The sequence below is a fragment of the Bradyrhizobium sp. 613_E4_N2_2 genome, from assembly GCF_052075995.1.
GTDB lineage: Bacteria > Pseudomonadota > Alphaproteobacteria > Rhizobiales > Xanthobacteraceae > Bradyrhizobium > Bradyrhizobium barranii.
This window is the reverse complement of record NZ_CP197234.1, coordinates 7,430,001-7,542,342: the sequence shown is the minus strand read 5'-3', so window position 1 is coordinate 7,542,342 and position 112,342 is coordinate 7,430,001. Positions and strand designations below refer to the sequence as shown.

The 112,342-nt window shown below is 62.1% G+C and carries 110 protein-coding genes, 3 tRNA genes, 2 rRNA genes and 1 pseudogene (2 of these 116 only partly in view); 79 read left to right on the top strand and 37 right to left on the bottom strand.

The window, feature by feature from the left end:
• A protein-coding gene (locus AB7290_RS35675; RefSeq protein WP_085403250.1) for a lipopolysaccharide biosynthesis protein crosses the window boundary here: on the top strand, positions 1-737 show its 3' portion. It extends 700 nt beyond the left edge of the window; only the last 737 of its 1,437 coding nucleotides appear in the window; the start codon falls outside the window, past its left edge; its stop codon occupies positions 735-737.
• Positions 738-746: 9 nt separating this feature from the next.
• Here AB7290_RS35675 and AB7290_RS35670 read toward each other — a convergent pair whose 3' ends face one another.
• A complete protein-coding gene (locus AB7290_RS35670; RefSeq protein ID WP_085403251.1) occupies positions 747-1,481 on the bottom strand; it encodes an SDR family NAD(P)-dependent oxidoreductase in 735 nt (244 codons plus the stop codon).
• 10 nt (positions 1,482-1,491) lie between these two features.
• Positions 1,492-2,532, bottom strand: coding sequence for a LacI family DNA-binding transcriptional regulator (locus AB7290_RS35665; protein ID WP_063985365.1), 1,041 nt, complete (start codon positions 2,530-2,532; stop codon positions 1,492-1,494).
• A gap of 192 nt (positions 2,533-2,724) precedes the next feature.
• Here AB7290_RS35665 and AB7290_RS35660 point away from each other — a divergent pair, with 192 nt between their 5' ends.
• The 17 genes from AB7290_RS35660 to AB7290_RS35580 all read left to right on the top strand — a co-directional run bounded on the left by AB7290_RS35660 (position 2,725) and on the right by AB7290_RS35580 (position 21,204).
• Positions 2,725-4,026 (top strand): ABC transporter substrate-binding protein, encoded by a 1,302-nt coding sequence (locus AB7290_RS35660; RefSeq protein WP_085403323.1) that lies wholly within the window; start codon positions 2,725-2,727, stop codon positions 4,024-4,026.
• A 61-nt stretch (positions 4,027-4,087) separates the two neighbouring features.
• Positions 4,088-4,975: a carbohydrate ABC transporter permease gene (locus tag AB7290_RS35655; RefSeq protein ID WP_063986668.1), complete on the top strand. Its 888-nt coding sequence runs from the start codon at positions 4,088-4,090 to the stop codon at positions 4,973-4,975.
• Positions 4,976-4,979: 4 nt separating this feature from the next.
• Complete coding sequence (locus AB7290_RS35650; protein ID WP_085403252.1) at positions 4,980-5,807, top strand: carbohydrate ABC transporter permease; 828 nt, start codon at positions 4,980-4,982, stop codon at positions 5,805-5,807.
• Between the two features lie 8 nt (positions 5,808-5,815).
• Positions 5,816-6,820: a zinc-dependent alcohol dehydrogenase family protein gene (locus AB7290_RS35645; RefSeq protein WP_085403253.1), complete on the top strand. Its 1,005-nt coding sequence runs from the start codon at positions 5,816-5,818 to the stop codon at positions 6,818-6,820.
• Positions 6,821-6,826: 6 nt separating this feature from the next.
• Complete coding sequence (locus AB7290_RS35640; RefSeq protein ID WP_085403254.1) at positions 6,827-7,900, top strand: ABC transporter ATP-binding protein; 1,074 nt, start codon at positions 6,827-6,829, stop codon at positions 7,898-7,900.
• The gene (locus AB7290_RS35635; RefSeq protein ID WP_085403255.1) at positions 7,897-8,856 is read left to right on the top strand and encodes a sugar kinase; all 960 of its coding nucleotides are present in this window, start codon (positions 7,897-7,899) and stop codon (positions 8,854-8,856) included. Before AB7290_RS35640 ends, AB7290_RS35635 begins: the two co-directional genes overlap by 4 nt.
• Complete coding sequence (locus AB7290_RS35630; protein WP_085403256.1) at positions 8,853-9,890, top strand: tagatose 1,6-diphosphate aldolase; 1,038 nt, start codon at positions 8,853-8,855, stop codon at positions 9,888-9,890. Before AB7290_RS35635 ends, AB7290_RS35630 begins: the two co-directional genes overlap by 4 nt.
• Before the next feature lie 48 nt (positions 9,891-9,938).
• The gene (locus AB7290_RS35625; RefSeq protein WP_085403257.1) at positions 9,939-11,063 is read left to right on the top strand and encodes a mandelate racemase/muconate lactonizing enzyme family protein; all 1,125 of its coding nucleotides are present in this window, start codon (positions 9,939-9,941) and stop codon (positions 11,061-11,063) included.
• Positions 11,064-11,308: 245 nt separating this feature from the next.
• Positions 11,309-12,541 (top strand): branched-chain amino acid ABC transporter substrate-binding protein, encoded by a 1,233-nt coding sequence (locus AB7290_RS35620; protein ID WP_085403258.1) that lies wholly within the window; start codon positions 11,309-11,311, stop codon positions 12,539-12,541.
• 119 nt (positions 12,542-12,660) lie between these two features.
• The gene (locus AB7290_RS35615) at positions 12,661-13,608 is read left to right on the top strand and encodes a branched-chain amino acid ABC transporter permease (protein ID WP_038936438.1); all 948 of its coding nucleotides are present in this window, start codon (positions 12,661-12,663) and stop codon (positions 13,606-13,608) included.
• Entirely contained in the window at positions 13,605-14,885 is a 1,281-nt protein-coding gene (locus tag AB7290_RS35610) for a branched-chain amino acid ABC transporter permease (RefSeq protein WP_135215553.1), read from the top strand. Before AB7290_RS35615 ends, AB7290_RS35610 begins: the two co-directional genes overlap by 4 nt.
• A complete protein-coding gene (locus AB7290_RS35605; RefSeq protein ID WP_085403260.1) occupies positions 14,882-15,673 on the top strand; it encodes an ABC transporter ATP-binding protein in 792 nt (263 codons plus the stop codon). Before AB7290_RS35610 ends, AB7290_RS35605 begins: the two co-directional genes overlap by 4 nt.
• Positions 15,673-16,368, top strand: coding sequence for an ABC transporter ATP-binding protein (locus tag AB7290_RS35600; protein WP_063985355.1), 696 nt, complete (start codon positions 15,673-15,675; stop codon positions 16,366-16,368). Before AB7290_RS35605 ends, AB7290_RS35600 begins: the two co-directional genes overlap by 1 nt.
• 235 nt (positions 16,369-16,603) lie before the next feature.
• Positions 16,604-17,818, top strand: a complete 1,215-nt coding sequence (locus AB7290_RS35595; protein ID WP_167768139.1) for an ABC transporter substrate-binding protein — start codon at positions 16,604-16,606, stop codon at positions 17,816-17,818.
• A gap of 88 nt (positions 17,819-17,906) precedes the next feature.
• On the top strand, positions 17,907-19,100 hold the full coding sequence (locus tag AB7290_RS35590) for a CaiB/BaiF CoA transferase family protein (protein WP_085403261.1): 1,194 nt from the start codon (positions 17,907-17,909) through the stop codon (positions 19,098-19,100).
• A gap of 102 nt (positions 19,101-19,202) precedes the next feature.
• Positions 19,203-19,421, top strand: a complete 219-nt coding sequence (locus AB7290_RS35585) for a hypothetical protein (RefSeq protein ID WP_085403262.1) — start codon at positions 19,203-19,205, stop codon at positions 19,419-19,421.
• A 220-nt stretch (positions 19,422-19,641) separates the two neighbouring features.
• Positions 19,642-21,204 carry a L,D-transpeptidase gene (locus AB7290_RS35580; protein ID WP_085403263.1) on the top strand — a complete coding sequence of 521 codons (1,563 nt, stop codon included), beginning with the start codon at positions 19,642-19,644 and terminating at the stop codon, positions 21,202-21,204.
• 93 nt (positions 21,205-21,297) lie between these two features.
• Here the strand turns inward: AB7290_RS35580 and AB7290_RS35575 are convergent, their stop codons facing one another.
• A complete protein-coding gene (locus AB7290_RS35575) occupies positions 21,298-21,702 on the bottom strand; it encodes a hypothetical protein (protein WP_063985350.1) in 405 nt (134 codons plus the stop codon).
• A 151-nt stretch (positions 21,703-21,853) separates the two neighbouring features.
• Positions 21,854-22,147 (bottom strand): hypothetical protein, encoded by a 294-nt coding sequence (locus AB7290_RS35570; RefSeq protein ID WP_085403325.1) that lies wholly within the window; start codon positions 22,145-22,147, stop codon positions 21,854-21,856.
• A 265-nt stretch (positions 22,148-22,412) separates the two neighbouring features.
• On the opposite strand from AB7290_RS35570, the gene AB7290_RS35565 reads away from it, so the two are divergent.
• Entirely contained in the window at positions 22,413-23,378 is a 966-nt protein-coding gene (locus AB7290_RS35565; protein WP_085403264.1) for a GlxA family transcriptional regulator, read from the top strand.
• A gap of 10 nt (positions 23,379-23,388) precedes the next feature.
• Here AB7290_RS35565 and AB7290_RS35560 read toward each other — a convergent pair whose 3' ends face one another.
• The 5 genes from AB7290_RS35560 to AB7290_RS35540 all read right to left on the bottom strand — a co-directional run bounded on the left by AB7290_RS35560 (position 23,389) and on the right by AB7290_RS35540 (position 27,962).
• Complete coding sequence (locus AB7290_RS35560; RefSeq protein WP_085403265.1) at positions 23,389-24,201, bottom strand: class I SAM-dependent methyltransferase; 813 nt, start codon at positions 24,199-24,201, stop codon at positions 23,389-23,391.
• Between the two features lie 100 nt (positions 24,202-24,301).
• Entirely contained in the window at positions 24,302-24,841 is a 540-nt protein-coding gene (locus tag AB7290_RS35555; protein ID WP_135215556.1) for a VOC family protein, read from the bottom strand.
• A gap of 31 nt (positions 24,842-24,872) precedes the next feature.
• Complete coding sequence (locus AB7290_RS35550; RefSeq protein WP_085403267.1) at positions 24,873-25,841, bottom strand: Bug family tripartite tricarboxylate transporter substrate binding protein; 969 nt, start codon at positions 25,839-25,841, stop codon at positions 24,873-24,875.
• An 11-nt stretch (positions 25,842-25,852) separates the two neighbouring features.
• Positions 25,853-26,746: an MBL fold metallo-hydrolase gene (locus tag AB7290_RS35545; RefSeq protein ID WP_085403268.1), complete on the bottom strand. Its 894-nt coding sequence runs from the start codon at positions 26,744-26,746 to the stop codon at positions 25,853-25,855.
• 4 nt (positions 26,747-26,750) lie between these two features.
• Entirely contained in the window at positions 26,751-27,962 is a 1,212-nt protein-coding gene (locus AB7290_RS35540) for an ABC transporter substrate-binding protein (protein WP_085403269.1), read from the bottom strand.
• A gap of 168 nt (positions 27,963-28,130) precedes the next feature.
• On the opposite strand from AB7290_RS35540, the gene AB7290_RS35535 reads away from it, so the two are divergent.
• Genes AB7290_RS35535 through AB7290_RS35525 form a run of 3 tightly spaced genes read left to right on the top strand, consistent with a single transcriptional unit; the run spans position 28,131 to position 30,214 of the window.
• Entirely contained in the window at positions 28,131-28,829 is a 699-nt protein-coding gene (locus AB7290_RS35535; protein WP_085403270.1) for a TetR/AcrR family transcriptional regulator, read from the top strand.
• Positions 28,807-29,358: a carboxymuconolactone decarboxylase family protein gene (locus tag AB7290_RS35530; protein WP_085403271.1), complete on the top strand. Its 552-nt coding sequence runs from the start codon at positions 28,807-28,809 to the stop codon at positions 29,356-29,358. Before AB7290_RS35535 ends, AB7290_RS35530 begins: the two co-directional genes overlap by 23 nt.
• 10 nt (positions 29,359-29,368) lie before the next feature.
• Entirely contained in the window at positions 29,369-30,214 is an 846-nt protein-coding gene (locus AB7290_RS35525; protein WP_085403272.1) for an SDR family NAD(P)-dependent oxidoreductase, read from the top strand.
• Positions 30,215-30,271: 57 nt separating this feature from the next.
• Here the strand turns inward: AB7290_RS35525 and AB7290_RS35520 are convergent, their stop codons facing one another.
• Positions 30,272-30,571, bottom strand: coding sequence for a hypothetical protein (locus AB7290_RS35520; protein WP_085403273.1), 300 nt, complete (start codon positions 30,569-30,571; stop codon positions 30,272-30,274).
• A gap of 800 nt (positions 30,572-31,371) precedes the next feature.
• Between AB7290_RS35520 and AB7290_RS35515 the strand changes: the two genes are divergently transcribed.
• The 7 genes from AB7290_RS35515 to AB7290_RS35485 all read left to right on the top strand — a co-directional run bounded on the left by AB7290_RS35515 (position 31,372) and on the right by AB7290_RS35485 (position 36,179).
• On the top strand, positions 31,372-31,893 hold the full coding sequence (locus AB7290_RS35515) for a hypothetical protein (protein ID WP_135215557.1): 522 nt from the start codon (positions 31,372-31,374) through the stop codon (positions 31,891-31,893).
• Between the two features lie 101 nt (positions 31,894-31,994).
• Positions 31,995-32,579 (top strand): HutD/Ves family protein, encoded by a 585-nt coding sequence (locus tag AB7290_RS35510; RefSeq protein WP_085403276.1) that lies wholly within the window; start codon positions 31,995-31,997, stop codon positions 32,577-32,579.
• 126 nt (positions 32,580-32,705) lie between these two features.
• Positions 32,706-33,899, top strand: a complete 1,194-nt coding sequence (locus AB7290_RS35505) for an adenylate/guanylate cyclase domain-containing protein (protein ID WP_085403326.1) — start codon at positions 32,706-32,708, stop codon at positions 33,897-33,899.
• Between the two features lie 704 nt (positions 33,900-34,603).
• Complete coding sequence (locus AB7290_RS35500) at positions 34,604-34,816, top strand: hypothetical protein (RefSeq protein ID WP_063985337.1); 213 nt, start codon at positions 34,604-34,606, stop codon at positions 34,814-34,816.
• Positions 34,817-34,895: 79 nt separating this feature from the next.
• Positions 34,896-35,081, top strand: a complete 186-nt coding sequence (locus AB7290_RS35495) for a hypothetical protein (RefSeq protein ID WP_085403277.1) — start codon at positions 34,896-34,898, stop codon at positions 35,079-35,081.
• 1 nt (position 35,082) lies between these two features.
• Positions 35,083-35,295, top strand: coding sequence for a hypothetical protein (locus tag AB7290_RS35490; RefSeq protein WP_014497603.1), 213 nt, complete (start codon positions 35,083-35,085; stop codon positions 35,293-35,295).
• Between the two features lie 86 nt (positions 35,296-35,381).
• Positions 35,382-36,179 carry an adenylate/guanylate cyclase domain-containing protein gene (locus tag AB7290_RS35485; protein ID WP_085403327.1) on the top strand — a complete coding sequence of 266 codons (798 nt, stop codon included), beginning with the start codon at positions 35,382-35,384 and terminating at the stop codon, positions 36,177-36,179.
• A gap of 53 nt (positions 36,180-36,232) precedes the next feature.
• On the opposite strand, the gene AB7290_RS35480 is transcribed toward AB7290_RS35485, so the two are convergent.
• The 6 genes from AB7290_RS35480 to AB7290_RS35455 all read right to left on the bottom strand — a co-directional run bounded on the left by AB7290_RS35480 (position 36,233) and on the right by AB7290_RS35455 (position 41,250).
• The gene (locus tag AB7290_RS35480) at positions 36,233-36,991 is read right to left on the bottom strand and encodes an amino acid ABC transporter ATP-binding protein (RefSeq protein ID WP_085403328.1); all 759 of its coding nucleotides are present in this window, start codon (positions 36,989-36,991) and stop codon (positions 36,233-36,235) included.
• Between the two features lie 41 nt (positions 36,992-37,032).
• Positions 37,033-37,875 carry a transporter substrate-binding domain-containing protein gene (locus tag AB7290_RS35475; RefSeq protein ID WP_167768141.1) on the bottom strand — a complete coding sequence of 281 codons (843 nt, stop codon included), beginning with the start codon at positions 37,873-37,875 and terminating at the stop codon, positions 37,033-37,035.
• 22 nt (positions 37,876-37,897) lie between these two features.
• Positions 37,898-38,539, bottom strand: a complete 642-nt coding sequence (locus AB7290_RS35470) for an amino acid ABC transporter permease (RefSeq protein WP_063985335.1) — start codon at positions 38,537-38,539, stop codon at positions 37,898-37,900.
• Between the two features lie 9 nt (positions 38,540-38,548).
• Positions 38,549-39,217, bottom strand: coding sequence for an amino acid ABC transporter permease (locus AB7290_RS35465; protein WP_085403278.1), 669 nt, complete (start codon positions 39,215-39,217; stop codon positions 38,549-38,551).
• Positions 39,218-39,317: 100 nt separating this feature from the next.
• Positions 39,318-40,397: a Gfo/Idh/MocA family protein gene (locus AB7290_RS35460; RefSeq protein WP_094184291.1), complete on the bottom strand. Its 1,080-nt coding sequence runs from the start codon at positions 40,395-40,397 to the stop codon at positions 39,318-39,320.
• A 19-nt stretch (positions 40,398-40,416) separates the two neighbouring features.
• On the bottom strand, positions 40,417-41,250 hold the full coding sequence (locus AB7290_RS35455; protein ID WP_085403280.1) for a sugar phosphate isomerase/epimerase family protein: 834 nt from the start codon (positions 41,248-41,250) through the stop codon (positions 40,417-40,419).
• Positions 41,251-41,454: 204 nt separating this feature from the next.
• Between AB7290_RS35455 and AB7290_RS35450 the strand changes: the two genes are divergently transcribed.
• A complete protein-coding gene (locus AB7290_RS35450; RefSeq protein ID WP_085403281.1) occupies positions 41,455-42,138 on the top strand; it encodes a TetR/AcrR family transcriptional regulator in 684 nt (227 codons plus the stop codon).
• Between the two features lie 43 nt (positions 42,139-42,181).
• Here AB7290_RS35450 and AB7290_RS35445 read toward each other — a convergent pair whose 3' ends face one another.
• The 3 genes from AB7290_RS35445 to AB7290_RS35435 all read right to left on the bottom strand — a co-directional run bounded on the left by AB7290_RS35445 (position 42,182) and on the right by AB7290_RS35435 (position 45,047).
• The gene (locus AB7290_RS35445) at positions 42,182-42,679 is read right to left on the bottom strand and encodes a DoxX family protein (RefSeq protein WP_167768142.1); all 498 of its coding nucleotides are present in this window, start codon (positions 42,677-42,679) and stop codon (positions 42,182-42,184) included.
• A 26-nt stretch (positions 42,680-42,705) separates the two neighbouring features.
• Positions 42,706-43,443, bottom strand: coding sequence for an SDR family oxidoreductase (locus AB7290_RS35440; RefSeq protein WP_028158991.1), 738 nt, complete (start codon positions 43,441-43,443; stop codon positions 42,706-42,708).
• A 197-nt stretch (positions 43,444-43,640) separates the two neighbouring features.
• Complete coding sequence (locus AB7290_RS35435; protein ID WP_085403282.1) at positions 43,641-45,047, bottom strand: DHA2 family efflux MFS transporter permease subunit; 1,407 nt, start codon at positions 45,045-45,047, stop codon at positions 43,641-43,643.
• A 263-nt stretch (positions 45,048-45,310) separates the two neighbouring features.
• Between AB7290_RS35435 and AB7290_RS35430 the strand changes: the two genes are divergently transcribed.
• From AB7290_RS35430 to AB7290_RS35405, 6 genes are all read left to right on the top strand, one after another.
• Positions 45,311-45,619: a hypothetical protein gene (locus AB7290_RS35430; protein WP_071917696.1), complete on the top strand. Its 309-nt coding sequence runs from the start codon at positions 45,311-45,313 to the stop codon at positions 45,617-45,619.
• Between the two features lie 20 nt (positions 45,620-45,639).
• On the top strand, positions 45,640-46,530 hold the full coding sequence (locus tag AB7290_RS35425) for a sigma-70 family RNA polymerase sigma factor (RefSeq protein ID WP_085403283.1): 891 nt from the start codon (positions 45,640-45,642) through the stop codon (positions 46,528-46,530).
• 162 nt (positions 46,531-46,692) lie between these two features.
• Entirely contained in the window at positions 46,693-47,202 is a 510-nt protein-coding gene (locus AB7290_RS35420; RefSeq protein ID WP_063985328.1) for a DUF2867 domain-containing protein, read from the top strand.
• 154 nt (positions 47,203-47,356) lie between these two features.
• On the top strand, positions 47,357-47,623 hold the full coding sequence (locus AB7290_RS35415) for a DUF3551 domain-containing protein (protein ID WP_085403284.1): 267 nt from the start codon (positions 47,357-47,359) through the stop codon (positions 47,621-47,623).
• Positions 47,624-47,859: 236 nt separating this feature from the next.
• The gene (locus tag AB7290_RS35410) at positions 47,860-48,132 is read left to right on the top strand and encodes a hypothetical protein (RefSeq protein ID WP_085403331.1); all 273 of its coding nucleotides are present in this window, start codon (positions 47,860-47,862) and stop codon (positions 48,130-48,132) included.
• Between the two features lie 170 nt (positions 48,133-48,302).
• Complete coding sequence (locus tag AB7290_RS35405; protein ID WP_085403285.1) at positions 48,303-48,869, top strand: DUF1697 domain-containing protein; 567 nt, start codon at positions 48,303-48,305, stop codon at positions 48,867-48,869.
• Between the two features lie 66 nt (positions 48,870-48,935).
• Here the strand turns inward: AB7290_RS35405 and AB7290_RS35400 are convergent, their stop codons facing one another.
• From AB7290_RS35400 to AB7290_RS35390, 3 genes are all read right to left on the bottom strand, one after another.
• A complete protein-coding gene (locus tag AB7290_RS35400) occupies positions 48,936-49,064 on the bottom strand; it encodes a hypothetical protein (RefSeq protein ID WP_256376431.1) in 129 nt (42 codons plus the stop codon).
• A 95-nt stretch (positions 49,065-49,159) separates the two neighbouring features.
• Positions 49,160-49,621: a universal stress protein gene (locus AB7290_RS35395; protein ID WP_085403286.1), complete on the bottom strand. Its 462-nt coding sequence runs from the start codon at positions 49,619-49,621 to the stop codon at positions 49,160-49,162.
• Between the two features lie 758 nt (positions 49,622-50,379).
• The gene (locus AB7290_RS35390) at positions 50,380-53,484 is read right to left on the bottom strand and encodes an ATP-binding protein (RefSeq protein ID WP_144030810.1); all 3,105 of its coding nucleotides are present in this window, start codon (positions 53,482-53,484) and stop codon (positions 50,380-50,382) included.
• 700 nt (positions 53,485-54,184) lie between these two features.
• Here AB7290_RS35390 and AB7290_RS35385 point away from each other — a divergent pair.
• From AB7290_RS35385 to AB7290_RS35365, 5 genes are all read left to right on the top strand, one after another.
• Complete coding sequence (locus AB7290_RS35385) at positions 54,185-54,913, top strand: sulfite exporter TauE/SafE family protein (protein WP_085403289.1); 729 nt, start codon at positions 54,185-54,187, stop codon at positions 54,911-54,913.
• Between the two features lie 388 nt (positions 54,914-55,301).
• Positions 55,302-56,417: a DUF2336 domain-containing protein gene (locus tag AB7290_RS35380; protein ID WP_085403290.1), complete on the top strand. Its 1,116-nt coding sequence runs from the start codon at positions 55,302-55,304 to the stop codon at positions 56,415-56,417.
• 569 nt (positions 56,418-56,986) lie between these two features.
• Positions 56,987-57,829 (top strand): enoyl-CoA hydratase-related protein, encoded by an 843-nt coding sequence (locus AB7290_RS35375; RefSeq protein ID WP_244623263.1) that lies wholly within the window; start codon positions 56,987-56,989, stop codon positions 57,827-57,829.
• Positions 57,819-58,082: a hypothetical protein gene (locus tag AB7290_RS35370; RefSeq protein WP_085403292.1), complete on the top strand. Its 264-nt coding sequence runs from the start codon at positions 57,819-57,821 to the stop codon at positions 58,080-58,082. The genes AB7290_RS35375 and AB7290_RS35370 overlap by 11 nt, the downstream gene beginning before the upstream one ends.
• 233 nt (positions 58,083-58,315) lie before the next feature.
• A complete protein-coding gene (locus AB7290_RS35365; protein ID WP_085403293.1) occupies positions 58,316-59,263 on the top strand; it encodes an ABC transporter substrate-binding protein in 948 nt (315 codons plus the stop codon).
• Between the two features lie 154 nt (positions 59,264-59,417).
• Here the strand turns inward: AB7290_RS35365 and AB7290_RS35360 are convergent, their stop codons facing one another.
• Positions 59,418-61,187, bottom strand: a complete 1,770-nt coding sequence (locus tag AB7290_RS35360) for an amidohydrolase (protein ID WP_245344195.1) — start codon at positions 61,185-61,187, stop codon at positions 59,418-59,420.
• Between the two features lie 483 nt (positions 61,188-61,670).
• Between AB7290_RS35360 and AB7290_RS35355 the strand changes: the two genes are divergently transcribed.
• From AB7290_RS35355 to AB7290_RS35345, 3 genes are all read left to right on the top strand, one after another.
• Positions 61,671-61,755, top strand: a tRNA-Glu gene (locus tag AB7290_RS35355).
• Positions 61,756-61,967: 212 nt separating this feature from the next.
• Positions 61,968-62,438, top strand: coding sequence for a hypothetical protein (locus AB7290_RS35350; RefSeq protein WP_167768314.1), 471 nt, complete (start codon positions 61,968-61,970; stop codon positions 62,436-62,438).
• A gap of 160 nt (positions 62,439-62,598) precedes the next feature.
• Complete coding sequence (locus AB7290_RS35345; protein ID WP_085403294.1) at positions 62,599-62,967, top strand: ABC transporter substrate binding protein; 369 nt, start codon at positions 62,599-62,601, stop codon at positions 62,965-62,967.
• 795 nt (positions 62,968-63,762) lie between these two features.
• On the opposite strand, the gene AB7290_RS35340 is transcribed toward AB7290_RS35345, so the two are convergent.
• Positions 63,763-65,040: a complex I NDUFA9 subunit family protein gene (locus AB7290_RS35340; RefSeq protein WP_244623454.1), complete on the bottom strand. Its 1,278-nt coding sequence runs from the start codon at positions 65,038-65,040 to the stop codon at positions 63,763-63,765.
• Between the two features lie 801 nt (positions 65,041-65,841).
• On the opposite strand from AB7290_RS35340, the gene AB7290_RS35335 reads away from it, so the two are divergent.
• The 3 genes from AB7290_RS35335 to AB7290_RS35325 all read left to right on the top strand — a co-directional run bounded on the left by AB7290_RS35335 (position 65,842) and on the right by AB7290_RS35325 (position 68,670).
• Positions 65,842-67,035 carry an aspartate kinase gene (locus tag AB7290_RS35335; RefSeq protein ID WP_135216935.1) on the top strand — a complete coding sequence of 398 codons (1,194 nt, stop codon included), beginning with the start codon at positions 65,842-65,844 and terminating at the stop codon, positions 67,033-67,035.
• Positions 67,036-67,197: 162 nt separating this feature from the next.
• On the top strand, positions 67,198-68,034 hold the full coding sequence (locus AB7290_RS35330; protein WP_085403335.1) for a glycosyltransferase family 2 protein: 837 nt from the start codon (positions 67,198-67,200) through the stop codon (positions 68,032-68,034).
• Positions 68,035-68,454: 420 nt separating this feature from the next.
• On the top strand, positions 68,455-68,670 hold the full coding sequence (locus AB7290_RS35325; RefSeq protein ID WP_085403297.1) for a hypothetical protein: 216 nt from the start codon (positions 68,455-68,457) through the stop codon (positions 68,668-68,670).
• A 195-nt stretch (positions 68,671-68,865) separates the two neighbouring features.
• On the opposite strand, the gene AB7290_RS35320 is transcribed toward AB7290_RS35325, so the two are convergent.
• Positions 68,866-69,105 (bottom strand): hypothetical protein, encoded by a 240-nt coding sequence (locus AB7290_RS35320; protein ID WP_085403298.1) that lies wholly within the window; start codon positions 69,103-69,105, stop codon positions 68,866-68,868.
• Between the two features lie 213 nt (positions 69,106-69,318).
• Here AB7290_RS35320 and AB7290_RS35315 point away from each other — a divergent pair, with 213 nt between their 5' ends.
• Entirely contained in the window at positions 69,319-70,617 is a 1,299-nt protein-coding gene (locus tag AB7290_RS35315; RefSeq protein WP_085403299.1) for a c-type cytochrome, read from the top strand.
• On the opposite strand, the gene AB7290_RS35310 is transcribed toward AB7290_RS35315, so the two are convergent.
• On the bottom strand, positions 70,618-72,588 hold the full coding sequence (locus tag AB7290_RS35310) for a 4Fe-4S binding protein (RefSeq protein ID WP_085403336.1): 1,971 nt from the start codon (positions 72,586-72,588) through the stop codon (positions 70,618-70,620).
• 211 nt (positions 72,589-72,799) lie between these two features.
• Between AB7290_RS35310 and AB7290_RS35305 the strand changes: the two genes are divergently transcribed.
• The 10 genes from AB7290_RS35305 (at position 72,800) to AB7290_RS35260 (ending at position 81,963) form a co-directional block, all read left to right on the top strand.
• A complete protein-coding gene (locus tag AB7290_RS35305) occupies positions 72,800-73,507 on the top strand; it encodes a biotin/lipoate--protein ligase family protein (RefSeq protein ID WP_085403337.1) in 708 nt (235 codons plus the stop codon).
• The gene (locus AB7290_RS35300; protein WP_063985312.1) at positions 73,504-74,043 is read left to right on the top strand and encodes a DUF6505 family protein; all 540 of its coding nucleotides are present in this window, start codon (positions 73,504-73,506) and stop codon (positions 74,041-74,043) included. The genes AB7290_RS35305 and AB7290_RS35300 overlap by 4 nt, the downstream gene beginning before the upstream one ends.
• Positions 74,040-75,047: a DUF6352 family protein gene (locus AB7290_RS35295; protein ID WP_085403300.1), complete on the top strand. Its 1,008-nt coding sequence runs from the start codon at positions 74,040-74,042 to the stop codon at positions 75,045-75,047. Before AB7290_RS35300 ends, AB7290_RS35295 begins: the two co-directional genes overlap by 4 nt.
• Positions 75,044-75,559, top strand: coding sequence for a DUF3305 domain-containing protein (locus AB7290_RS35290; RefSeq protein WP_071916335.1), 516 nt, complete (start codon positions 75,044-75,046; stop codon positions 75,557-75,559). Before AB7290_RS35295 ends, AB7290_RS35290 begins: the two co-directional genes overlap by 4 nt.
• Entirely contained in the window at positions 75,556-76,209 is a 654-nt protein-coding gene (locus AB7290_RS35285) for a DUF3306 domain-containing protein (protein WP_085403301.1), read from the top strand. Before AB7290_RS35290 ends, AB7290_RS35285 begins: the two co-directional genes overlap by 4 nt.
• Before the next feature lie 119 nt (positions 76,210-76,328).
• Positions 76,329-77,108, top strand: a complete 780-nt coding sequence (locus AB7290_RS35280) for a molecular chaperone TorD family protein (protein ID WP_085403302.1) — start codon at positions 76,329-76,331, stop codon at positions 77,106-77,108.
• Between the two features lie 28 nt (positions 77,109-77,136).
• A complete protein-coding gene (locus tag AB7290_RS35275; RefSeq protein WP_063985307.1) occupies positions 77,137-77,346 on the top strand; it encodes a twin-arginine translocation signal domain-containing protein in 210 nt (69 codons plus the stop codon).
• Positions 77,347-77,358: 12 nt separating this feature from the next.
• On the top strand, positions 77,359-80,307 hold the full coding sequence (locus AB7290_RS35270; protein WP_063985306.1) for a formate dehydrogenase subunit alpha: 2,949 nt from the start codon (positions 77,359-77,361) through the stop codon (positions 80,305-80,307).
• A gap of 12 nt (positions 80,308-80,319) precedes the next feature.
• Positions 80,320-80,916: a formate dehydrogenase FDH3 subunit beta gene (fdh3B, locus tag AB7290_RS35265; RefSeq protein WP_063985305.1), complete on the top strand. Its 597-nt coding sequence runs from the start codon at positions 80,320-80,322 to the stop codon at positions 80,914-80,916.
• Between the two features lie 42 nt (positions 80,917-80,958).
• A complete protein-coding gene (locus AB7290_RS35260) occupies positions 80,959-81,963 on the top strand; it encodes a formate dehydrogenase subunit gamma (protein ID WP_063985304.1) in 1,005 nt (334 codons plus the stop codon).
• Between the two features lie 35 nt (positions 81,964-81,998).
• Here AB7290_RS35260 and AB7290_RS35255 read toward each other — a convergent pair whose 3' ends face one another.
• Complete coding sequence (locus AB7290_RS35255; RefSeq protein ID WP_256376430.1) at positions 81,999-82,121, bottom strand: hypothetical protein; 123 nt, start codon at positions 82,119-82,121, stop codon at positions 81,999-82,001.
• A 306-nt stretch (positions 82,122-82,427) separates the two neighbouring features.
• Here AB7290_RS35255 and AB7290_RS35250 point away from each other — a divergent pair.
• Together AB7290_RS35250 and AB7290_RS35245 are read left to right on the top strand one after the other, a co-directional pair.
• Positions 82,428-82,571: pseudogene (locus tag AB7290_RS35250) on the top strand (SUMF1/EgtB/PvdO family nonheme iron enzyme); the annotation flags it as partial.
• Between the two features lie 130 nt (positions 82,572-82,701).
• Positions 82,702-85,485, top strand: coding sequence for a UPF0182 family membrane protein (locus tag AB7290_RS35245; RefSeq protein WP_085403303.1), 2,784 nt, complete (start codon positions 82,702-82,704; stop codon positions 85,483-85,485).
• Positions 85,486-85,688: 203 nt separating this feature from the next.
• On the opposite strand, the gene AB7290_RS35240 is transcribed toward AB7290_RS35245, so the two are convergent.
• Complete coding sequence (locus AB7290_RS35240; RefSeq protein ID WP_085403304.1) at positions 85,689-85,901, bottom strand: hypothetical protein; 213 nt, start codon at positions 85,899-85,901, stop codon at positions 85,689-85,691.
• Between the two features lie 311 nt (positions 85,902-86,212).
• On the opposite strand from AB7290_RS35240, the gene AB7290_RS35235 reads away from it, so the two are divergent.
• On the top strand, positions 86,213-86,422 hold the full coding sequence (locus AB7290_RS35235; protein WP_038945713.1) for a cold-shock protein: 210 nt from the start codon (positions 86,213-86,215) through the stop codon (positions 86,420-86,422).
• An 837-nt stretch (positions 86,423-87,259) separates the two neighbouring features.
• Here the strand turns inward: AB7290_RS35235 and AB7290_RS35230 are convergent.
• From AB7290_RS35230 to AB7290_RS35220, 3 genes are all read right to left on the bottom strand, one after another.
• Positions 87,260-87,991: a protein-L-isoaspartate(D-aspartate) O-methyltransferase gene (locus AB7290_RS35230; RefSeq protein WP_084795290.1), complete on the bottom strand. Its 732-nt coding sequence runs from the start codon at positions 87,989-87,991 to the stop codon at positions 87,260-87,262.
• Between the two features lie 96 nt (positions 87,992-88,087).
• Positions 88,088-89,275 carry a 6-phosphofructokinase gene (locus tag AB7290_RS35225; RefSeq protein ID WP_085403306.1) on the bottom strand — a complete coding sequence of 396 codons (1,188 nt, stop codon included), beginning with the start codon at positions 89,273-89,275 and terminating at the stop codon, positions 88,088-88,090.
• 50 nt (positions 89,276-89,325) lie between these two features.
• Positions 89,326-90,471, bottom strand: a complete 1,146-nt coding sequence (locus tag AB7290_RS35220) for a fructose-1,6-bisphosphatase (RefSeq protein ID WP_085403307.1) — start codon at positions 90,469-90,471, stop codon at positions 89,326-89,328.
• Between AB7290_RS35220 and AB7290_RS35215 the strand changes: the two genes are divergently transcribed.
• Together AB7290_RS35215 and AB7290_RS35210 are read left to right on the top strand one after the other, a co-directional pair.
• On the top strand, positions 90,470-90,667 hold the full coding sequence (locus tag AB7290_RS35215) for a hypothetical protein (RefSeq protein WP_135217087.1): 198 nt from the start codon (positions 90,470-90,472) through the stop codon (positions 90,665-90,667). The genes AB7290_RS35220 and AB7290_RS35215 overlap by 2 nt on opposite strands.
• A gap of 526 nt (positions 90,668-91,193) precedes the next feature.
• A complete protein-coding gene (locus AB7290_RS35210; protein ID WP_343287581.1) occupies positions 91,194-91,667 on the top strand; it encodes an Arm DNA-binding domain-containing protein in 474 nt (157 codons plus the stop codon).
• Between the two features lie 241 nt (positions 91,668-91,908).
• On the opposite strand, the gene AB7290_RS35205 is transcribed toward AB7290_RS35210, so the two are convergent.
• Positions 91,909-92,412, bottom strand: coding sequence for a MarR family transcriptional regulator (locus tag AB7290_RS35205; RefSeq protein WP_085403308.1), 504 nt, complete (start codon positions 92,410-92,412; stop codon positions 91,909-91,911).
• Positions 92,413-92,556: 144 nt separating this feature from the next.
• Between AB7290_RS35205 and AB7290_RS35200 the strand changes: the two genes are divergently transcribed.
• The 6 genes from AB7290_RS35200 to AB7290_RS35175 are packed head-to-tail and all read left to right on the top strand — an operon-like array spanning position 92,557 to position 99,172.
• Positions 92,557-93,687, top strand: a complete 1,131-nt coding sequence (locus AB7290_RS35200; RefSeq protein ID WP_085403309.1) for an amidohydrolase family protein — start codon at positions 92,557-92,559, stop codon at positions 93,685-93,687.
• Positions 93,684-94,787: an amidohydrolase family protein gene (locus AB7290_RS35195; protein ID WP_085403310.1), complete on the top strand. Its 1,104-nt coding sequence runs from the start codon at positions 93,684-93,686 to the stop codon at positions 94,785-94,787. The genes AB7290_RS35200 and AB7290_RS35195 overlap by 4 nt, the downstream gene beginning before the upstream one ends.
• Positions 94,787-95,200 (top strand): Rieske (2Fe-2S) protein, encoded by a 414-nt coding sequence (locus tag AB7290_RS35190; RefSeq protein ID WP_063985295.1) that lies wholly within the window; start codon positions 94,787-94,789, stop codon positions 95,198-95,200. The genes AB7290_RS35195 and AB7290_RS35190 overlap by 1 nt, the downstream gene beginning before the upstream one ends.
• Before the next feature lie 47 nt (positions 95,201-95,247).
• Positions 95,248-96,264 (top strand): ABC transporter substrate-binding protein, encoded by a 1,017-nt coding sequence (locus AB7290_RS35185; RefSeq protein ID WP_245344197.1) that lies wholly within the window; start codon positions 95,248-95,250, stop codon positions 96,262-96,264.
• Between the two features lie 7 nt (positions 96,265-96,271).
• A complete protein-coding gene (locus AB7290_RS35180) occupies positions 96,272-98,035 on the top strand; it encodes an ABC transporter permease (RefSeq protein ID WP_085403312.1) in 1,764 nt (587 codons plus the stop codon).
• A gap of 18 nt (positions 98,036-98,053) precedes the next feature.
• Complete coding sequence (locus tag AB7290_RS35175; RefSeq protein ID WP_085403313.1) at positions 98,054-99,172, top strand: ABC transporter ATP-binding protein; 1,119 nt, start codon at positions 98,054-98,056, stop codon at positions 99,170-99,172.
• Between the two features lie 14 nt (positions 99,173-99,186).
• On the opposite strand, the gene AB7290_RS35170 is transcribed toward AB7290_RS35175, so the two are convergent.
• Both AB7290_RS35170 and AB7290_RS35165 read right to left on the bottom strand, forming a co-directional pair.
• Positions 99,187-100,239: an ABC transporter substrate-binding protein gene (locus tag AB7290_RS35170; RefSeq protein WP_085403314.1), complete on the bottom strand. Its 1,053-nt coding sequence runs from the start codon at positions 100,237-100,239 to the stop codon at positions 99,187-99,189.
• A 5-nt stretch (positions 100,240-100,244) separates the two neighbouring features.
• A complete protein-coding gene (locus tag AB7290_RS35165; protein WP_063985290.1) occupies positions 100,245-101,573 on the bottom strand; it encodes a Rieske 2Fe-2S domain-containing protein in 1,329 nt (442 codons plus the stop codon).
• Between the two features lie 156 nt (positions 101,574-101,729).
• Here AB7290_RS35165 and AB7290_RS35160 point away from each other — a divergent pair, with 156 nt between their 5' ends.
• Positions 101,730-102,209, top strand: a complete 480-nt coding sequence (locus tag AB7290_RS35160; protein WP_085403315.1) for a MarR family winged helix-turn-helix transcriptional regulator — start codon at positions 101,730-101,732, stop codon at positions 102,207-102,209.
• Positions 102,210-102,244: 35 nt separating this feature from the next.
• Here the strand turns inward: AB7290_RS35160 and AB7290_RS35155 are convergent, their stop codons facing one another.
• Positions 102,245-102,718, bottom strand: coding sequence for an aminotransferase class III-fold pyridoxal phosphate-dependent enzyme (locus AB7290_RS35155; RefSeq protein WP_283808584.1), 474 nt, complete (start codon positions 102,716-102,718; stop codon positions 102,245-102,247).
• The gene (locus AB7290_RS35150; RefSeq protein ID WP_283808585.1) at positions 102,711-103,274 is read right to left on the bottom strand and encodes an aminotransferase class III-fold pyridoxal phosphate-dependent enzyme; all 564 of its coding nucleotides are present in this window, start codon (positions 103,272-103,274) and stop codon (positions 102,711-102,713) included. The genes AB7290_RS35155 and AB7290_RS35150 overlap by 8 nt, the downstream gene beginning before the upstream one ends.
• Before the next feature lie 444 nt (positions 103,275-103,718).
• On the opposite strand from AB7290_RS35150, the gene AB7290_RS35145 reads away from it, so the two are divergent.
• Positions 103,719-104,156, top strand: a complete 438-nt coding sequence (locus tag AB7290_RS35145) for a YybH family protein (protein WP_071916327.1) — start codon at positions 103,719-103,721, stop codon at positions 104,154-104,156.
• Between the two features lie 292 nt (positions 104,157-104,448).
• On the opposite strand, the gene AB7290_RS35140 is transcribed toward AB7290_RS35145, so the two are convergent.
• Positions 104,449-104,790: a hypothetical protein gene (locus AB7290_RS35140; RefSeq protein WP_085398205.1), complete on the bottom strand. Its 342-nt coding sequence runs from the start codon at positions 104,788-104,790 to the stop codon at positions 104,449-104,451.
• 440 nt (positions 104,791-105,230) lie between these two features.
• Between AB7290_RS35140 and AB7290_RS35135 the strand changes: the two genes are divergently transcribed.
• From AB7290_RS35135 to AB7290_RS35100, 8 genes are all read left to right on the top strand, one after another.
• Positions 105,231-106,361, top strand: a complete 1,131-nt coding sequence (locus AB7290_RS35135; RefSeq protein WP_085398206.1) for an ABC transporter substrate-binding protein — start codon at positions 105,231-105,233, stop codon at positions 106,359-106,361.
• Positions 106,362-106,381: 20 nt separating this feature from the next.
• Positions 106,382-107,401, top strand: coding sequence for an ABC transporter permease (locus AB7290_RS35130; RefSeq protein ID WP_245343889.1), 1,020 nt, complete (start codon positions 106,382-106,384; stop codon positions 107,399-107,401).
• Positions 107,395-108,183 carry an ABC transporter ATP-binding protein gene (locus tag AB7290_RS35125; protein ID WP_085398208.1) on the top strand — a complete coding sequence of 263 codons (789 nt, stop codon included), beginning with the start codon at positions 107,395-107,397 and terminating at the stop codon, positions 108,181-108,183. The genes AB7290_RS35130 and AB7290_RS35125 overlap by 7 nt, the downstream gene beginning before the upstream one ends.
• Before the next feature lie 153 nt (positions 108,184-108,336).
• Positions 108,337-109,137, top strand: coding sequence for a class I SAM-dependent methyltransferase (locus tag AB7290_RS35120; RefSeq protein ID WP_085398209.1), 801 nt, complete (start codon positions 108,337-108,339; stop codon positions 109,135-109,137).
• 616 nt (positions 109,138-109,753) lie between these two features.
• Positions 109,754-111,242, top strand: a 16S ribosomal RNA gene (locus AB7290_RS35115).
• A 188-nt stretch (positions 111,243-111,430) separates the two neighbouring features.
• A tRNA-Ile gene (locus tag AB7290_RS35110) sits at positions 111,431-111,507 on the top strand.
• Positions 111,508-111,540: 33 nt separating this feature from the next.
• Positions 111,541-111,616 (top strand) — tRNA-Ala (locus tag AB7290_RS35105).
• A 414-nt stretch (positions 111,617-112,030) separates the two neighbouring features.
• Positions 112,031-112,342, top strand: a 23S ribosomal RNA gene (locus AB7290_RS35100); it runs 2,561 nt beyond the window's last position.
• The 16S and 23S rRNA genes sit together here with 2 tRNA genes alongside, the layout of an rRNA operon.

Genomic DNA, 112,342 nt, shown 5'->3' with positions numbered 1-112,342 from the left:
TTTTCGGCGTCGCCGCCGATCTGCCGCGCCAGTTCATGGTCATGATCGCCTCCAGCGTCGCCGCTGCGACCGTGCCGCTGGTGTTCCGGTCGCTGTCGGAGAAAAACAGCGAGACGACGCGGGAGCGGCTGAGCGAGAGCCTTGAGTTGCTGCTCGTCGTCGTCGCACCCGTCGCCGTCTGGCTCGCGCTCGCGGCCGACCAGGTCGCGGGCACGCTCGTCGGCGTCGATTTTCGCGCCGGCGTATCGGCGCTGTTGCCGACGCTGGTGCTCGCGCGCTTCTTCGGCATCGCCAATCAATTCTATGTGCAGATCAGCTTCCAGCTCGCCGAGCGGCCGTTCATGCTGGCGGCGCAGTCGTTCCTCACGCTCGTTTTGAGCGTGGCACTGATGTTCGCGCTGGTCGCGGGCTACGGCCTTTACGGCGCGGCGCTCGCCACGCTCGCCACCGAAGCGCTCGGCTTCGTCGTCGCCGTCGCCCTGATGCGCCGCGCCCATCCCGTGCCGTTCGACGTCAACCGCCTCGCCGGCGTTGCGGCTTCGGCTGCGGCGATGGCGGGCGCTATCCTCGTTGCGCGGACGCAGGTCGGCGGTACCGGTATCGTGGCGTTGATGGTCGTCAGCTCCGCGGGTGGGGTTGCTTACGCCGCTGCGGCCTGGCTGCTCAACGTCGCGAATGTGCGGACGTTGTCGCTGCGCTTCCTGCGGACGTTCAACCGCAAGGCGCTGGGCGTATAGACCCGCGCGCTACCCCGCCAGAAAGCCGCCATCCACGGCAACGACGGTGCCGGTCGCATATTGCGAAGCCGGCATGCAGAGGAAGGCAACGGCGCCGGCAATGTCCTCCGGCTGTCCCCAGCGCTTGAAGGCGGTGCGATCGGCGATGCGCTGATAATGCGCAAGGTCGCTGCGGCCGGCGGCGTTGATCGCGGTTTCGATATAGCCGGGCGCGACCGCGTTGACGCGGATGCCTTCTTCGGCCCACTTCAAAGCCAGCGCCTTGGTCAGCATCACGACACCACCCTTGCTGGCGCAATAGGCGGGAATCCGCGGCAGCGCCAGCGTCGCGTTCATCGAAGCGATGTTGACGATCGATCCCGTCTGCTCCGCGAGCAGGGAGTGAAAGGCCATGCAGGTGCGGAACGTGCCGGTGAGATTGACGTCGAGCACCTTCATGAAGGTCTCGATCTCAAATTCCTTGTCGCGCGCGAGAATGCCGGCGCAATTGATCAGCGCGTCGACGCGCTTGTGCTTCCGGGCGAAGGACGTGACGGCTTCGTCATCGGTGACATCGAGCGTTGCGAGCGTGAGGCCCGCGCGCGGTTTGAGGAGGGTGCGGGCAAGATCGGCCTCGTTCGCGCCCGTTGCAGACACCGTCGCACCCAGATCGCAGAATTGATTGCTGATGGCGGCACCAATGTCGCCGGCGCCGCCGATCACGACGGCATGGAAGCCGGGGGCGAGGGAAAAGTTCGGATTCATCGGGAGTGTCTCACTTCAGGGATTTCGGAGGCGCAGCCGTCGACTCGCGGACGACTAGCGAGAAGTCGATCTCGCGATGCATGATGGTCTGCTCGCCGGCGAGGCTGCGCACCAGATATTCACCGGCGCGCTGCCAGGTTTCTCCGGTCGGTACGTGGATCGTGGTCAGGCTCGGCCGCAAATGCCGGCTCCAGTCGAGGTCGTCGAAGCCGACCACCGAGAGGTCACGCGGCACCGAAAAACCGCTGCGCTCGGCTTCGAGCAGCACGCCATAGGCGATGACGTCGTTGCCGCACACCACGGCTGTCGGGCGGTCCTCGAGGCCTAGGAGATAGCGCGCCGCCTCGCGCGCGTCGTCCAGCGTATAGGGCACCTCGACATGCCATTGCGAAGGCAATTCGAGCCCGTTCTCCGTCAGCGCGCGGCGAAAGCCGGCGACGCGGGCGCTGGCGCGGTCGTTGTTGCGCTGGAGCGCCGAGACGATCCCGATGCGGCGGTGGCCGAGCTCGATGACATGCGCGGCGGCGCGATGGGCGGCGGCTTCGTTGTCGGTGCCGACGCAAGGATAGGGCCGGTCGGGCTGGTAGATGCCGACATTGATGAACGGTACGGCATTGTCCGCCAGCAGCTTGCGTAATCCGTCGTGATGGCAATCGCCGCGCAGCACCAGGCCGTCGACACCGCGGCTGATCAGATTGCGCGCCTGCTGCAATTCGACGTCGAGATCGTAGCCGCTCGTTGTGAGAAACAGCATGTATCCGACCGACGACAGATATTGCTGCAGCGAGGCGATGCCGCGTGCGAACATCGTGTTGTCGATCGTCGGTACGATTGCGCCAAGCGTGCGCGAGCGTCGTGACGACAGGATGCGCGCCGGCGCGTGCGGGATGTAGCCGAGCGCGTCGATGGCCTGCTCGATGCGCGCCCGTAAGGAAGGGCTCACCGCGTCGGGGTTGTTGAGGGCGCGCGAGACCGATGCCGTCGAGACGCCGGCGCGGGCCGCCACGGCGCGGATGCCCTGTTTCACAGACTTGGCGTTGGTCAGTCTCATGAATGTAACGTTACATCGGGCATAGCGAACCGCATGGTAGCGGCAATGTCGCAAATCTGCCGCAGATTGTGCGGCTTGTCCATCGCTTGACACGGCGAATGCGAGGTCTATTTTGTAACCGTTTTCAAGCGCTGCTCAAACGTGTTCAAAATGGTCCGCCAGCTTAAGGCGGCCAGCCGGGAGGAGAGTTCGATGAAGGCCAGGATGCTCGCGACCCACGTCGCGTTGCCCGTTCTCGCGATTGCTGCGGCGACCGCGCAGGCGCACGCCGCCGATTTCGACTGGATGAAGTTCAAGGGCAAGACCGTCACCTTTCTCGCCAACAACAATCCGGTGTCGCAGGCGCTGCTGACTTACAAGGCCGATTTCGAGAAGCTGACCGGCATGACCCTCAAGGTCGACGGCTATCAGGAACAGCAGATGCGCCAGCGTCTGGTGACCGTCATGAATGCGAACAGCGACGAGGTGGACGTGTTCATGACGCTGCCCTCGCGCGAGGGCGAGCAGTTCGCCGCCGCCGGCTGGTACGGCGATCTCACCGCGATGGCCAAGAACGAGGTGGCCAGGGAATACGACTCCAACGGGTTGAGCCAGGCCCTGCTGAAGGCCGCGACCTTCGGCGGCAAGCTGACCAGCATGCCCATGAACATCGAAGGCCCGATCTTCTATTACCGCACCGACATCTTCAAAAAGTGCGGTCTCGAGGCGCCGAAGACGATCAAGGACGTCGAGGCCGCTGCCGAGAAGATCAAGAGCTGCGACAGCACCGTGACGCCGTTCGTCTCGCGCGGCCTCAAGCCCGCGATTGCCTATACCTTCAGCAACATGCTGCACAATATCGGCGGCAGCTATGTCGCAAACGGCAAGTCGAACCTCTGCTCGGCCAAGGGCAAGGAAGCGCTCGACACCTATAGCCGGCTGCTGCGCGATTTCGGACCGCCTGGCGTCGTCAACTACAGCTTCCAGCAGATTTCGGCGCTCTACCGCAGCGGCCGCGCCGCGATGGCGTTTGAGTCGTCGAATGAGTTGCGCACGGTGATGGAAGGCGGCGCGCGCCTGAAGGACACCGGCCTGCTGCCGTTCCCGGCGGGCGATGCCGGCCAGGTGCCGACCACGATCGGCTGGGGCATGGCAGTGTCCTCGCACAGCAAGCAGCCGGATGCGGCTTGGTACTTCGTGCAATGGGCGACCAGCCCAGAGGTGCAGAAGAAGATGGCGCTTCAGGGCATTGCCCCGCCGCGTCCGTCGGTCGCCAAGGATCCCGAATATCGCAAGTGGATCGACGAGGAGCCGGTCCGCAAGGAATGGCAGGCCGCGCTCGACGTGCTCGCAACGAAGGGCTCCTCCGAGGTCGGCTATCCCATCGTCGCCAATCCGCAATCGCGCGAGTTCATCGGGCAGGCGGTACAGGATCTGATCCTGAAGCAGAAGACCGTCGATCAGGCCTGCGCGGATGCCGACAAGGCGCTGGATGCGCTGATCGCGCTGAACTAACGGCCTCATTCCGGCAGGCTTGCTGCCTGCCGGCACCCAACTCGATCGAGGACACGAACGCATGTCTGATACGGCTGCGACACTCACGCAGGACCGGCAGAAGCTGGAGATGGCGGCGCTCTCGGCGCCGGCCGTGGTCTTCACGGTCGCGATGATCGCGTTTCCGGTCGTCTATACGATCTGGCTCGGCTTCCAGACCTTCTCCTCGACCGGCAAGCAGTCTTTCGCGGGCCTCGCCAATTATTCGAAGCTGATCTCCGATTACGAATTCTGGCACGGGCTGTGGATCACCATTGCGCTGTTCGTGCTGTCCTTGGTGCTGCAGCTCGTCTTCGGCGTCTGGCTGGCGCTGGTGCTGTTCCACGCCAAGCGGCTGCCAGGCATCGTGCGCTCGCTGTTCATCTCGCCCTTCATGATGCCGCCGGTGGTGGCGGGTATGATGTGGCTGGTGATCCTCGATCCGTCGCTCGGTGCTGCCAACTATATCCTTCAGTCGTTCGGCCTGCCGCCGTCGGACTGGCTGGCCTCGCCGACCTGGGTCATTCCGACCGTGGCTCTGATCGACAGCTGGCAGTGGACGCCTTATGTCGCCCTGATCGTGCTGGGCGGCCTGCAATCCCTGCCGCCGAGCGTCTACGAGGCGGCGCAGATCGACGGCGCGTCTCCATTCAGGACTTTCCAGCGCATCACGCTGCCGCTGCTGCTACCGACCATCGTCACCGCGGCGATCCTGCGGAGCGTCGATCTGCTGCGCTTCTTCGACATCATTTACATCACGACCCAGGGCGGCCCGGGCAACGCCTCGAACACGCTCAACATCTACGGCTTCAGGGTCGGCTTCGAATTCTTCAACATCGGCTATGCCAGCGCCCTGATGCTGACGCTGACGGCGATCGTGTTCGGCGCCGTGCTCGCCTTCAACCGCTTGCGCGGCGCAGTGGCCTGGTGATGTCATGAACGATGCCGCCAACACCGACCGCTGGATCCGCTGGCTCAACACGGTGCAGCTCCTGCTCGCCGGCGTGCTCATCATGGCGCCGACGGTCTGGATGGTGCTGTCCTCGTTCAAGCCGTCGTTCGAGGTCACCGCCTATCCGCCGACGCTGAGCTTCTCGCCGACGCTGGAAAACTATGTCGAGCTGACCAGGACCACACCGTTCCTCAGCTACGCGCTCAACAGTCTCATCGTCACCGTTGGCTCGACCGCACTCGGTCTGCTGTTTGGAATTCCTGCTGCCTTCGCCGTCTCCTGGACGCGGATTTCGTGGCCGGCCATCCTGACCCTCGCCGCGCGCATGGCGCCCGGCACGTTGTTCCTGCTGCCGTGGTACGTGATGTTCCGGCAGGTCGGCATGATCGGCTCCTACACCGCGCTGATCCTCAGCCATGCCGTCATCACGCTGCCGATCGTGATCTGGGTTTTGCTGCCGTCCTTCGACGGCATTCCGCGCAGCGTGTTCGAGGCGGCGCAGGTGGATGGGTGCAGCGTCACGCGCATCCTCTGGCGCATCGCGCTGCCGCTGGTGGCATCAGGCGTCGCCGTCTCGGCGATCCTCGCCTTCGTGTTTTCGTGGAACTACTTCCTGTTTGCGCTGGTGCTCTCCAACGGCGACACCAAGACGCTGATCGCGGCGGCCTTCAACTTCATCGGTGAGGGCTCAACGCAATGGGGCGCTCTCATGGCTGCGGCGACGCTGATCGCGTTGCCGCCGCTGGTGCTGGCGGCCCTGGTTCAGCGCTGGCTGGTGTCCGGACTGACGCTCGGTGCGGTGAAAGGCTAGGTATCGAAATGAACGTGTCGCCCCGTCCGAACTCGATCATGCAGGCCGCGGTCTTCCACGGCAATGACCGCATCACCATCGAGCGCGTCGCGATGCCCGATGTCGGCCCAAGTGAAGTGCTCGTCCGCGTCTCGCGCACCGCGCTGTGCGGCTCCGACTTCAAGCTCTGGCACAAGGGCGCCGAGTTCACCGCCGGCCATGAGATCTTTGGTGTCGTCGAACAGCCCGGTCATCGCCTGCATGGCCGCCGCTGCGCCGTCTATATCCCCTTGCACTGCGGCCACTGCCCCGCTTGCAAGCGCGGCGATACCCAGATGTGCCTGGAAGTCTCCAGCCTGATCGGTTGGAACAGGCCCGGCGGCTATGCCGAATATGTGCCGGTGCCGGAAAACTGCCTGCTGCCGGTGCCTGATGATATCGAGGACAGCCTTGCGCCGCTGCTGCTCGACACCATCGGCACCTCAGGCCACGCCGTCCGCTTTGTCAGCCGCGTGGTGCCGCCGAGCGAGGCCGGTCCAGTTCTCGTCATGGGCGCGGGGCCTGTCGGCCTTGGCGTCGTGCTGGCGCTCCGCGCGCTCGGCTACGACGACATCCACGTTGCCGATCCCAACGCGGCACGGCTGAAGATCGCACAGTCTTTTGGCGCAAAGGCGCACCCGGTCGGAGATACCTCGAAGCGCTTCGCCCTCATCATGGAATGCTCCGGCGCCCATGCGGCGCGCAACCTCGGCATCGAGCTGGTCCTGCCGCGCGGTGCGCTGGTGCTGGTCGGCGAGAACGCCGCGCCCTGGACCATCGAGGAAGGCAAGGTCTTCCGCCGCAAGGACTTTTACATGATCCGGACCTTCTATTTCCCGGTCTCGGATTTCGAGCCGAATGTCGAGCTGCTGCGCAAATACAAGGACGAGTACCGCGTCCTGGTCGATGGCGAGTTCGGCCTGTCGGCTCTGCCAGAGAATTTCGCCCGCTTCGCCAAGGGCGAGCTGATCAAGCCCGTGCTGGCACTGGACTGAGCGATCATGGCTTCGATCTCGATCCGCAACCTCACCAAGCGCTACGGCAATTTCACCGTGATCCCCGATCTCAATCTGGAGATCGCGGACCACGAATTCGTCGTGTTCGTCGGCCCGTCCGGCTGCGGCAAGTCGACCTTGCTGCGGATCATCGCGGGCCTCGAGCCGATTTCGTCGGGCGATCTCTACATCGGCGACAGGCGCGTCAACGGCGTCCAGGCTGCGCAACGCGATATCGCGATGGTGTTCCAGGATTACGCGCTCTACCCGCACATGCGGGTCTACGACAACATGTCGTTTGCGCTGGAGCTGAGAGGCACACCGAAGGCCGAGATCGACGCCCGCGTGAGGCGTGCGGCCGCACTGCTGCACATCGAGCCCTATCTCGACCGCAAGCCGAAGGAGTTGTCCGGCGGCCAGCGCCAACGCGTCGCCATGGGCCGCGCCATCGTGCGCAATCCCAAGGCCTTTTTGTTCGACGAGCCGCTCTCCAATCTCGATGCGAAGCTGCGCGGGCAGGTGCGGGCGGAGATCAAGGCGCTGTCGCAGGAGCTGAAGACCACCATGGTCTTCGTGACACATGACCAGATCGAGGCCATGACCATGGCCGACCGGATCGTCGTGCTCCAGAGCGGCACGATCCAGCAATACGATACACCGGAGACGGTTTACGAGCGGCCCGCCAACCAGTTCGTCGCCGGCTTCATCGGCTCGCCCGCGATGAATTTCTTCCCGGTCGAATGGCGTCAGGAGCGCGCGATCCTGTCGCAAGGCGGAACGGTGGTGCCGCTGGACGGCGAGACCGCTGGCTGCCTGAGCAAGGCCGGCAACGCCGTGCTGGGCATTCGCCCCGAACATTTTGCTGTGGCTGCGGATGCCGCTGATGGCATCGCGATCAACGTCAGGCTGGTCGAGCCGCTCGGCTCGGACACGCTGATCCATTTCGATCTCGCCGGCGGCTCCGCCATCGCGCGGGTCGATCCGGCGCTGCGGCCGAAGGTTGGTGATCGCATCAATCTGCGCCCACAGTCGGGCAAGACGCATTTGTTCGCTGCATCCAACGGACAGGTCTTGCGGTGAGTGCGTCGGCAAACATCGGCGATCTCTCGGCGCTGGCGGACCTCGCGTCCGGCACGAAGCCCGTGCACGTGATCTGCCTCGGCCTGTCCGCGCTCGACCAGGTCTGGCGCGTCGATCGGCCGTTCGCGGGTGGAAGCGAGAAGATCAAGGCGGTCGAGTACGGCACGCTCGGCGGCGGCATGGCCGCCAACGCTTCTGTTGCGGTGGCAAAGCTCGGCGCATCCGTCGCGTTCTGGGGGCGGGCAGGGAATGATGCCGCGGGCCATGAGATGAAATCGGCCTTCACCGCTGAAGGCGTCGATGTCGAGAATTTCCGGCTGTTCCCCGATGGCCGCTCGTCGGTCTCCGGGATCATCGTCGATAGCAGCGGCGAGCGGCAGATCGTGAATTTCCGTGGCCTTTACCCAGAGACCGCAGACTGGCTTCCGCTCGAAGCCGTAGCGCGCGCGTCCTCCGTGCTGGCTGATCCGCGCTGGGTCGAAGGCGCCGCGACGTTGTTTCGGGAAGCGCGATCGCGCGGCATTCCGACGGTGCTCGACGGCGACATGGCCGATGCTGAGGTATTCGAGCGGCTGCTGCCCTTAGCCGATCACGCCATCTTCTCCGAGCCCGCGCTCGCCGCCTTTGCCGGCTCGGCCGAAGATAGATCTCTCGCAGCCCTTGCGCGCTTCGGCTGCCGCGTCATCGCCGTTACGCGCGGCGAGGGCGGCGTGAGCTGGTACGAGAACGGCCAGCTGCACCGGCAGGCCGCCTACGCCGTCGACGTCGTCGACACCACGGGCGCGGGCGACGTCTTCCACGGCGCCTATGCGCTCGCGATCGGCGCCGGCCTCGATGTGCGCGCCGCCATGGCGTTTTCGGCGGCGACGGCCGCCATGAAATGCCGCCACGCCGGCGGCCGGAACGGAATCCCCGATATCAACGAGTGTCTTGTATTCATGAGGACGAAGCCATGAGAACGATTGGAAAGAACCGCGGCCTGGCACGGCTTGCTGACGCGGATGGCCATTTTCGCATGGTCGCGCTGGATCAGCGGCCGCCATTGTTCGATGCCATTGCGAAGGCAAAGGGGATCACGCGGGACCAGGTCGAATATTCCGACGTCACGGCGGCCAAGCGTCTCTTGGTCGAGAACCTCGCGCCGCATTGCAGCTCGATGCTGTTCGACCCGAACTTCGCAGTGCCTGCCGCGATCGACCTGCTGCCGCCGCGCTGCGGTCTGATCATGACGCTGGAAGAGCACCGCGTTGAGGAAACCGCGGGCGGCCGCAAGTCGCGCGCGATCACCAATTGGAGCGTGGAGAAGATCCGCGCCATGGGCGGCGACGCCGTCAAGGTGCTGGCCTGGTACCGGCCGGACGCCGATGCCGCGGTGAACGAGCACCAGAAGCGTTTCGTGCGCGAAATCGGCGAAGACTGCGCCCGTCACGATATCCCGTACGTGCTCGAGTTGCTGGTCTACCCGTTCCTCGGCAGCGCCAATCACACGGCCGATTACGTGGAATCGCCCGGCAAGCTCCCGGGCCTCGTCATCGACAGCGTGCGTGAATTCGCAAAGCCTGAATACGGCGTCGATCTTCTCAAGCTGGAGAGCCCGCTTGCAGCCAACAGCCTGCCGGCGCGTGACGGCAGCACGGAAGCAAAGGCGGCGCAGAAGGAGTTCGATGCGATCGGTGATATCTGCCGCGAACGCAGCATCCCCTGGGTGTTGCTGTCGGGCGGCGCTGCGCCTGAAAAGTTCGAGCGCGTGCTCGACTACTCCTATGCCGCAGGCGCAAGCGGTTTCCTGGCGGGCCGTACCATCTGGCTGGATGCCGTCCTGAAGAACTTTCCGGACCGCGCAGCGGTGTCGGCCAGCCTGCGCAAGGATGGCCTCGGGGTGCTGGAACGGCTCAATCAACTGACCACGGCCAAGGGCACGCCGTGGAAGGCGCGCTTCCCGGTGTTCGCTGATATCAAGCAGGAAGGTGACTTCGCGCGCGCCTACTGAGATGGTAACGGTCCCGCGTGGTCTCAACTCGATCGCAGGATCTGCAACATGACTGACAGCTTCACCATCCGCTCGATCGAGGCCTTCTGCTATCGCTATCCCTTGGCGACGCCGGTGGTGACGTCGTTCGGCAAGATGCTCAACCGTCCGGCCGTCTTCGTTCGCGCGCTCGACGAGGACGGTGTCGAGGGGTGGGGCGAAGCCTGGTCCAACTTTCCTGCACCGGGCGCCGAGCACCGCGCCCGGCTTGTCAATGAAGTGCTGGCTCCGGGGCTTGTCGGGCGCAGGTTCGACAGTCCCGCCCAGGCTTTCGAGGTCCTGACGAAGGGGACCGAAGTGCTGGCGCTTCAATGCGGCGAGCCCGGTCCGTTCGCGCAGGCTGTTTCGGGCATCGATCTCGCGCTGTGGGACCTCTCCGCGCGTCGGCGGCGCTTGCCGCTGTGGCGGCTTCTCGGTGGGCAGTCGCGCAGGATCAAGGTCTATGCCAGCGGCATCAATCCGGGCGGCGCCGCGCAGACGGCCGAAGCCGCGCTCGCGCGTGGCCATCGCGCGTTGAAGCTGAAGGTCGGCTTCGGTGCCGAGACCGACCTCGCCAATCTGGCCGCGCTGCGCGCGATCGTCGGTGCAGGCATGCTCGCTGCCGATGCCAATCAGGGCTGGTCGGTCGATCAGGCGCTGGAGATGGTGCCGCGGTTGGCCGCGTTCGATCTGCGATGGCTGGAGGAGCCCATCCGCGCCGACCGGCCGCGCGAGGAATGGCGCCGGCTGCGGGCAGCCGCGAAAATGCCGATTGCCGCGGGCGAGAACATTTCGAGCGTCGAGGGATTCAAGGACGTCCTGGCCGAAGACGTGCTCGGCGTCGTTCAGCCCGACATCGCGAAATGGGGCGGACTGAGCGCATGCGCTGGCGTCGCGCGCGACATTCTGAAGGCGGGCAAGACGTTCTGCCCGCATTATCTCGGCGGCGGCATCGGACTGCTCGCCTCGGCGCATCTGCTGGCGGGCATCGGCGGCGACGGTTGGCTCGAGGTCGATGCCAACGACAATCCGCTGCGCGACCGGTTCTGCGGTGCCGTTGCCAGTGTCACGGATGGTACGATCGTCCTCGGCGAGGAACCGGGGCTCGGATTCACGCCCGACCTGTCGGGAATCGCGAACTATCGCAGCCTGTAGACGGCTGCGACACCTGCGTCGTCAGGCGCCGCGCAGGCCAGTTTCCCCTTGCGTTCTATTCCTCGTCGCGGAAAGCTGCCGGCGAGACGGGTAGCCGCCTTCACATTTCATAACGATGGCCGGAGCCATGTCTCGCCGAGCTTGAAAATCAAAGTTCGTTCTGCTCATTAGGGATCTGCAATTGCGCTGCAACATGCGCAAAAAGCCCATCGACTAAAGTCGATAGCCAGCGAGGAAACGAAAAAATGCGCAAGCTCACTTTGGCCATTGCCGTGATCGCCCCGATGCTCGGTCATGCCGCGTCGGCTGAGGACACCCTCAAGATCGGCTACATCGATCCGCTCTCCGGCGGTGGTGCCAGCGTCGGCGAGGGTGGTCTGAAGACATTCCAGTATCTGGCCGACGAGCTCAACGCCAAGGGCGGCATTCTCGGCCACAAGATCGAGATCGTGCCGCTCGACAACAAGACCAATCCGCAGGAAAGCCTGGTGCAGGCCCAGAAGGCGATCGACGCCGGGGTCCACTACATCACGCAAGGCAACGGCTCGTCCGTCGGCGCGGCGCTGTCGGATTTCGTCACCAAGAACAACACGCGCAATCCCGGCAAGGAAGTGCTGTACTTCAACTACGCCGCCGTCGATCCCAGCCTGACCAACGAGAAGTGCAGCTACTGGCATTTCCGCTGGGATGCGAGCTCCGACATCAAGATGGAGGCGCTCACCAACTACATGAAGGACACCGCCTCGATCAAAAAGGTGTACCTGATCAACCAGGACTATTCGTTCGGTCAGTCCGTCCGCTCCGACGCGCGCAAGATGCTCGGCGCCAAGCGGCCCGACATCCAGATCGTCGGCGACGAGCTGCATCCGCTGCTGAAGGTCACCGATTTCTCGCCCTATATCGCCAAGATCAAGGCGTCCGGCGCCGACAGCGTCGTTACCGGCAACTGGGGCCAGGACTTCGCTCTGCTGCTCAAGGCTGCCGCTGACGCCGGCCTGAAGGTCAACTGGTACACTTATTATGCCGGCGGCGCCGGCGGCCCCACTGCCGTCAAGCAGACCGGTCTCGATCATCAGGTCTTCCAGATCACCGAAGGCTTTGCGAATTCCGGCAACAAGGTTGCGATGGATTACGAGAAGGCGTTCCGCGCCAAGGTCAATCTGTCGCTCTGGTACCCGCGTGCGGTCAACGAGATGCGCATGTTCAAGGCGGCTGCCGAGAAGGCCAACTCGATCGACCCCGTGAAGGTGGCGGCGGCGCTCGAGGACCTGAAGTTCGAGGTTCTGGACGGCGGCACCGGCATCATGCGCAAGGACGACCACCAGTTCCTTCAGCCGATCTACATTTCCTCCTTCGGCAAGCTGACCGAGAATGAGCCCTTCGACGAGGAAAACACCGGCTGGGGCTGGCACCTCGTCTCCAAGGTCGACACGGCGCAGGCCATGGTCCCCACGACCTGCAAGATGGCGCGGCCGTAATCACGACATCCGTCGTTTTCCCGCGGCCGACATCGGTCGCGGGAAGGCGGTGGCCGGACTATTCTTGATTGGGCGATGTTCACCGGGGCCATCAGGCCCCGGACAGAGACGAGTGCGCTGTGCTTGAACTCATTGTCATTTCGACCCTGAACGGCGTGCTGTTCGGCATGCTGCTCTTCCTGCTGTCGAGCGGGCTGACCGTCATCTTCAGCATGATGGGCGTGCTCAACTTCGCGCATGCCAGCTTCTACATGCTCGGCGCCTTCTTCGGCTTCCAGCTCACCAAGTGGATCGGCTTCTGGCCGGCGCTGGTGCTGGCGCCGCTACTGGTCGGCGCCATCGGCATGGCGGTGGAGCGCTACGGCCTGCGCAACACCCACAAGCACGGCCATGTCGCGGAATTGCTGCTGACCTTCGGTCTGGCTTTTGCGATCGAAGAAATCGTGTCGATGATCTGGGGCAAGAGCCCGGTCGACTATCGCGTGCCGGCGCTGCTCGACTTCCCGGCCTTCACGATCTTCTCGACCAACTATCCCGCCTACAAGATCTTCATGCTGGCCGTGTCGGTCGTGATCTTCGTGGCGCTGCTGGTCGTGCTCAAGCGCACCCGCGTCGGCCTGATCGTGCAGGCGGCGCTGACGCATCCGCACATGGTCGGGCATCTCGGCCACAATGTCGGGCGCGTGTTCATGGTGGTGTTCGGCGTCGGCAGCGCGCTCGCCGGCATTGCCGGCGTCATTGCCGGACCGGCCCTGGTGACGCAGTCGGACATGGCCGCAGCACTCGGGCCCATCCTGTTCGTCGTCATCGTGTTCGGTGGCCTCGGCTCCTTGCCCGGCGCTTTCATCGCCTCGCTCGTCATCGGACTGGTGCAGACCTTTGCGGTGGCGCTGAACGGCTCGCTGGCGAGTGCGTTCGGACCGCTCGATCCGTCGACGGGACCGTCGGTCCTCACCGACATCTGGAACGTCACGATCGCGCAGGTCGCGCCGATCGTTCCCTATATGCTGCTGGTGCTCATTCTGATCGTTCGCCCCATGGGCCTGATGGGGACGCGCGAGTCATGACCGCCAAACCGATTTCGACATCGAAGCCCGCCGGCGACGGCCTGCGCTTCTACGGCGTCTGGCTGATCGGCATCGCAGCGCTGATCGTCCTGCCGCTGATCTTCTCCTCCGGCGGCTCGCTGACGTCGTTCAGCCTGATCGGCATCGCGATCGTCTTCGCGCTGTCCTACAACATCCTGCTCGGCCAGACCGGACTGCTGTCGTTCGGTCACGCCGTGCATTACGGCCTCGGCGGCTTCGCGGCCTGCCACATGATGAATGCGGTGGTGTCGCACGGCTGGCCGATCCCGCTGCCGTTCATTCCGCTGTTCGGCGGGATCGGTGGTCTCGTCTTCGCTGTCATCATCGGCTGGGTCATGACCAAGCGCGCCGGCACCGTGTTCGCGATGATCTCGCTCGGCATCGGCGAATTGGTGGCGTCGTCCTCACTGATCCTGCGCTCGGTGTTCGGCGGCGAGGCCGGCATCACCACGGATCGCACGGCGTTGCCCAAGATGTTCGGCTGGTCGTTCGGGCCGCAGCTTCAGGTCTATTATCTGATCGCGTTCTGGCTGGTGCTGTCGGCCATCGTGATGTACGCGCTGACCCGGACGCCCCTGGGACGGATCAGCAATGCCGTCCGCGACAATCCCGAGCGTGTCCAGTTCATCGGCTACGATCCTCACGTCGTTCGCTATCTCGCTTATTGCTTTGCCGGGTTCTTCGCGGGCGTCGCCGGCGGCCTGACCGCGATCAATTTCGAGATCGCGAACTCCGCGCTGCTCGGTGCGATCCAGTCCGGTCTGGTGCTGTTCTCCACCTTCATCGGCGGCATCGCCTATTTCTTCGGGCCGATCCTCGGCGCGATCCTGGTGACCTATCTCCAGCTCGGGCTGACAGGCCTCACCAGCGTCTGGCAGCTCTATTTCGGCATCATCTTCATCGGCATCGTGATGTTCGCGCCGGGCGGTATCGCCGGCCTGTTGATGATGCACCGGCCGCTGGTTCGCGCCGGAACGCTGTGGACGGTGATCCCGTCCTATCTCGTCGCTATTGTGCCGACCCTGGCGCTCGCCTGCGGCGTCATCCTCACCATCGAGACGGTCGCGCGCTATTCCGGCGGCGACCCGATCAACCTGTTCGGCATTCCCTTCAATGCGAAGTCCCCGGTGACGTGGATTTCCGCAGCAGTTCTCGTCGTCGGCGGTGCGTTCGTCGCGCGGCTGAGCTGGCGGAGGATCGCGGACGCGTGGGACAGGGCTGCGACGGTCGCCCGTGACCGGGGGTATCTGGCATGAGCGGAGCGGTATCTGGCACGAGCGGAGCGGTATCTGGAAAGAACGCAGCCATCGAAGTCCGCGCCGTCGAAAAGCGCTTCGGCAATGTCGGCATCATCCGCGACCTCAACCTCAGCGTCGCGAAAGGCGAGCGTCACGCCGTCATCGGCCCGAACGGCGCCGGAAAATCCACGACGTTCAATCTGATCAGCGGCCACATCAAGCCGACCTCGGGCGAGGTGAAGCTGAACGGCGATGTGATCTCCGGCCTGCGGCCGTTCGAGATCAACCGGCGCGGCCTGTCGCGCTCGTTCCAGGTCACCAACGTGTTCGCCCGCATGTCGGTCTGGGAGAACGTCCGCTGTGCCGTGCTGTGGGCGACGGGGCATCGCTACGCCTTCTGGAAGAACGTCGACAGCCTGCCGGAAGTGCGCGAGCGCACGGCCCAGATCCTGGACGACATCCATCTCACCCATCGGCGCGATGTTCCGGCGGGACTTCTGACCTATGCCGAGCAGCGCGAGCTCGAGATCGGCATCACCATCGCGAGCGGGGCCACGGTCGTCATGCTCGACGAGCCGACCGCCGGCATGAGCCACGCCGAAACCGACCGCGCGGTGTCGCTGATCCGGCGACTGACCGAGGGCAAGACCCTGGTCATCGTCGAGCACGACATGAGCGTCGTATTCGGCCTTGCCGACCGCATCTCCGTGCTGGTCTACGGCCACATCATCGCCTCGGGCACGCCGGAAGAGATCCGGCGCGATCCGAAGGTCAAGGAAGCCTATCTCGGCGAGGAAGCGCATTGATGCTCGAGGTCAGGGATCTCCACGCCTATTACGGCAAGAGCCACATCCTCCAGGGCGTCGACCTTGACGTCGCCGCGGGCGAGGTCGTGAGCCTGCTCGGCCGCAACGGTGTCGGCCGCTCGACCACGGTCAAGGCGATCATGGGCGAGGTCGCGCCGCAAGGCACGATCCGCTTCAAGGGCAAGGACATCGCCGGCCTTCCCAGCTACAAGATCGCGCACCTCGGCCTCGGCTATGTGCCCGAGCATCGCGATATCTTCCCGAGCCTGACGGTTCGCCAAAACCTCCTGCTCGGCGTCAAGGACACGCGCCGCCCCGGCAAATGGCGGCTTGAGGACATGCTCGAGATGTTCCCCAATCTCGCCGCGCGTGCCGATACGGCCGCAGGCGTGCTGTCGGGCGGCGAAAAGCAGATGCTCACCACCTGCCGGACGCTGATGGGCGATCCGGACCTGATCATGATCGACGAGCCGACCGAGGGTCTCGCCCCGCTCATCGTGCAGCAGGTCGGCGATCTCATTGCGCGCATCGCGCAGGCCGGCGTCGCAATCCTGCTGGTCGAGCAGAAGCTCTCGATCGCGATGCGGATCTCGAAGCGCGTCTACATCATGGGTCACGGCCGCGTCGTGTTCGAGGGGACGCCGGACGAGCTCAAGGCCAATGCCGCCGTGCGCCAGGAATGGCTTGAAGTCTGACGCATGGCTCGAGGTCTGACGCTCACATTGCCGTGTAACGAGCGCGCAAAATAGAACGGCTGCAAGCCGCGCATACGCATCTGAATTCTTCGCTACATCTCACGCTTCATAATCCTTGTATCGTCGCGCTCGCCGGCATCGCAATCGATGCGGCCGATGATAACCAAGAAGAAAGTGGAGGGCGCCGGCGGCAGCCTGTGAGCTCGCGCGTCGATGCGTCTTGCCTGGGAAGGAGATGCCGAGCATGTCGGGAAGACAACTGGTCCGTGGAGTCGTTGCTCTGCTTGCGGCGCTGGGCGCCGCTTCGGCCGCGACGGCCGGAAACTACGACACCGGCGCGACCGACACGTCGATCAAGCTCGGGCAGACCATGCCCTACTCGGGACCGGCCTCCGCCTATTCCGCGATTGGCCGCGCCGAGATCGCCTATTTCAAGATGCTCAACGACAAGGGCGGCATCAACGGCCGCAAGGTCGAGCTGCTCAGCATGGACGACGGTTATTCGCCGTCGAAGACGGTCGAGCAGATTCGCCGCCTCGCCGAGAGCGACGAGGTGCTGGCGATGTTCTCGATGCTCGGCACCGGTCCCAACATCGCCGCGCAGAAATACCTCAACGCCAAGAAGATCCCGCAGCTGTTCCCGTCGAGCGGCGCCAGCCGCTGGAACGATCCGCAGCATTTTCCCTGGACCACCGGTTCGCAGCCGACCTACCGGACCGAAGGCCGCATCTATGCCAAGTGGATTCTTGCGAACAAGCCGAATGCCAAAATCGCCGTCATCACGCCGAACGAAGATCCCGGGCGCGACTATCTCGCCGGCTTCAAGGAAGGGTTAGGGGAGCACGTCAACCAGATCGTGTCCGAGGCCACCTACGAGACATCGGATCCGACCGTCGACTCCCAGATCGTCAAGTTCAAGGCCGCCGGCGCCGACGTTGTTTTCAACGAGTGCACGCCGAAATTCGCGGCGCAAGCGATCAAGAAGATCGCCGAGCTCGGCTGGAAGCCGCAGATCATCCTTCCCGCCGTTTCCAACTCCGTCGGCTCCGTGCTGGTGCCGGCCGGGCTCGACAATTCCGTCGGCATCGTCACCGGTGCTTTCCAGAAGGATCCCGGTGATCCGCGCTGGGAGAATGATTCCGGCATGAAAGCCTGGCGCGAGTGGATGAAGACGTACAATTCGAGCGCCGATCCGGCCGACGTCTTCAACGTCACCGGCTACACCATGGCGCAGATCATGGAGCTGGTGCTGCAGCGCGCCGGCAACGACCTCACCCGCGCCAATTTGATGAAGCAGACGCAGTCGTTCAAGGACGTCGAATTGCCGATGCTGCTGCCGGGCATCAAGCTCAACACCTCGGCCGAGCAGGTGACGCCGATCCGGCAGTTGCAGATGGCGCGCTTCAACGGCAAGTCCTGGGAGCTGTTCGGCGACGTGATCGGCGAATAGGATCGACGCAGTGTGACGGGCGGGCTGGCACAGCCTTGCCCGCCCGTCTTATCCCACAGTTGCTTCCTCCAACGACAGTGAAACGACGATGACACCGACCGGTCCCCTCAGCGGTATCCGCGTTCTCGATCTGACGAGCGTGCTGTTCGGCCCCTACGCCGCGCAGATGCTCGGCGACTGGGGCGCCGATGTCATCAAGGTCGAGCCGCCCGCGGGCGATACCTGGCGCTACACCGGCGTGTTCCGGAACCGCGGCATGAGCGGCCAGTTCATGGCCGTCAACCGCAACAAGCGCAGCCTCGCGCTCGACCTGAAGCATCCTGACGGCAAGGCCGCGCTGGCAAAACTGATCCCGACGGTCGATGCGCTCGTCACCAATGTGCGACCCGCGGCGATGGCGCGGCTCGGCTTCGGTTACGAGGCCTGCGCAAAGCTCAATCCGCGGCTGATCTATGCCGCGGCGACCGGCTTCGGCCAGGACGGGCCGTGGGCGGCGCGCCCCGCATTCGACGAGATCATCCAGGCGGCTTCAGGCCTTGCGTCATCGATCGGATCGGACGAGGAGCCGGAATTCGTTCCGAGCCTGATCGGCGACAAGATCTGCGCGATGGCGATGGTCGGCGCGGTGTCCGCGGCCTTGTTCCGGCGCGAGCGCAGCGGGCAGGGCCAGATGGTCGAAGTCCCCATGCTGGAAACCATCGCCGGCTTCAACAGCATCGAGATGCTGGGCGGACACGCGTTCGATCCGCCGATCGGCCCGACCGGCTACAAGCGGATGAAGAACCGGCGCCCGGTGCAGACCAAGGACGGCTGGCTGACGATGCTGCCTTACTCCGGAGACAATTGGTGCGCCTTCTTCGAGGCTGTCGGCCGTTCCGAGCTGATCGAGGAACTCGGGGTGCGCGATCCCGTGCTTCGTTCCCAGAACATCGACAAGGTCTATGACCGCATGAGCGAGATCGGGCCGACCCGCACCACCGCGGAGTGGGAGGAATTGCTGCTGCGGCTGGACGTGCCGCACACCGCCTTCGCCCGGCTCACCGAGATCGGCGAGCAGCCGCATCTCGCCGCCGTCGCATTGTTTGCGGATATCGATCATCCGACCGAAGGCCGAATCCGGCAGGCGCGGCCCGCGACGAAATTCTCGGAAAGCCCGGCCGGCATCCATCGCATGGCGCCGCGCCTCGGCGAGCATTCGCGCGAGGTGTTGCGCGAGGCCGGCCTGAGCGATGCGGAAATCCAGGCGGCGGTCGACAGCAAGGCGGTTGGTGTCGCGTCCTGAGCCGGCCGGCGTTCGGGAACCGACTCTCTGTGATGACGGTCACATCCTGCTGTCGCGGGCGGGTCTAGCGTAGGTCTGTTCATCTTCGCCCCGGATGCGGTCATGACCACCGCCGACTTTGCCTTCGTTCTGCGCAGGCTGGGCCTTGCTGCCGCCCTCATCTGCGTCCTCCTGAGCCTGACCGTGTTCGCGGTCCTGCTAATCGTGGAGCACGAACCGGTCGGGCAGGCTGCCGCGCACGCTCTGCCGCTCATGGTGTATGCGCTGTTCGGCCTGTTCGGCGCTGCAATGACCCGGCTGATCGGGCGCCGTACCCACTAACCGGACATTGTGCCGCAGCGATTCGTGACCAGCCCCGGGCCAGCTCCGGCCCCAGCCCATCTTCCGCCCGCGCGAGCCCTCGTATATGAGAGATTTGCCGCCTGATAGGTCCGAATATTGCCGGATACGGAACGCAAGGTGGCTGCGAATTCTTAATTCGAAGATCGCAATCTGACGTGATCGACGTAAGGCGCGGACTGGTACTGGACCGGGGAATGGCATGAAAGACCTGATGACGACGGCGCAATCCACCACGGCGATGCGGCGTTGGCGGCCCCCCGGACTTGTTGCGCTCGCAACGGCCGTTGCCCTGACGGCGCTGAGCGGAAGCGCCGAGGCGGCCAAGCAGGCCCGCCAGCCGGCCGAGGCGGTGGCGCCGCGCGAGGCCGGCGAGCCGATCATGGCGATCGTGTCGATCAAGAGCCAGCAGGTCACCTTCTACGATGCCGACGGCTGGATCCTGCGTGCGCCGGTCTCGACCGGCACGACGGGACGCGAGACGCCGGCCGGCGTCTTTGCCATCGTCGAGAAGGACAAGGACCACCGTTCGACCATGTATGACGATGCCTGGATGCCCAACATGCAGCGCATCACCTGGAACGGCATCGCGCTGCATGGCGGGCCGCTGCCCGGCTATGCCGCTTCGCACGGCTGCGTGCGGATGCCCTTCGGCTTTGCCGAGGGCCTGTTCGACAAAACCAACATCGGCATGCGCGTGATCATCTCGCCGAACGACGCGGCCCCGATCGATTTCACTCATCCCTCGCTGTTCGTGCCGAAGCGCGAGGCCATCGCGGCCGTGCCGAACCGGTCCGACAAGCTCTCCGCTGAAGCCGAGGAGGCGATCCAGGCTGCCGCCGAGGCCAAGAAGGCTGCGGCCGCGGCCGCGAAGGAGGCCGCGTCGCTTCCCGCATCGCTGCGCAAGCTGGAACAGCAGAAGGCCAAGGCCGACGCCGAGCTCGCTTTCGCCGACAAGAAGATCGCGGCCGCCAAGACCGATCAGGCGCGGGCGCAGGCCGAGGAACTGAAGCAGAAGGTTGCGACCAAGGCCGCCGACGCTGCGTCGGCGCTCGATGCCGCCAAGGCCACCGCGCAGCCGAAGCGCGACGCCGTTGCCGCCACCAAGGAGGCCGCAAAGGTCGCGGCAACCAGGAAGGCCGATGCCGTGACGGCTGCGACCGACGCCAAGCTCGCGCTTGAGCCGGTGTCCGTTTACATCAGCCGCGCGACGCAGAAGCTCTACGTGCGGCGGAACACGCACAAGCCGGCGCCGGATGGCGGCGGCGAAGTGTTCGACACCAGCATCGAGGTGCCCGTCACCATCCGCAATCCCGACCAGCCGCTCGGCACGCATATCTTCACCGCGATGGCGAAGGCCGATACCGGCCTGCGCTGGAGCGTGGTCACGATCGAGAACGGCGACGACGCCAAGGACGCGCTCGACCGCATCACCATTCCGCAGGACGTCTGGGATCGCATCGGGCCGACGGCATTGCCGCGTTCGTCGATCGTGATTTCGGACGAGCCGCTGAGTGCCGAGACCAACTACCGCACCGAGTTCGTCGCGGTGCTGAGCAATCATCCGCAGGGCGGCTTCATCACCCGCAAGCCGACCGCGCCGCCGCCGATGGAAATGGCAAGCGATGACAGCTGGGGCAATGGCGGCAACGGCTTCGGCTTCTTCTTCCAGCCGCAGCCGAACCCGCAGCCCGTCAATCCGCGCCGCCGCGGCCAGTATCAGTATTATCAGCCGGCGCAGCCGATGCAGCGGGGCTTCTGGTAGGACGGCGCGCCGCGCTGGGCCGCGTCATCGCCTGAGCTGAAGATATTTGTCGTCGGCGACCGCAGCGGCGCCGACGACGGGCATACCGGCTGTCTACTGTGGACCCGTCGACATGCCCTGCAACTGCCGAAGCGGATTGAGCGGGCCAAGCGGGATCAGCTCGAAGCTCATGAGATGAGCCTGCCCCAGGGGCAGCTTTTCGAGCATGTCATGAGCGGCCGCGATATCCGTGACGTTCAGGATGAACGCGACGCCGACACGATTTTGCAGCGAGTACCACTGGTCGATTTTGCCATCGAGATAGAGCTTCACCGTCTCGCGCACTTCCATCGGCAGGATGGCGCGCGCAGCGGCGACATCGGCGCCGGGGTTTACCGTGCCGATCGCGAGAATTCGGGTGGTCGGTGTCGGTGGCGTGGGTGATTGCGCTCGTCCGGGGACGGCGGAGGTCAGGCACAGGGCGAATGCCAGGAGACCGGCAGCGAGTGTAAGCTTCATTTGAAATCCTCCATGTTCCGAGGTTTACGCTCTTCATTTAGTCATGCTTCGCCGGCAGCGATTGCCGCACGTTGCATCGCCGCCGTGGAACGGCGGCGATGCGGGCCGGTTCGGAAGGTTGGTGGAAGCGTCGCGTCGGTCTGACGCGCGGTCACCTGCCCTGGATGAGCATGCCCAGCGGCGCGAGCGGACCGACTTGCATCAGCTCGTAAGTGGCGAAGCCGTGGGTGACGAGCGGCAGTGCTTCCACGGTCGCCTTGGCCTGTTCGAGGGATTCGACGTTCATCAGGAAGATCACGCCGGGCTTGTCCTGGCGAAACCAGAACTGCTCGATCTTCCCGTCGAGATAGAGCTTGAGCGTGGCCGGCACTTCCCTCGGCATGATCTGCTGCCGCTGCTCGGGTGTCGGTGCCTTGCCGATGTTACCGATGGCGATGACTTTCATGTGGGCTCCTTTGGATTGCTGCTTGTCAGTGGACGGCATCGGATCAAGGGCCTCCTGCAATGTTGGCAAAAACGCCATTTTTAGAGGCGTTTACGCCATCGATTCCTCGAGCGAACATCTGGAATAGCTTTGTTTGTTCAGATGATTGCTCTTATCTATCGATCGCGATGAAGGCCTTCGTTCCGGTTGCCGTTGCATCGCAAGCTAGGCTTGCTTCCGTTCGAACGGTAGTGTCGTAAACGACAACTTTGAGAGCGTTTCCGCCATGCGCATTCAATTGCTCGCCCTGGAGGGATTTTGGGACACCGGGCTGACCGTGACGCTCGATGCATTCACCATCGCCAACAATTTCGCAGCCGCTCAAACGGGCGGAGCGCCCCACTTCGATGTCTCAATTGTCGGCGTGCGGAAGAAGGTCCGATCCGGGCAGGGCTTTGCGATCCCCGTCAAATCGGTAACATCCGATCTGAAGCCGGACTGGGTCATCGTGCCGGCGTTGAATACGAGCCGGCCGGAACAGCTGATTCCGGCGCTCGACCGGCGCGATGTCAGAGAGGCAGTGAAACAGCTCCAGTCCTGGTACGCCGAGGGCGCGCGCATCGCCGCGTCCTGCATCGGTACCTTCGTGCTGGCGGAGGCGGGGCTGCTCGATGGACGGGACGCGACCACCACGTGGTGGCTGTCACCCTTGTTTCGCCAACGCTACCCCAATGTTCGTCTCGATGAGGCACGCATGCTGGTGACATCGGACCGCGTCGTCACGGCGGGCGCTGCGATGGGGCATCTCGATCTTGCGCTGTGGTTCATACGCCAGGCGAGCCCCGAGCTCGCGGCCGTCGTGTCGCGCTATCTGCTCGCCGACCTGCGCTCCCTGCAGGCGCCCTTCATCATTCCCAATCACCTCGCGCAGGCCGATCCGCTCATCCAGCGTTTCGAGCGCTGGGCGCGCGAACATCTCAAGCAACGGTTTTCGCTGCAGGAGGCCGCCAGTGCGCTCGCGACGAGCGCACGCACCTTGCAGCGCCGGTGCGAGTCGGTGCTCGGTAAGTCTCCGCTCTCCTACTTTCAGGATCTGCGAGTCGAGCGCGCGCAGTCACTGCTGCATGGCAGCGGTCTCGACGTCGATGCGATCGCCGCCGAGGTCGGCTATGAGGACGGCGCGACGCTCCGGACGCTCTTGCGGGAACGGCTCGGACGCGGCGTGCGCGAGCTTCGCGCAAACCTGCGCTGAGGGTCCGCACCTACGGCCGAGCCTCGATCACGATCGCCTGAATCTTGCCTTCGACCGCTCCGGACCCATGGCGCGATCGGAGTGCCTCGGCGACGAGGTCGGTCGCAGCCTGAAGCTTGCTGGCATCCCTGGCCTCGATCTCGCTCCGCAGCGGCGTACCCTGGCAGAGCGCGATCGCGACATACTCGGCCGACGGCGCGCGGCTCACCGCAGCAAGCGTTTGGATCGAGATGTGGCGGAAGCCCGCTTGTTCCAGATCGGCTCTGATAATGGCCTTGTCGTGATAGCCATGCGGCGTCCGCACCATGAAACGGGGCGGATCATCGGGAAACATTTTTCCGAGCGCGGCGGTGGCGTCGTCAGCGAACACGTTCTCCTCGATGCGGTCCCAGACGTTGAATACGAACGTGCCTTCCGGTCGCAACACCCGCTTTGCCTCGGCATAGCCTTTGACGCGGTCGGGAAAGAACATGACACCGAACTGGCAGCAGACCGCGTCGAACGCGGCTTCGTCAAAGGGCAGGGCGGTGGCATCCGCCTGACGCCATGTCATGCGCGGGTCCTCACCCTGGCGCTGCGCCGCGATCGCGAGCATCGGCTCGTTGAGATCGGTTGCGACGTAACGGATGCCGGGAGGCAGCGCCGCGGTCACGGCCCGCGTAACGGCGCCGGTACCTGCCGCGGTTTCCAGTATCGTCGACGGGGAAAGAGCCGCGATACGCTTCGCGATGTCGGCGGCGTAGTGGGCAAAGATCAGCGGGACGAGATACTCGTCGTAGATTTTCGGAATCGAGCCGGCGAAAACCTTGTCAGTGTTGGACATGCTTGCCTCGCTGAAGGTTCGGACACGAGGTTCATGCTACCATGGATCGCGGTCGTACCGCATCTGCGGCCTCTTCCGGTCGCAATCCTGCGGTCGGATTTTAAGGTTTCGCTCCGCCGACTTCGCGGATCGGCCGCGTCCCGTCCCAGGTCATCGCCGCCTGCCGGACCTTCTCGAAGAACGGCCCCTTGGTGCCGCTGATGTCGGAGATTTCGATGATGGTTCCTGGATGGGCCTGCGTGTCGAAATAGGCAAAGCGTCCCTTGTCTCCGCCGATCTGGCCTTCATGGCCTATCCTGTAGCCGAGCCCGAGTGCCTTGTCGTAGAGCGCCTGATAGTCGTGGCTCCAGTAGGACATGTGCTGGAGGCCCTCGTGGCCGGCGTCGAGGAATTCCTTGTACAGCGAGGGCGCATCGTTGCGCTGCTGGATCAGCTCGATCTGGAGATCGCCGGAATTGGCCAGCGCAATGCTCATCTCGACCGCGGAGTCCTGGCCGCGATGGCGGAACCAGTCGGTCTTGACGCGGTCCATGTAGTACCAGGGGCCGACGCCCATCACCTCGATCCAATGCTTCATCGCGGCCCGGATGTCCCGCACGACGTATCCGTTCTGGCGCACCGCGCCGAAAATGCGGCTCATGCCCGCGCTCCCTTCTGATCGCTCGCGATCGTCACTTGACTTCGATGCCTGCGTCCCTGGCAACCTGCTTCCAGGCCGCGATGTCGCGGGCGTTGATGTCGCGCTGCTCGTCGCCAGGCACGTATTGCGGCGTGATGCCGAGCCCCAAAAGCTTCTCCTTCACCTCGGCATCGCCCAGCGCGTCCTTCAACGCCGCCGACAATTTCTGTGCGATCGGCGGCGCGAGGCCGGCGGGACCATACATCGCCCAGGACAGGCTGCGGTCGAACGGCACGCCCTGTTCCTTGTAGGTTGCGACGTCAGGCAGGCTCGGCGAGCGCTCGCCGCAGGCGGCCAGCGCCTTGATAGAGCCGTCCTTCACCAGCGGCGTCGCGGTCGCCATGTCGAGCGTCGCGAGCGAGATGTGGCCGCCAAGCAGGTCGCCCGCGAGTTTGGCGATGCCGTTGAACGGCACGTGATCCATCTTGATGCCGGTCTGCTGCATCAGGATTTCCGCACAGAATTGTCCGGTCGAGCCGACGCCCCAGCTGCCGTACTGGATCGGCTCGCCCTTCTTGGAAAGCGCGATCAGGCCCTTGATGTCATTGGCAGCAAAGTCTTTGGTCGCCACCAGCATGATCGAGGACGTCCCGATGCGTCCGATCGTCGTAAAATCCTTGATCGAATCGTAGGGCAGTTTTGGATAGATCGCCGGCGCCAGCACATGCGTGGTCATGCCGCCGACGGTGATGGTGTAGCCGTCGTTCGGCGACGCCGCGACCATCTGCGTGCCGAGTGTGCCGGCAGCACCCGTGTGGTTCTCGATATAGACGCCCTGTCCTAGCGTCTTGCCCATCTTGTCGGCGAGCAAGCGGCCGATCACGTCGCCGCCGCCGCCGGCCGCATAGGGCAGAAGCATTTTGATCTTGTGGGTGGGGTAGGCGGCAGGATCCTCGGCGCGTGCCGGCAGCGCCGCCGACAGCAATGCGAGCAACGACAGCGTGACGGTGCGCAGCATCATGATGGCTTCCCCTAATCCTCGAAATGAAATCTGTAGGCCTCGCCGTGCCGGATCACGCGCCCGGCGGTCGGCGCCGGAAAATGGCCGGTGAGCAGATAGCTCGGCGTGTCCGCGAGCTCCTCCAGCAGCGCCATCCGCGTCGCGACCGCCGCGGCCGGATCGATGTCGGCGGCATTCGACAGCCACGGCGCGGCGCACTGGATGGGATGGTGGATGACGTCGCCCGACATCACCGCATGATCGTGGCCGCCATTGAGGTGGATCTGCATGTTGCCGGCGGTGTGGCCCGGCGCTGGCGCAAAGCGTAAGCCTGCGTCGCGATCGCTGAACACGCGATGATCGGTCTCGACCAGCTCGGCGAGGCCGGCGGCGACGACCGGCAGCACGGAGTCCTCGAAAGAGCCGTGGTTGACCGGGCGTTTCGGCGCGGCATTGTGCGCGGCCTCGAAGTGGCGGTACTCCTCGCGTCCCATCAGATAACGTGCGTTGGGGAAGGTCGGCACCCAGCGGCCGTCGAGGAGCCGCGTGTTCCAGCCGACGTGATCGACATGCAGGTGCGTGCACATCACGAAGTCGACCTCTTCAGGGGCAACGCCCAGCGCCTGCATGTTGTCGAGGTAAGGCCGGTTGAGGTTGTCCCACGCCGGCACGCGCGGCCGCGGCTTGTGATTGCCGCAGCAGGTGTCGACGATGGCGGTCCAGCGCGGCGTGCGCACGAGATAGGAGTGGTGGCTGAGGATGAAGCGTCCGGTCTCCGGTTCGATATAGCGGTGATCGAGCCAGCTCCGGTTCTCCGCGATCACCTCGTCGGTGACGTTGGCGAACAGCCAGGTCTTCTCGAAGGCAAGCGAAGGGATCTCGCTGACGAGATCGATCCGCATGCTGCCGATCCTGACCTGCCGCATGGGCTCAGTTCTTCAGGAGATCGCCGAACGGCACCCAGCGCGTGCCGTCGAAGCGGATGAGCTGGAGGCTCGTCATCGGCGTGTAGTGCTCGGGCGAATTGTTCACCGCGGTGCCGTTGATCAGCATCGGCAGCTTTACGTCCTTGAGCGTCGTGGCCTGCTTCAGCACATTGGCGCGGGTGAGGTCGTTTCCGGACGCCTTCAGCACCGTCACCAGCGTCTGCGCGATAGTGTAGCCGTAGACGTTGAGCCAGTCGTTCTTGTTGGCATCCGGCAAATACTTGTCCATGAACGCCAGCCATTCCTTGTAGCCGGCATCGTCCTTCGATGCGGGATCGGTGGCGTCCTTCAGGTACTGGCTGGAGATCACGCCGGTGGAATTGTCCTTGCCGGCCGGCTCCAGCACGCCGCTGATCGAGGCCGAGACATTGGAGATGATGGTGACAGGCTTCCACCCGATCTCGCCGATCTTGCGGATCGCCTGCGCCGCGAATTTTGGCGTTGCCGCCACCAGCACGATTTCTGCGCCTGCGGTCTTGAGCTGCAGGATTTGCGTATCGACCGTCGGCGCCGAGGTCTCGTAAGCCGCGCGCGCGACAATGGCCTCGCCGCTGCCGAGCCCTTCCTCCAACGCCTTCAGATAATCCTTGCCGAGATCGTCGTTCTGGTAGAGCACGCCGATCTTCGCGTTGGCATGGCTCGCCTTGATGTACTTCGCGTAGGCGATCGCCTCGTCGCGATAGGTCGGCTGCCAGCCAACGGTCCACGGAAAGTTCTTGGGATCGTCCCATTTCGCGGCGCCAGAGCCCAGGAAGAGCTGCGGCACCTTGCGGTCGTTGAGATATTTGTGCACGGCGCTGTTGGTCGGCGTGCCGACGCCGCCGAAGATCAGCAGCACCTCCTCGCTCTCGACCAGCCGCCGGGTCTGCTCCACCGTCTTCGGCGGGCTGTAGGCATCATCGGCGATGATCATCTGGATGCGCCGGCCGTTGACGCCGCCGTCGTCGTTCACCTTGCGGAAATAGGCCTCCGCCGATTTCGCGATCTGCGCGAAGGCGGACACTGGCCCGCTCAGCGGCGCGGTGGTGCCGATCTTGATGGTCTTGTCGTCGGCGCCGGGATCGTATTTCGCGCTTTGGGCCTGAACGGCACTGGCTGCGAGCAGCGGCAACAGGATGCAGGCCGCACGAAGGCGAAGGCGGGCAAAGCGCGCCATGAGGTCGTCTCCCCAAAATTGCTCTCCGCCTCTCATTGGAGCGGAGTTGAAACGCGAGAACAGCGCCCGAAGCGGACTTGCGGGGCCGCGACCGCTGCCGCCAGACTGGCGAAACGAACGATCGTTCGTACGGTTGACTAGCGAACGATCGTTCGTTAGTCAAGCCAAATGGCTGTCCACACCTCCAGCGCGGCGGAAGCGGCTGCGCCCACGACCCGCGAGCGCATCCTCTCCGAAGCGCTCAATCTGTTCGCGCAGAGCGGCTATGGCGGCGCCTCGATGCGCGAGCTTGCGCGCCGCGTCGGCATTCGCGAAAGCAGCCTCTACAATCATTTCTCCGGCAAGGCCGCGATCCTCGAAGCGATCGTGGCCGAGCACGGCCCCGCCAGTTCGGCGAGCCGGTTGGAAGAGCCGCGCTACAAGCAGCTGGCGCGCCAGCCGGCCGCGTTCTGCCGTCAGTTCGCGCTTGATCTCGTCGAGCAATGGTCCGACCCGCGCGAGCACCAATTCCAGAAAGTAATCACCGCCGAGCGTAACCGCGTGCCCGGCATCCGCGCCAAATTCGCCGACCATTTTTACGCGCGCGAGCAGAGCATGATGACGGATTACTTTCGCGGTTTTGCGCTCGCCGGCTTGGTCTCGACACCCGATCCGCGCGAGACCGCGCGGCTGTTCGCGGCCGGCCTGATCTACATCCGCCTCGAGCATTACGTGATGGGCGCAGCACCTTCGCCGCGGCCGAAGGTGATCGAGGCGATCGACCGCTATCTCGCCTTTTTCCTGTCGCTGATCGCGGCGGGCAATGGCGAAGACAACAAGAAACGAAAACCCAAGGGAGAAACGCGTGGCAAGGCTGCCCCTGATTGATCCGGAGACGACGAGCGGCGATATCCGCGCCTCGTTCGACCGCATGCCGGTCAAGCTCAACATCTTCCGCATGATGGCCCATGCCGAGGCCAACATGATCCCGGCGATGCGGCTCGGCAATTCGATCCTGCACAAGCAGAAGCTCTCAGCCGTCAACCGCGAGCTTTTGATCTTGCAGGCCGCCCAGCTCGAGGGCGGCGCCTATGAATGGCGCCAGCACGTGCCGATCGCGATCGGGGTCGGCTGCACGCAAGGACAGATCGATGCGGTGGAGCGGGCTGACTACGATGCCGCCGGCTTAAGCGATGCTGAGCGCGCGTTGCTGAAGTTCGGCCGCGAGGTGGTCGAGAATGTTCGGGTGCCCGAGGCGACCTTCGCTGCCGCGCGAAGACACTTCAGCGATCAGGAGATCGTCGAAGCCATCGTCGCGCTCGGCTTCTATATGATGATGGCGCGCCTGACCGAGGCAACCGAAACCGATCTCGATCCCGCGGCCGGCATGAAGGTCTATGACGGCGGCAAGAAGTAGGGCGGCTGAGATGGCGGAAATCGATAGCAAGCCGGAACGTTACGTCCGTCCACCAAGCGCGGAGTCATTGGGCGAAGCGCCGGGCAGGGGACGCCTGAAGGGACGCCGTATCCTGATCGTCGGCGGCGGCCAGCGCGTGTTCGACGCCGCCACCGATCCAATCGGCAATGGCCGCGCCATGAGCATTTTGTGCGCACGTGAGGGCGCGAAGGTGGCGGTGGCAGATCTCAACCGGACGTCCGCACAGCAGACCGTCAAGCACATCACCGACGAAGGCGGCGAGGGTTTTGCCATCACTGCCGACGTCACGTCGGAGCCTGACGTCCAGCGCATGATCGAGGAGGCGCATCGCGCCATGGGCGGCCTCGACGGCATGGTGCTGAACATCGGCACCTTCGGCAAGACCGGCCTCGATGCCGTCAGCCCCGAGGAGTGGAACAGGATCTACGACGTCAACGTTCGCGGTCCCATGCTCTGTTGCCGCGCAGCGATGCCGAAATTCGACAATGGCGGTGCCATCGTCTTCATCTCCTCGATCGCCGCGCTGAAAGCGGGATCGCAGATGGCGGCGTATGATTCTTCAAAAGCCGCGCTCGGCGGCCTGATGCGCAACATCGCCCATCTCGGCTCGCGCCGCGGCATCCGCGCCAATCTCGTCTATCCCGGCCTCGTCGACACCCCCAACGGCCGCGAAGCCGGCGCCGGCCGCCCCAGCCGCGGCAAGGGCCACGTCCCCTTCGGCCGGCAGGCCACCGCCTGGGAGATCGCCTATGCCGTGCTGTTCTTTCTGTCGGATGAAAGCGTCTACGTCACCGCACAGTCGCTCGCGGTGGATAGCGGCCTGAGCGGAATGTAAGACGCCAGTACAATCCGGCGGCGCGGAATTCGATGCCCCGGCGAGCAGAGTCTCTCTTCATTGCGGCGAGGACGCAATCTTCGGCGTTTGCGATTCGCTCATCTGCTCAAGTGCCTCCAGGACGGCCTCGCAGGCCTTCTCGGCTTCGGCGAAGGTACTGAAGGGGGAGCCGCCAAGCTTGATCGCGGACTTGTTTTCTTCGACCGGTCGCCATGAGGCAACCAGGCCCGGCTTTCCGTGAAGGCCAGGACCGGTGCGGTTTTCGTTACTGATCACGAACGAAAATCCGCCGCTGCACGCCATCCAGATTTCAAGTTCATGCACCGGAGTCTCGACGCGCGTAAAGTGCAGGGTCATGTCTCTCTCCAGAGTTTGCTCCGCAGAATGGGCCACGGGCGCAAGCCGTCAGTTGTGCGAATCCCGGATAGCCGCAAGGTCCGAGGTCTCTGATCCCTCGTCTCTCCATGCCGTCAAATCGCCCGGGAGCAGAATGGGATCGCTCTCAACCCGCCTGTTGCGGCTGACCCCTAAGCCAATGAGCCCGCCCAATACCAACGCGGAGCCTGCAATGATCAACCAGTACGGCAAGTCCAACACGGGCATTGCAATTCTCCCACTGAGAGGAGCGCGTTACGCAATTGCCTGGCCGAGGCGCGAGCGGGTTACCTTTGGATAAGTGTCTGTATTATGCGGCGCTTCAAGCTTCGTGCAAGGTACCCAAAAGGGGTAGATTTCTGACCTAAGTTGCCGCCGGCGGGGGCAAGGGGAAGCGATCCGTCCCCCCAAATCTCGTCAAATCCGTCACCGAGAAGATAGGCAAGTTCGACAGCAAGGCTTTTGGTGCGGCCATGAAGGCTGACGGCCAACAATGCCCCTGACAAAGAGTGAGGTGCGCGGCCGGATGGAGCGAAGCGTCATCCGGGAGCACAGCCTCATCGCGCGAGCTGCCCCCGGCACTGCGTTGCGCTTCATCCGGGCTACGAACTGAGGCGCAAGCTCCGCACAATCGCGCGACGGGATGAAACTGCCGGGCAATTTTTGCAGCGTTGTGCGAAGTCCGCGCGCTACGACAAGGAAAGCCGACAGGAATCAACTGCGCTTTCGCTGGCACAAAAATTGCTGAATGTTTCCGCGCAATGATCACAGGAATTCGCGCCGTGACCAACGTCAGCTACACCGTTCCGCCGAACTGGACCGCAGGCTCCGACAAGACAGGCGCGAGCAAGAACAAGAATCCGAACGATCCGAACATGCTGACGACGGGCGCCTATGGCAGCGCGTTCGAACTGTTGCTCGACAATCGAACCAACAGCGACGGCACCACCACGGAGACGCTGACCTACAAGAGCTACAGCGGCAAGACCAACGGCACGTTCTCGGCGACGGCCGAGACGGGGACGGGAGCCGATCTCGGCAGTGCCTCCCAGGCCTTGCTCGCCACGCTTCAAGCCAATGGCGAGATGGACGACAAGACCGCCGCGCAGCTCGACGACGCCATGGGCAAGCTCGATACCCAATCCGAGAGCGGTGCCAAGGATGCCGAAGTGTCCGGCGGCGGCCTGCTGGTGCAGTCCGGCGGCCCGGTCTATTTCAACGGCATCTCGGCCTATCAGAACCAGATCGTGGATTCGCTCGTCAACGAGCTGAGCACCAGGCTGAACCTCGACGCCAAGGCGTGACGGCAGTTCATCGCTGGTGAAACCGGTTGGCAAAGCCGGCCCAACCCGCGCATGATGCGCGGGCGATCTCGGCCACATGCTTTCCCGGATAAATTCAAGACATGAAAACCACGCTGCTGAAGTCCGAAGACTACACCCGCTCGCCCTGGAAGAACGGCGGCGGCATCTTCACCGATATCGCGGATGCCCATCGCGCCGACGCGCCGGCGAAGGATTGGGACAGCCTGCTCTGGCGTTTTGCCTCGACGCCGATCGTGGCGCCCGGGCCCTTCTCCTACATGCCCGGCATCGACCGCCTGCAAATGGTCGTCGGCGGGCGTGGGCTGGTGCTGAAGTCGCCCACGCAGGATTTTGACGAGCGTGAACCTTTTACAACGGTGCGCTTCACCGGAGAGATGGAGATCGTGACCGCGCTCGAGGCGGGTCCCGTCGAGGTCGTCAACCTGATGGCCCGGCGCGGCGCGGCCGAGATCGAGTTGCTGGCACTCAGGGAACCCGGCGATCGGCCTTTGTCCGCCGGCACGCACCTGGTTTACGCGGTTTCCGGCGAATGCAGCATTCGTCTCAATAGCGAGGATATTGTCATTCCCGACGGCAGCACGCTGAAGGTCGAGCTGACCGAGGCGTCCAGATTGGGACTCGTCTCAGGGCTGGCGGTACTGGGCTCGATTCAGCTCGTCGGCTAGATGGCAACCGCCCGGCGGATGCGCATAATCCATGCACCTGGCTAGGTTGACGCAGCGGCGCCGGAACACGATATCTGCCCCGACAATGCCGACCGCCGCGCAAGGCACGATATGAACAGGCAGGGTATGACCGCGCCAGACCAAAATCGCCCCACCACGCTATCCGACGGCGTCGTCGACTGGCTGACCAACGGCACGAGCGACGAGCGCTTCATCGACAACATCTTTGCCGAGATGTGCATCCGCCTCCAGCAGGCGGGCATTCCGCTCAAGCGGTCGACGATGCACGTCCGGATCCAGCATCCGCAATGGCTCGGCGCCGCCTTCATGTGGTTGGATGGCATGCGCGAGGCGAAGATCTCGCGGGTCGACTTCGATGTGCTCGAGCGATCCGAGTTCATCGGCAGCCCTGTCAGCGAAATGCTGGACGGTGCGAGCGAACTCCGCGAGAACCTCGAAGGCGATCCGTCGCTCGGCCGCAGGCACGCGGTCTATGACGAGATGCGCGCGAAAGGTCTGACCGACTACGTCGCCTGGCCGCTCCACCACACACTCGGTAAGCGCCATCTCGTCACCTTCGCGACCGATCGCCCCGGCGGCTTCGACGACGCGCATCTGGTTGCGCTCAAGAACGTGCTGCCGGTGCTGGCGCTGGTCAGCGAGATCCGCGTCAAGAACCGCCTGGCGCGAACGCTGCTCGAGACCTATGTCGGCTCCCATGCCGGCGAGCTCATCCTGGCCGGGGCCACGCGGCGCGGCACCGGCACGACGGTGCGTGCCGCGATCATGATCTGCGACCTCCGTGACTTCACGAAGATCTCGGACAACTGGCCGCGCGACGACGTCATCGATCTCCTCAACGACTACTTCGACGCGATGTCGGAGCCGATCGCGCGGCACGGCGGCGAAATCCTGAAATTCATCGGCGACGGCCTGCTCGCCATTTTCCCGCTCAGCGGGCCCGGCGCCTGCGCAAACCTGCTGCGCGCCGTGACTGAAGCCCGGCAGGCTATGGCCGCGCTGAACGAACGGAACAACGGGACCGGCCGCGCGCCGCTGAACTACGGCATCGGCGTCCACGTCGGCGACGTCATGTACGGCAATATCGGATCGTCCAGCCGGCTCGACTTCACTGTCATCGGTCCCGCCGTCAACATGGCCTCCCGTCTCGAAGCCCTGACCAAGCAGCTCGGACGACCGGTGCTGCTCTCGCGCGCCTTCGCCGAGCTGGTCGAGCGGGAGTTCGAGCTCGAGCATGTCGGCAAATACGAGGTGCGCGGCTTCAGCGATCCGATCGAGCTGTTTGCGTTTCACGGCTGAGGCGGCATGCTCGCCGCAGCCGTCCGGTTGAAATCTCGCTGACGCAAGATTGCCGATGACCCGCGCGCCACCGATTGCGCGGCGTGGCGGAGAAATCCTGATCCTCATCGGCCACGGCCAGCTTGCCATCGTCCCGCACACCCCGGCATCTCCGAACGACGGTCGCCATCGCCGCCCGTCATGGCCTCGATGTGCCGTGATTGACGGTGCATGCGTGCGTCGCCGTGACGTCGATCCAGTTCCGGAATCGGGCGATCGCGCAAACGCGCAATCGTCGGGGTGCGTCCCCTGCGCGCGATGGAAGTCGTGCTTATGGGCAATATCGGACGCGTTGTTGAAAGATATGTTCGCGCAGGACGCCTAGGTTGGGTTCACTGGCGGCGTTGCGAACGGTGCCGCAAGATTTGGTCGAGGACAGTCGATGCGGCTGCCTCGATGCAACAGAAAAGGTGATCGACACATCGGACGCGACCACAAGAGGAGACGACAATGCCAAACTGTTCCCAAGTTTCTGGAAGTCGAACCGCTCGCTGTGCCGCGTGCGACGGTAAGTTTGGCCTAGTCCGCTACTACTCTTGGCGAAAGCCCCTTTGCTCGAAAAAGTGCGTCGAACGTTTGGCGACGCGCCGGCAGGGTGAGCGCGACTGGTTCGGTCGATTTCCGTCGGTTGTCGACATGTTTTCAGAAAACCGCGCGAGGCGCCTATGACCATGCAGATGTCACGACGAGGAAAGGAATATCTCGAGACGGCGCAGAGCCTGCTGCGCGCGGCCCGGACCATGACGGACATCGTGGTCGCGACCCGTCTCGAGATGCTGGCCAATGACTATCAGCGGCGCGCCGAAAAGGCATCAAGCGTCGATGCGGCGAGGTCATCGGCGCGTTCGGCCGGCACGCGATACGAATCGTACCCGTGATTGCGGGTTGCGCGGTGAGCCGGTCGCCCAATCAGGGCCGTCTGGTCAGTTTCCTCTCTTGCCACCCCGTGGAGCCGATATGGGCGAAGTTGTTCGACTGGTCACAAGAGCCGAGCGCGAGCGTGCGCGGCTGATCCGCGAAGCGCGCGCTAACTATGACGCCGTGTTTCCGCGGGCCGATCCCGACGGCGAGCGGCCCGTCGAGCCGCGGTCGACCACTCGGGCGGCGACGCAGAGCCCGAGTACGTCGAAGGAGCTCTCGTGACATGATCAAGATCATTGCCGTGCTCTGCAGCCTCTCGTCGCCGACAGATTGCCACGAGCAGATCGTCACGACCTCGGATTTCGCTGACGTGACGATGCAGTCCTGTCTGATGGGAGCGCCGCAGCTCGCCGAATGGATGGCGCAGCATCCGGCCGAACGTCTCGCGGCGTGGCGCTGCTCGATCGGCAAGCAGGAGGCTCGCCGGGGAGCGTAGGTGCGAGGAGCCCTGTTGCCAATGCAGGCATGTGCGAATACGTTGGCCCGAGGTCCGCCCACGTTCCTTCGACTGGCCGCGCGTTCATGCCAAAATTCCTTCGCATCGGAGTCCATCAGTCGAACGTATCGGGATACACGTCGAAGGCGTGGTGTGTCAGGCGCGTCGGCTCGGCGGTTTTCCTGAAGTGGGGCGGCGTGGAGGTCCAAGGCACCGGTGCCGGGCGCAAGGTCTACTGGACGCGCTCGCCGCAGGAGAAGACAGTTCGGTGCGGCACGGCGCAGCGTGCCCAGGATTACGCAAAGGCCGCGATCGCGCGGCGCCGCAGCCATCGCTATGAGCCGCTGGCCGGAGCTATCGCGCTCCGGCGCCCCCCCGCCGAGCGCGGCACCGATCTCAAGCGGGCGCTCGCCACCATCCTGATCGTCGATATCGTCGGCTCCACCGCCAAGGCCGCGAAGCTCGGCGATGCGCGCTGGACCAAGGTGATGGGCCATTATTACGCAGCCGTCCGCAAGGAGCTGAAGAGCTCGCGCGGAAAGGAAGTCGTGACGACGGGCGACGGCGTGCTAGCGACGTTCAAGGCGCCGGCTGCCGGGATCAGTTGCGCGACCGCGATCCAGAAGGCGGTGCGCACGCTGGGGCTAGAGATCAGGGTCGGCCTGCATGCGGGCGAGTATACGATCAGCGGCGGCGAAATGGTCGGTCTCGCCTTCCACATCGGCACCCGCGTCGCCGCGAAAGCGCGGGCCGGCGAAGTCTTGGTCTCGAGCGCGGTCAAGGATTTGCTGAAGGCACCATCGACGATCAGCTTCAGGGATCACGGCATGCACCAGCTCAAGGGCGTGCCGGAGCGGTGGAGGCTGTATCGGGTGGAGGCGTGAGGCGTCCGGCAAGGGTGGACACCGGACCGCCTTCGCGCCGCGCCGGCACGGCTTCAATGATGCGGCAGAATCTCGCCGAGGAATTTTTTGGTGCGCTCGTGCTGCGGGGCCCTGAAGAAGACTTCCGGCTCCGCCTCCTCGACGATCCGTCCCTCCGCCATGAAGATCACGCGGTCGGCGACCTGCCGGGCGAAGCCCATTTCATGGGTGACGCAGATCATGGTCATGCCGTCGGTCGCAAGCCCGATCATGGTGTCGAGCACCTCCTTGACCATTTCCGGGTCGAGCGCCGAGGTCGGCTCGTCGAACAGCATCACCTTGGGCTCCATGCACAGCGCCCGCGCGATCGCCGCGCGCTGCTGCTGACCGCCGGACAATTGCGCCGGGTATTTGTCCGCCTGGTTGAGGATTTTGACACGGTCGAGCAGCCGCCGCGCGGTCTCCTCGGCCGCCGGGCGCGGAATGCCGCGAGAGCGGATCGGCGCCAGCGTGCAGTTCTCCAGCACCGTCATGTGCGGGAACAGGTTGAATTGCTGGAACACCATGCCGACCTCGCGGCGCACCGCATCGACGGCCTTGCCTTGGCTGCCGAGATGGACGCCGTCGACGACGATCTCGCCCTTCTGGTAGCTCTCGAGCGCATTGATGCAGCGGATCAGGGTGGATTTGCCCGATCCGGACGGCCCGCACAGAACGATCTTTTCGCTCGCACGGACCGCCAGGTTGATGTCGGTGAGCACCTGGTAGGTGCCGTACCATTTGTTGACACCGCGCATCGCGATCATCGTGTCCGCCGTGGCTGCGACCGGCATGGCTGCGACCGACATGGCTGTGACCGACATGGCACTCTCCCTCAGCTGACGGTGAAGGGGATGCCGGGAATGCTGTCGGGGAAAGCCGGCAGCGGGTTGTTGATCCACTTCGGATAGATCCTGGCCCATTCGCCGCTGGCGATGATCTTGTCGATGAAGCCGTTGACGAAGGCGTTGATCTCCTTCTCGCCGAGCCGCGTGCAGGCGCCGTTATAGAGTTTGGTGAATTCGAGCTTGTTCTCGTAAGTGCCGGGTTTGGATTCGTTGAGGCGCGGAACGTAGAAGATGTTGCCGCCCACCGCCTGCACCTGCCCGGACAGCAGCGCCTGCATGGTCGGCGCATCGCCGTCGAAGCGGCGGATGGTGGTGCCGGGAGGCGCCGCCTTGGTCACGTCGGTGTCCTGCACACTGCCGCGCGCGACACCGATGACATATTTGCCCATGTCGGCCGGCGATTTGATCTCGATCTCCTTCGGCGCGATGAAGGTGATGATGTTGGCACCATAGGGCCTTGAGAACTGCACCGCCTTGGCGCGCTCCGGCAGCATCGCCATGGTCGCAAACAGGATGTCGACGCGTCCCGACGTCAGCGCCGGGATGCGATTGGCGACGGCCAGCGGTGTAAATTCCGCGGCGACGCCGAGCTCTTTTGCGAACAGCTCGGAGAGGTCGGCATCGAGGCCCTCCTGCTTGCCCGAGGAATTGACGAACCCCCAGGGCGGATTGTCGCCCTGGATCCCGATCAGCACCTTGCCGCGCGCCTTGATCTCCGCGGGCGTCACCGCGTAAGCGGCGCGCGACAGCACGAACGGCGAGGCGATCGCGGCGGCGCCGAGCGCCAGCATGTGGCGGCGATTGAACTGGATTGTCTTTTTGGTCATCATTCCCTCCTCTGTGTTGAATTCATCATCGTGCCGCGGTGACGAGCCGCCGCTCCAGCCAGGCGCCATAGAGCGAAAGCGGCCAGCACAGCGCGAAATAGAGCGCGCAGACCAGGCCGAGCACGAGCAGCGGCTTGAAGTTCTGGTTGGAGACGATGGTCCCGGCGCGCATCAGCTCGGTGAAGCCGATGATGGCGGCAAGCGAGGTGCCCTTGATCAACTGCACCAGGAACCCGATCGTCGCGGGCAGCGAAATGCGGATCGCCTGCGGCAGCACGACGTCCTTCATCCGGTCGAGATAGCCGAGGCTGAGCGCCTTGGCGGCCTCGACCTGGCCGCGCGGCACGGCCTCGATCGAGCCGCGCCAGATTTCGCCGAGGAAGGCGCCGGCATGCAGGGTGAAGCCGATCGAGACGGAAACCCAGGGATCGAGCTTCAGCCCGGCGAGCGCGAGGCCGTAATAGACAACGAACAGCTGCATCAGCAGCGGCGTGCCCTGGAACAGCGCGATGTAGGCGGCCGCGCCACGTTCGAGCCAGCGCCGGCCCGAGGTGCGCGCCAGTGCGACGCCGAGGCCGGCGACCGAGCCGAGCGCGAAGCCGATCGCGGACAGCGCCAGCGTCCATTTCAGGCCGCCGAGCAGGAACAGGAACTGGTTCTTGTCCATGCGCCGTCCTCACTTCACGGGATAGAGCAGGAAGCGCGCGTTGATCCGCGCGAACATCTGCATCAGCATCCACGACATCGCGAGATAGAGCAGCGTGACGACGCCATAGACCTCGAAGCTGCGGAACGTATTGGTCTCGATCGCCTGTCCGACCGAGGTCAGCTCATAGGCCGAGATCGCCGATGCGATGCTCGTCGTCAGCGTAAGCATGATGAACTGGCTGGTCAGCGACGGGAAAATCGCGCGCAGCGCCGGCTTCAGCACGATCAGGCGGAAGATCAGGGTCCGGCTCAGGCCGAGCGCCAGTCCCGCCTCGACCTGCCCCTTGTTGATCGACTGCACGCCGCCGCGGATAATCTCGATCGCATAGGCGCCGCCGTTGACGCCGAGCGCGATGATCGCGGTCAGCGTGGGATCGAGGCGGATGCCGACCATCGGCAGCGCGAAGAAGACGAAGTAGATCTGGCCGAGGAATGGCGTGTTGCGGATCGCCTCGACGAACGCGATGACTAGCCAGCGCAGCGACGCAAGCCGGGAATCGCGCAGCAGCACGCCGCCGATCCCGATGATCAGCGCCAGCACCATGCCCGACAGCGCCAGGCCGAGCGTGCCGGCACAGCCCCAGAGCAGCTCCGGCAGGCCCTCGATCACGGGTCCGAAATCGAACTTGTAGTTCACCTCGCTCCTCCCTCCGGGCCGCCCTCTTGGCGTGGCCGGGCCGCCCTCTTGGCGTGGCTTGGCCCGTTCGCGTCTGTCCGACGGCGGTGAAAGCCGTGCTCTAGGTCGTTGCCTGCTCGCCTTGTCCTAGCCCCGCGTAGCGCTCGCGCAGGTCGATGCGCCGTCGCGCCGTCGCGGCCTCTGCGATCGCGAGCGTCACCAGCAGGCTTCGCGCGCCGTCCTCGACCGGTTGCAGCGACGGCGTCACGCCCCGGACCACGTCGCGGAAATGATCGAGCTGGGCGACATAAGGATCGGTCGACGCCGCATGATTGGCCTGCGCCTGGATCGGCCTGTTCCAGTCCTGCGCGCCGCCTTCCTGCGTCCATTGATCGAGACTTGGGAATTCGATCGCGCCGCGGCGGCCCATCAGGCGGTAGCTGCTCTGTCCGCTGAACGGAAACTCCGGCGCCTCGCCGAGTCCCTGCTCCATCGTCCAGGGCGTCACCGCGCAGTCGCTGAGGAAGAACGTGCCGAGCGCGCCGTTCTCGAATTCGAGCAGCGCGGCGGCGGTATCCTCGACCGCGAAGCCGCGCTGCCGGTTCGCGGCGATGGCCTCCACGGCGACGATCTCGCCGACCGCGAAGCGCAGGAAGTCGATCTCGTGGATCAGATTGATCAGGATCGGCCCGCCACCGGCTTGCGAGCGCCAGGGCGCAGCCTTGAAATAGTCGGCCGGCTTGTGCGTGGCCCAGATCGCCGAGACGCCGACGACATCGCCGATACGGCCCTCGCCAAGCAGCGCCTTGAGCGCCTTCACCTGCCTATGATGGCGGCGGTGATGCCCGACCAGCGACCGAATGCCGGCCTTGCGGACTTCCGCGATCAGGCCGGCGGCGGTCTCCAGCGTATCGGTGACCGGCTTTTCGATCAGGATATGGATGCCGGCCCGCGCGCATGCGATGCCGTTCTCGGCGTGGAGCTGATTGGGCGACGCGATGATCACGGCCTCGGGCCGCGCCTCGTCGAGCAGCTTCCGGTAATCCGCGAAGACGCGTGCGCCGGGCTGCTCGGCCGCGACCTGCTCGGCGTTGACGTCGGCGATGCCGGCGAGCTCGTAGTCGCCATGCTCGGCCAGCTTGCGCAGATGTTTGCGCCCGATCAATCCTGCGCCGATCACGCCAATCCTGATTTTTGTCATCTCGTGCATTCCGTTGGGTTTAGGCCCAGCCGTGGCAGTCGCGGCGTCTGGCGCCGCGGGCCTGGCCTTCGAGCAAGTTCCTGGTCGCGTTGAACGCCGTGGCGATCCGCTCTCTCGCGTCGAGCGCCGGCAACGGCATCTCGACGCTGAGGGCGGCATCAGTGGGCAGCGCCTCCAGCAGTGCGCCGAGCGGCAGAGCGCCGTCGCCGGGCGGCAGCCGTCCCGCGCGCGCCTCGGCAATGATGGCCGCGTCCGTTGCCGGCGTTTCGGCGACGGCATCACAGAGTTGCGCGGCGCGGAGCCAATGGTCGGGAAGCGGGATCAGGTCGGCGGCGCGGCCGCCGGAGCGCGCCAGGTGCAACGCGTCGACCAGGATGGCGCCGTTGGTCTGGCCTGCGTCGCGGATGACCGCCGCGGCCTGCGCCAAATTGCCGATCGCGCGCCAGCGCATGAATTCGAGGTCGACGCGCAGTCCGAACGACGCGGCGAGTTGGCAGAGCTCGGCGAAACGCGCGGTGAGCCGGGACCGATCCGGATCGTCGCCCGAAGCGATGATCGCTGTGGCGCCGAGATCGGCGCCGGCTTCGATACAGCCTGCGAGCGAGGAGATGTCGATGGCGGGCTTGAGCTGGACCAGCTCGATGTCGCTGACCCGCACGCCCTCGCCGTCAAGCACGCGCTTCAGCGCTCGGTGGGCCTCGGTGCCGACCTGCGTCGGATAGGCCGGCCCGTCGCTGGTTGCCGGGATGAAGCGTAGCGCGACGGCTGCAAACCCGGCTCGCGCCGCCTCGGCAACCAGCGCCGTGGGCGCAAGCTCCAACGCGGTGAGATGGGCAAGGCCGAGCGCGGTCATGGCCTGCTCGCCCGCACAGGCAATCGCGGCAGTCGGGAGCTGGCGCGGCGGTCGCCGGTCAGGCGCATGTGTCTCCTCCCTCTTAATTAATCCATAGGTTAATTGATAATTACCCAATGGGATAATTGATGTCAAGGGCCCGCGATTGCGCTATGGAGGGAGGGCGATGCCGCGACCGGCCGCCGTGAAGGACCGAAGGGCCAGATGCCAGGTGTGAAGAAGCAGCCCGTCCGGGCGGCGAAGCCGGTGCCGATCAAGCGGCGCGACCGCGAGCGGACGCGGCAGGAGATCCTCGACATCGCCTTCGAGGAGTTCGCCGAGAACGGCTTGTCCGGCGGCAACACCGACGCCATCGCCGCCCGCGCCAACATCACCAAGCGGCTGATCTTCTACTATTTCAACTCGAAGGAAGAGCTGTTCACCGCGGTGCTGGAGATGGCCTATGCGGAGATGCGCGCCGCCGAGGAGGATCTGCATCTCGAGGCGCTGGAGCCGGAGGCCGCGATCCGCCGGCTTGCCGAATTCACCTTCGATTTCCACCAGGCCCATCCGCAATTCGTCCGCCTCGTCAGCATCGAGAACATCCATCGCGGACGGCACATGGCCATCAGCCGCAGGCTCAAGGAGATGACGCAGCCGAGCATCAGCCAGATTGCCAAGGTGCTGGAGCGCGGCGCGGCCTGCGGCGCGATCCGGCCCGGCATCGATCCGGTCGAACTGCATATGACGCTGAATGCGCTGAGCTTCTTCGCGGTCGCCAACCGTCACACGTTCGAGGCGCAATTCGCCTTCGACATGTCCTCGCCAAAGGCGAGGGCGCAGCGCCGCGCCGAGATCGCCGATCTGCTGTGGCGTTGTGTGCGGGGGGATCGAACGGCGGCGGTGTGAAGACCTCGCGCGGCCGGAGCGGGCAGGGCCCTCCGGCGCGCCTTCAAAGCTCCCGTCCGATCAAGCGGTCCGCCGAGAATCGCCCGCCGCCTCGAAACGACATGTGCAGGGCAACGAGGCCCATCAGGAACGGGTACTCCATGCCGCGATCGATCCAGGCCCATTTGGGGTAATGGATAAGGCAGATCATCGCCATCTGCACGGCGACCATCGGCGCGACGAGGCGGGTGAACAGCCCCGCGGCGAGCATGATGGCCCCGATGGTTTCCAGCAGCATCACGAAATAGCCGAACGCCACCGGGGCCGGAAAATGCAATGAATTGGTGATGAAATTGATGGAGCTCGCGAACGGATTGGCCATGGCGCCGTGGGACTCGCCGAGCAATTTCGGCAAGCCGTGCGTGAACAGGATCAATCCGAAGGCAACGCGCAGAAACGCATAGGAAACGGGATTGGCGATCTCGTAGAAATTTCGCAAGCCAGGCAACAGCAGGGACGCGGGGCTGTGCCGTGGGGCCCCGCCCGTGATCGCATCGCTCATGGTCATGATCTCCAGACGATGCGGCTTCAGATGATGCCGCCATTGGCGCGCAGGATCTGGCCGTTGATCCAGCCGCCGTCGGGCCCGACCAGGAACGAGATCGCGCGCGCGATGTCGTCGGGTTCGCCGAGACGATGCAGAGGCGTCCGATCGATGATCGGCGAGATGTCGTGCTGATTGGCGTTGTGGAATAGCTCGGTGTTGACAGGGCCCGGCGCGATCGCGTTGACCGTGATCCGCCTCACGCCCAGCTCCTTCGAGAGGATGTGGGTGATCGCCTCGATGCCGGCCTTGGTCGCGGCGTAAGCCGCATAGGTCGGCTGATAAAGCCCGACCACGCTCGTTGAGAAATTCACGATCCGGCCGCCCTCGCGCAGCCGCTTCGCCGCTTCACGCAGCGCATAGAAGGTGCCCGTGAGGTTGATCGCGATGGTCTGGTCCCACACCTCGTCGGTGGTCTGGGCCAATGGGGCGACCTTCATGATCCCGGCATTGTTGACGAGCACGTCGACGCCGCCGAACGCCGTCTCGGCCGCGTCGAACAGCGCGCGCACGTCAGCCAGCTTGCTGATGTCGGCTTTGACCGCAATCGCCGCTCCACCGGCGGCCTTGATCTTCGCCACCAGCGCCTCGGCTGGCGCAGCGCCGCTCGCATAGTTGACGACGACGGCGAGGCCGTCCCGCGCCAGCCGCTCGGCGACCGCCGCGCCAATGCCCTTCGAGCTGCCGGTGACGATGGCTGTGCGTGGGTGCTGGGTGGTCATGGTGGGGTCTCCCTGTTTGATGGGGAGATAATAGGCAGGGAGGTTGGCTGGATAATCCCGCTGGAATTGGCTTCACTGTTCGGGTGGGGCGAACAGTGAATGGTGCGGTATCCGCCGCTGACGGCTTGGCGGCCCTTACCTTGGCATGAGGGAGGTCACCACCTCAACGTCACCGCAGCCCCGTGCCTGTGTCAGCGTCACGCATCCTGTGGCGCGGCTGCACTGGCGGTCCGTCGCCGTGCCGGCAGGAAAAGCCCCGCAATCGCGCCGGCCAACGACAGCATTGCGGCGAGGCGCATCGCCGCAGCAAATCCGCTCTCGAAATGTGCGGCCGAGTAGGCCCCGCCGTTGGCCGAGAAGCTCGCCACCAGCGCAGCGATGCCGAACATGCCCCCGAGGAAGCGGCCCATGTTGAAGACGCCGGACGCCTTGCCCATTTCAGCCACCGCGACCGAGCTCAGGATCGCGTTCTGCGCTGCCGGCATCGCCATCGAGACGCCGACGCCGGCCAGCACCAGCGGCGCGACCAAGGCGGAGTAGGCGACCGTGGGGCTCACGATCTCCGCGATCCAGCCAAGGCCGATCGCCTGCATCAGCAATCCCGTCACCACCAGCGGCCGCTCGCCGAACCTGTTGACGACCGCGCCGGCGATCGGGGCGGTGACGAACAGCGTCGCGGTCCAGGGCAGCAGGCGAAGTCCGGCGCCGAAGGCGTCGAAGCCCAGCGTGGTCTGCAGGAACTGCGGCAGCAGGAACAAGACGCCATACATCGCGGCGTAGAACAGGACGCTTGCGGACATGCCGGAGGCGAGGGCGCGCGATGCAAACAGTCGCATCGGCACCATCGGCGCGGCCGCGCGCAATTCCCAGAGCACGAAGCCGGCTGTGAATACCAGGCCTGACATCAGCGTGCCCATGACCTCGGCGCTCGCCCACCCCACGGCGTTGCCGCGCAACAGGCTCCAGACCAGCGCCAGCGCCGCGAGGGCGACGAGCGCCAGTCCGGCGATGTCCAATGCGGAAGCCGGTCCGAAGCTTTCGCGCAAGCGTGCCAGCACCAGGGCGATCGCGATCAGGCCGATCGGCAGGTTGATCCAGAACACCCAGCGCCAGCCGAAATGTTCGGTGATGAAGCCGCCGATGGCGGGGCCGATGATCAGCGCGCAGCCGGTGATGCTGGCGAAAATGCCAAGCGCGCGGGCGCGCTCCTCGCGGCCGAACGTGCCGCTCAGGATCGCCATCGCCAGCGGCATCACCAAAGCGGCGCCGGCGCCCTGCAGCGCGCGGGCGGCGATCAGCGCGGTGGCATTGCCGGCGAGCGCACAGGCCGCCGATGCAACGACGAACAGGGCGATCCCGGCCGCGAACATGCGGCGGCGACCGAAGCGGTCGCCGAGCGCGGCGCCGGTCAGGAGCAGCACGGCAAAGGTCAGGTTGAAGGCGTTGACGGTCCATTGCAGCGTCTCGACCGGGCTGCCGAATTCGGCGCGGATGGTCGCGAATGCCGTCGTGATGATCATGGCGTCCAGCGCCATCATGAAGGATGCCAGCGCGGTGACGCCAAGCACCCAGTTCTTCTCGGCGCGATTGGTCGGGGTCTGCATCGCCCTCTCTCCGTGTGTCGAGCCACCCTGTCGCGGCGCGTTCTGTGGGCTAGACGAGGTCGGAGGGGCAAAGGATGCGCCCGGAAATAATTTTTCCCCGGCTGCATCCTTCGCCGGCCGCCAAACGTCCTTGGGGATGACGCGGCCATTGACGCGAGCTTGATCCGGAAAGCGGGGCACCGGTTTTCCGGGAGGGTCATGCCGAAATGGAAAGATGGCGCGCGATGGGCGAGCCAGGTCGCGAGATGAGCAAGGAGAGCGCGATGAAAAGGACGTTGATCAGGTACAAGGCCAAGCCCGAGCTGGCCGACAGGAACGCCGAGCTGGTTTCGGCGGTATTTGCCGAATTGAAGGCGGCCGGGCCGGACGGCGTGCGCTATCTGACGCTGCGGCTGGAGGACGACACCTTCATCCATCTGGTCGAGGCCGCGGCCGAGGACGGCTCGAGCCCGATCCCGAAACTCAGGGCGTTTCAGGCGTTCCAGGACGGCATCCGCGACCGCTGCGCCGAGCCGCCGCTGGTTCGTGATGTGAGGATCGTCGGCAACTACCGTATGCTGAACGAGTCCTGACCAGGCGAGGCGGAGGAACAATGGCGCCAGAGCCACTGGCCACCATCGATATCGAGGCGCTGCTGGCGCAGATGCGGCCGAAGCTGCATCGCTACTGCGCGCGCATGGTCGGCTCGGTCATCGACGGTGAGGATGTGCTGCAGGATGCGCTGATCAAGGCGATGGGAGCGCTGCAATCGGTCACGCCCGTCGTCAATACGGAGGGCTGGCTGTTCCGCATCGCGCACAACACCGCGCTGGATTTCCTGCGCCGCCGCAACCGACAGGAGGCGCTTCATTCGGCTGAGGAGGTGGAGATGATTGCCGACCAGCTCGATGATGTGGAAAGCCGCCAGATCGCTGCGACCAGCCTGCGCACCTTCATGCGGCTGCCGGTGGCGCAGCGGTCCAGCGTGATCCTGATGGACGTGCTCGGCTGCTCGCTTGCCGAGGTCTGCGACATCATGGATTTCAGCCTGCCGGCGGTGAAGGCCGCGCTGCATCGCGGGCGCACGCAGCTGCGTGAGTTCGCCGAGGAGCCTGACGATGTGCCGCAGCCAGGCCTGTCGGAGGCCGATCGCACGCGGCTCAACGCCTATGTCGGCCATTTCAATGCGCGCGACTTCGACGCGATCCGCGCCATGATCGCCGATGACGTCAGGCTCGAGCTCATCAACCGCACCAGGCTGAACGGCAAGGCCGAGGTGTCGCGCTATTTCGGCAATTATTCGAAGATCAGCGACTGGCACCTGGTGACGGGGCAGGTCGACGGACGTCCCGCGATCCTGGTGTTCGATCCGAATGAGCCGAGCGGGCGGGCGAAATATTTCATGCTGTTGAACTGGTCCGCCGACAAGCTCGCCATCATCAGGGATTTTCGTCACGCAGCCTACGTTATCGATGGTGCGGAGTGCGTAGTGGATGGAGGGTGAGTGGGCGTGGCCGGCAGCGTGGTCCGCGCTTCAGTTTCAATGACCGCTGAGTGGGGAGGGGGCATCGACTTGCCCGGGGGCCTCGCCGCTTGTTGGAGAGCCCCGCCGGTGCTATTGGTCTCCACCGCCTCTTCGCTTCCATTCAGTCCGGGCAGAACATCTATGGCGCGCGTTGCTCGAGTGGATTTGCCGCAGCGTTCGGTGCTCAAGCCGCTCTACGCCAAGGCGGGCTTCGCTGACGCATTCGCGATCGATCTGCCGAGCCATGCGACGGGCGACGCCGAGCGCCTCGCCACCCATATGCTTATGGGTCAGGCGCGGTGGGTTGGCTGGCTGGTGGCTCTAAGGGACACTTTGGTTGCGGGGTTCGGTCTTAAGACATCGTCTGACTTGCGCGATGACGTTGCGACCGACAGGATCGATTTCTTTCGGGTCTACGATCGGCGTCGTCATGAGATTATCCTTGGCGAGGACGATCGCCATCTCGACTTCCGTTTGTCCGTTTTGGTTGAAGAGTCCGCCTTGTGCCGCCGACTTGTCGCCACAACGGTCGTGACCTTCAATCATTTGGGAGGGCGGGCCTATATCGCGGGAATCGCGCCCTTCCATCGCCTGATCGTAAAGTCGTCCTTGCGTCGAGCCGAGCGATCGGGCTGGCCAGCTGAACTGTAAGGTCGCGCGCCGCGGCGCAAGAGCGGAGCACGGGCGTGCCGCCCCTGTGGCACATAACAGCGATTTAATCTCTCCGGCTGCGAAGTATTCGAGATCTCAAACGTTAGCTTACGAGAGTCCTCGCATCCGGCGAGCGCTACACAGGAGTTCCCTCATGCATCGTCATCTTGCCATCGCCGTCCTTGCGGCCGTTTCCACCTTGACCGTCGCGGCATCCTCTACCGCCGCGTCCGCAACCGAGGTGCAAGACAATTATTGCCTGCAGGGCCGCCAATCGGGCTACCCCGGCAATTGCGAGTTTTCCACCTATGAGCAGTGCCGCGCCACCGCGAGCGGCACCAACGAGAGCTGCGGTATCAACCCGATGCGGGCCTACGCGCCGCAGCAGCAACGGCACGTGCTGCATCGCAGCCGGGATTGAGCGGCAAGCGATGAAGGGCGCCGGCGACGGCGCCCTTGTTCGATGTGGCTGCTCCACCGAAGCAGCCGCAATGCGTCGGGACGCATAGGCTGCCCGTCGATGGCGAGCAATCCAGCGCTGTCGTCGTCATCTCCCGAAACCGCGAAAGACCCGATGCGGCCCTCGATCGCAAACATCGGGAATCGCGGCGACCGGAGTACTCGATAATCTTCGCGATCGGAGAGGCGAGCGCGATCATGTCCAGGTTCCTGCAATGGTTCTTTCGGAATCGCGAAACCGGTGACATCACGATCGCCCAGGCCCCCAACCTCGTTCTCTGGGTCGTCATCGTGGCCGGTGCCCTGCGCTGGATCTGGCAGCCGCCGGGCAATGCCGCTATTGCCCTGGACATCGTGTTCAAAGGCGGCCTCATCGTTTGGGCCCTCGACGAGATTTTCCGCGGGGTGAACCCATGGCGGCGCTGTCTTGGCGGAGCCGTGCTGGCTTATGAGCTCACGACCTTTCTGTGATGGATCGCCCAGAATACCGCACGAAGCTTGATGTTGCCGGCCGGAATACCAGTGGCTTCATGGTGCGGGCTACTACGGTGACAGTGCTTGACTGCACCCCGTAAGATATTTGACGTTGTGAACGATAAAGCTGGTCAGGATAGCCGACCGAGAACGAGAGCCATCCAACGATGACGACCTACGTGGCCCTGCTTTACAGTGTGGTTCTCCCGCTCGGCCGGCGATTGGCGATGGCCGAGCTGCGTGCCATGGCGCAAGGCCTCGGCCTCCACGACCCCAGAACCATCGGCGCGACGGGAAATCTGACGTTTGACAGCGACAAGGCGTCGATTTCCGAGTTGGAAGAAAATCTCGAAGCGGCCTTCAACGTGCGGTTCGGCAAGCATGTCGCAATCATCGTTCGCAACGCTGACGCGTGGCGACGCCTGCTACGCGCAAACCCGTTTCGTGCCGAAGCGACCGCTGATCCGCAAAGGGTCGCCGTTCGCGTGATGCGCAGTCCAATCCCGAAAGGTGGCGAAAACGCCCTCGCACGCTATGTCAGCGATGAACGAATAGCCGTCGCCGGCGGCGATCTCTGGATCCATTTTACGGGCGATCCAGCGCGATCGCGTTTGCTTTCGGCGTTAGGCGCGGGGCGCCTGAAGGGCGTCGGCACGTTGCGCAACACGAATACGCTAAGGCGAATCGGTGACGCCGTGACTTCGGTCCGATCCAGCCGGGCTGATCAAAAATAAAATCGATTGCTTGGAAGTGCACTGTCATCTCAATCCCCCGGGAATAGAGCGGTCATCAACTCAACATCACCGCACCCCCGTGCCCTTGCAGCGCTGGCACTTCACCACCTTCTCGCCCTTCTTGAGCAAGCCTTTGCCCTCGCAATTTTTGCATTTCTGCTTCTTTTTGATGTTCGGGCCTTTTTCACTGACCATAAAATTCTCCTGCCGCGTGAGAGCGGTCGATTGGCGCCTTGTTTCGGTTGGGCTCGCCCGGCAGAACAGCCGAGTGGCGTCGGGTAAGCCCTGCACTATGCCGGTTTTGGCACGACCAGCACCGGCACGCTTCCGTACACCAGGACCTCGGATGTCTGGCTGCCCAGAAACAGCTTCCTGAGGCCGCGACGCCCATGAGAGGCCATGACGATCAAGTCGCAGCCTCTCGACTCTGCTGTTTCAATGATCGCAGTCGCCGGGTGCGCATTCGGAACGTGCAGGAGTTCCGCAGGCGTGCCGATCTGCTCCGACATGGCGCGCGCTTCATCGAGCACTTTGCCTGCACGGGCTTTGCAGGCTGCGTCATAGCTGTCAACCTCCTCCTGGGTCGGAATCCATCCCGAGGCGTGTCCGCTCCCATAGTCGACCGGCAGCGCTTCCGTCACAGTGATGATCGTCAGCCTGGCGTTCAACGCCTTCGCCAGGGCAATGCCATGCTCAACGCCTTTTCGCGCGACGTCCGATCCGTCCGTGCTCAAGAGAATGTTGGCGTACATTCGATTAATCCTTTGCTCTTCGAACAAAGTGATGCCTGGGTAATATGATCTCATACGCGCCGTGGGTCCATCCGCGTTTTCGGTCTCGCCGTCACAGCCTCAACAAGGTTCGCCTCGCACCGCGTGGACGCGCCCGGCTCTCGGCTAACTAAACTTTTATTCACGTTCGATGCAGGCAACCGAATCTGGCGTAGAGCTCTGTCTCGTGTCCGAGAAGATTGTACGCGCCTCGGAAACTACTTTGTGACTTGGGAATAAGCGCGCGACAACGCACGTCTAAGGGTGGTGGATCGGATCTCTTGCCTCGCGGGGGATCCCCCAAACGAAAGGAACCACCACGATGACACCATTCAAAAATCTCGTCGGATCAGTCCTGTCCAAGGCGTTGTTGACCGGACTGGTCGTCACCGCAATCTTCAGCACGCCGCTCCAGGCGCGTGAGCACCGCACTGGCGATCGGCACACCGAACAGGGCGTGGGGGCGAGCTCCCGCTTCGAGCGATCGATCGCTGCGCCGGCCTACCACGCATTTGCGCCAGTGCCCTCGGATCAACCGGGTGGAGTTTGCGACCACGGGGATAACCCCATGATATGCTGAGCAGCGGACCTCGCCGGCGTTCGCAAGGATTGGCGCGCGGCGCGAAGCTCAAAGTAGCTTGGCCATTTTCATCGCAACTTGCCGCACAGTTTATCGCCATTTCGGCCGACCGATCGGTAGATTGCAGACCTGGCCGCCATGCGTGTCGAGGCGGATCGGGTCAATGGCGTGCACTGTCGGGCCGCGAAGGCAGAGAGGTCATTGCTTCCAGTTGCGCTGTTCGCGTCGCCAACATGGCGAGCAGGCTCTTGTGCAGCCGATCCCCGGGTTCGAAATTTTGCGCGAGCCTTCGGACGGTCTCGACAAATCGCATGCGATACGTCGCCGCTCTGTCGACGTCGCCGTACTTCGCGAAGATCTCGGCGGCCGTGCGGTACACCCGCCAGGAAGCAATCGGGAAGTCGGCGCTGTCGACGATCTCCAGCGCGCGGGACAGCTGCAACTGAGCCTCCGCTGAATTGCCCATGGCAAGCGCAGTACGGGCGAGCAGTCCGTGGGCCTGGGCCAGGTGATTGAGATCCGGAGCCGTGGCCACATAGTCGTGGAGCTGGCGCGCACAGCTCTCAGCCTGCGTAAAGTCGTCAACCTGCAGGTAATATTCGCCGAGACAATGATACACCTGCGTCGCGGCGGTAAACTCGATATCGATGCCTTCTTCATGCCTGCGGCGCTCGATGTCATCAAATTGCCTGCGAGCTCCCGACGGGTCGTTCAGCCCGACATAGGCCTTGGCAAGGACGGCCCGCTTGTGGAAGTAGGTCGACTGATCTCCGACCAGCAGACTATCGTCGACGCTTTCGCAGAGCTCACGGGCTCCATCAAAGTCCATCGCTTCGACGTGCAACCACGCAAGCGTCAGCCGGCACAATGCGCTGCTGGGGCCGTTCGCGTTCCTGACGGCCAGTTCGAGGCCGGCCGTGATTTCAAGTCGCAACTCGCGCCACTCGCCCAGATGAATAAGCGCGATCGACTCAAGAACGTTGAACAGAACAAAAGTGTAGACGTCGCCGGCCAGACGGGCCAACCGCTTGCCTTCCGTGCCGGCGCGGCGGCACTCCTGGTACCGCGACCTCCAGCAATCGACGATACCGGATATTCCATTGCGCCTGATCAGGATGCCATAATGCGTGGCATTCGCGCTCAGCTCGATCGCCCTGTCGCAGAGCGTGGCGTCCTGTTTGCGCCAGCCGTTGAGGAACAGGTTGACGCTCGCGCTGCTGCCCTGGACCAGAGCCTTGAATGTGTCGTCCGCCAGCGCCTGGCTTCGCGACAGCACATCTTCAGCGGCCTCAAGGCAGGCGTGGCGATCCACGCGCAAGCAGAGGCTGCTCACAGCCGTAAGGCCGTTGAGCTGTTGCTTGATCTCGCCCGCTTGTTCGGCGCAGGCAATCATGTCTCGCAGATCACGGATGGAGCCGGCGAGGTCGCCGCACGAGCGAAGAGCCCAGCTTCGCTCCCGCAGAAGAGCGACGCGGGTCGAGAATTTGTCGGCAGCATCGAAACGATCGAGTATGCCAAGCGCGCGGGTGAGATAGCTTGCGGCCTCCGCGTGGCCGAGGCGTTTCGTCGAGTTCTTTGCCGCTTCCCGGAGGTAACGCAACGCGCTCGGAAAGTCGCGACCCTGCTCAAAGTGAAGTGCGAGCGCAGGCGCTATTTCAGGGGTGCGGCCGGCATAGGCCTCCTCCAGCCTCTTGCCCAGGCGCTTGTGCGTTTGTGCGCGGCGCCCCGGCGGCAGATTCTGGTAGATGATGTTCTGATAGAGAATGTGACGGAAAGCGTAGCAGCCCGAATATGTGCCATCGGGCCACTCGGAAACCCCTGACCGAGCGAGGATTTGATCCTTCCGGATCGACGCTTCGATGTCCCTTTCGACGTCGATCGCATCGTCGGACAGACCGGCCGCAACGAGGGCCGCAGAAAATTCCTCGCCGGCAACGCTGGCGACGTCGAGCAGACGCCGCTCGTTGTCGGTGAGGCGATCGAGCTCGTGGCCGATCATGTTCACGAGGCTGTCCGGAATGCGGTCTTGCGCAAATGCCGCCTGTGAGGACAGGCGCCATCCGTCGTCAATTTCGATGATCGACTCCTGGTCGATCAAGTGCTTGAGCAGCGTGGCAACAAACAACGGATGTCCCAGCGTTCGCTCGAATACCGGCTTTGACAGGCTGGAGGCAAGCTGCTCGTCGCCGAAGCGCAATGCCAGGTAACGCTCGACCTCCGGACGCGACAACCGATCGAGGCGCAATTCGCTGCAGTATCCGTGAATCTCGAGGTCCCGGTGCAGGCGAGGGATGGGATGCCCGCCGACGGAACTGTCGGCCGGACGATAGGAGCAGAGGACCAGCACGCGCGCGTTGCCGTTCCCGCGTGCGAACCGAGACAGGACGTCGAGTGTCGCGAAGTCGCTCCAGTGCAGATCTTCGAGAACAAGAACCCAGGGGCGGTCGAGGCTCAGCGCTTCCAGAAGATCGCAGAATTCGCGCAGCATCCGTTCGCGCGTCGCGCCGAACACTTCGTCCTGGAAAGCCGCGCGTTCCGATGCGTCGATGACGCCTGGCAATTGCAGGATCCAGGTGGGTGCGTGGGCGCGAACTGCCGAAATCAGTTCCGGGCCGTTTGCGCGATAGCGGCTCACCAGCGCATCGATGAGTGGAAGAAAGACTTCGTCGGTTCCGAACCGTTCGGTGCAGCGCCCATAGAGCTGATCGAAGCCCTGTTCCGTCAGCTGCTCGAGCGCCTTGGCGATGAAGGCCGTCTTGCCGATCCCGGCTTCTCCGGTGACAAAAGCCATCTGCCGTTTGCCGGACAGGACGTGCCGCGTCATCTGGTCGATCGTCTCGAAGGAGGGGGTCCGGCCGACCACCGGGGTGGAGATTTCGGTTTTCAGAGGTACGACCGCGTTCTCGACCTCCCTGGCCGCTTCCCGCACCGTGCCGATAAAGCGGACGCCTTTGCGCGGCAAAGTCTTGATCAGCCGCTGCGCCTCGCCGGAATCGCCTATTCCGGTACGGGCTGCGTTGATGCGGGTGGTGAGCGCCGACTCCGAGACGATGCGCCCGCCCCAGATTGCACTGATCAGATCGTCCTTGGTCACCACCCGGGCGCGGTGGCGGATCAGATATTCGAGGACGTCAAAAACCTGGGGCTGCAACGGGATCGTACGTCCGTCACGGCGCAATTCCCGCCGGTCGGTGTCGAGGACAAACTCGTCAAATAGGTACAGCAAAACAATGCCTTCGGAGGTGTGCGCAAGGCGGATATTCAACCGGTACGCGGGCCCGAAAGCAAGCACACCCTTCAGAATCAAGGAAACGATAAGAACAAATTAAGCTCGCCTTAAAGCGTGGCCCCGCGTCCCGCTCGATACTTCCAGCCGTATCCGGTCACTCACACAAGGTGTTCGTGTCATGCGCTTGGAAGATAAGGCACGGCGTCTCACCCGCGTGTTCTATGGGTTGTTGCTTCACAAGATGTTTCAGTCGCTCGTGGCATCCTCCGTACCATTGTTTAACGGCAGAGCTTCACCCAGAGGCGATGCGTCAATTTCAGCGAGTTCGTTTGTCGCCTCCACGGGGTCTTCCCGAAAGGAAGGCTGGTTTGGGCGCCTCCTTCAAGCGCTCCACCATGCGCGACGGCTGCAGGCAGAGCGCACCCTTCGGCAGAACTACCACCTGATCGACAATGCGTGGCCCCAGTTTGCCTCTCGGTCAGATGTTGGAGGGCGAGACAATGCCGGTCAGTGAAAAGCCGTCCGAACGCAAGCTTCGGATTTCGGCGCCGGGCGAGAATACGCTGCTCGCAACGATCGCCATCGGCGTTGTCATTTTTCACATTCTTGCAGCCACGATGTTGACGTCGACCCGCCAGAGCGATGCTGGGGCACCGCCCGAGCCGCCCGGACTGTCGTCCGGGGACTGATCGCCAGCTCGCTATTCCAGGATTTGACAGACACGAAGGGTTAGCTCATGGGCGACATGGCGTCGTTTTGCCTGCTCAGCATCGCCGTGTTTTGCGGCGCTTTCGTCTCGGGCCTCGCGGGCTTTGCCTTTTCGGCGGTGGCCGGCGCGATTCTCCTTCACGTTCTCCCGCCACGGGAGGCGGTCCCGCTGATGATGGCCTGCAGCATCACCGTGCAAGCCGCGGGTCTTTGGGCCTTGAGAAAAAGCATCCGCTGGAAGCAGAGCTCGGGACTGGTCGTCGGCGGATTGCTTGGCGTTCCGATCGCCGTGTGGTTGCTGCAAGCTGCAGACGCCCGGATCTTCAGGGAGAGCTTTGGTCTCGCCGTCGCCTGCTACGCGGCCTACACGTTGTTCCGGCCGGCGCTTTCTCATCGCCTGCAGATGAATGCGGGACGTAATGCATTGATCGGCTTCGGCGGAGGCTTTGTCGGCGGGTTGACGGCAATGCCGGGTGCAATACCGACCATATGGTGTGACATCCACGGCGTGCCGAAAACCGAACAGCGCGGAATGGTTCAACCCTTCATCGCCGCCATGCAGATATTCGCACTTGTTCTCATGCTGATCCGAGGAGATCTGTCGACAAAGGTCCTGGTTGACTTCGCCGTCGGCATCCCGGCGCTCGTTGCAGGAACGGCGCTCGGGATTTTTGTCTTTCGCTGCGTCGATGACGCGCTGTTCCGGCGAATTATCCTCAGCATCTTGCTGGTTTCGGGACTGTTGCTGGTATTGTAGTTACGTCGGTCGCGCCTCCAGTTACAATTTCAGCCATTCGAGTACGGCGCGCAGTAGCACTGTCGCCGTAATCCCTTAAGCGTGAGCCGAACCATTCGGTGGGCGGTGCTGCTGCCCCAGCCGAGGTATCCTTCGCTTGCCGGAGGCTGCTGCTGGTCAAAACGCGTGACCTCGCGGGTGCAGCTACGTTGGGCGGGTGTTGACGGCGTCCGCTTCCTCCAAGTCAGGCACTACCTAAAATTCGATCGATCTGATTAGGCGAATCTTATGCCCGATCCGAGGCGGCGGGAATGATTTTACGGCGTGTTCAGGTCTGGAGTGGTGTCATCGCCCATTCGTTTGAAATCCGCTTTTGTCGTTCGATTATTTTCAAACCGCGAGCGCATCAATGGCTGCTATCACGTCATTCTTGGCCGAGTTGGACGAAGCAGTTGCGAGAGGAAATCCCGAGAGTTGTCTGCGGGCGCTCTGGCATGCGGCGGACATCCTGATCGCCGGCACTTATTCCGAGGAGCAGATCTGGACGTTCGGTGAGGTCATCGGTCGTCTCGCGCAAGAGATTGAAACGAGCGCGCGGGCGAAGCTCGCGGGAAAGCTCGCATGCAGCTCAAACGCGCCCTATGCGTTGACCCGGCAGATGGCAAGCGACGACTGCATCGATGTCGCATGGCCGGTTCTCAGTCAGTCGGAGCGCCTCGACACCGAGACATTGATTGCGTGTGCCAAGAACAAGAGCCAGCAACATTTGCTTGCAATCTCCAAGCGGCAAACGGTCCCGGAAACGGTCACCGATGTCCTGGTGGTGCGCGGATCTCCCGAGGTCGTAACCTCGGTCGCTTCAAATGCCGGGGCGAACCTCTCCAAATCCGGATTTCTGCACCTGGTGCGGCGGTCGGAAGGGGATTCGATCCTCGCTGAATCGGTAGGACTTCGAAAGGATATTCCTCGACATCTCTTCCACCAGTTGATCGCCAAAGCCTCTGAAGAGGTGCGGCAAAAGCTGAAGAGGGAGCGTCCGGATATCGAAAATCAGGTCCATCGCGTCGTCGTCGATGTCACCGGCGCCATTCACGCCAGGTTTGGCCCGGCGTCGAAGGATTACTTCACGGCGAAACGCACGGTGGCAAAACTGCACGAGAGAGGCGAATTGACGGAAGACAAGGTCTTCGAGCTTGCTCACTCTCTCAAGTTCAACGAGACCACCGTTGCCCTGTCGTTGCTCTGTGGGCTTCCAATAGACGTCGCGGAACGGGCATTGATCGAGAAGGATCGCGAGCCGGTGTTGATCCTGGCCAAGTCTCTCGATTTCTCATGGCCCACCACAATGGCGCTGCTGTTCCTGGGCGCGGCCAACTACCGGATAACCGTTGGCGAGCTGGATCAATTGAAGATCGATTTCCACCGGTTGAATGTCAAAGCGTGCCGGGAGGTCGTCACCATCTACCGAACGCGAAAGGAGGAGGTTTTTGGCGGCTCCTTTCAACAGCCTCGGCGCATGATCTAGGACCGCAATCCCGACGTCAGACATCCGTGGATGTGGGGGCGGCTCACGCAATGGTGAGCGTGCCGATTTGCCGTTCGCGCAGCTGTGATTTTCCACTGCGTGTCTTTTCCCAAGCGCATACCTAGCTAATCCTTGTCAAAAAAATTCGCAGGAAACGCTTTCAACAGAGCAGCCGATTCTAGCCAGCGCGAACGCTCCGCACGAAAACAACAACCGTTCGGAGTACGATTATGATTGGATTCAGGACTTCCATTATTGCAGCGATGATGTCGATTGGCGCGATAACCTCTGCAAGTGCCCAGTGCCCGACGTGGGCGACTCAAAATCCAGCTTCGTTTCAGGCGCAATATCCCAATAGGGATATATTGAACGACTGCGAGTTAACGCCAGCAGGCAGAATGGGCCTCGAACTCCCTGGCGGCGCGGCTCCCTGGTATGGGGCCAACAGGGCTTATGGGGCAATGCCTGGCGTTGCTCAACACCACAGCTTTCAGCACCGATAGCGGTGAGTAGTGGCCGTTCTTTTCGGGACGGTTGCGTTGCAGGCCCAGAAATCGGGAGACAAGTCGATGACATCACAAACCGACGAGGCCGCGCAGTCCAGGCTTATGGCGGACATCCCGTACGATCAGCAGACGAAGATCACCATCGAGCGCAGAGGCCAAATTGTACTGATTGGCATCAATCGGCCTTACATCGACAACCGGCTGGATCCGGATGCGACAGAAAGCGTGGCGAGAGCATACTACGAGTATGATCGGGACCCCTCGCTCCGTGCGGCGGTTCTGTTCGGCTATGGCGACCGCTTCTCCAGAGGTGTCGATGTCGATGCCTACAAGGCATTCGCTCAGTCGGGAAAAAAGATGATGGATGGGCCCGGCTTCATCGACCCTCTGGGGCGGACCGGGCCAGCGCTCACGAAGCCTCTGGTTGTCGCGGTGCATGGCGACACCTGGAATATGGCGCACGAGCTTTTCCTTGTAGCGGACATACGCGTAGCGTCGGAAGACACGGAGTTCGGTCAGGATGAGAATACGCACGGCCGTTTTCCCGGAGGCGGTGCAACGGTTCGTTTCCCCAGAGAAGCCGGATGGGGAAATGCCATGCGGTTCATTCTAACAGGCGATCATTGGGGTGCGAAGGAAGCCCTCCGGATGGGAACGGTTCAGGAAGTGGCCCCAAACCGAGATGCGGCTCTCGCGAAGGCTGTCGAGATCGCCAACAAGATCGCCGCATGCGGCCCTCTCGGGATTAAGACGTCCCTGGCCTCCTCCCATATGGCGCTCGAAGACTCTCAGACGGCGCTCGCTAAGCTCGGCGACCAATATAGTGCGCTGCTCACGACCAGGGATTTCCAGGAAGGCCGTGATGCCGAGGCACAAAAGCGTCCACCCGTTTACGATGGACGGTGACAACAAGCTCGCGGACGGTCGTGTTGCGTTCGCGTATCGCCAGCGTATTTCGTTCTACCAAGTCTCGCCGAAGGGCAGGCGCTCTTCGACTGTTGGGCGACGTGCCACGCCTCATTGGGATGGCGGCGGGCTGGATAAAGAAGTCGTTGGGTGCATCGGGACGGGGTTGGCAGTCAACCTCAAAACGGCAAAGGCTCTCGACGTGGCTGTACCGCCAGGGCTCCTCGCCCGCACCGACGAAGTGATCGAGTGAGGACGGCTTACTTCTCCTGATGGCCCCAATGCGAACTGCAAGCGAACTGCGAAGTGGTCCGCTTATCGGGGCGGACCGGAAGTGACCGGCCGACTTCCCAAGCGCCGTTTTTGACCCGTTGCGGACATTGCGTCGCACGGTTAGGGCGGGCTGCCAGCCCTTTTCTCGCTCGGCTCCCGGTTGAAAAATGCTAGGCTGTATGCCTCAGTCGGGCGCTTCAAACGAGTAATTCAATGAGGCGGCGCGAGTTCATCACGCTCGTCGGCGTTGCCGCGGTTATGGGCCCGAGCCCGGCGCGGGCGGAGCAGACGAAAAAGCTACCCATCATCGGATTCTTGGGCCCGGCCTGGTCGGCCCAAGATTTCGAGGATCAGTTGCGCGAACTCGGTTGGATCGCGGGGCGGACCGTTGCGATCGAGTATCGCTCTGCGGAGGGACATACCGAACGCTCCAAGGAAATTGCGACCGAGTTCGTCCGGCTCAAGGTGAATGTCATCGTCACGGTGGGGGGATCTCCGACTCTCGCGGTAAAACGCGCGACATCGCTCATCCCAATTGTCTCCATTTCTGGCGACCCTGTTGGCAGCGACCTCGTCGCAAGTTTGGCCCGACCGGACGGCAATGCGACCGGCCTGGCGCTCAACCCCATCAGTCTTGCCGGCAAGCGCCTCGAGCTGTTGCGCGAGGTTGTCCCAGGTTTCCGCCGCTTGTCCGTTATGGTCAATGCCAATAGCCCCGGTTTCAAAAACAGGATGGATGAGGTGCAGGCGGCGGCATCCGCGCTCGGCCTCGAGGCGACGATATTGGAAATCCGGCGCGCAGAGGACGTTGCATCGGCTTTCGAGGCCCTCAGGGACCGTGCGGACGCACTCTATGCCGTCGGCGTCCCACTCACCTTCGCCATTGCGACCCGAGCGCTGACCGCGCGAATTCCAACGATGTTTGAATACCGAGAGTTCGTCGATGCGGGCGGGCTGATGTCCTACGGCGTGGACGCAACCCACCTATGGCGGCTTGCTGCGACCTTTGTCGACAGGATTTTGCGTGGGGCGAAGCCCGCCGACTTGCCAGTCCAACAGCCGACCAAGTTCGACCTCGTCATCAATCTGAAGACCGCCAGGGCACTCGGTCTGAAAGTACCGGAGTCATTCCTGTTACGCGCCGACGAGGTGGTTGAATGAGCGCGGCTGCCGGGCAGCCACCAAGGGACCGCCGCCCAGGAACTGGCTGGAACGTATGTCGGCCCGAGCTGCATGGTGTGAGACGAGAGCAAATATCGCTGCATTGGACAACAGGCCGAGATTTCGCGAGAGCGGCACGGCGGGCCTCCAGCTCTTATTTTGCGTTTGCGAATACATCCGCTGCGTAGACGACCTTGCCACCCACGACCGTCAGCAGAGACGCCGTGGCGCCAATTTGCTCGACGGGGACGGACATGAAGTCCCGATCGAGAACCGCGAAGTCGGCGAGCTTGCCGTTTTCGAGCGTGCCGCGCCGCGTCTCGTCGAAGCAGAACCAGGCGCTTCCCACGGTGTAGAGGCGCAAGGCCTCTTCGCGGCTGGGTGTTTCGTCCGGGCCGCGCGTCGATAGTCCGCCGACGGTCTTGCCGTCGAGCATCCATTGCAGCGCCACGAACGGATTGTAGGATGCGACCCGATGCGCATCCGTGCCGGCCCCGACATGGACGCCCGTCCGCAACGCCGTGACGATGGGCGGCATGCTGCGCGCGGCTTCGCCCGCCTGCGCCACGATACGGTCGCCTCCGAGGTACATGGCGTCCTGCATGGTCCAGCCCACACCAAGGGCCTTCATCCGCGCCAGCGTTTCGGGCGAGGTGTTGTCGAGATGGGCGATGGACCAGCGCAGCGGCGCGATCGGCGTCTCCTTGTTGACCTCTTCATAGAGGTCGAGGAGGTGATGGACGGATTTGTCTTCCTGCCAATGGATGGTGACCGTCAGCCCTTGTTTTGCCGCCCAGCGAATGATCTCGAGGAACTTGTCCTTCGCCGCCGCGTCGGGCGCGTTGTTGTTGTACATGGCGCCGGTGATCCGCTCGCCGATTCCGTTGAATCGCAGCATGTCGTCGCCGAATCCCATCGGCAGGAACGGCGTGAGGTTCTTGTACTCCTCGAATTCGGCGCCGACATTCTGGGCGAACAGGCTGTAGGAGACACGCACCGAAAGTGATTTTTCACGCCAGAGCTTTTGCAAGGCGGCGTAGTGGCTGGGATAAATGCTGAAACCGCCGGGATCCACGATCCCGGTAATTCCGAGACGATTGAGCTCCGTGAAGAACTGCCGGGTCCCGGCGACATTGTCCTCGAAATTGGGCCTCGGCAGGCGATCGAACAGCGCGGAGATACTGACGATGGAGCCGTTGAACCAGCCCGTGGTTTCGCCCGATGTGGCACGCTCGGCCGTGATCCCGGCCGGCAACTGATCCGCGGAGATCCCGAGGGCTTGCTGCGCCTTCGGCGTCATCAGCAGCGCCGAATAGAACAGCTGGATGTAGGCCGGATTGTCGGGAACGGCCGACATCACCTCGGCGAGCGTCGGCCGCCGCTTCTCCGCAAATTGCAAGTCGCTCCAGCCACCGGCCACGATGATCCAGGACGCCGGGCGCGCTTTGGCCGCCTGGCGCAAGCGTTCCATGGCTTCGCCAATGGTCTTTGCGCCGATCCAGTTGACCTCGGTGGCGTAGGTGAGGCCGGCGCGCACGGCGTGAATATGGGAATCGATCAATCCCGGAATGATCGTGCGTCCGCCGGCGTCGACGCGGCGCGTCGCGGGCCCGATCAGGCCTTCCATGGCATCGTTGCCGCCAACTGCAACGATCTTGCCGTCGCGGACGGCGAGCGCCTGCGCGATCGTCGATGCAGGATCCAGCGTCACGATCTTTGCGTTCGTGACAATGAGGTCGGCCGTTTGTGCGTAAGCCGAAGTGGCCCAGCACGAGATCACCAAAATCGCCAGAAGCTTGCGCATGTTCAGTCCCGGAATGAGAGAGGCAGGAATGAGAGAGGCAGGAACGGCGCCACACATCCGCCGCTGGATGCGCTCGCGGGCATCGCGTGTCGCAACGGGGAGTGTCGCGATCTTGATCATGTCTGGCTCCAACAAAATCAGCCGGTCCACCGGAAAATTCGGTCAAGGCCCAAATCATTGATTTCGCAGCCCGCCTTCGCCCGTCGGGCTTCGGCGCGGCAGCCTTCGCCGCTTCGCTTGCCATTTGCGGCACCGGTTTGCCTAGCCGAAGCTCGCGAAGCGTGTCGGGACCAATCAAAAGCGAGTCGCTTAACCCATTGATTTATCGTGGCCTGCCAAAAATTCGCGAGTCGAGAAACCCAAGAATCATGAGTCGATTTTCACCAAAAGCCAAAACTCGTGAGTCGATAGGGGAAGCGCGCTCGATATTGAGTTCTGAGTTCGCGTTGCCCGCTAAATGTCGTAGGTCGAAGTCTCGTCAAAGGCAGCCTAGCGGGTCGCGACTCGTGAACTAGACCGCGAATTCTGACAAAAGCTCGAGCCAACCACCTAGTCCTTGATGGATGGAACTCCGCCTGAACCAGGGGCTCGGCTCTTGATCCTAGCCACAACTCCGGCGGCGAACTCACTCTTGCTGCTCAGCCCTCTCAAGGCTGAAACAGGGGATCGATTCCCCTAGGGAGCGCCAGCAAGTGTTTTTCAGTCACTTACATCAACAAATAGCGGCGCTAGCGGCATTCGATAGCGGCAATTCGCGGGGTCGCCACGCTCGCCGGGCGAGTGCTTCGTGAAGTTGAATTTGGTTGGATATGGAAATCGACGAAAACCTGATCCGCCGCGACCTGACGTCGGCGCAACGGGCGAAGCTGATCTCCAAGCGAAAGGCGGCTTGACGGCCTTATGGACAGTTTCGCTAAGGACACGGCGGCAAAATCTGGCAAGTCCGAGCGATCGATTGAGCGCGACGTAACCCGCGCCAAAGCGCTAGGCTCCGACCTTGATCGCGTGGCCGGGACGTCGCTGGAGAAGGAGCGCTTAACTGGACGCGCGGGCGTGCTGCAGACCACAGTAGCGCTTGTTCCAGATTTAACCTTCCGCGACGACATCAAGCTTAATCCGCGTCTTCGATTGCACCCGAGCTGCGGAGCGCTAACCTCTCTGCACCGGACATTGCCCCGTCCGGGTTCACCATGGCGAGGTCGTCGCGCCAAGATACTCGGCGCGGCGGCTTCGTTTATCTACCGCAACGGTATGAGCTTCATTTGGCGAATAAGCCCGACGATGACCGGTTCGATCTCGTTGAGATGCGACGACAGATCACGAACTTACGCTCGCAACACTCTGACAATCTTCTCGTCACATCGCGATTGAACCGCTTCTTCGTGAAGATTGCATTTTTATCTGAGCCGAAGGATGCAGCACACGCGCAGCACCTGCGGTCCGAATTCGCGCGGACGCTGCAAGGTATTGAAACGATCGTCACCCGGAGGCCATCTGCGAAGCGATCTGGTATCGTTAAGCGGCCCAAGTAATGCTAACGCGGGTGCGCTCTTGCGCTCGCCGGGTCCGGGGCCGATGGTCGATGGAGTCGCGAAGTCGTCCTCGTTTCGCGTATCGAAGCCGCATCGCCGCGTTGGCGTTGATGCACCGCATTCCGAGCTTCGCAACATCGCCGGATTTCGTCGGGGAAGGTGGTCTACTCGCTTACGGTGCGTCGAGACGGCGTCATTTTATTCGATCAGCTTACCACGTCAAAGGAATCCTTGAGGGTGCACGAGCCAGCGACTTGCCCGTCGAACAGCCGACGCGGGTCGAGTTATGGATCAACGTTAGAACTGCAAAAGCGCTCAAGCTCGTAGTTCCGACGACACTACTCGCACAAGCTGACTCAAATAATTGAGTAGACGCAAAAGACGTCTATTGGCACGAGCCCGACCAGTCGCGTTGGTCTGCCAAATTCCGTTCACGCGAGTAGACCGGAAGTCACCGGCTCAAAGGTGGACCGGTGCGTACGACCCGGACCTTGGCACGGGACCTCTGTCCTGGGCTTTTCATTAGGACCACGGCGGCTCTTCGCTCGCCCCGATTGCCTCGTGGTGGATTGTGAAGCCCGCCGAACGTCAGCAACACAGTTCTTACAGAGGCAGGATCGAAACCAATATCCTTGGCGTTTGGTGGATGTGCCTCGCTGCCCTTCAATCGGAGCGTCAAGTGCAACTGCTCGCAAAGGTGCCGAACCACGAGATTGACCTGATCGTCAGTCATGATCTGCTTTTCCCGCTACCATCTTGCGGCCCAACTGGTAGCACATCTGATAGCCCTACACGCAACGACCCCGCCTCGCGAGTCGCGTGGTAGGGCCGCCTGCCGTCCGGACTTGGGCTGGATGAGTCGAGCCGGCCAACTCAATTTATTCCCGGTCAAAGTGAAGAGGTGACTGCGCAAAAGGAGCACTCCGTTGGGTATCCTAATGTGACAGATCGATTGTCCTAATTCGGACAGCTCCAGGCGGCTGGCCGCACGCTAAGGGTTCACTCGGGAGGGTCATTCCCCTTCGGCTCTTGTAAAAACTTTGGCGGATGAACTGACCCCTGAGCTGCGACCATCGATCTATCGGGCCTAGTGCTCGACCTCGGAGGTAAGCCGCTTCCCGACATCAGTAGTCACATCGTGACACGGTAACGAAGTCTCAACCCTACCTGGCTCGACCCTCATTTGTGTTTTGAGTTTCCTCGTTTGTATGCTTGAGCATCGCTTTGAGTTCTTCTTCGAGCGATCGCGGCGAAATTCCGAGTGAACCGAATCCCGGCCGGCTGCCCGAGACCATCGTGTCGATCTGCATAAGCTCAACCTGATTGCGCGTGAGCGGCGGGTGCGGCAGGATCTCAGCGAGGCCGGCGGCGGCATTCCAGAAAGCAAAGGGTATTCGCACCAGCATTGGCCGCAATCCGGCGGTGCGCGCAATGGTCCGCAACAGCTCGCCGTATGAGTAAACGCGCGGGCCGGCCAGTTCGTAGATTGGAAACGGTCTTTGTGTTTGCCGCAGGACCTGTGCGATCGCCGCGGCGACGTCGTCCACGTACACCGGCTGAAGCCTCGTCCTGCCGTCGCCGAATAGCGGATAAGCCGGCAGGGTCCGAAGCAGCCCAAGAATTGTCGTGAGAAAGGCGTCGTCCGGCGCGAACATTACCGCCGGGCGGATAACGACTGCGCCAGGGAACGCCGCTTGCACAGCCACCTCGCCCTCGCCGCGATTGCGAATATAGGGCGACGGCGATGTGGGGTCAGCGCCTATGCCTGATAGGTGCACAAACCGTTTGACCCCGGCCCGCCGTGCCACTCCAGCGATCCTGGCGGCCGCTTCGACGTGCACCGAATGAAATGTGTCGCCTCCATGCTCGGTGTAAAGGCTGATCGCGTTGACGACGCCGTCGGCACCCATAACGGCGGCCTCTACAGAGCGCTCGTCATGGGCATCAGCGATGACCTGTTCCGCGTTGTCGCCCTCGGCCCGCGCAGGATGCCGTGAGGCTATACGCACCGTAACGCTGGAGACGCTCAAATGGCGTACAACGCGACAACCAACGAAGCCGGTCCCCCCAAACACGGTCACGCGGTTCATTCCCCGGTCCATCCCACGATCCTGCGCAACGTTCTGTATTGACCCGCCGAGCGCCGCGCGCACTGCCTCAGTGGCCTCCGCCGGCGAACTGCCTTTGTTGAGATGATGTGAGATCACATCAATCAAAATGTGCGCTGCAGGGCCGACCGTTTGCCACTCTCTCCTAGCTTGATCGATTAGCGGCTGCGCCTCATTATAGAGCGTTTCCGCCTGTTCGATGATCGGATGTGCCTTACTGAGAAGATCGATCAGCGCCTTGGTCGCGGGCAACGACCGCTCAATTTGTTCAAGCTGCGCGTCGCTGAGACCGGAAACGTGACCAATGACTTCAATGAGCAAGTGTTTCAGCATAGCGCAACCTGCTGGTAGCGACGCACTAACTCAGGGCAACCAAGCGAAAGTAGGCACGGGCTCGGGGGGCGTCAGTTGTTGTCTCAGCCGACAGGGTCCGGCCGCCAAGCTCTCGGAGCTTGGAACAATCGCGCGCAATGGTGGATGATATTTGATCCACATCGATTATGTCCAGCATCTGGACCCAAATTTTCGTTAGCTGCCTTGGGCAAGGCCTTTGGGGAGTGCAAGGCTGACAAGTCTTGGTACGTCCTAGAAAACACGACGTCGGGCCACTCTGTTAGGACACATCCGGCGGGGCCGCCTTGCCGAAAGAGGCGCGGTATTGAGAACTGTCCTGATGGACGGTGATGGGCTCAGTGCCCAAGTCGAACGGCTTGAAGCGGTGGAGACGGGTCGGCGGCACCGCTGGTCCGAGGACGTGCGTGTGGCCATTTCCCGGCGAAACCGGTACGACACTTTCATTCAGGGATTATTTTTCGGGTCGGCAGAACCTTTAGCGTTACCCAGCCGATCTTGTCGTGACCGCCAATCTTCCGCCAAGAAAAACGATTCTTGTATCGAATACTTGGAGAGCTGTGAAAGGCGATGAGCGGAGAGGTACGTGGGCAACCGCGTGCACTGGCCTAATCTCTGAACCTCAGAGACGCGCTGGCGCGCGGAAAAAACGTCGCGAAATTCGATAGGGGTGATCCAATCTTTGCGCGGACCGCAAGCAGTTCTGGAGCTAGATGCATGAAACTATCCGGCGGAGCGAAGCGAACATCAGGCCACCGCTCATACAGCTGCCGTCGCACGTAAATGCGCAACAATCCGACCATCGTGCAAAAATACGGCGGCGTCTGTCTAGAAACCCCGGAAAAAATCCGCGCGGTTGCGAGGAGCCTCGCCGATTTGCACAGCCGTGGTCATCGCGTCGTGGCGATCGTTTCAGCGATGGGTAAGACGACCGACGAATTAATTAAGGCGGCTTATCAAGTAAGCCCGCATCCCAACCGCCGCGAACTGGATATGTTGCTAACGACCGGTGAGCGCATCAGCATGTCGTTGATGAGCATGGCCCTGTCTGATCTCGGTGCGCCAGCCATTAGTTTTACCGGGAGTCAGGCCGGTGTAATGACAGACGAATCTCATTCTTCCGCGCGAATTTTAGATGTGCGGCCTGCGCGCGTGCTCGAAGAACTCGATCGCGGACGCATCGTGGTTTTAGCGGGCTTTCAAGGCGTGAATCCGCGAACCAAAGAGATCACCACACTAGGCAGGGGCGGCAGCGACACCACTGCCGTCGCCATGGCTGCGGCGCTAAAGGCCGAGCGCTGTGAAATTATCAAAGAGGTCGACGGAATTTGCTCGGCCGATCCGCGCGTCGTGGCGAGCGCAAAGCCATTGCGCCGGCTGGATTTTGCATCGTTATCCGAAATGTGTTTTTGGGGCGCCAAGGTTTTGCATTTTCGCAGCGTGGAGCTGGCACAAAGCCAAAATATCCCTTTGTTCTTACGAAAATGGGGCAATTACGAACACAGCACGCGAGTGATGAAAGAGGTTATCGGAATGGAAACCGGAAAAATTCTGGCCGTCAATTCGATGGCTCGTATTGAGCATGTGGAGATCGCTTCGACGAATCTCAGTCATGGTTTTGAGAAATTTGCGCAGCATCTCAAGCAAAACGGCCTATCTTGGCCGCAAGTCCTCGTCTCGGCTTTCACCGCCGGAAAAACGCGCATCATGATGACTTGCGAGTCGGAAACGCTCGACACTCTGCTGCGCACGCTGGAAAGGAGCAAGGACTTGCGCAAAGGGCGTGAGACTTTGAGTTCGGTGAGCCTCACTTGCTTCGGCGGCGTTTCTTCAGACTTGCCATTTCAGGCGATGCAAATTCTGCAATCCCACGGGATTGTCGTTGAAAAGTACGTTCTATCACCACATTCGATAAATTTGTTCGTTCCTGTGGAGACCCGCGAAGCCGCGGTCAGGGCCTTGCATTCGCTGATCTAACAACCTCTTTGAGAAGATATCACGAAATCGCGTATGGGGAGGGATGGTCAAGAGGGGCGGCTCGCCGGCTCGATGCGGCGACAACGAGAGTTCTTAATCTTGCTGATACGCGCCCGTCCGCCATCGTTGGTGTCAATTTTTTATAGTCGGGAGGCGTCGATCATGCCGGGCACCATTGGTTGGCTACTTCGCGAGGGCGAACGAATTATTGCTTGCAACACAGGTCTATTGGGTGACAAGCACCTTCTAATCGGCGCTACCCGCGTTCGTAACGAAGCGCTTATTCTCAGAGACACACTGGATTACGTGGGCAAGCAGGTCGATGCGATTGTCGCTTATGATGACGCGAGCACGGATCGTACGCTGGAGATTCTATGCGAACACCCGAAAGTCGCTCTGATTGTGACAAATCGTTCATGGGAAGCTGACATCGAGGCGCGCCGGATTGCTGAGGGTCGGCATCGCGGCCTCTTGTTGCAGACGGCGCGCGAGCATTTGCAGTTCGACTGGATGTTTTGCTTCGATGCGGATGAGCGCGTTACCGGGGATTTACGCGGATTCATAGAAGGAACGCATTCTAGCGAATGCGACGGCGTGCGGGTTCAACTGTTCGATGCCTATATGACTCCTGGGGACCACGCACCCTATCAGGCCGATCGCGAACTGTTGGACTTTCGTCGTTTCTTTGGTCCGGAAAGGCGAGACATTCTGATGTTGTGGCGAAACCGGTTGCAGGTCACCTTCGCAGAGCACCATGCGCGCGAGCCGGGTGGCGTTGAACGCGTGGCGACTGGCCTCTATTGCCAGCACTACGGCAAATCGTTGTCGGTCGACCATTGGGAAGAGACCTGCGACTACTACATGCGACACTTTCCGTTCGATACCTACGGACGAAAATGGCGTGAACGCAAAGGTCGAGCAATCCACACCCAATCGGACTTCATGCGGCCGTTGTACGAGTGGGGTGACGGGCTCTTCGCGAATGCGATCAAGATGTGATTGTCCGAAAACTGAGCCGCCCCCGTGCCAATGCGGCCGCTTCGAAGTCGGCTTCGTTGATCTGGACGCGTTTTGGTCTGCGTTCGGTCGTGTTCGTTGTGTTCCGGTGAGATCGTTTCTGGTGCGAAACTGGTGCGGTAGATGGTCTGAGATTTTCGTGCCTGACGTGCTGTTTCGCAACGCCTCCCGAAGATTGTTCGTGACCAGCGCGCCAAACAAATCGCGCCCAACAAGCCTTGCCGCCCCGCGCGGTCGACGAACCTCGCTCCGGGATGAAGCCGGCTCTGACGGTTCCAAACTAGGAACCTGACAGGCGCTGAGCGCAAGAATCCCGGGAGGTGTGAGGCGGCTCACACCCCCACGTCAGGCTTCGCGCTAATCAGATCGCTGCGGGGATTTCTGGCGGACAGGAGATTTCGCATGAAGCCTTTGATCATTTGTTCCATCGCCGCTGTTGGTCTGCTTGCTGCTGTGACCGGCATCCCGCGATCACACTCGAACGCAACGGTCGGGCGCGCCGGAACATCAAGCACGTCGACATTGCAGGGCATGCAAAGCGGTCGAAGCGCAGACAAGCTGCCGGTCGACGATTTTGACGATCGGTCATTGGTCTTTCCGCGGGATTCCAAGCGCTAAGGCATGATCCGAAAAAGTGCGCAGCGGTTTTCCGAAAAGATCATGCTCAAACAACAACCTAAAGCGCGATGACGATTCATCCCAATCTCATCGCGCTTTAGGCAGAAGGCCGCGCAGCAGACCGTTCAGCCAGGGCTCGCAAATCGATGCGCTTGAGCCTGCGAGGTCGAACGAAATCGTGGTCGAGAGGCGGGGCTACGGGCCCAGGAAAGCGGGCGGAATCGGGTAGTCGTTCCCCAAAAGGCCGAGCAATTCCAGCTCGCCTCGATGAGCGTCCAGTTCCAGAATGGCCAAGAGAAGCATCAGCACGGCCGCGGTATAGATGAGGAACGGTGACGTTTCAGCGGGCACATCGTCACGGTGTGGCGGTATCGCATCGCGAAGTGATCGCCACAACGAAATGAAATGCAGATACGTTTTAGGTCGTATTTGCATGACGTCGTCCTCGACGTGTCAGATCAAGCATAGGTTCAGGCTATGCCCGGTTCAAGCCGACAACAGCCGTTGCGGCATTGAGTAGCGGAGCCATGCCCGTCCTGCGGTGCAGCATGGAAACCGGATAACGGCTTCAATCATTGACGAGACCGAGCGAGTGCACGTACGCCGTGTCAACACCGACGACATGCCCGAACGACCTGTAAGCCGCAGATGAATTGGGTCCCACGTCTCAGCACCAGTCTCTGCATCGTTGCCGCTCTGTTGGCGATGCATTCAGCGCCGGCGCCAGCGCAATTGACAGGTCACGGTGGGCCCGTGCGGGCGATTGCGATTTCCAGTGATGGCAAAAATGTTCTGTCGGGCAGCTTCGACACCGCCGCCATCCGATGGTCGCTCAAGACCGAATCCGCCGAGCAGGTCCTTCGCTTTCACTCCGATGCGGTGAACGCGGTGGCCTTCCTGAAGGATGGGCGGATGGTGACTGCCGGAGCGGATGCGAAGGTAGCGATCTGGACGCCTGGCCGGCAGCAGCCGGATCAGGTTTTCGAGGGCCATGGCGCGCCGATCGCTTCACTTGCAGTCTCGCCGGATGGCGCAAGAGTGGCTTCTGCCTCCTGGGACCATACAGTTCGTATCTGGTCGCTCGGCGATGGCGCGCAGCAGGTGCTGGAAGGGCATGCGCAGAACGTCAACGGCGTCGCATTCACGCCGGATGGACGATCGCTGGTGAGCGTGGGTTACGATCGTGAACTGAGGATCTGGCCATTGGCGGGTGGCACCCCTAATGTCATCACGCTGGGCTCACCCCTTAATGCCGTGGCAGTCGCGCCTGACGGCGAGATCGTAACGGGTGGTGCTGATGGCAAGCTACGCTTTCTGATGTCGGAGGGCCGGGAAAGCGGCGAGGTGCAAGCTGGCCAGACGCCGATTGTCGCGTTGTCGATCTCTCCAGACGGCACGTCGGTCGCTGCTGCAGGAATTGGCGGTGTCGTGACGGTCATCGACCGAAAGGCGCGAGGCATCGCGCGAAGCCTGGTCGATACAGGTTCGCCCGTGTGGTCGGTCGCTTTCCTGCCGGACAACGCAACATTGCTGACGGGCGGCGTCGACGGCAGGATCCGGCGCTGGAATGCGCTGACCGGCGCCCCCATCGGCTCATCGTTGCAAGCTACGCCGCACGATCCGCTTGCAGCCTATACGGGAGATCACGGGGCCGAGGTGTTCAGGGCGTGCGTTGCCTGTCATACCCTGTCCGAGCAGGACGCGCAGCGCGCCGGCCCCACGCTTGCGGGCTTATACGGCCGCAGGATCGCGTCGCTGCCTGGTTATCGCTTCTCCGACGCGCTCAAAGCGATGGACATCGTGTGGACGCCCGAGACCGTGTCAAAATTGTTCGAACTCGGTCCGAACGCCTATACGCCTGGCACAAAAATGCCGGAGCAGCGGATTGGATCCGCGAAGGATCGCAAGGCGCTTACGGATTTCCTGGCGCGCGCCACCGCCAAGTAGCTAACGCTTGGTCTCACGCTCACGGAGATAATCATCGGTCGTGCGAGGCGAAGCGCGTTCGGGCACGCCGGCGAACGGGTCGAACTGTTGTTCACTCATGGCGGTGACGCGGCAGTCCGCGCACATTCTGACCACGTCCAGCCGCTTGTCGCCCGCGGGATACATCCAGTGTCGGCCCTCGAGTTTCGCAGCGATCTTCTCGATCGTGCTCTTTACCCCAAAGGGCTTATTGCAGCGGATGCAAAGCGCCGGCTCCTCCTCCTTGATGATCCGTGCCGGAGCCCTTGCGGCCCGGAAATCGATCTGCGGCTTCAGAGTGATCACCTTTTCCGGGCAGGTGCTCTGGCATAATCCGCACTGCACGCAGGCATCTTCGACGAATTTAAGCACGGGACGTTCGGGATCGTCGCGGAGAGCCCCGGTGGGACAGGCCGACACGCAGGCCAGGCACAAAGTGCATCCGTCCGTATTGACGGTAACCGTACCAAGCGGCGCGCCCTGGGACAGCGCAATGACGTCGGTCGGCACAGGCGCAACGCGGTGCAGTTCGTGAAGAGCGAAGCGAAGCAGGTCGCGCCGCTTGCCTACCGTCTTGAAGGTTGCGGGACGCTCCACGGCCGGCGCGGGTTCAATCGACCGCAGCACTTCGCCCAGCACGTCCGGGTCGTCCGTTTCGATAGTCGCAACCCGGCGCCCCGAAAAACCTAATCCGGAAACAATGGCATCAGCCATCGTTATGGTTTGAGAAAGCCCGGAGATGTCGTGCAAAGGTCTTGCGCGGAGGAGAAAGCGTATCCCCGCTGCGCCATAGGCGAAGGATGCCACGACCGCTTCCAATCCAACCTGTGTCACCTCGTTGACGGCGAACGGCAGCACATTGGCGGGAAGCCCGTCGCCGTGGCGGGCGAGCGCATCGATCAGCGTGCTGCCATGTTGGGTGTCGTGCAGCAGCACGACCGCACCGGAGCCGCCGGCTTCGCGGTAGGTCAAAAGCATTGCGCGCAATTTGTGCAGCAGCGCATCGGGCGGCGGAAGGGCATAGGTTGCTGCACCCGTCGGACAGGCCGTGGCGCACTGGCCGCATCCGGCGCAGACCTCGGCGTTGATCTTGACGTGATCGCCATGTGGCGTGATCGCTCCGGTCGGGCAGAGATCGAGACAGCGATGGCAACCCGTCAGCCTCGAGCGCGAATGGACGCAGATCTCTGCGGTGAAATTGACGTATTTCGGCTTGTCGAAGTTGCCGACGAGGTCGCGTGCCCTGAGCACCGCACGCAGCATCGCGGCCGGGTCCCGCGGATCCGCGCGGAGATAGCCGTCGCGCAAGTCATGCGCGGGAAAAAGCGGTTTCCCGCCGGAGAGATCAAGGACGATGTCGCAGCGCGAAGTCAGGCCGTCGCACGGAGCCTCGAAGACGAGCGTATCGCGCGAGGAGGGGCGGGGGGCCGCATAGTCGTCGACCGTCAACTCGAAGGCCCCCAAATGGCCCTTGGCGTTACGGATCGTTCCTTGGACGATCGGAAAGGATGTCGTCGCCGGCGGCATAATCTGTGACGGCTTTGTGATCATGATCGTCACGTCGAGATGATCGGCAAGCAATCGACCAGCTTCGACCGCAAGTTCGTCGCGGCCATAGATCAGGATCACCCCTTCGCTCGATAGGGTGACCAACGGAAAAGCAGGCGCAGCCTCGGACACAGCGGCGAGCAGTGCTGCCATTTTTGGGCCTGCCTTGGTTCCCTCCACCGACCAGCCGGCCGTCTCGCGAAGGTTGATGAAATCCAGTTTCCCCGAACGCCCCTTCGCCTCGTCGCCAAACAGTGGGGCCTCCTGGGTGCAGCCGACGATGAGCGGTCCTTCCGCCTTCGCCGCGTTGCGAAAATGATCGAGCTCGGCCCTGCAGAGCTGGCGGAACTCGGCGATTTCGCTTTTGCGGCATCCTCGCTTCACGGCGGCCGTATCGAGGCGCATCGTGTCTTCGCACGAGCAGATCAGGATCGTGTTCGGCGGATCAGGCATGCGCAGCCCTTCACCTCCTGAAGAGGTCCGGGAACGACGGCGAGCGGACTCGCGTCGCCCCTCCTGGTCGATTAAGTTATTCTCACAAGAGAAGAAAAGAAAGCTGGAGGTCCGCCTGACACCGACAGCCCCTGGGCACTCATCGGTCACGGAGCCAATCAATCTGCCTCCGCCATTCACGCTGGTGAGGCTGCGCGAAAGTCGTGACTCTTTCGCCCATGCCATGCATATCGCCGAAGAGAGTGGGGCAGGTACGCTGACCTACGTGGGGCGGTTCGATCTTGCCGAGTTCGCAGTCGTCCTTGAACCTGGCGAGCCGTTGCGTACCGCGCGCCGCGCTTTCTATGCGGGGATGGTGGCGCTGACCGACGCCTTGCGCGCGTATGCGCCGCCGAACAAGGAGATCGCGATCGACTGGCCGGACGCGATCCGTGTTGACGGCGGCCTCGTTGGTGGCGGGCGGCTCGGCTGGCCTTCGTCCGCAAAGGAGGACGAGCCGCCGCGCTGGCTGGTGTTCGGTGCCATGATCCGAACGGTTGCGATGAGCGACAGGGAAGCCGGCGTTTATCCGCTCGCTTCCGCCCTGGATCAGGAGGGTTTTGGTGAGGCCGGCGCGATTCAGGTGACGGAGAGCTTTGTGCGGCATCTGATGCGCGCTCTCGACGCCTGGCAAGCCGATGGATTCGACGGCATCGCACGCGAGTTTCTAAGTCGGTTGCCGCGTGCGCGGCAAACCACATATGTGATCGCTGACAACGGTGATCTTATTGCCCGCCGGATTGGGACAAACAGGACCGATCGGCACGACCTGAAGAAGGGCTTGCTATCGCCGTCATGGTTCGATTCAATACTCGGAGGACCGCGTCTGTGAAGCTCTTGCGCACCATCGCGCTCGATCCATCCGACACGTTCGTGTTCGACGTGCCGGCGCAGCCCGGCGATTGGGCGGTGTCGGGCGCCTTCCGCTTTTGTAATCGGGATGCAGCGAAGCTGAGCGGTAAGGACCGTTCGGCGTTTCGAAGCGGTTTCCTCGGCGTGCAATCCTGGGGCTGGTCGACACTGGTGCAAATCGTCCCCGCGACTGAAGGCGATCGCCGGACGTTGGTGGAGCTCCTTGCGAAACAACTGGTCGAACGGTTCGGGGCGCCGGACCTTGCAACCGCGCGCCTTGCCGCTGAAGAGGAAGTCGCCTTTGCGCAATCACTCTGCACACATCCCATCAGCGCGCTGATCGCGGTCCACCGCTCGGCGAGCAATGGCGAGGTCCGCGAGTCATTCCGCAGATTGCAACTGCGCGAGGGCCAGCGTCACGGCAAGGCGTTCTCGTTCATGGAAGTGGAGGATGACACCGAGCCCGACAAGGATCTCAATCTTGCGAATATGAGCGAGGAGCCGTCGCGCCGATGAGGGATTTCTGGATCGCCTGCGGCCACCACCTGCTCGATCACAATGCGAGCGGCGGGCTCGTGGTCACGGATGAGTTCCTGAAGGCCTACTTCGTGCGTCCCGAACTGATGCCGCCGAACGACGCTTGCGCGGTCGAACGCAGGTTGCACCAGGAGCTGCTCGCTGACCCGGGCCGGGCAGTCGCTGCGGAGGAGGTAGCTGCGATCGCCGATGCGGATGCGCGGGAGAACTGGCAATTCGTACTGGCATTTCGGAAGCTTCTGCTGCGCGAACCCACGTTGGAAGCGGCCTATCTTGCATTGGTTCGCTCACGTCACGTCAACCTGCCGCCGCTGTTTGTGAACCACCTTGTTCACGTGATCCTGCGAAATGCGCTTGACGGCTGCGAGGACCCGTTCGTGCTGCGCGCGGCCGAACTGTTCTTCCGGCCGCAGCGTATCGTGCCGCACGAACACTTGCTGCTGTTGGGCGACGAGGAAATCATTGGCGGGCCAAGCCAAACGCCCGTGTTGTCGCTGATGTCCATGTTGGGGGCAACAACCGGCGCGGAGATCGACGTCCTCAGCGAGGGGAATGCCGACAGCTACTGGCAGCGCAGCGATCAGTTCGATCTTGCGCTCGATTTCACCGGCGGAACGCGGGGCCCCGCTGCGCTGGCAGAGGCCATGGGGCGCTGGATTACTCATTTGCTTGGATTTGCCGTCGGAATTGAGCCGCTCACCGCCCTGCGCGATGCGAAGCTCACCTGGTATGTTGGGCTCGATGCTGAAGCCACCCGGATGGGCGACCAGCTTTGGCATGGAGAGGCGCTGGACGACCGCACCGCAAGTCGTGTGCTAGCGCTGTTCCGGCTCACTTTTCCAGATTCCAGCCTGGTCGTTGATGCGGTCGGGGGCGAGCCGGTCTACCTGATCCTTGCAACGACCTCCGATCAGCTGGTGCAGATGAAGCCGCAGAATCTGTTGACGGGGTTGCCGATCAAGCACCTGGAGGCTGCAACGTGAGCCCCGGCGCGCTGCCATTGTTGCGCATTCCGGTCGGCGTTGTCGTCGAGCGCCGCAAGGCGGATTCCCCATGGATTGATTTTGTCTGGCGCGGCATCGGCGTCTTGCCGGATGAGTCGGAGATGATGCCGTGGACTGTCCTACGGGCGCAGGAGGGATTGACGCTCTTTTATGCCGGGAACGCCATGGTCGATCTCTATCGCTCGGAAACCGAGCGCTACCGCGACAATCTTGCCACGGGCGCTCCCCGCATCTGGATCGTATTGACTCCCTCCGAGGGCGCCTGGCCCTATGCCGTTTCGGCCGTCACCGCAGATCCAGCGGAAGGCGAGGCATTCACGGAAGCAGGTGCCAATCTGGTCGAAGCGGTGCCAATGCCTGAGATACTGCATAAGGCGATTGAAAATTTCATCGCCGAGCACCACGTCGAGAGGGAATTCGTCAAGCGCGAGCGACGCCGCGCCGATCCTGAGGCGCTTGCGCGGCGTCACCACGACGGTGAGCACGAATGAGCGACGAGCAATTCCTGGCGCGCTGGGCGCGCCGCAAGCAAGAGGCGAAGGCCGGTCACGCTGAACCAGCCCCTGAAGAAGCCGCTGAGGCGCATGGGCCGGCGCTGTCCAACCGGGCCGCGGCAGAGCCGGCTCCCCCGGAGACGGAGCTGTCGAAATTGCCCCCGATTGAATCGATCGATGCTGCCACCGACATCACGGCTTTCCTGCGCAAAGGCATTCCGCAGGAGTTGAGCCGGGCGGCGCTCCGTCGCGCCTGGAGCGCCGATCCCACCATCCGCGATTTCGTGGGGTTGGCGGAAAACGCCTGGGACTTCAACGACCCGAACGCCATGGCTGGCTTCGGTCCGCTGGACTATTCGGCCGAGCAAATTGACGCTCTCGTCCGCCGCGTCGTCGGGGGCGTGGTAGAGGCCGCCGAGGGCCGCCCCAATCCGCGCGAGGCTGCCGAAGACGCCGCGCGATCGGCTCCCGCGGAGGCCGGTTTCGAGCAATCATCAAATCCGGTGAAGGCGATCACGGAACCTCGACCGCTCGGCGAGTTCGCAGCCGCGGAATTGCCGTCGAATTCTACTGCATCGCAACCCGTAGCTGCGAGTGAAGAGACTCCCCTTCGGCACCGCACACATGGCGGGGCGTTGCCCCGGTAGACTGCGACTAAATGCGATAGCCTCAGGCTATGGCTATCAATTGACCGCTCCCGGACACGCGGCTAGTCTTTGTTACGCAAACGCAATCAAGCGCTTGGCCCCCTGGATGGGAGGTCGGCATGCGCGATGCGGGCCTTGAACGAGCCATCGATGCGGCGGGCGGCGTTGCCGAGCTTGCCCGAAAAATCGGTATTGCCCAGCCCTCGGTGTCGAACTGGAACAGGGTGCCCGCGCAACGTGTGATTGCGGTCGAAGGCGCAACGGGTGTGTCGCGCGAAGTGCTTCGTCCCGATCTCTATAGCGAGCCGGCCGCGCCGGACGACGCGGTTGATCCGACCGATGCCGCGCGCGCGCAGGAATACGCGCTGCTTGCAACCTTGCTCTCGTCCGCGCCGTCGGCCGCATTGCTCGAGCAGATCGCGCAACTGCATGGCGATGCGACGCCGCTTGGACGCGCCCATGCAACCATTGCAGAAGCTGCATCGGTAGCGGCCGTATCCGAGGTCGAGCGCGAATATTTTGACCTCTTCGTCGGTCTGGGTCGCGGCGAGTTGCTGCCTTACGCATCCTATTACTTGACGGGGTTTCTCCACGAACGTCCGCTGTCGCGCCTGCGCGACGATCTCGCCGCGCTCGGCATTGAGCGGGTCGAGAGCAATTTTGAGCCCGAGGATCACGCGGCGACGCTGTGCGAGATCATGGCGGGCCTTGCGGTGGCACGCTTCCCAGTGCCAACGGAAGCACAGCGCACATTCTTCGAGAAGCATGTGTCCCGCTGGATGGGACGTTTGTTTGCCGACATGGAGAAGGCGGAAAACGCCAAATTCTACCGGTCGGTCGGAACACTTGGACGAAATTTTCTGGAAATCGAATCCGAGGCTTTCACGTTCGTCAACTGACCAGCGCCGCTGGTCCAGGAGAGATGCGATGAGGGACGAGCAGAGAACGACAGTCGGACGCCGCGATTTCCTTCGCAAGGTCGGCATCGGCACGGTCGGTGCGGGCGCGACGCTGGCAACGCCCTTGATCACGCCTGCTCAGGCGGACAGCGAGACCGACGATGAGAAACGCAAGGCGCGCTACAAGGAGACCGATCATGTGAAGGCGTACTACCGTGTCAATCGCTATCCGGGTTGAGAGGAGGCGGCCGTGCTGATCAGGAGAACACAACAGCGTTCCGAATCCGCTTCACGCGGATCAATCGCGGGAGGTTTGTCCGGGCAAACCAATGGTCTCGACCGCCGCACCTTCCTGCTCCGGTCTGGCCTTGGTGGCGGCGCTCTCGCTGCAGTGAGCACGCTGCCGGTCGGCGGCGTCCGCAAGGCGAAAGCAGCAGTGGCAGGTCCCCTCACATCGGGAGCAACCGTTCGCAAGAGCGTCTGCACGCATTGTTCGGTTGGATGCACCGTGACGGCGGAGGTGCTGAATGGGGTGTGGATCGGCCAGGAGCCGAGCTGGGAGTCCCCGATCAATCGCGGATCACATTGTGCCAAGGGCGCTTCTGTGCGCGAGCTCGTGCACAGCGAGCGGCGGCTGCGCTATCCGATGAAGCTTGTGGGCGGGCAGTGGACGCGTGTCTCCTGGGATACGGCGATCAACGAGATCGGCGACAAGCTCCTGGAAGTCCGCGAGAAATCTGGGCCCGATTCCATCTATTGGCTCGGCTCGGCCAAAATGACGAACGAAGGCGCCTATCTGTTCCGCAAGCTCGGCGCGTTCTGGGGAACCAACAACACGGATCATCAGGCGCGCATCTGCCATTCAACGACCGTTACCGGTGTGGCCAACACCTGGGGCTACGGCGCGATGACCAACAGCTTCAACGATATCCGCAATGCCAAGACCCAGGTCATCATGGGCGGCAATCCAGCCGAGGCGCACCCTGTATCGTTGCAGCATCTGCTTGAGGGCAAGGAGCTTCAAAAGGCCAACTTTGTCGTCATCGACCCGCGCCTGACGCGAACCGCGGCACACGCGACCGAATATGTTCGGATGCGGCCGGGCACCGACATCCCGGTGCTGTACGGCATGATGTGGCACATCCTCCAGAACGGGTGGGAAGACAAGGAGTTCATCCGACAGCGGGTCTATGGATTCGATGATCTCCGGAAAGAAGTGGAGAAGTGGAATCCGGCAGAAGTCGAGCGTGTCACCGGCATTCCCGGCGAGCAGCTCAAGCGCGTCGCCAAGATGTTTGCTACCGAGAAGCCGGCAACGCTGATCTGGGCCATGGGCCAGACCCAGAAGACCGTTGGCACCGCCAACGTGCGGGCCAGTTGCATCGCACTGCTGATGACCGGCAATGTCGGCGGAGCGGGCATGGGCGCCAACATCTTCCGTGGCCATGACAACGTGCAAGGCGCGACCGATGTCGGGCTCGATATCGTCACGCTGCCGTTCTACTACGGGCTCGCCGAAGGCGCGTGGAAGCACTGGTCGCGGGTTTGGGAAGTCGACCATGAGTTCCTGAAGTCGCGCTTCGACTCCAAGCAGATCATGGAAACGCCCGGCATCCCGCTGACCCGCTGGTTCGAAGCGGTGACGCTGCCGAAAGATCGGATCGCGCAGAGGGACAATGTGCGGGCCGTGTTCGTGCAGGGGCACGCCAGCAACAGCATCACCCGCATTCCTGAATCCCTTAATGGCCTGAAGGCGCTCGAGCTGCTCGTCATCGCCGACCCGCATCCGACGACCTGGGCCTCGCTCTCGGTCGAGGCGGGACGCAAGGATGGAGTCTACATTCTCCCGGTTGCCACGCAATTCGAGTGCAAGGGTTCGCGCGTTGCCTCGAACCGCTCGTTGCAATGGGGCGAGCAGGTCGTGAAGCCGATCTTCGAATCGAAGGACGACCTCGAGATCATCTATCTCCTGGCGAAGAAGTTCGGCTTCGCCGACAAGATGTTCAAGAACATCAAGGTCGAGAACAATCTGCCCGAGGCGGAGGATGTGCTGCGTGAGATGAACCGCGGCAGCTGGTCGACGGGATATTGCGGGCAATCGCCCGAGCGCCTCAAGGCGCATATGAAGAACCAGGCGAAGTTCGACATGCTGACGATGCGGGCGCCCAAGGACGATCCCGAGGTCGGCGGCGACTATTACGGTCTGCCTTGGCCGTGCTGGGGATCACCTGAAGTCAAGCATCCGGGCACGCCGCTGCTCTACAACACCAATCTGCACGTGATGGACGGTGGCGGCACGTTCCGTCCGCGCTTTGGCGTCGAGCGCGAAGAGAAGCTGCCCGACGGCACCACGCGCAAGGTCAGCCTGCTCGCGGACGGCTCGTACTCGAAGGGTTCGGCGATCGAGGACGGCTATCCGGAATTCACGCTGGCGAGCCTGAAGAAGCTCGGCTGGGACACGGAGCTCACGGAAGCCGAAATGGCTGTTATCAACAAGATCAACCCGGCCAAGCCAGACGTGGTGTCGTGGTCGCTCGACCTGTCGGGCGGAATCCAGCGTGTCGCGCTCATGCATGGTTGCGTGCCCTATGGCAACGGCAAGGCGCGGATGAATGCGTTCGGCTTGCCCGACCCCATTCCGGTACACCGGGAGCCGATCTACACGCCGCGCGTCGACCTGGTCGCGAAATATCCGACGTTGCCCGACGCCGAGCAGTTCCGGGTGCCCAATATCGGCTTCTCGGTGCAAAAGGCGGCGGTCGAGAAGGGGATCGCGAAGCAATTTCCGCTCATCCTGTCGTCCGGCCGTCTGGTCGAATATGAGGGCGGCGGCGAGGAGACGCGCACCAACCCCTGGCTCGCCGAATTGCAGCAGGACATGTTCATCGAGATCAATCCAGCCGATGCCGCCGAGCGCGGCGTCACGGACGGTGGCTGGGTCTGGGTCACGGGCGCAGAGAACAATTCGAGGGCCAGGATGAAGGCGCTCGTCACCGAGCGTGTCGGCAAGGGCGTTGCCTGGATGCCTTTCCACTTCGGCGGTTGGCTCGCAGGCAAGGATCTTCGCAGCAACTACCCCAAGGGCACCGATCCGATCGTGCTCGGCGAAAGCGCGAACACGATCACCACCTACGGGTATGATCCCGCGACGAACATGCAGGAGACGAAAGTCACTCTCTGCCAGATCGCGGCGGCATAAGGAGCAACGACGATGGCACGTATGAAATTTCTCTGCGACGCCGACCGTTGCATCGAGTGCAACGCCTGCGTGACGGCTTGCAAGAACGAGCACGAGGTCCCCTGGGGCATCAACCGGCGTCGTGTCGTCACCATCAATGACGGCAAGCCGGGCGAACGCTCGGTCTCGATGGCCTGCATGCACTGCACCGATGCGCCCTGCGCTGCGGTGTGTCCGGTGAACTGCTTCTACACCACCGCCGACGGCGTGGTGCTGCACTCCAAGGACCTCTGCATCGGCTGCGGCTATTGCTTCTACGCCTGTCCGTTCGGCGCGCCGCAATATCCGAAGGTCGGCAATTTCGGCTCCCGCGGCAAGATGGACAAATGCACCTATTGCGCCGGCGGTCCCGAAGCCGACGGCAGCAAGGAGGAATACGAGAAATACGGCGCGAACCGGCTTGCCGAAGGCAAGCTGCCGCTTTGCGCCGAGATGTGCTCGACAAAATCGCTGCTCGCCGGCGATGGCGAGATCATCGCCCAGATCTACAGAGAGCGCGTACTGAAGCGCGGCTACGGCTCGGGCGCATGGGGCTGGAAAACCGCCTATCGCGAGACGATCGAGTCCTGAAGCAGGCCGCGGCCACGCGGCGCAGATGCCGAGGAGGAGTTCATGTCGTCATCCGGAAGGTTCATTCCAGTCACCATCGGCGCGTGGGCATTGCTTCTGTTGATCATTGCGGCGCCGGCACCGTCACTGGCCCAGCAGGTCAATCCGACAGCGAGCTCGGTTAACGAGCGGCAGCTGCTCCAGGAAATGGACCGGATCCAGGGGCGCGTCAGCATTCCCGACCAGCGCTCCAGCGTGCTCATGCAGCCGGCTGGCCGCGAGTGGCGTGAATTCCGCAACGTGGCGCTGCGCTGGATTGGCGGGGTTGCCATCCTCGGCATGCTGGCGGTTCTCGTGATCTTCTATTTGACGCGCGGCATGGTCCGTCTGGAAAGCGGACGATCCGGCCGCACAATCGTGCGCTTTTCCTTATTCGAGCGTTTCGTGCATTGGATGACTGCGACCTGCTTTGTCGTTCTGGCGATTTCCGGATTGAACATCACCTTCGGCCGTCCGTTGCTCCTGCCGCTGATTGGCCACGAGGCGTTTTCCGAATGGTCGCAGTGGGCGAAGTATGCGCACAACTACCTCAGCTTTCCGTTCACCATCGGAGTCGTGCTGATCTTCCTGATGTGGATCGCTGGCAACGTCCCGAACAAGGCGGATGTCGATTGGATCAAGCGCCGTGGCGGTATAGTAGGTCACGATCATCCACCGGCCTATCGTTTCAACGCCGGCCAGAAGGCGATCTATTGGATCGTGGTCATCGGCGGAGGCCTGGTGGCGGCCACCGGATATGTGCTGATGTTCCCGTTCTATCTGTCAGGTATCGAAGGGATGCAGTTCGCGCAGATCGTTCACTCCATCGTGGCGATGCTCTTCATCGCGGCGATGCTGGCGCACATCTATATCGGGACGATCGGTATGGAAGGCGCGTTCGAGGCAATGGGCAGCGGCACTGTCGATGTCAACTGGGCCAAGGAGCACCATGGGCTCTGGCTTGAAGAGCAGAATGCGCGCGCCGAAGCGAATGCACGGCCCCGGCCGGCGGCCACCGCGGCGGAGTAGGGATCGCGCGGCCCATAAATGTGCCAGGCGCTTGGTCAGAGCCGCACGCCCGTCGTCGCAAACGCTTGTTGGACGGGTTCCTGGATTTGGTCAAGGACGACAAAACCGGCCGCCGCGATCACAATTGCGGCTGCGCAGGCGAGCAAGAAGGCTTTCATGGCAAGGCTCCGCAGGAGATCGGGGGGTAGTTTATATGAGCGAGCAACCTGCGGACAACTGAATCAGCACGTGTCAAAATCCGATCGTTGGTTGGTCGGTTGGCACGATAGCGCCGCCGAATCTACCACAAGAACGGAGCGACCATAGTCAGCTGTCGAGCAGTAGTTTGACGAAACAACATAGGCAATCATCGCGACTCGTTGGCGCAATCGCTGAGCCGTCAGGAAGAAAACTGTCCGCAGATCATTTAGGTCGCGCCGATGATCGGTACATCGCGCGCCTTTGAATTATGACAAATTTTCTGCTGGCGGCGGCCTTACGGACCGGGCAGCTCGATCCGCGAGCTGGACGAGCACCCGGTCGTGCATGTGGCGTTCAACGACGCCGAGGCTTTTGCCAAGTGGGCAGGCAAGGAACTTCCGACCGAGGCCGAATGGGAATTCGCGGCCGACCTCGCCACTTTGCGCTGTTTCGCGATCCTGGCGACCCAGGTTCGAGCACCCGTGCCCCCGCCTTGAGGCGCTATTCCGACCGCGAAATCGAGCGGCGGGCGTCCCTCATTTCCGCTATGATCAAGCCATGACGATCGGGATCACCGGACCCGAACGGAAGGTACCAAGGCAGAGTGCCGTGGTCGGGCTCACTATTGCGGCCGCTGTCATTGGGGTTTGCCTGATCCTTCTCTGGCTCGCGAGCGACCTCCTCGTCGACTGGCTGTGGTTTTCCTCGATCAATTATCCGCAGGTTTTTTGGACGACAATCGGTGCGAAAACCGTCATCTTTCTTGCGGTCTGGACCGGAACCGCCATCATCCTTTGGCTGAACGGATGGTTCGCACTGCGCTTTGCCCGACGGCGGTCGACACAGCTTGTCACCGCTTCGGTGTGGAACTTCGCGGTCAACGCGCCGCCAGATTTGCTTGCGCTTTTACGCGATCGACTGCCGTGGTCCCGGTTGATCGTAGGTGGGGCAGCTTTGATCGCTCTGCTCGTCGCCGCCGCAGAAGTCGGCAACTGGGGTGTCTTCCTGCGGTTTGTCTATCAGGTGCCATATGGCGCAGACGATCCGCTCTACAACAAGGACATCGGCTTCTATCTCTTCTCGCTGCCCGCCTATATCCTCATCAAAAACTGGATCATGCTCGCGCTCGTTCTCAGCGCGCTTTTCGCCGCGGCGATCTACTGGGTGCACGGCGATATCGAATACGACCTTCATCGTCGATCAATGTCGTCGATGGCGATTGCCCACGGCTCAGTGCTGCTCGGTCTTTTCTTTGCGGTGAAGGCCTGGTCCTATGGTCTTGATCGCTATCTGCTGCTCTACGGCGACAACGGTGTGGTCGTCGGCGCAAGCTACACCGATGTCCACGTGAGGCTCCCGGCCTTGTGGTTGATGATCGGACTTTCGGTCATCGCGGCGTTCGCCACGTGGGCAAATTTGCGGGTGCGCACCTACCGGCTTCTTGCCGCCGCGTTCCTGCTTGTCGTGATCGGGTCTTTCGTGCTGTCCAGCGTGATTCCCGTGCTGTTCCGGGAGTTCTTCGTCAAACCAAGCGAATTGGAGCTGGAAAGGCCCTATATCGAACGCAACATTGCGCTCACCCGGCAGGCTTACAATCTCGATCAGATCGCAGCCAAGCCGTTTGCGGCGGAACAGAAGCTTAGCTTCAAGACGCTCGACGCCAACAAGGCGACAATCGACAATATCAGGCTGTGGGACTGGCTGCCCTTGTCGGACACCTACGCGCAGCTGCAAGAGATCCGCACTTACTACAAATTCCATGATCTTGATGTTGATCGCTACTGGCTCGATGGCTCCTACCAAAGCGTGATGCTCTCGGCTCGCGAATTGCAGCCCTCCCTGCTGCCGCCCAATGCCCAGACATGGGTCAACCGCCACGTGCTGTTTACTCACGGCAATGGCGCGGTGATGAGCCCGGTCACGCGCAAAAGCACCGAGGGGCTACCGCTGCTCTATTTGCGGGATATCCCTCCGGTTGCGGATGGAGGCCCCAAAATCCACGAGCCGCGCCTCTACTACGGCGAACGGAGCGACAACTACGTCATCGTCAAGGGGAGCACGCCGGAGTTCGACTATCCGAAGGGAAAGGACAATGTCTACGCGGCTTATGACGGTACGGGCGGCGTTCCGATAGGAGCGATGGTGTGGAGAGGCCTGTTCGCTTACTACTTCAACGACCCGAACCTACTGCTCTCAAGCTACATCACGACCGACAGCCGTATCATGATCCGGCGCAATATCGGGGAAAGAGTACGAACGATCGCCCCGTTCCTCAGGCTCGATCACGATCCTTATCTGGTCATCAGCAATGGGCGGATGTTCTGGATGCAGGACGCCTACACGGTGAGTTCCTACTTCCCCTCCGCGCAGCCGGCGCAAGACGAGGATATCAACTACATTCGCAATTCAGTGAAGGTCATCGTCGATGCCTATAACGGGACCGTCGACTTTTACCTGATGGACACCGGCGATCCGATTGCAGCGACCTATAGGCGTATCTTTCCGAGCATGTTCAAGCCATTCTCGGCCATGCCGGCGGATATGCAGAGGCACATTCGCTATCCGGAGGACCTGTTCCTGATTCAGGCGCAGCTCTATCAGAGCTATCACATGGAGGCCGCTGACGTTTTCTATAACCGCGAGGATCTCTGGCAGTTCCCGCGCCAGCCGGGCGGCGGCGGCATTGCGACGATGGCCCCATATTACATCATCATGCGACTGCCCGGCGAGCCGCAGGCCGAGTTTTTCCTCATGCTTCCCATGGTGCCAAGCCGCCGCGACAATATGATCGCGTGGCTCGCCGCGCGTTGCGACGCACCCGACTACGGCAAGCTGATTGTCTACGAGTTTCCCAAGGAGAAGCTCGTCTACGGGCCGTTCCAGATCGAAGCGCGGATCAATCAGAGCACCGATATATCGCAGCAGATCACGCTGTGGAATCAGATGGGCTCGCGGGTGATACGCGGTGCGAACCTGCTTGTGATCCCAATCGAGAACTCGATCCTCTATGTAACGCCGCTCTATTTGCGAGCGGAGCACGGACACCTGCCGGAGTTGAAACGCGTGATCGCAGCCTATGGTGAACATGTGGTGATGAAGGAGACGCTCGACGAGGCCTTGTCAGCACTGTTTATCGAGCCTGGCGCGGTGCGGCCGGTCTCGAACACGAAGGAGGAAATTCCTGTCGCACGCCCGTCGGCAAGTCAGGCACGGGAGGCGCTCGACCGTTACAATCATGCCGTTGAACGATTGAAGTCCGGCGACTGGAAAGGCTTTGGCACGCAGTTCGACGCAATGCGCGAGCTTCTGGAGGAAATGAACCGGCACGCCACGGGCCACTAGCGTCGCGGCTCCTTTGGCGCTCATTGGAGAACACAGGGGCTGCATAGTTCGGGCTGAACACGCAACGAAGAGAGGCCTTGAGCTTGATGCGATACAGGCGGTGTTTGCACTCGCGGTACGAATGCCACTGAGAAGCGAGGTGGACCGCAAGCAGGTCGAGCCGGATCTCCCCTGTGAACCAACCGACAGGCCCACTGTCGCGCCTACTGCTGTGGCCACTGACTGAGTTCATCTTCAGTTACAACACGCTCGAAATTCTCGGTTTTGCTTTTGATGCGGTATCGAATGCGTCCGTCCGCCTCAATCGGGAGGCATGCAACAATTGTGTAGACGGTCCGTCCGCCATTGTCGGCGCGGCCCTGCGGTCGCTGGGCTTGATGATGAACGTCGTCGTTGATCGAGAAGATGTAGGGCATTGTGTTCCTTACAGCATTTGGGGCGCGTGCGCCGCACAGAGAAGCCCGCCGGCCCGCTGATTGCAATCAAGGTTTTGCGGGCCGTGAACAGTCCCTTCGAGAAGGCCGCGGAACCCGAGGCCAGCCGCGGCGCCCTCTCATCTCATTCCCGTGGCAACCCATGCCACCGGTGGTATGGTGAAGGGGTTCGACCTATTGAATGACTTGATGGCCGCGCCCCGAGGGGGCCTTTCCAAGACATCGCTGGATCGAATTTGCTCACACGGATTGTGGGTAGCGAACTCTTTCGTGGGTATTGTTGGAGACGGATAATGGCAACGGGTGTCGTGAAGTGGTTCAACGGCCAGAAGGGCTTTGGCTTTATTCAGCCGGACAATGGTGGGCCGGATGTATTTGTTCACATTAGCGCCGTCGAGCGTGCGGGCCTTCATGGACTAGCCGAAGGGCAGAAGGTCTCCTTCGAGGAGAAGACCGATCCGAGGCGCGGAAAGACGAGCGCTGAAAATCTGAAGACCCTATAACATCGGTCGACGCTTCGGTTTCACGGATGTACTGAGAAGCAGGCTACAGGGGGGATATCATCGCCGACCTGCGGCGGAGATGCCGCACGATTGTTCGTTAAGTTTTATCGTTCATCCGCTAGGTCGCGGAACTTAGCACCAGCGGCACCGTCCCCAGCGTGCGCAGCAGCCGCCGCAACCCCCGCAGCCACCGCAACCACGCACAGCTCGGCAACCACGGCAGCCACGGCAACCACCGCAACCTCGGCGAACAACAACAGCGGCTAGCTGCACGTCGCTTCCAGCATTTTCCTTATCGAAGAGATAGAACGTGGCGAGACTGACGTCGGCCATTTCCTCTTCGCCAAGAACGAAGCGCTGATTGGGCGAGATGTTGTCAGAATGCGGGATATGAGCAGTGGGTATCGTGTGCGCGGATGCGCTCCCCGCCAGCGAGAGACCCAGTCCGGCCGTACCGAGTGCCGTCACGGCGGCGGCTTTGGTTGCGCGTGCGTGCTTCGCAGCTTGCTTCACCCGTGGCATGGTCGCCATCCTTTCGGAAGTTGTCGTGAAAGGGTCAGCTTGACGTAGCAAGTGTGCCTGTACGTCTAGAAATGCGACCTAGCGCATTCGGTTCCCCTTCGCGCGCGGGTCTTTTTGAGTTACAACTGGTGGTGGACCTGACTGACCGTCTGACGATGTCCGTTAACAGGGGCAGAGCGGAAGTTGGACTTCGCGGCGGTCAGTGCAGCTTTTGACCCGAAGCCGACAGGTTCGAACAGCTGGCGCTTTCCGCAAGGCTCCAGCCAGCGAGGCGACTGCGCAAGTGCTGCTCAAGAATTAAACGTCGATTGGCTTTTAATCTGGTGAGCGCGTAAAGGGTACAAACCGCACGAGGCTGGCGGCGCGCGTTGTTGTCTTGCCCGGGCCGGTTTTTTCCACCACCGTGAGTTGCTGAGTGGTGTAGGCAGGTCCCACCGGCATCACCAGCCGGCCACCCAATTTGAGCTGCTCAATCAGCGGCGCCGGTACGTGCCCGAGCGCTGCGGTGACGATGATTGCTTCAAAAGGACCGCAATCGGGCCAGCCAGCATAGCCGTCGCCAAGCCGAACGCTCACATTGTCATACGCGAGGTCTTTGAGCGTTTTGGCTGCGGCTGCGGCCAACTGCGGGATGATCTCGATGGTGCAGACCTTTCGCGCCAGGTGCGCAAGGATGGCAGCCTGATAGCCCGAACCCGTACCGACTTCGAGCACAACATCATCGGGCGCGACGTAAGCCAGCTGAGTCATCAAGGCCACGATGAATGGCTGCGATATGGTCTGGCCGGCGCCGATCGGAAGCGGCATGTCTGCGTATGCGATGGAGCAAGATCGCTCAGGGATGAACAGATGGCGTTGTGTTTGCCCCATGGCCTCAAGGACTCTCCCCGACAGCCCCTGCTGTCCCAAAACACTGACGTGGGACCGGGCGTAAGACCGGATGGTTTCGACCATGGCGGCGCGTTCGAGGACGCATTGCGCGTCCTGTGCGGTCACTTCGCGCACGACGGTCACCATAGAAAGCACGAGCAGCAGCAAGGTCCTCATGAGCCGTCTCCCCGATCTCGGTGGCGCTGCGGCGACAAGGCCGGTTGCGACGCACCCGCAGCAACCAGTCATGCCGGCGCTTGGGTCACCATCTATCTATGACGCGCGGTTGAGAAAGATCGGCAACCCCTGCTTGTTGCCGTAGATGGGGCGATAGCGCTCCGTGTTGTAGCTGCTGGCGACGTCCAATTTGCGCGGGCCGAGCTTGGCGTCAGGGATGGGCACGAGGTCGTAGCAGCCCTCTACCAGCGCCGACATGAGGCCGGTCTTGCCTTCCAGGATGGCATCGTAGGCCATGTTGCCGAAAGTCAGGGCCACAAGCTTGTCGATGAAGTCCGGATCGCCCGATCGCAGGTCGTAGGTGAGGTCGGAGGTGATCGTCTCCTCGCCGGCGCGCCGCCTGATCTCGTCGGCAAGCGATTCCGCCACGTTGGCCTTCTTGCGGTGACCGTAGGCGTCAGGCTCGCCGTATTCCTGCAGGTTGAAGCCCTCCCACTCGGCACCCTCGCTGAGCACGATCAGCGCGTAGTTGCTTGGGTTCGCTCGCTTCTCCTCGAGGAGCAGCTGGATCAGTTTGTCGAGGTTGACCTTGTACTCCGGTATGACGCATCGTATCGAGGTCGCATACGCGGCGTAGAGCGCTGTGAATCCAGCATCGCGGCCAAAGACGCGGAAAATGCCAATTCGCTCATGCGAGCCGACAGTGGTGCGCTGTCGCTGGATGGCATCGCTGGCGCGGGTGATCGCGGTCGAGAAGCCGATGCAGTACTCGGTGTTGCGGACGTCGTTGTCCATCGTCTTCGGGATGGCGATGATCTTGACGCCGAGTTCGTTGAGCTTGGCCGCATAACTGAGCGTGTCGTCGCCGCCGATGGCGATCAGGTGTTCGATTCCGAGCCCCGAAAGGTTCGCCAGCACCTGGCCGGTGAGGTCCCAGGTCTTGGTTACGATGCCGTCCTTGGTACTCAGGGAGACTGGAACGTCCCTGCCGACGAGATGATCGGGCAGCTTTTGTATTCTGGACGGATTGATGCGGCTCGAGTGCAGCACGGTGCCGCCGCGCCGGTCGATAGTGCGAGTGTTTTCACGGTTGAGCGGGATGACATAGTGAGACCTGCTGGTCGGGTCCTCGAGGTTCAAGTGCGTGAGGGCCTCCCAACCACGGCGGAGACCGACGACCTCGATGTCGTTCTCACTGCCGCGATAAGTCACGCTCTTGATGACTGCGTTGAGGCCGGCGACGTCGCCGCCGCCCGTGAGAATGCCGATGCGTCTTTTCGCCAAGCCAAACCTCCCAGCATTGGCAGGTCGTAATAATGCACAGCGCAGCTTCGCTACTCGGCCGCCTCCGGCTTGCGCTCCTCACGCAGCCGAAATCGCTTCACGAGTGCGGATACGGTGTCGCGGAAGCCGCCATATTCCAGCTCAGAATATGGCAGCATCGCAGCGCCGGACCAGCCCTGGCTGGGCATCTCGATTGCCTTGCGTTGCGCGCGCCGGCGCACCTCGTCCCACGCCGGGTTGTCGAAGAAATCGGTATAGGACTCGGAAAAGCGGCCGTCCTTGTCGACCGAAAAGCCAGCGCAAGAAACGATCGGCAGGCAGTACATGCCAGTGACCGGTGTATTGAGCGGCACGGGCATCAGCGGCATCACATGCGAGCCGCGCGCATCGCCACCCACGAAGTGTGCCTTGGCGAAGGGCGAGATAATCTCCTCGGGCGCCGGGAAAATTCCCTGGTTCCTGATGATTGCGACCGGATCGTCCTTGCCGGTGTACTTGCCTGCGATTGCGTGAAGACGTTGCGCCGACACGGCGGCGGCAACCTCGCCATATGTTTGAGAAACGATGCGATCAATGCCAAAGCGCTCGTTGTCGCGGAGCAGCGCGGCAATGTGGTAGTTGTCCTCGGGCGCGTCGAGTTCGATCACGCTGTCGCCCGCCGTGTGGTCCATGTCGATGACATGGAAACGGAATCCCTTGATCATCGGGGGTAGCATCAGCCCGGCGCAATACATGGGATCAGCGAAGGCGAGGTAGAGCGGCAGGTTATAGGCGCCGGGGCCGCATTTGTCGGCGGCGAACACCATGAATGATTCCGCGGGTCTCGGCCCCGAGAGGCTGTGGTCGAAGCTGAGCTCGGCGACGCCCGGGCCGGCACCGCGAATGTTTCCGGAAGGTGCGTCTGCGAGAAGATCCTGGCCGGCGCCGTAGAGACCGGAAGTCCTTGCAACCGAAGTGGCCGTAAGAAACGCCTTCCAGGCGAGTTGATGGATCTCTGAGCTCCCCTCGCCACGTGTGTGCGTCATGATGATCGCAATGTCGTCGCCGGTGTGGCAGACAAAACCGTCGATCAACAGACCATTGCAGATCGCCTTCGCGACCTCGCCCTCGACAGCTGCCATCATGCGTGAAGATGGCTTCGTATGCCCGCCGACTGAGCCAACGTCAGCCTTGATGACCGAAAGAGTGAGTCTCATGAGCATTCTCTCCGACCAGCACAGCGCGACGCCTCTGCGCGGGCTGCGCCGGGGCGACGGCGCTGCTCATACGCCGGAAGAACGTCTGATGCTACGTTCGGTTCCGCAGATGCCCTTCCTGCTCGAAAAATTCGGGCTCATCCGCTTCCCGAGATCTTCAACCACCTTAGGGATCATACCAGAACCGATAGGATAAGTAGATCATGCGCATCATTTTCTGCGGTGCACGAGTCCGGTTTTGGCCCGCGTGATACACGCCGGTGCAGTCTGACGATTTCCGTTCACAGGGGTAGACCGGAAGAGAGCGGCATTGTCCGCCGCTTGTGCCCGCACTGTAGGTAAGAAGGTGTCGAAACCACTGGAGAAGCGGCAGCCCAAAGAGCTCAGCAAGCGCCAGCTTTACGCCATACTAGCTGAGGCGGTCAGGAATACGGACTAAGAGCTAGCCCGCGAAGCGCGCCCGCCCTCCATAGTCCTGAAACGGGAAATGATATTGCCCGTCAGAATGCGGCGTCTATTGCAGATCGTGCCAAGATCGGGAAAGTTCGGCAATCTATGACGGCGTGTTCCGCCCGTGAATACACCGTATGGTTGGCCCAGAACAAAACGGGCCACGTTGTCATTTCAAACTAGGCCACTGTCGCCGGAAACAGGCCAGTGCCAAGACTTTGACAGTGGTCCGACCAGATCGACTTGCTTGAGGATGGGAGACCGCTTGGCCTATTACACAGCCCCTCAAAAGTGACCAACGGAAGTTATTCGCATTTTCGCAGTGCCGTCATCATCTTCTCAGCCAGCAACAACAACGGCGACGGTCTCTACCTCGTCGTCGCGAGTGCCAGAACTGGTGCTACCGATACTGGAAAGAAGGTAAGCCGCGCTGGCTCGGTCTAGGATCGCTCAAAGACGTGTCGCTAAAGGACGCGCGGCTTGCCCGCGACGCAGCGCGTCTTCGTGTCAAAGGCGATCGCAGCGCACCCGGCGTCGACATCGTGTGGAGAAGCGAGCGGCGCCTGAGGAAGCGAAAGCCGGAGAGACCAAGGTCACCCTGCCTACTTTCGAGCTGTGCGCCGAAATCTACATGCGCAAGCACTGGTCGATCTGGAGCACGAAGCATCGCAGTCAATGGCCGTCGTCGCTCAAACGGTACGCTGGCCCGACAATTGGAAACTCACGATCCCAGAGATCAAGCCTAGCCACGTCTACGAATTGTTGCGGCCGATCCGGGTTGAAAAGCGAGAGACGGCTACAACTTTCAGAACAATGCGCCATCTAGCAGGACCTTGGGGGCGATCCGAAACCGCCGGTCGTCTCCCTAAGGAGGGCAAGAGCGTCGCGCGTGCCGTGAGTGAGACGGGGACATCCTATCGAGAAACGTTCTGCGGGGTGGACTTGAGCGTCGTAGCTCACTTGATCCTTCCGCTGCTGTCTGATCCGTTAGTGCTCCCAATCAGCATGATCCAAGGCATTAGAAAGCTGAAGTAAAAGTTGCGACAATTGTTTTTTGTCGGCGATTGGGAAATCTTTGAATAGCCGAGCCTCGCGCTTACGCGAGGCTTCGGCCATTCTAGTGGCGAAATCTCTACCTTCGCGGGTAAGCTTGGCGATAGCGGCTCTGCCACGGGAGCGAGTCTGCTCGATCGAGATCAGCCCTCGATCCGCCAGGATGGCGAGACTGCGACTTGCTGCAGCCTTGTCGACGTCGGCAGCGTCGGAAAGTTCACTGACATTGAGGGATTCGATGCTCTTGAGCGTCATGAGAAGACGCCATTCCACGATGCCGATGTTCCAGGCCGCGCGGTAATACGCAGTCGCGCCTCTGTTGAGGCGCATGCCGAGGGTCGACACCAGCACGGCCACATGTTCACGGGCCAGCATTCCGGCATTCCGGGAACGTTCGTCCGAAGCTTTCTCCCTCTCGAATTTCTTGGTCGCCGGCATTTTCGAAGATCTCCAATGGACTTCGTTCCAAGTCCCGCATTTTGCAGCGCATTGATCCAGATCAAATTTCTTGACAAAACATTTATTGATGTATCAACATAGCGTCCAATCTCCCAATTCCAAGAAAAAAGTGGCGAGAGTGACATGGAAGGAAACGGCTTGGTCGCCGGTCTTGATCAGGCGAGGACGTATGCCGGCGCAATCGATTGCGACCTTCATCCGGCTGTGCCCGGGATGGGCGTCCTCCTGCCCTATCTGGACGATTATTGGCGCGAGATGGTCTCCGTCCGCGCGCTCGACCGTCTCAATCTGAGCCTGACCAGCTACCCGCAGAACTCGCCACTATCCTGTCGTCCGGACTGGCTTCTCCCGGGTGGTGCGAAGGCGGGCTCCTCGCTCGAAGCGATGCAAGACCATGTGCTCGATCGGTTTCGACCACGCTATGGAATTCTGAACTGCCTCTACGGCGCGCAGGTCCTTCACAGTGAGGATATGGCGGCAGCGTTCTGCCGGGCGACCAACGACTGGATCAGGGATCACTGGCTCAATCGGGATCCGCGCCTCCGCGCCTCGCTCGTGATCCCGTCGCACAACGCGGAACTCGCCGTGGCGGAAATCGACCGCCGCGCCGACGACTTCCGGTTCGTGCAGGTCCTCATGCTGGTGTCCGGTGAAACTACGCTGGGCCGGCGACATCTCTGGCCCATCTACGAACGCGCCGAGCGCCTCGGCCTGACGATCGGAATTCACGCAGGAAGCGCCTATCGATATGCGCCTACCGCCGTCGGGTGGCCGTCATACTATGTCGAGGACTATGTGGCGCAATCCGCCGCATTCGAGAGCCAGCTTCAAAGCCTGATATCGGAGGGCGTGTTCGCGAAGTTTCCCGGGCTCAAGGTCGTTGCAATCGAATCCGGGTTGACGTGGCTGAGCGGGTTCATCTGGCGCGCCGACAAGACATGGAAAGGCGTGCGAGCCGAGGTTCCGTGGGTCACGCGCACGCCGTCGGAGATCATCCGTAACAATGTGCGCTTCACCGTCCAGCCGGTCGATGCGGCGGACGACGGCGAGGCCATCATGCGGCTCGCCGATCACATCAAGTCGGACGAACTGTTCCTGTTCTCGACGGACTATCCGCATTGGCATTTCGACGGGGATGCGGTTCTCTCCGGCCGGCTCCCTGATGCGCTTTTCCGCAAGATCGCCAGTGAAAATGCGCTCGCCACTTACTCGCGATTGGCCACGGCCGATCAGATCATGGAGGTTGTGCCATGAGCACCGTTGAACTGGAACGGCCACGGGCCTCGAACTACAAGCTGAAAGTCATCGATTGCGACATCCATCCGGCGATGACGTCCTGGACCGAGGTGCATCCTTATCTGGAAAGGCAATGGATCGAGCATCTTACGGTCTATGGCAGCCACCTGCGCCACGCCTTCTCCGAGGCGCTGTCGCATCCGCGCATGTCGCCCGACGCTGCGCGGATCGATGCCTATCCGGAGGAGGGTGGGCCGCCGGGATCGAGCCTTGACCTGATGAAGAAGCAGCACCTCGATTCGAACGGGATCGAGGTGGGCATGTTGATACCCCTGCGCTGGAATCCGGGCAGTCAGAGAAATCTCGACCTTGGCGTCGCATTGACCCGCGCGATGAACACCTGGCAGGTCGAACGCTGGGTGAAGCAGGAGCCGCGTTTGAGGGCCTCGGTGCTGATCGCCCAGGAAGACACGGTTGCCTCCGTCGCCGAGATCGATTCCAGGGGAGGGGATCCCAACTTTACCCAGATCTTGATCCTGCCCAAGACGGACGAGCCGCTCGGACGCCGGCGCTACTGGCCGATCTATGAGGCGGCCATGCGCAACAACCTGCCGATCACGATTCATGTCGGTGGCACCAATGGCCATCCATCGACCGGCGGCGGATGGACATCCTATTACATGGAGGAACATCACTCGGTCGCCCAGACCATGCAGGCGGTCGTGGCGAGCCTTGTCTTCGAAGGGGTCCTGGCGCGCTTTCCCGAGTTGCGCGTCGTGATCATGGAAGGCGGCTTGGGCTGGGTACCGTCGCTCAATGCGCGCATGGACAAGCACTGGGCACGCCTTCGGAGCGAGGTTCCTCATGTGAAGAAGCCGCCGTCGGAATATGTGCGCGAGCAGGTGTGGTTCAGCACGCAGCCGATGGAAGAGCCGGCGACGTCGGCCGAATTGATCGATCTGTTCGACAGGATCGGATGGGATCGGCTGCTGTTCTCCACCGACTACCCGCATTGGGATTTCGACGATCCGCGCTACGCGTTTCGTGCCAACCTCACACAGGCCCAGCGCGAGCAGCTTCTCTACGAGAATGCGCGCAAGTTCTACAGGCTGGACTGATGGCGCGGCATGTGGTTGCGACCGTGGATCAGATCCCGCCGGGCCAGCGCCTGCTGGTCCAGGTCAATGGACGCGAGATCGGCATCTTCAATGTCGAGGGCGAGTATTTCGCCGTCGGCAATCGTTGCCCGCATGAGGGGGCGTCCCTGTGCAAGGGACGCATCGTCGGGCTCGTCGAGGCGACGGGGCCCGGTGACTATCAATACAGCCGTCGTGGTGAGTTGTTGCGCTGCCCGTGGCATGGCTGGGAATTCGATCTGCGAACCGGTCGGTCATGGTGCGAGCCGGATCGCACCAAGGTCCGAAGCTATGAGCTGAAAGTCGAGCCCGGAGGCGCGCTGATCGAAGGCGAGCTGCGCGCCGAAACGTTTCAGGTCACGATCGACAAGCAATATGTTGTCTTGGAAGTCTGAAGACCAGTGAATCAATTAAGCAAATAAAAGCGCATTGGGAGGAGTAAGTGGTGTTCAAGCTAGGGATGTCGGCGGCTGTCGCCTGTTTCGTGGGTCTGTTGAGCTCCGCGCAAGCCGAGGACGGTTCTTGGGACAAGGTCGTCGAGGCCGCCAAGAAGGAAGGCAAAGTCGTGGTCTACAACATGGCCTTGGGCGCTCCCTACTTCACGGCTGTCCTCAAGTCGTTCGAAGCGAAGTACGGAATTCCGGTCGAGAGTCTCGACCTCCGTGCCAGTGAGCTCTCCGAGCGCATCCGCACCGAGCAGGCGGCCGGCCGCTTTCTGGGCGACGCGGAAATGGTCACGACGACCATGATCGAGGAGCAACTCAAGAACGGCGATTTCGTGCAGAAACTGCCGCCGATCCCGAATGCCGCCCATTTGCGACCGCCGTTCAAAGCCAATGAATACAGCGTGCCGGCCTTCATGCAGCCGATGGGCATCCTCATCAACACGCGGCTGGTCAAGGAGCAGGACATCCCGACGAGCTGGAACGATCTCAACGATCCCAAATGGAAGGGCAAGATCCTCTCGGACGACATGCGGCCGCTCGGCAGCGGGAATACCATGTTCGCCATCCTGGAAAAGACCATGGGCACCGACTTCAACCAGAAGCTCGCCGAGCAAAAGCCCGTGTTCAGCCGCGATATGCGAAACGACGCGCGGCGCGTCGCTCGCGGCGAGTACGCCATCTATATCCCGCAGATCTTTGCCTTTACGTCCGATCTGAAGGGGCTGCCGGTGAAAGTCGTGATTCCGAAGGAGGGTGCACCTTTCGCGGAGATGGATCTCGCGGTGCTCAAGAACGCGCCGCATCCCAACGCTGCGCGTTTGTTCATCGACCACTTCCTCAGCGTCGAGTCGCAATTGCTCTACGCGAACGCATGGATGCTTCCGGTGAACGCCGCGGCCGCCGAGCGCGCCAATCCGGACGCGCAGCAGTTCGTGAACGCCAAGATCATTGGTCCCGCCAAGCTGGCTGAGCGCTCCTCGATGATGGATCTCGCCAAGAAGCTTTACCCCTGAGAGACCCATGAGCGTTTCAGCCGGAGAGGGAGTGAACAACCTCGTCGAGAGGCGTACGACCGGCCTGAGCGGGATCGGGCGGTGGCTGCAGGCGACTGCGGCAGGCCGCCTTGCGGCGCTCGCTCTGCTCGTCGTCGTTCTCGCCTTCCTTTCCGTCTATCCGCTGTCGATGCTGCTCTATGGAAGCCTGCATTCGACGCCGCCGGGAATGGCCGGCACTTTCAATCTGGACGGATATCGCGACGTCATCACGCTGCAAAGCGCGGTGACACTCCTCAACACCGTCGGCATATCCCTGGCCAAGACCATCCCTTCGGTAATCCTGGCCGTCTTGCTCGCCTGGATACTGGCGCGAACCGACACGCCATTCCGGGGGGCTCTGGAAGTCCTGATCACGCTGCCATTCTTCATTCCCCCGATCCTGACCGCAATGGCGTGGGGCATGCTCGGCAATCCGCAGGTCGGATTGCTCAATCAGCTCTATCAGTGGGTCACGGGATCAGAGACAGCGCCGATCAACGTCTATTCATATGGCGGCGTAGTCTGGCACATGATGCAGTATTCCGTGCCGTTCCTGTTTCTTCTTATCGTGGACGCCTTCCGAGCGATGGATCCGAGTCTCGAGGAGGCGGCGACCATGTGCGGCGCATCACGCCTGCGAACTTTTCGCTCTGTCACGCTGCAGCTTATGCTGCCCGCGCTGACCGGTGCGGCCATCCTGAGCTTCATTCGCGGCATCGAGAATTTCGAGTCGCCGCTCTTCTTCGGCTCACCGGCGGGAATTCGGGTCATCACGACGGACATCTACGACTCGATCAACCAGCGGTCGCCGCCGCAATATCAGTATGCAACCGCGATCAGCTTCGTCATCATGGCGCTATTGTTCCTGATCGTTCTTCTGCAGCGGCGGATGCTGCGCGGCCGGAGTTTTCAGACCATCACCGGCAAGGGCTATTCACCTTCGGTGATGAAACTCGGTGCATGGCGATGGGCAACCTTTGCCTTTTGCGTTCTGTTCTTTGTGGTGACGGTGGTCCTCCCGGTCGGGCAACTCATCATCGGCTCGTTCTTCAAGTTCTTCGGGTTCTACCAGTGGGACATGCTGACACTCGAGCACTATCAGGCGGTGTTCGGCAGCAGCGAGTTCTGGCGCGGGTTCAGCAACACGATGTTCCTGGGCCTCGTCGGCGCCACGCTGACGATGTTGCTCGGCGCAACCGTCGCCTATGTCTCGGTCCGAACGAAGTGGCGAGGCCGGTTGCTGATCGATTCGATGGCTTGGCTGCCGTGGATGATGCCCGGCATCGTCCTTGGTGTCGGGTTTCTCTGGGGGTTTGCTCTGCTGCCTCACGCGATTCCGATCTACGGCACGATCTGGGCGCTGCTGCTGGCCTATATTTCGCTTGGGACGCCGCTTTCGGTGCGCGCCATGTCGAGCGCATATGCGCAGCTTTCGTTCGACCTCGAGGAGTGCTCCCGGGTGCATGGCGCAAGCTGGCTGCAAACCATGAGGCGCATCGTCCTTGCCCTGGCCTGGCCTTCCTTCGCCGTCGGATGGGTGCTGGTGTTCTTCGGCATCATGCGCGAGCTGAGCGCATCCGTTCTGCTCTATTCTGTCGGCTCCGAGGTGTTGTCTGTCGTGCTGCTGAAGCTGTGGGCGAACGGCAATGCGGAGCAGGTCAGTGTCATTGGGCTCATCATGATGGTTCTCGTGATCGTCTTCCGTTGGGTTCAACTCAAATTCATCAGCAGCCGTATCGGTGGAATGTGACCAGGCTTGGATCGTGCCATGTCGAATGTCGTTCTTGAGAAGGTGAGCCGGAGCTTCGGTAATTTCGTCGCGGTCGACGGCGTCGACCTGCGCGTCAGCGAGGGTGAATTCGTCACCCTGCTGGGGCCGTCGGGGTGCGGCAAGACCACGACGTTGCGGATGGTCGCGGGCCTCGAGCAAAATTCCGGCGGCCGCATCAGCATAGGCAACGAGGTCGTCAGCGATGCGGCTCGCGGCGTCTTTGTTCCGTCGGAGCGCCGGCGGCTCGGCATGGTCTTCCAGTCATACGCGATCTGGCCGCACATGACCGTCTTCGAGAACGTCGCCTATCCGCTGCGGGTGCGCCGCAAATCCGCGGCCGAGATACGCGATCTCGTCGCCAGGGCACTCCGCCTCGTCGAAATGCAGGATTTCGCCGAGCGGCCGGCACCGGCGCTGTCCGGCGGCCAGCAGCAGCGAGTGGCGATCGCGCGGGCCCTCGTCTTCGAACCCAAGGTGCTGCTGCTCGACGAGCCGCTCAGCAATCTCGACGCAAAGCTCCGTCTGCAGATGGGCGACGAGTTCCGTTCGATCCAGAGACGGCTTGGGATGACGAGCCTGTACGTGACACATGATCAGGCCGAAGCGATGGCGTTGTCCGACCGTGTGGTCGTGATGGATCGCGGCCGAATCCAGCAGATCGGTGCGCCCGAGGAAATTTATCGCTATCCCGCAAACCGGATCGTGGCGGCCTTCTTCGGAACACCGAACCTGCTGGAGGCCAGTGTGGAGGCCTGCACGCGGATCGACGATCGCCGGGTGCGGCTCAACGTCGTCGGCAAGGGCTGGCGTGGAGCGTGCGAGTCGGCAAGCGAGATCCGGCCCGGGCGGCCCGTGACCGTCATGGTTCGTCCCGAGGACGCGCGTATCGCGGCGCCGGATGCGGCTCACAGTGACCACGAGCTTCGATGGTCCGGACAGATTGCGCACACGATCTTCCGCGGCCCGATCCGGTCGGTCGTGGTGCAGACCGACGATAGCCGCCTCAATGTCGATGCGCCGCCGTTCGGTGGCTTCTCCGTCGGAGACAATGTGACCGTCGTCGTTCCGCAGCAATCAGCTTGGGCAGTGCCGGAGCAGGCCGGCGCAGCCCCTTAAGCCGGGGGTGCCTCTCAGCGATAGATCTGCTGAGCCAAAGACAGCATCTCGTTCATGCGTTCGGGATCGGTGGTGCCGAGAAGCTTCGTTGTTTCGATCTGTGCCACCGCGGGATCGACACCGGTCAGCGCGTCCGCCGTGGTCGGCAGCAGCCCGAGCCTCGCAAGGCTCTGCTGCATCGTCTTGCCCAGATAGTATTCCATCAGCAGCCGCGCCGCGTTTGGGTGAGGCGCATTCTTCAGCAGCGCGAGATCGTAGCCGACGTAGGGCAGCCCCTCCTTTGGCGCGATGAACTTGACCGGGAGGCCCTTGAGTTCGAGCAGCGATGTCAGACTGTCGGGGATGTAGAGCGGGTATTCGCCGCGCGCTACGCGGCGCTCATTTGCGGGTATCTCCCGGCTGAACTTCAGGTCCTGCTGGGCAAGCTTCTCGTGGAAGGCGCGCCCGTAGAGGTCCTGCAGGACCGAGAAGAGCACGCCGCCGCCGCCGAGCGTCCGCAGATCGTCGCTGAGGATTTTTCCTTTCCAGCGCGGATCCGTCAGGTCGAGCCAGCTTTTCGGCTCGTCCGCCGGCTTGACCAGCATGGTATTCGCCAGGATGCCGTAGACGATCGCAAAGACAGGGAGCCGCATGCCGTCGCTTGGGAAGTCCGCCTTGAGACGGCCGAGGCTGGGGAGGGGGCCGTGAGGTTCGAAGACACGCTCCTCCTTGATCTGCAGCGTGGTCGTGGTCCGCCCGTTCTCGGAGACGTCGGCTGCGTTGCGGCCCGCGGCCTGCTCGATGCGGATGCGCTCCCGGACTTCGCTCGCGCGCGCTTCGAGAATGTCCACGGTGATTCCGTAGGCGGACTCGAACTCCTTCTTGAGCTCCTTGTGCGCGGCAAGGCCGACGAACGCGCTGTAGAGCACCACGCGGCCTTCCTTCTTTGCGGCTGCGACCAACGCGGACCATTCGCCCTCCGCTCTCGACGGGGCCATGATCGATGGCAGGATCGAAGAGGCGGTCAGTCCAAACACCGTAGCGCGGCGCGTGATGCGCGCGCGCTTTTCCCGGTCCGGCGTGGCCATTGTCGCTACTCCGCGGCTTGCGGGCTCGGGGCACGCCAGCGAATGGCGGTCTTCAACTTGTCCTGATAGGCCTCGAGCCAGTCGATCTTCGCGTCAGCGTAGTAGGAGCCTGCGCGCGCGTTCCAGAACACCTCGGCATCGTCGACGCCGGGCGGCACGGTGCCGCTGTTGGCGAATGCCCGTGCAGCGTTGAGCAGGCGCCGCCTCGTCCGCGCGATCATCACGTCGCTCGGTGCGAGATGTTCCTTGGTGTGATCGACGATCGGCCCCATGCTTTCCGTGACGGCTTGGTCCTGCATCACGATGTTGCGGATGCCGGTGTAGATCTTGTTGGTGCGCTGAGCTTCGCGATCGATCTGCCAGTCGTTGCCGATGTTCTGGACCGCACGCCAGCGCCCATACCAGTCCGTGGTGTTGGGCAGATAATCCAGACCGTCGGCCCCGGGGATGCCGCCACCGGATTTCAGCTTGGAACTCGAGTAAGTCGCCCCCTTGGCGCGGCCGCCATAGATCGAGATCAGCATCGTGTGGGTGTCGTCCATGGGCACCCACGCCTTGGCGACCACGTGGTCGGCAAAGTCGGCGTTCGGGGTCTGGGTCCAGAACGGCAGTGAGAAATGCGCCATGCGCCAGTGCATTCGATCGTCCGCTTCCGGCCGAAACGCGCCGTACATCGTGCCCCAGTCGGTCTCGGTGACCTTGTACTCCGGCGCTCGGTTGGAAACCGTGTGACGGGCCGGGTGGCCTTCCTCGAAATCATCAGGGTTGATGTGTCCGGCATGCAGGAAGCCGAAATGCGACGTGTCGATATCGCCTTCGAGGCCCTGGAGCCAGTTGGCTTCGCGTTGGAGGATGGTGACGGTCAGATCCTGCTCCGGAACGAACAGCGCTTCGTGCATCGGCATCGGCGGCGCCTCGGCCCGCGCGCCCATGTAAACCCATATGAGGCCCGCGCACTCGCGAACCCTGTAGCTTTTTGCGCGGACCTTTTCCTTGAAATCCTGCGGAGGGGGGACGTTCGGCATTTCGAGGCAGCGGCCGTCAACGTCGAACTTCCAGCCGTGATAGACGCAACGGATGCCGTCCTGCTCGTTACGGCCGAGGAACAGCGAGGCACAGCGATGTGGACATTGATGATCCAGCACGCCAACCCGGCCCGAGCTGTCACGGAAGGCAATGAGCTGCTCACCAAGCAGCATCAGGCGCATTGGATCGCCGTCGACCGATAGTTCCGAAGAGAGGGCGGCGGGTATCCAGTATTGCCGCATCATCTCGCCCATGACCGTACCCGGGCCAACCAGCGTCAGATCCTGGCCGTCAGTCGATTTCGACATGGTGATCCTCCCTAGCTCTTTTGAATGCTTATTATTTGCATTATGCAAGTAATTCGCCCCTGCGTCAATGACGCGATCGTCCGGAAAGCGAGCGGTTGAGCGGTGCAGTGCAACTCGTTATGGTTCTGCTCCCATCACCGCGAGCAAATTGTCTTGATGAACAAGGTCAGCACGATCCTCCCGCTCGAGAACTGGACCGGATACCGGTTCGGTCTCATCGCTTCGCGGCTGGGCAGCTTCATCTCCCCCATGTACGAAGATCGTTACGAGCTGACGATGCCGGCCTGGCGAAGCCTCGCGGTCATTGCCAGGCATCAGCCGCTGACGGCCACGCAACTTGCGACATTGACCTCGTCCGATGCGTTCAAGGTCGCGCGCTCCATCGAATTGCTGGTGCGCCGAGGGCTGATTCATCGTGACGTGGATAAAGCGGACCGCCGCCGCGCCAGCCTGAGCCTCACGACCGATGGCCGCAAGGTCTACAAGGATATCGAGAAATTCGTTGTTCGGGTCGAGCGCAAGCTCATGGCCGCGCTCGATCCGCACGAAATCGAGGTTTTGAGGCGAAGCCTCGACAAGCTCGATCAGCAACTGGAGACCGAGATCAAAGCACAGGGCCGCGAGAAATTCCTGTAACGGTCTCCGGCGGCCTCTGTTTGCGCCTCAGTATCTTACAATGTCCGAATGCCGCTCTTGATGCCATCGGCGATCTGACCAATCTGCTCCTCGTTGATGATAAGAGGCGGCGACAGGATCAGTGTATCGCCAACAGCGCGAACAAAGATCCCATTTTCGAAACAATTGTTCGCCACGGCGCGGGCCCGTTGACCAGGAGCGTTCGGGGCAGCTTTGATCTCTACGGCCCCAAGTAGCCCGAGGTTGCGGATATCGCGGACCGCGCCGCCGGCGCCCCTGATGTCGTGAATGGCGGCTTCCCATGTCCCGGCGATGCGCGCGACTTTCTCGAAGATGCCTTCCTCCTGATAGACATCCAGGGTGGCAATCGCGGCGGCGCAGGCAAGCGGGTGGCCGGAGTAGGTGTAGCCGTGAGCGAGCTCGACGGTGGCCTCCGGTCCCTGCGACATGGCCTCGTGCACATGATGATGAACCAGCACGCCTCCCATTGGAACGGCGCCGTTACTCATCCCATTCGCGCATGAGGTCCGGCGTGACGCCTAGAGCCTGTGCGGCAAACGGCGCCCCTAGTCTTCCGAAGCCGGTGACGACCTCATCGAAGATCAGCAGGATGCCGTGCTTGCTGGTGATCTCGCGCAGCCGCTTGAGATAGCCCTTGGGCGGCGGCAGCACGCCGCCGGCGCCAGCTATCGGTTCGACGATGACGGCTGCGACTGTCGAGGGGGCCACCGCGGTCAGGAGACCTTCCAGCGCATCTGCAAATTCGACGCCGTGCTCGGGCTCGCCCTTGCTGAACGCATTTCGCGCGAGATCATGTGTGTGAGGAAGGTGTGACACCCCCGGAAGCATGACGCCGAACTGCGCCCGCTGCCATCCGATGCCCGAGACCGAGAGTCCGCCGAATCCCATTCCATGGTAACTGCGCTGGCGCCCGATCAGGCGCTGGCGATGGCCTTCGCCGCGCGCCCGGTGATAGGCCAGCGCCATCTTAAGGGCGGTGTCGACCGCCTCGGAGCCGGATCCGGCGAGGAAAGTATGGTCAAACCCTTCCGGCGCGATCTCCAACGCGGCAAAGTCAGCTAAGGGCCAAAAGGCGAATTACACCGTGACCAGCTCGGGGATTTCCGGTCTAGGCAATGTGTGCGCCGTCGCTCTCTCCCATTTGTCAACGTGGTTGACGGTAATTGCCCGGAATTGCTGTTCCGCGAACTATTGGATGGACTCTTCCGGCAACCAGCTGAATTTGCCTTCGCAAAACTGGTCGTGGTGGTTGAAGTTCGGCGCGTGGACCGGATGCATTAGCGATGTCATGACGCGCGATATGGACTCCCGAGGTGAACGGCGCCGTTGAAGTTGCCATCGCCTGCACCTCTTTCGTAATGAAACAATGGCCGGCCACAGCGCGACCGGCGACGGTGTCGTCATGCTGGCGGGAGCGCAGCCGCGGCAGACGACCGGAGAGATGATCTAATCATTCGGGAAAGGCGTTATCCAACAGAGGAGTATCCTATGAAGTTGGCTCAAACATCAACACTACTCATTTGTCTGCTCGGCGCGCCGGGAATTTCGTTGGCCGCGGACGCCAAGGGGGACGTGGAGAAGGCTTACGCCGCTTGGGATGCCGCATTTAATAAGCACGACGAGAAAGCCATCGGCGCCTCCTATGTCGCGACGGCAAAATTGATGCCGCCCACACATCAGGTCGCGTCGGGGCCGGCCGAGATCGAGAAGTTCTTTGCCGGACTCTTCGCGAGCGGTGTGACGGATCACAAGTTGGAGATGATCGATGCCGGCGGAGACGACAAGGTAGTCTTCGGCACAGCCAAGTGGAGCGCTACGGGTAAGGACAAGGAGGGCAAGCCGTCTCCCTTCAGTGGTTTGGCGACGCACGTCTTCGAACGCCAAGCCGACGGATCGCTCAAATTGAGGCTGCAAACATTCAACTAAAGCGGTCGAAGCTTAATCGGTCCGGCGAGGCGGCGGCCTTACCGGACGCCCAAAAGGGCTACTTGTCTCCGGTGCAAGATATGTCCGGGTTGGGTCAAACTGCGACTTAACGGGGAGGGCAGTTCTTGGCGAAACGCGGACATTTGCCCTGATCGGCACGTCTCCGAAGAGCCAAGATCAGAGTGATCGTCGCATTCGGTCGCGGCGTGGACTTGCTACCTACGATGACGTGAGGATTCCGCAGCTATCCTCTCATACAACGCCACCTCTACGCGCTAGTGCGGTAGAAGAGCTATCTGCTGGGGTCATTTGGAGCAACGGCCTCCTCGAACAGCTCAACCTTACCGCGCGTGTTGTCTGTTACCGCAAAAACCTCGTAAAAATCGATCTGCGGCTTCATGCCGTAGCGCTGGATGATGCCCTCGAGCCACGGCCCGGTGTAGAACGCCGTAGCGTCCTCGATACGCTCCCACTGGTACACGCCGCCCGCCCAGCCGCTTTCGGACCAGATGAAGTGCTTGCTGATCAGCCCCGTCACCCCGCGGAAGTTGGGGGCGATCTTGTGAAAGTGCTCGCGACACGCGGCGTGGTCGATCTGCGGCGGCAGTGTGTATCGTACAACGGCGGTAATCATGCGACCTCCTTGTAAGTATGCCCCGGCGCAACATTGATGCCATTCCCGGGATCAAGCTAGCGAAGCGGGAAGCCGACCATTCCAAAGCATGCTGAACTTAGCGTCGAAGTTCAGCCTATCCTGCATGATCTCGGTCCGGGCGTTGCTCAATTCGCGCAACGCAGGCTCCATGCATGCTGGTGCGTGTCGACTCAGATATTGACCATCTACTCGCGCCGATCGCGATCAAATGCGACAGACGCCGCCGTGAGTAGGTCAACACGATTGACAAGAGCCTTAATCGCCGCGCGGCTATCTCCTTTCAATTTTTTGCGTTAATGTGAAGCTCTTCACACCCGTGTAGCAGACGGGCTCGGATGATGCCCAAAGAGAGGTGAGCTAAGGCCCCGCAAAGCGCCGCCCAGTTCTATTCCATTCACACGCGAGTTTGGGAGCGACACATGGAAAAGCGCGAAATTGGCAACAGCTTGACGAAAGGTCTGTCCGAAGCGAAGCGGGGCGCCTTCTCCCGCCGCTCGGTGTTGACGTTGGTTTGCACCCTCGGCGCCACGGCGCCGCTTGGAATGTTTGGAGCGGCTCGCGCGCTGACGGCATCCGGGACTGGATCGCTGTCTTATATTCCCGGCGAGCCTCTTATTTGTCGCGCCGCAGCGAGCAGTGAAGAGCTGCAGGGCCCACCCCGCCAACTCAAACTCGCCTGGAATGCGAACGCGGCGTGCACCGTCGCTGCGGCAGTCGCAAAGGAGCGGGGTATCTTCGCCAAGCACAACCTCGATGTCGAATTCGTCAATTTCGGCGGTTCGACCGACCAGTTGTTGGAGGCGATTGCAACTGGCAAGGCGGATGCCGGTTTGGGATTGGCCCTGCGCTGGCTCAAACCGCTGGAGCAAGGTTTCGACGTTCGGATCACCGCCGGTGTGCACGGCGGCTGCATCCGGCTCCTCGGCTCCAAGGCTGCGAATATTGACAGCCTGGAATCCCTGCGCGGCAAGGCTATCGGGATTAGCGATCAAGCGAGCCCAGCGAAGAACTTCTTTTCGATCTACCTCGCCAAAAAGGGCATCGATCCGGCCCAAGAGGTAGAGTGGCGCCAGTACCCGGCCAATCTGCTCGCGCTTGCCGTCGACAAGGGCGAAGTGCAGGCGCTGGCCGAGATAGATCCGCTGCCCTACCTCTGGCTCAAGGAAGGCAAACTCAACGAGATCGCGACGAACTTGACGGGTGAATTCGCCGACCGCACCTGCTGCGTTCTCGCGATACGTGGCAGCCTCACCCGAAGCGAAATGCCGGTGGCGGCCGCTCTGACCCGATCGATACTGGAGGGGGCAGACCTAGTTGCCAGCGATCCCGCCGATGCCGCAGCAATCTATTCGGGCTACGGCGGGAGAGGATCCGTAGAGGATCTCGCCACGATGTATCGCAGCCATACTCACCACAATCACCCGGTCGGGGCAACGCTCAAGAAGCAGCTTCTACTCTACACCGACGAACTCAAGGCAGTGAACGTCATGAAGCGAAGCACTGACCCGGCCAAATTCGCCGAGCGGATTTATCTTGACGTTCTAAGCTGAGCCGATTGGGAAGATCCGCAGTGAGCTCGGTCATCGATGAAGTGCCGAGGCCATCAGAGAAATCGGGTTTCGGCTTTTTTGAAAGTTCGACCACTCGGTCGTTGATCGGCGGACTGTCTGTTGCCGCCGCATGGTCTATGGTCGCCGTGCTCACTGCGCTCTGGCCGGATAAGCCCGAGAGCGATTGGGCCTACACCGGCGGCTTCGCGATTGCCTGCGGCGCGTTGGCCCTTGCGCTCGCCCTGGCAGCCTTTGCCGGCGTTCGTTTTGTTGCTTTTCAGCGTCTCCAGTGGCTCTCCCCGTGGCTGTTTGCGCTCGCGCTGTTTTTTGCTGCCTGGGAGGCCGTCACAGCAAAGCTTGGATTGCTGCCGTTGCCGTTCTTTCCGCCGCCGCAGGCCGTTGTCGAAGTCGTAATCGATGATTGGGGGCGGCTGGCTGAAGGCATCTTCGCCTCAGCGCGTCTGCTCGCGACCGGTTACTTTCTCGGTGCGGCGGTGGGGTTCGTAACCGGCGTGGCGATCGGCTGGTCGCGGCTCGCCGGTTATTGGATCCACCCAGTTTTGCGGTTCATCGGGCCGCTGCCCGCGACAGCTTGGCTGCCGCTCGCATTTTTTGTTTTCCCGTCGAGCTTCAGCGCCAGCATTTTCCTGATTGCGCTCGCCACCGGGTTTCCGGTCACCGTGCTGACCTGGTCGGGCGTCGCCTGCGTGAAGAGCGCCTATTACGATATTGCGCGGACATTGGGAGCAACCCAGCGCTTCCTCGTGCTCAAGGTTGCCATTCCGGCGGCAATGCCACATGTCTTTGTTGGCCTGTTCATGGGTCTCGGCAACTCGTTTGCGGTTCTTGTCGTAGCCGAGATGCTGGGCGTGAAGGCGGGGCTCGGCTGGTACCTGCAATGGGCGCAAGGTTGGGCGGCCTATGCCAATATGTACGCCGCGCTGCTGCTCATGGCGTTCTTGTGCTCAGGGCTGATCACGCTGCTGTTCCGCTTGCGGGACCGCCTGCTATCCTGGCAGAAAGGTCTGGTGCGATGGTAGCGGCGATCGCAAGCGATCACGCGGTCCGTGGATCGACGCTAACGCTCCGCGAAGTGAGCCACAGCTTCGATCTCGAAGGGCAGCCCCTGCCGGTATTGGACCGCATCAGCCTTCAGGTCGGCCGCGGCGAATTTGTCGCTCTCCTGGGGCCGAGTGGGTGCGGAAAATCGACCCTGCTGCGGCTGGTCGCGGGGCTCGACACTCCAACAGCCGGCTTCCTGCTAGCGGAGGGAAGAGAGATCGAAGCACCCGATCCGTCGCGCGTCGTCGTTTTTCAAGACCCAACGCTCTATCCATGGCGGACGGTACGGAGCAACGTTGCGCTCGGTCTGGAAGCCCGCGGGTTGCTACGCACTCATGGCGGGCGTATCGAAGACGCCTTGCGCCTGGTGGGGCTCACGGGCTTCGCCAATGCCTACCCGCACCAGCTTTCCGGTGGCATGGCGCAACGCGCGGCTCTGGCGCGTGCGCTTGTCAACGACCCAAAGCTGCTCATTCTCGACGAACCTTTGGGCCAGCTCGACTCGCTGACTCGCATCGCGATGCAGGCGGAACTCGTATCACTTTGGCAGCGCTCGCGCTTCACGGCGCTGATGGTCACGCACGATGTCGAGGAGGCGCTATTGCTTGCTGGCCGTGTCATCGTGCTGAGCGACCGGCCTGCACGGGTCAAGGCTGAAGTCGTCAACAGCCAGCCCTATCCTCGCCACCGGGGCGATCCGCACTTCGTTGAGCTTCGTCGCGAGGTGTTTGGGCAACTCGGCCTCGATGAGGCATGGTAGCCCTCAAAAGGAGCTCGCCGTGACGGATCTTCTCATACGCATCCACAGAGCAAGCAGCACGGCGTTCTCGCCGCGATCGCAATGCGATTGTGTTAGCGGCTGTGCAGCCACCTCGTGGAGATCTAAAAATCTGGGAAGCGCACGGAGACTTCGATGACCTCAGAATTCAACGTCCACAACGCCGCGGGCTATGAGCAGCTCATGGGCCGCTGGAGCCGAAGACTCGCGCGGAAATTCATCGACTTCACAGGGATTTCCGACGGCGAAAGGATTCTCGACATCGGCTGTGGCACCGGTAGCCTGACCTTCACGCTCGCCAGAGCCGCCGACCTCGCCGAGATTACCGCGATCGACTATTCACCAGTCTTTGTCGAGGACGTGATCCGGCGCAACACAAACCCGCGAATAAAAGTCCGGCAGGCTGATGCCTGTGCACTGCCCTTCGAGGGCGGCACGTTCGATCGCGCTTTGGCGCTTCTCGTGCTCCACTTCGTTCCCGAAGCCGGTAAGGCAGTAGCCGAGATGCGCCGCGTCGTTCGGCCGGGCGGCGTGGTCGCGGCAGCGGTGTGGGATCATCTCGGCGGGATGCCCGGCATGCGCATGATGGTCGACACGGTGGCGGCACTCGGTGAAAGCGGGCGCCAGCTGCGCAGTCGCTATTGCTTTCAACCAATGATGCAGCCGGGCGAACTGAGACGGACTTTTGCCGAACAGGGTCTCGTGAGCATTGCGGAAGTAGAGCTGATGATCCGCATGGACTACAAAAGCTTTGCCGACTATTGGACGCCGATTGCCGCTGGCGAAGGGCCGCTCGGCAAGTATGTGGCAGCGCTCGACGCTGCGGAGCGAGCGCGCACCGACGCCGCCGTGCGCGATGCCTACGAGGCCGGCCGGCCCGACGGCCCGAGGTCCTTTGCAAACGTCGCGTGGGCGTGCAGAGGCATCGTTCCCTAACTCGACGGCCAGAGCGGTCTCTTCCGAGGTCCTGACTATCTGAGTGCCCGGGTGGAAAGTCGATGAACGTCTGGGCTTAACCAGGACGAGCAGGCTTGCTGCTCTGCTACGCGGATACGAGAAGATTGGCGAAGTGGAAATTTTTCATTTTCTGCTTGAAGTCAGGTGAGTGAGCGTCTATGCGTTTTCCAGCGTTGCTCGTCTGTCGGGCGCTCTCTTTGGCCTAGATGCCAAGGGAAGCATGCACGCTCTTGATGCTCCTCACCTTGTTGAGTGACACAACAGTCGACGTAAGTCGATTGGAGTTCATTCATCGTCGGTAAGGGTGTCGGAACCCTTCCACTCTGGAAGGTTGGGGCCTCGTGGTCCCGGGCTGTTTGACAAGTGAAGATGAAGAAAGAGAAACGTGGACGGCGGAGTCCTTGCGCCTCTCGGACACTGAAGAGCTTCGGCTTTTGAGTTCTGAGAGGGGACGAAAGACTTCGGCGGTACACGTTTTAAAGGAAACACCATCGCTGCCAGCGATGTGAATCGCGGGCAGCTCGGCGACTTCGGTTGTCGAAATAATGGTGGGACCTCGTCAAACGTTGTGATCAGCCGGTTCAAAGTTCAAGTCCAACTTGAGAGTTTGATCCTGGCTCAGAGCGAACGCTGGCGGCAGGCTTAACACATGCAAGTCGAGCGGGCGTAGCAATACGTCAGCGGCAGACGGGTGAGTAACGCGTGGGAACGTACCTTTTGGTTCGGAACAACACAGGGAAACTTGTGCTAATACCGGATAAGCCCTTACGGGGAAAGATTTATCGCCGAAAGATCGGCCCGCGTCTGATTAGCTAGTTGGTGAGGTAATGGCTCACCAAGGCGACGATCAGTAGCTGGTCTGAGAGGATGATCAGCCACATTGGGACTGAGACACGGCCCAAACTCCTACGGGAGGCAGCAGTGGGGAATATTGGACAATGGGGGCAACCCTGATCCAGCCATGCCGCGTGAGTGATGAAGGCCCTAGGGTTGTAAAGCTCTTTTGTGCGGGAAGATAATGACGGTACCGCAAGAATAAGCCCCGGCTAACTTCGTGCCAGCAGCCGCGGTAATACGAAGGGGGCTAGCGTTGCTCGGAATCACTGGGCGTAAAGGGTGCGTAGGCGGGTCTTTAAGTCAGGGGTGAAATCCTGGAGCTCAACTCCAGAACTGCCTTTGATACTGAAGATCTTGAGTTCGGGAGAGGTGAGTGGAACTGCGAGTGTAGAGGTGAAATTCGTAGATATTCGCAAGAACACCAGTGGCGAAGGCGGCTCACTGGCCCGATACTGACGCTGAGGCACGAAAGCGTGGGGAGCAAACAGGATTAGATACCCTGGTAGTCCACGCCGTAAACGATGAATGCCAGCCGTTAGTGGGTTTACTCACTAGTGGCGCAGCTAACGCTTTAAGCATTCCGCCTGGGGAGTACGGTCGCAAGATTAAAACTCAAAGGAATTGACGGGGGCCCGCACAAGCGGTGGAGCATGTGGTTTAATTCGACGCAACGCGCAGAACCTTACCAGCCCTTGACATGTCCAGGACCGGTCGCAGAGATGTGACCTTCTCTTCGGAGCCTGGAACACAGGTGCTGCATGGCTGTCGTCAGCTCGTGTCGTGAGATGTTGGGTTAAGTCCCGCAACGAGCGCAACCCCCGTCCTTAGTTGCTACCATTTAGTTGAGCACTCTAAGGAGACTGCCGGTGATAAGCCGCGAGGAAGGTGGGGATGACGTCAAGTCCTCATGGCCCTTACGGGCTGGGCTACACACGTGCTACAATGGCGGTGACAATGGGATGCTAAGGGGCGACCCTTCGCAAATCTCAAAAAGCCGTCTCAGTTCGGATTGGGCTCTGCAACTCGAGCCCATGAAGTTGGAATCGCTAGTAATCGTGGATCAGCACGCCACGGTGAATACGTTCCCGGGCCTTGTACACACCGCCCGTCACACCATGGGAGTTGGTTTTACCTGAAGACGGTGCGCTAACCAGCAATGGAGGCAGCCGGCCACGGTAGGGTCAGCGACTGGGGTGAAGTCGTAACAAGGTAGCCGTAGGGGAACCTGCGGCTGGATCACCTCCTTTCTAAGGATGGTTCTTCAGAAGCTTGCTTCTATCGAACCGTTTTAGAAACATCAGTGGCCAACGATCGTCAGGATTGTTGAGCTGCATTGGCGGGATTTCGCCGTCTTCGTTTCTCTTTCTTCGCGGACGAACACGCGCTGGGGCTGCAGGCTTGCAGAATCCCTGGTCCTTGACTGGATATGCGTTAGGGGCTTGTAGCTCAGTTGGTTAGAGCGCGCGCTTGATAAGCGTGAGGTCGGAAGTTCAAGTCTTCCCAGGCCCACCACACTCATCGAGTGAGCATTCGTCTTCTGGTTACGGGGCCATAGCTCAGCTGGGAGAGCGCGTGCTTTGCAAGCATGAGGTCGTCGGTTCGATCCCGTCTGGCTCCACCAGATGGTTTGATCATCGACTGATCGTGCATCTAAATCGTCCGCGAAACATCACTTCGCACTTACTAGTCCGGATGGACAGTGAGCTGCGTGATTTCTGACATCGTAAAGAGGAGATCGATCCGAGTTGGATCGGGCAACAAGCAATTGTTGCGCGATACTTCATTATCTCCGGATCATTTCGGCGCTCGTGCGTCTTTCAATGTAGCTCACAAGGCTGCGTTTGAGAGACATGCGAGTTGTAAATGATCCTTTTAGCGAAGCTTGACCGCCTCGCTATCGGAACGATCTTACGAAGCAAGCTGGTCTTTCTAATCATTGTCCGGCTGTGAGAATAGCGTTCATCGAGGACGCGCGCCGCAAGGCAGTTCTTACAGACAACATTCTGCCGAGTGTGTGGACATTGATAATGAGAGCAATCAAGTGCCTTAAGGGTGTTCGGTGGATGCCTTGGCGCTGAGAGGCGATGAAGGACGTGCTACGCTGCGATAAGCCGTGGGGAGCTGCGAAGAAGCTTTGATCCATGGATTTCCGAATGGGGAAACCCACCTTCGATAGCCGGAACTCCAAGACCTTTGTCGAAAGACATTGGTGTGGGGTTCGATCAGAAATGAGAGATGCCTGGACCTTTAGATTTCGATCGAAGAGGTTTTGGATTTCCGGTTATCAAGAGAAGGTATGAGACTTCTGAATACATAGGAGGTTTCAAGCAAACCCAGGGAACTGAAA

Excerpts from the sequence above, each read along its gene's own strand:
- AB7290_RS35670 (WP_085403251.1), bottom strand. The coding sequence starts at position 1,481 with ATGAATCCGAACTTTTCCCTCGCCCCCGGCTTCCATGCCGTCGTGATC.
- AB7290_RS35665 (WP_063985365.1), bottom strand. The coding sequence starts at position 2,532 with ATGAGACTGACCAACGCCAAGTCTGTGAAACAGGGCATCCGCGCCGTG.
- AB7290_RS35660 (WP_085403323.1), top strand. The coding sequence starts at position 2,725 with ATGAAGGCCAGGATGCTCGCGACCCACGTCGCGTTGCCCGTTCTCGCG.
- AB7290_RS35655 (WP_063986668.1), top strand. The coding sequence starts at position 4,088 with ATGTCTGATACGGCTGCGACACTCACGCAGGACCGGCAGAAGCTGGAG.
- AB7290_RS35650 (WP_085403252.1), top strand. The coding sequence starts at position 4,980 with ATGAACGATGCCGCCAACACCGACCGCTGGATCCGCTGGCTCAACACG.
- AB7290_RS35645 (WP_085403253.1), top strand. The coding sequence starts at position 5,816 with ATGAACGTGTCGCCCCGTCCGAACTCGATCATGCAGGCCGCGGTCTTC.
- AB7290_RS35640 (WP_085403254.1), top strand. The coding sequence starts at position 6,827 with ATGGCTTCGATCTCGATCCGCAACCTCACCAAGCGCTACGGCAATTTC.
- AB7290_RS35630 (WP_085403256.1), top strand. The coding sequence starts at position 8,853 with ATGAGAACGATTGGAAAGAACCGCGGCCTGGCACGGCTTGCTGACGCG.
- AB7290_RS35625 (WP_085403257.1), top strand. The coding sequence starts at position 9,939 with ATGACTGACAGCTTCACCATCCGCTCGATCGAGGCCTTCTGCTATCGC.
- AB7290_RS35620 (WP_085403258.1), top strand. The coding sequence starts at position 11,309 with ATGCGCAAGCTCACTTTGGCCATTGCCGTGATCGCCCCGATGCTCGGT.
- AB7290_RS35610 (WP_135215553.1), top strand. The coding sequence starts at position 13,605 with ATGACCGCCAAACCGATTTCGACATCGAAGCCCGCCGGCGACGGCCTG.
- AB7290_RS35605 (WP_085403260.1), top strand. The coding sequence starts at position 14,882 with ATGAGCGGAGCGGTATCTGGCACGAGCGGAGCGGTATCTGGAAAGAAC.
- AB7290_RS35600 (WP_063985355.1), top strand. The coding sequence starts at position 15,673 with ATGCTCGAGGTCAGGGATCTCCACGCCTATTACGGCAAGAGCCACATC.
- AB7290_RS35595 (WP_167768139.1), top strand. The coding sequence starts at position 16,604 with ATGCCGAGCATGTCGGGAAGACAACTGGTCCGTGGAGTCGTTGCTCTG.
- AB7290_RS35590 (WP_085403261.1), top strand. The coding sequence starts at position 17,907 with ATGACACCGACCGGTCCCCTCAGCGGTATCCGCGTTCTCGATCTGACG.
- AB7290_RS35585 (WP_085403262.1), top strand. The coding sequence starts at position 19,203 with ATGACCACCGCCGACTTTGCCTTCGTTCTGCGCAGGCTGGGCCTTGCT.
- AB7290_RS35580 (WP_085403263.1), top strand. The coding sequence starts at position 19,642 with ATGAAAGACCTGATGACGACGGCGCAATCCACCACGGCGATGCGGCGT.
- AB7290_RS35575 (WP_063985350.1), bottom strand. The coding sequence starts at position 21,702 with ATGAAGCTTACACTCGCTGCCGGTCTCCTGGCATTCGCCCTGTGCCTG.
- AB7290_RS35570 (WP_085403325.1), bottom strand. The coding sequence starts at position 22,147 with ATGAAAGTCATCGCCATCGGTAACATCGGCAAGGCACCGACACCCGAG.
- AB7290_RS35565 (WP_085403264.1), top strand. The coding sequence starts at position 22,413 with ATGCGCATTCAATTGCTCGCCCTGGAGGGATTTTGGGACACCGGGCTG.
- AB7290_RS35560 (WP_085403265.1), bottom strand. The coding sequence starts at position 24,201 with ATGTCCAACACTGACAAGGTTTTCGCCGGCTCGATTCCGAAAATCTAC.
- AB7290_RS35555 (WP_135215556.1), bottom strand. The coding sequence starts at position 24,841 with ATGAGCCGCATTTTCGGCGCGGTGCGCCAGAACGGATACGTCGTGCGG.
- AB7290_RS35550 (WP_085403267.1), bottom strand. The coding sequence starts at position 25,841 with ATGATGCTGCGCACCGTCACGCTGTCGTTGCTCGCATTGCTGTCGGCG.
- AB7290_RS35545 (WP_085403268.1), bottom strand. The coding sequence starts at position 26,746 with ATGCGGCAGGTCAGGATCGGCAGCATGCGGATCGATCTCGTCAGCGAG.
- AB7290_RS35540 (WP_085403269.1), bottom strand. The coding sequence starts at position 27,962 with ATGGCGCGCTTTGCCCGCCTTCGCCTTCGTGCGGCCTGCATCCTGTTG.
- AB7290_RS35535 (WP_085403270.1), top strand. The coding sequence starts at position 28,131 with ATGGCTGTCCACACCTCCAGCGCGGCGGAAGCGGCTGCGCCCACGACC.
- AB7290_RS35525 (WP_085403272.1), top strand. The coding sequence starts at position 29,369 with ATGGCGGAAATCGATAGCAAGCCGGAACGTTACGTCCGTCCACCAAGC.
- AB7290_RS35520 (WP_085403273.1), bottom strand. The coding sequence starts at position 30,571 with ATGACCCTGCACTTTACGCGCGTCGAGACTCCGGTGCATGAACTTGAA.
- AB7290_RS35510 (WP_085403276.1), top strand. The coding sequence starts at position 31,995 with ATGAAAACCACGCTGCTGAAGTCCGAAGACTACACCCGCTCGCCCTGG.
- AB7290_RS35505 (WP_085403326.1), top strand. The coding sequence starts at position 32,706 with ATGACCGCGCCAGACCAAAATCGCCCCACCACGCTATCCGACGGCGTC.
- AB7290_RS35500 (WP_063985337.1), top strand. The coding sequence starts at position 34,604 with ATGACCATGCAGATGTCACGACGAGGAAAGGAATATCTCGAGACGGCG.
- AB7290_RS35495 (WP_085403277.1), top strand. The coding sequence starts at position 34,896 with ATGGGCGAAGTTGTTCGACTGGTCACAAGAGCCGAGCGCGAGCGTGCG.
- AB7290_RS35490 (WP_014497603.1), top strand. The coding sequence starts at position 35,083 with ATGATCAAGATCATTGCCGTGCTCTGCAGCCTCTCGTCGCCGACAGAT.
- AB7290_RS35485 (WP_085403327.1), top strand. The coding sequence starts at position 35,382 with ATGCCAAAATTCCTTCGCATCGGAGTCCATCAGTCGAACGTATCGGGA.
- AB7290_RS35480 (WP_085403328.1), bottom strand. The coding sequence starts at position 36,991 with ATGCCGGTCGCAGCCACGGCGGACACGATGATCGCGATGCGCGGTGTC.
- AB7290_RS35475 (WP_167768141.1), bottom strand. The coding sequence starts at position 37,875 with ATGATGACCAAAAAGACAATCCAGTTCAATCGCCGCCACATGCTGGCG.
- AB7290_RS35470 (WP_063985335.1), bottom strand. The coding sequence starts at position 38,539 with ATGGACAAGAACCAGTTCCTGTTCCTGCTCGGCGGCCTGAAATGGACG.
- AB7290_RS35460 (WP_094184291.1), bottom strand. The coding sequence starts at position 40,397 with ATGACAAAAATCAGGATTGGCGTGATCGGCGCAGGATTGATCGGGCGC.
- AB7290_RS35455 (WP_085403280.1), bottom strand. The coding sequence starts at position 41,250 with ATGACCGCGCTCGGCCTTGCCCATCTCACCGCGTTGGAGCTTGCGCCC.
- AB7290_RS35450 (WP_085403281.1), top strand. The coding sequence starts at position 41,455 with ATGCCAGGTGTGAAGAAGCAGCCCGTCCGGGCGGCGAAGCCGGTGCCG.
- AB7290_RS35445 (WP_167768142.1), bottom strand. The coding sequence starts at position 42,679 with ATGAGCGATGCGATCACGGGCGGGGCCCCACGGCACAGCCCCGCGTCC.
- AB7290_RS35440 (WP_028158991.1), bottom strand. The coding sequence starts at position 43,443 with ATGACCACCCAGCACCCACGCACAGCCATCGTCACCGGCAGCTCGAAG.
- AB7290_RS35435 (WP_085403282.1), bottom strand. The coding sequence starts at position 45,047 with ATGCAGACCCCGACCAATCGCGCCGAGAAGAACTGGGTGCTTGGCGTC.
- AB7290_RS35430 (WP_071917696.1), top strand. The coding sequence starts at position 45,311 with ATGAAAAGGACGTTGATCAGGTACAAGGCCAAGCCCGAGCTGGCCGAC.
- AB7290_RS35425 (WP_085403283.1), top strand. The coding sequence starts at position 45,640 with ATGGCGCCAGAGCCACTGGCCACCATCGATATCGAGGCGCTGCTGGCG.
- AB7290_RS35420 (WP_063985328.1), top strand. The coding sequence starts at position 46,693 with ATGGCGCGCGTTGCTCGAGTGGATTTGCCGCAGCGTTCGGTGCTCAAG.
- AB7290_RS35415 (WP_085403284.1), top strand. The coding sequence starts at position 47,357 with ATGCATCGTCATCTTGCCATCGCCGTCCTTGCGGCCGTTTCCACCTTG.
- AB7290_RS35410 (WP_085403331.1), top strand. The coding sequence starts at position 47,860 with ATGTCCAGGTTCCTGCAATGGTTCTTTCGGAATCGCGAAACCGGTGAC.
- AB7290_RS35405 (WP_085403285.1), top strand. The coding sequence starts at position 48,303 with ATGACGACCTACGTGGCCCTGCTTTACAGTGTGGTTCTCCCGCTCGGC.
- AB7290_RS35400 (WP_256376431.1), bottom strand. The coding sequence starts at position 49,064 with ATGGTCAGTGAAAAAGGCCCGAACATCAAAAAGAAGCAGAAATGCAAA.
- AB7290_RS35395 (WP_085403286.1), bottom strand. The coding sequence starts at position 49,621 with ATGTACGCCAACATTCTCTTGAGCACGGACGGATCGGACGTCGCGCGA.
- AB7290_RS35385 (WP_085403289.1), top strand. The coding sequence starts at position 54,185 with ATGGGCGACATGGCGTCGTTTTGCCTGCTCAGCATCGCCGTGTTTTGC.
- AB7290_RS35380 (WP_085403290.1), top strand. The coding sequence starts at position 55,302 with ATGGCTGCTATCACGTCATTCTTGGCCGAGTTGGACGAAGCAGTTGCG.
- AB7290_RS35375 (WP_244623263.1), top strand. The coding sequence starts at position 56,987 with ATGACATCACAAACCGACGAGGCCGCGCAGTCCAGGCTTATGGCGGAC.
- AB7290_RS35370 (WP_085403292.1), top strand. The coding sequence starts at position 57,819 with ATGGACGGTGACAACAAGCTCGCGGACGGTCGTGTTGCGTTCGCGTAT.
- AB7290_RS35365 (WP_085403293.1), top strand. The coding sequence starts at position 58,316 with ATGAGGCGGCGCGAGTTCATCACGCTCGTCGGCGTTGCCGCGGTTATG.
- AB7290_RS35360 (WP_245344195.1), bottom strand. The coding sequence starts at position 61,187 with ATGATCAAGATCGCGACACTCCCCGTTGCGACACGCGATGCCCGCGAG.
- AB7290_RS35350 (WP_167768314.1), top strand. The coding sequence starts at position 61,968 with ATGGACAGTTTCGCTAAGGACACGGCGGCAAAATCTGGCAAGTCCGAG.
- AB7290_RS35345 (WP_085403294.1), top strand. The coding sequence starts at position 62,599 with ATGCTAACGCGGGTGCGCTCTTGCGCTCGCCGGGTCCGGGGCCGATGG.
- AB7290_RS35340 (WP_244623454.1), bottom strand. The coding sequence starts at position 65,040 with ATGCTGAAACACTTGCTCATTGAAGTCATTGGTCACGTTTCCGGTCTC.
- AB7290_RS35335 (WP_135216935.1), top strand. The coding sequence starts at position 65,842 with ATGCGCAACAATCCGACCATCGTGCAAAAATACGGCGGCGTCTGTCTA.
- AB7290_RS35330 (WP_085403335.1), top strand. The coding sequence starts at position 67,198 with ATGCCGGGCACCATTGGTTGGCTACTTCGCGAGGGCGAACGAATTATT.
- AB7290_RS35325 (WP_085403297.1), top strand. The coding sequence starts at position 68,455 with ATGAAGCCTTTGATCATTTGTTCCATCGCCGCTGTTGGTCTGCTTGCT.
- AB7290_RS35320 (WP_085403298.1), bottom strand. The coding sequence starts at position 69,105 with ATGCAAATACGACCTAAAACGTATCTGCATTTCATTTCGTTGTGGCGA.
- AB7290_RS35315 (WP_085403299.1), top strand. The coding sequence starts at position 69,319 with ATGAATTGGGTCCCACGTCTCAGCACCAGTCTCTGCATCGTTGCCGCT.
- AB7290_RS35310 (WP_085403336.1), bottom strand. The coding sequence starts at position 72,588 with ATGCGCCTCGATACGGCCGCCGTGAAGCGAGGATGCCGCAAAAGCGAA.
- AB7290_RS35295 (WP_085403300.1), top strand. The coding sequence starts at position 74,040 with ATGAGGGATTTCTGGATCGCCTGCGGCCACCACCTGCTCGATCACAAT.
- AB7290_RS35285 (WP_085403301.1), top strand. The coding sequence starts at position 75,556 with ATGAGCGACGAGCAATTCCTGGCGCGCTGGGCGCGCCGCAAGCAAGAG.
- AB7290_RS35280 (WP_085403302.1), top strand. The coding sequence starts at position 76,329 with ATGCGCGATGCGGGCCTTGAACGAGCCATCGATGCGGCGGGCGGCGTT.
- AB7290_RS35275 (WP_063985307.1), top strand. The coding sequence starts at position 77,137 with ATGAGGGACGAGCAGAGAACGACAGTCGGACGCCGCGATTTCCTTCGC.
- fdh3B (WP_063985305.1), top strand. The coding sequence starts at position 80,320 with ATGGCACGTATGAAATTTCTCTGCGACGCCGACCGTTGCATCGAGTGC.
- AB7290_RS35260 (WP_063985304.1), top strand. The coding sequence starts at position 80,959 with ATGTCGTCATCCGGAAGGTTCATTCCAGTCACCATCGGCGCGTGGGCA.
- AB7290_RS35255 (WP_256376430.1), bottom strand. The coding sequence starts at position 82,121 with ATGAAAGCCTTCTTGCTCGCCTGCGCAGCCGCAATTGTGATCGCGGCG.
- AB7290_RS35245 (WP_085403303.1), top strand. The coding sequence starts at position 82,702 with ATGACGATCGGGATCACCGGACCCGAACGGAAGGTACCAAGGCAGAGT.
- AB7290_RS35240 (WP_085403304.1), bottom strand. The coding sequence starts at position 85,901 with ATGCCCTACATCTTCTCGATCAACGACGACGTTCATCATCAAGCCCAG.
- AB7290_RS35235 (WP_038945713.1), top strand. The coding sequence starts at position 86,213 with ATGGCAACGGGTGTCGTGAAGTGGTTCAACGGCCAGAAGGGCTTTGGC.
- AB7290_RS35230 (WP_084795290.1), bottom strand. The coding sequence starts at position 87,991 with ATGAGGACCTTGCTGCTGCTCGTGCTTTCTATGGTGACCGTCGTGCGC.
- AB7290_RS35215 (WP_135217087.1), top strand. The coding sequence starts at position 90,470 with ATGAGCATTCTCTCCGACCAGCACAGCGCGACGCCTCTGCGCGGGCTG.
- AB7290_RS35220 (WP_085403307.1), bottom strand. The coding sequence starts at position 90,471 with ATGAGACTCACTCTTTCGGTCATCAAGGCTGACGTTGGCTCAGTCGGC.
- AB7290_RS35205 (WP_085403308.1), bottom strand. The coding sequence starts at position 92,412 with ATGCCGGCGACCAAGAAATTCGAGAGGGAGAAAGCTTCGGACGAACGT.
- AB7290_RS35200 (WP_085403309.1), top strand. The coding sequence starts at position 92,557 with ATGGAAGGAAACGGCTTGGTCGCCGGTCTTGATCAGGCGAGGACGTAT.
- AB7290_RS35195 (WP_085403310.1), top strand. The coding sequence starts at position 93,684 with ATGAGCACCGTTGAACTGGAACGGCCACGGGCCTCGAACTACAAGCTG.
- AB7290_RS35190 (WP_063985295.1), top strand. The coding sequence starts at position 94,787 with ATGGCGCGGCATGTGGTTGCGACCGTGGATCAGATCCCGCCGGGCCAG.
- AB7290_RS35180 (WP_085403312.1), top strand. The coding sequence starts at position 96,272 with ATGAGCGTTTCAGCCGGAGAGGGAGTGAACAACCTCGTCGAGAGGCGT.
- AB7290_RS35175 (WP_085403313.1), top strand. The coding sequence starts at position 98,054 with ATGTCGAATGTCGTTCTTGAGAAGGTGAGCCGGAGCTTCGGTAATTTC.
- AB7290_RS35170 (WP_085403314.1), bottom strand. The coding sequence starts at position 100,239 with ATGGCCACGCCGGACCGGGAAAAGCGCGCGCGCATCACGCGCCGCGCT.
- AB7290_RS35165 (WP_063985290.1), bottom strand. The coding sequence starts at position 101,573 with ATGTCGAAATCGACTGACGGCCAGGATCTGACGCTGGTTGGCCCGGGT.
- AB7290_RS35160 (WP_085403315.1), top strand. The coding sequence starts at position 101,730 with ATGAACAAGGTCAGCACGATCCTCCCGCTCGAGAACTGGACCGGATAC.
- AB7290_RS35155 (WP_283808584.1), bottom strand. The coding sequence starts at position 102,718 with ATGAGTAACGGCGCCGTTCCAATGGGAGGCGTGCTGGTTCATCATCAT.
- AB7290_RS35145 (WP_071916327.1), top strand. The coding sequence starts at position 103,719 with ATGAAGTTGGCTCAAACATCAACACTACTCATTTGTCTGCTCGGCGCG.
- AB7290_RS35140 (WP_085398205.1), bottom strand. The coding sequence starts at position 104,790 with ATGATTACCGCCGTTGTACGATACACACTGCCGCCGCAGATCGACCAC.
- AB7290_RS35135 (WP_085398206.1), top strand. The coding sequence starts at position 105,231 with ATGGAAAAGCGCGAAATTGGCAACAGCTTGACGAAAGGTCTGTCCGAA.
- AB7290_RS35125 (WP_085398208.1), top strand. The coding sequence starts at position 107,395 with ATGGTAGCGGCGATCGCAAGCGATCACGCGGTCCGTGGATCGACGCTA.
- AB7290_RS35120 (WP_085398209.1), top strand. The coding sequence starts at position 108,337 with ATGACCTCAGAATTCAACGTCCACAACGCCGCGGGCTATGAGCAGCTC.